Here is a 112607-nt window from a genome sequence, read left to right as displayed (position 1 = left end):
CCTTTCGAGGAGATAGTCGACAGAGGCGACGTAGCCGTTTCTTCCGGTGTCGCCGTTGTGGCTGGCGGCGCTGCTCAGCTGGATCAGACCCAGTTTGGAACCCCACGTCGCTATCGCCCCGGCTTGCCCTTTTCGGTCGGCGATCTGAGCGTTGACGCCGACGGTCAGAACGTCGGACAGGCCCTTGCGAACAAAGCCGCTCGCGGCCAGCGTCGAGCCGTATTTTAGATCTCCGCCTTCTTCTAGCAGTCCGGCCGACACGCCAAAATCCAACACGCCGCGATCCAGCAGCCCGGCGCCGCCGAACAGGTCGAACACAGCGATCTCGCGCCGACCGCTGTCGTCTTCGACGAGCAGGCGAACCGTGTTGGCGCCTTGCGCGAAGGGAAAGTCGCCAATGGAGTAGGGGCCGGCGTCCAGACGGATCCGTTCCGCCACGACGCCGTTGACCTCGACGACGACCAAGGCCGGACGGTCTAGGATGAACTGCCGGCGCCCTGCGGGACGCACGTTCTGGAATGGTCGAATGGTTGAATACGCGCGTGCGGCCGATAGCCCCAAAAACCTTTGCGAGCCCTGAAAACTGTCGATGGGGGGCGCGAACTCGCCGGCGGTCAGACGCACGGCGGATTTGAAGATGTCCTTGGTCAGACGGATTTCGCGGCGTTGCCAGCGGCCTTGTGTGTTGTTCCCGTCGTAATCGACGCCGGTGGTCAGCGTGACGCCGTCAAACCCGCCGAGGTTGGCGAAAAAGTCGATGCCGCCCTGTAGCGGCGAAAAACGAGTGTCTGTGTGGGAGTAGAGTTGGGCTAGGGTGATATTCGCGCCGGCCGAAAAGTCCGCCGGTTGATCGAAGGCGGCAGGGTCGATCACCGGGGTCTGGGAGAAGCCGACATCGCGCCGTGCTCGGCTTTCCGGCGTGGATGTCGCAACGAAGGTCAGAGACAGGGGATCGAAGGTCAGAGAGAAGGTGTCGGTGACAAGGTCCGCCATATTGACCTTCGTCTGTGTCGCGATCCGGCCTGACAGGGTGGTGAAGAGTTCGGACCCGATCTGAGGCTTCAACAGGTCCAGCAGGCCTGTCGCATCCACCAGTCCCTGGCCCTGGGCGTCGACCGAGCCGCTGATGTCGCCAAGATATTTGCCGTCGAGCGTGAGCGGCCCCTGGATCGGCGTAAAGACCGAGGATGGCCTGACCGAAGCAGACTGGTCCTGAATGGGTGGCGAAGCTTCGGTAACTGGGCCTTCGCTTTCGTCTCGATCGATGGCTACGACGGCGGAATAGTCCGGCGGCGCCGTGCGCATGACCTCATCGGTCAGCACGACGGGAGCGGCATGCGCCACGGTAGCCAATCCGCCCCCCATGCAGGCGACGGCCCCGATGCGGCGAAAAGCGGTTCGCGCTCCGGACCGCCCGCCCTTGAGGGACTCGCGGGCCATCGCCGGCCCTCACAGCAGCACGATGGAAGCGGTGAGGTCGCCGGATGCCGATGCGGCGAGGGCCGCCGGTATCTTCACCTGCCGCGTGGCGCCGCCGGCGATCACGCTGACCTGTCCGACATCCACTTCGGCGGCCGGCACCTCATGCGACTGTCCGTCCGCCGTCTTCAGGATAATCCTGGACTCGCGGATATAGGCGAAGCCGGTCCCTGAATTATGGGCGGTCAGGATGACGTCGCCGTTCGGCTCGCGCGACACGGCAGTGACCTGCACTTCGGCGCGCGCTCTGGGCGGGGCCACGAACACATAGGTATTGATCGTGAAGGCGACCTGAATGTCAGCGCCGACGCCGCCGTCGCTGGGCGTTGTCTGCATATTGATCGGCAACTGAGCTGCGCGGACCAGATACATACGGCCCTCTTCGGTAGCGTCGCCTGTGTAGCGGACTTGGATCACCTGCTCGCGATTGGCCGGGATGACGGACTGGACAGGAAACACCGTGATGTCTTTGTCGTCTTCGACCAGAGACCGGGCGCCGTTATCATCGACCTGCATGCGATAGGTCTCGATTTCGACCGTCGCTGGTGTGGCGCTGTCGTTCCTGACGGTCATCCGATAGCTGGACCCATTGCCGGATGGCGTGATCTTCGAGATCATGGGCGACACGTCCATGGCCTTGGCCGGTGCAGTCGCGCCTGCCATCAGGACTGTCGTTAAAGCCGTTGCGGCCATCAGTGTCGCGAATACACGACGTGTCATTGTTGCCCCGTTGTGTTGTCAGACTTCTCACGAAGAAGCAGGGGCCGTCCGAGGGCGGCCCCTGCATTTCGCGACGATCAAGCGGGATCGAGCGAGAAGGTGAAGGTTTCAGTATAGGTTCCGGCCGGAGCCGAGGCGGCGCCTGGACCCGACGGGGAGGCAGCGCAACCCGAAGAGCCGGGGTTGCTCGGATCGCCCTGCGTTCCGCCCACACCGCTGCCGCCGGGGACGTTGTAGCAGAGGTTCAGGAACAGATCGCCGAAGACGCCGTCAGCCAGTTTTTGGCTGTAGCCGCCAGAGTTGGTGACTTGGGCAGGTTCGCCGGGATAGGTGTCGTTGGCCGCAAAGCCCAGGCTGGGGATTTCCGGCACGGACAGATCCCAATCGTAGTTGATCAGCTTGCCTGCCGCCGACTTGAAGTCGCCGTTGGCGGCGCTTGATGTCAGTTTGGCGCCGCTGGCGGCGTTGCACGACATCCGCAATGTGGTGACCTTCTGACGTACGCCGTTGGCGACCGCGACGTTTCCGCCTGCAACATTGGCCAAGCCGATGCCGCAGAAGTTGGTCACGGTGGTCGAGACGGTCACATTGGTCTGTGCGCTCGACACAGCCGGCATCGCCAGCAAGGCCGCAGCGGCAGTCGCCGCTGCAATAATATAGGTCCGCATATTATCCTCCAGCTTTTCAATATTTTCCCGCCCAATGAGACTGGGCGGGCGCCACAATGTCGTGGTGTCATCATCTATTCACCGCTGGAGGCGGCGTCGCATCGTCAAAGACACTATCGATGATTGCTTAGTCGATCTGCGCATCATTATTGGTGGTGCAAGGACACACCTTGAAGCTGCGCCAGCGTGTTGGTGTGAAAGTTCGACGCCACTTGGCGAGCGGTATTGAGCTGGATCGGCTTCGACGGCCGTCACTCCCCTAACTCGGGTATGTCAATTGGCCCGGTCTGTGGATAGGACGGTGTGGTGAACTGCGCCTGAGAACGCTCGACGCTTGGAATGGCTGTTTACGTGTCGAGCATCGAGGCCCAGCCACGAGGGAGGGTTGAGATGATTGTGGGCGTGACGGGCTTTCTTGCTGTCGGGAGTGAAATCGGCGACTGCGATCCACGACAGGCGAACCTGAACTTCGACGATGACGCCGATCTCATACCGCCTTGGTCTCGCGCCATCGCGGCTTGGGTCAACATCGATCCCCGCGCCAGGATGTTGTTATCGCGATCGGGACGAATCGGTTGGGCCAACGAAGCCGCCTATCGAATGTTGAAGGACGCCGGCGTGTTCCGGCTCATTGACGACCATCTTGTCTCCGACAGTGCTCAGACGGCTGCGGCGCTGGCGCGCCTTCTGAGAGACGCTGTGCCCGGCCAAGCGATCTATGCGGTCACGTCGACGGATGCGGATCGACAATGGCTTTTGCGCTGTCAACAACTGATACCCGGCGATGACGACAGCATAGGTTTTGCCGCACACCGAATGGCGGACCGTGTTTCGTACGAAGCAATGCTCCAGATTCACCACCTGACACCCTGCGAAAAACACATCGTGACGATGATGTTGGCGGGGATGGAGACGGGGCGTATTGCTCAAAAGCAGGACATCTCCATCGAGACACTGCGCACTCACATCAAACATGCCTATCGCAAGTTGGACGTCAGCAGTCGTGGCGAACTATTCGCCAAGGCTGTGGACTTCGCGGGTCTTTAGGCAAGGGCAAGATTCAGGCGGAGACGTAGGTTCCGTTTGGCGGGCCATTGCGTGAACATGCCGTTCGGTCCGCGACGCAGCGGCTTATCGAGCTACACCTTCAGGGGCGGTCCGATTTTCGTGGCAATCTCCCGGCCCGCTATTTGCGCCGGGCAGATGCCTTGGTGTTCGCGCGCGATTGTACCTGCGAGAAGCCGTAGAATGGATATGGCGCCGGCCACACGAACGCTTAACTGTGCCTGATATACAACCCATGATGGTAATCGTGAGGTTGGTATGCGGACGTTCGGACCCATTCCTTCTGCAAGGCGGCGCGGGCGCGAGGGCGTGGCGGCGGTGGAGTTTGCGCTGGTGGGGCCGATTCTGGTCCTGCTGCTGATCGGCATCGTCGTCTATGGCGGCTGGTTTTTGATGGCCCTGTCGGTTCAGGCCTTGGCGTCGGAAGGAGCCAGGGCGGCGATCGGGGGGCTGGACGCTGCCGAGCGCGACGGTCTGGCGCGGCGCGAGGTCAGCGAGGCGGTGCGGGGCGTGGCGCTGAACCCGGATCACACGACCATCGAGGTGAGGGAGGACGCCGGCCGCCTGCGGGTCGTCGTCGTCTATGACGCAAGCGACAGTCTGATCATGGCGCTGGGCGGAATGCTGCCGCGTCCGCCGCCTGTGATACGGCGTTCGGCGGTCATCCATGTGGGCGACTACTGATGAGCGTCCGGGCGCCTTGTCTGCCGCTCCGGTTCGGCGCCGATCGGCGTGGGGCGGTGGCGGTGATTGCGGCGGTCGCAGGCGGTCTGTTGTGCCTGTTCACGGCGGCGGTGATCGACCTGGGCGTTCTAGTCCTGCACACGCGCCGGGTTCAGGGGGCGGCGGATCTCGCGGCGTTGTCGGCGGTGCGAAACCTGGCGCAGGGCGAGGGTGCGGTCTTGCGCGCGGCCCAGGCGACGGTCGAGGCCAATGTGGCGCCCGACGTCTCGGTCACGGTGGCGACGACGCTGGGCGTCTACACGCCCGATCCGGCCAAGGCGCGCAATGACCGGTTCATGACAGGCGGGGTGAAGCCGAACGCCGCACGGGTCGAGGTCACCAGTCGCGCCCCGATGTTCTTCACGCCGCTGTTGCTGGGCCGCGATCAGGTGCGGGTCACCCGCCGGGCCACGGCGACGACGGGCGGCGGGACGCCCAAGGCCATGATCGCGATCGGGTCGCGCCTGGCGCGACTGGACGGCGGCGTGGCCAATCAGGTGCTCGGCGGCCTGACCGGGTCCAAGGTGTCGCTCAGCGTCATGGACTATCGTCGTCTGATCGATCTGGACATCAATCTGCTGGGGTTTACCGACGCCCTGGCGACCGATCTGGGCGTCCAGGTCGGCGACTACGACCGGCTTCTGGCCACCCAGGTCGACGCCGGCCGCGCGTTGAGGGTGCTGGAGCGCGTGGCGGGCGGCCAGGACGGCGGGGCGCTGGGCAAGCTGGCCTCGGCCTCGGTCGGGACAAAGGTCAGGCTGGGCGATCTGATCGGGCTGGAGGCGCGTTCGCCCGACGGGATCCGCGAGGGACTGGACGCCTCGGTGTCGGCCATGGATCTGGTCATGGCCATGCTGGAGGTCGGGGGCGGAGATCGGCAGATTGCGCTGAATCTGGGCGTGCCGACAGGGCTGGCCGATCTGAAGACCAGCCTGGCGATCGGCGAACGCCCCAATCGCTCGCCCTGGCTGACGGTGACGGACGACGGCCAGCCGATCATCCGCACGGCTCAGGCCCGGCTCTATGTGCGGGCCAGGACGGCGCAATCCCTGTCGGGTCTGGCGCGGGTCGAACTACCGATCCTGATCGAACTGGCGGCGTCCGAGGCGCGGCTGAAGTCGCTGTCCTGCGGTCCGGCGCGCGCGGTCGAGGTCGATGTGCGGCCGGGCCTGGCGCGCGCATCGATCGGTGTGGTGGACGAGGCCAGGCTGGGCGACTTCAAGACCCCGCTGACGCCCCAGCGCGCGACCCTGCTGTCGGTCCTGGGCCTGGTCAGCATCACCGGCAAGGCCGATGTCGAGGCGGCGGACATCGGTTTCAGGCCGCTAAGGTTCGACGCTGGCGACATCGACAATCAGCGCACCAAGACCATGGCCTCGCGCGGCTTCGCCAGCGGGGCGGTCACCAGCCTGCTGGCGCGGCTGGACGTGGATGTGAACGTGATCGGCTTAGGCCTGGGGCTCGGCGACCTGACCAAGGCGCTGGGGCGGCTGCTGGAGCCGCTGGGGCCGGTGCTGGACGGCGCGCTGAGTCCGGTACTGGACCTGTTGGGCCTGAAGCTGGGCGAGGCCGATGTGACGGTCCACGGCCTGTCCTGCCCGACACCGGGGCGCGCGACCCCGCGTCTGGTCGGCTGACCCTTAGCCGCGGGCGGGCCGCAGGCCTTCGGCCGAGGCCTGCTGCATGGCCGGACGCTTTTGACCGCCCGAGGCGATGATGCGGTCGATGCGGGCCTTTTCGGCGCGGAAGGCGGTCAGGTCGGCGCCGGCCAGTTCGGTGCCCTCTTGGGTGCGCACGCCGGCGGGATTGATCCGCTGGCCGCCGCGCCACAGCTCATAATGAAGATGCGGACCGGTGGAGGCGCCGGTCGAGCCGACGTAGGCGACGATCTGACCCTGGCTGACCCGCTGGCCGGCGCGGATGCCCGAGCCGTAGCGCGACAGGTGGCCGTAGCCGCTTTCCAGGCCGTTGTTGTGGCGGATGCGCAGCCAGTTGCCATACCCGCCCCAGCGGCGCGCCTCGACCACCACGCCATCGGCGGGGGCCACGACCGGCGTGCCGGTTCCGGCGGCGAAGTCGATGCCCTGGTGCATCTTCTTGTAGCCCGAGATCGGGTGGGTGCGGAAACCGAAGTTGGACGACACGCGGCGGAAGCTCTGCAGCGGCGTGCGCATCATGGCGGAGCGCAGGTTCTTGCCGTTCGAGTCGAAGAACTGAGCTTCCTTCGCGCCGGCGGGCTTGAAGCGATAGAAGGTGACGCCGCGCAGTTCGGCGTACATCAGGTCGCCCACGTCCACCGTGCGTCCGGCCTCGGTCACTTCACGGTCGAAGACCATGGTGAACTCGTCGGAGGCGCGGATGTCGCGCTGCATGTCGAACTTGGTGGCGAACAGGCGGCTCGCGGAACGGACGATGGAGGCGGTGGCGCCCAGTTCACGCGCGCTGGCCGACAGGCTGCGCTCGACATCGCCCTTCAGGACGACGGTCTCATGGGTGACTTTTTCTTCCAGCGAACGCAGGCGCAAGGCGCCGTCGAAGCTGCGCGACACTGTCAGTTGCGACGCCGGGCCGGTGCGCATGGTCAGGCCGATCAGGCGGGCGTCGCCCCGGCCGTTGCGCGGTTTGGCGATGGCGGTTTCGAACTTCAGTCCGGCGCGCAGATCGGCCAGGTCGAAGGCGTTGGCGACGGTGGCGGCGACGGCGCTGGCTTCTTCGGGGGCGACGCCGGTGCGGCGCACGGCCTGTTCGAAGGTTTCACCGCGGCGGATCTGGACGTTGACGGCCTCGGGCGCGGTCAGGCCGGCGGGCGCATTGGCGGCGGCGAAGGCCTTGGCCTCCATGGCCGCCATCTGAGCCGAAGTCAGGGCGGGAACTTCTTCGGCCTGAGCGGGTTGATAAGCTCGACCAGCGAGCATCGCCACCGAGATTGCAGCGGCCGCCGTGAGCATATGCGGCGCGAGCCGCGTCGGCTGGCGGCGTGGGTCGAACTGAGCCATCGGTCCCCGTCGTATTGCGACGCCTTCGGCGCCAAAGCTTTACTCGTTCTCGAAGATCGCGCCGTATCGCCCGTGGCGCGAAGGCGGTCCTATACCGCGCTTGTCTCATTTTGGAAAGCAGACCGTTACAAACGGTTAACGTACGTCAGACAAAGCTCGACGGTGCGGGGATCCCGACCAGTCGATTCGCCGTTATCTGGCCCAGCTTGACCGGCAGGAAGCGGGCGCCGACGACCGACCGTCACGCTTTGATCTTGTGCTGGAGACAAGGATGACCAAGGTGGACGGCCCGCTGTTTCAATCACGCGATCGATCCGTTTGACCGACACACCGTCCAAGCCAAAGCCAAAGCCGCAGGCCAAGACCCGTCGCGTCCTGCGCGCCGTCGCTGTCGGCGTTCTGATCCTAGCGCTGCTGATCGGCGTGGTGGCGGCCCTGATCTACCTCAATCGCCGCGCGGTGGCGCGCAATGTCCTCGTCGGCTGGCTGGACCAGCGCGGGATCCCGGCCGATGTCGAGGTGGAGCGGATCGAAATCGACGGCTTCGTCGGCCGCATCCGCATCGGCGATCCCGACAATCCCGATGTCGTGGTCGAGCGGGCCGAGGTCGATTACGCCGTCGCCCTGCCGTGGTCCAGGTCGGGTTTGGGCGTGACCCCCAGCCGCATCCGTCTGGTGCGACCGGTCGTCCGGGCCAGTTGGAAGGGCGGAAAACTGTCGTTCGGCTCGCTGGATCCGCTGATCAAGGAGTTCACCGGCGGACCGCCGCGTCCGGATTCGCGCGGGCCCCTGGTCATCGTCGAGGGCGGTCGCGGGCGGTTGAATACGGAATACGGACCGGTCGACCTGCTGGCTGACGCCCGGATCGACGACGGCAAGCTGATGCGGCTGGCGGCGCGTCTACCGAAGGCCGCGCTGAAGAGCGGGGAGACGCAGGCTCAGGGTCTGTCCGGCCTTCTGGACCTGACCACGACCGGCGACCGGATGGCGATCAAGCTGTCGGCCGCCGCCGACAGCTTCGCGACACCGGCGGCCCGAGGGCAGGGGGCTGCGCTGACCCTGACCGGCGATCTGCCCTATCCGGATCTGAAGACGCGGCGTGGCGACGGCCGGGCGGTTCTGGACGCCCGCCTGAGCGGCGAGCGCCTGGGAACCTTGACGCTAAGCGCCCGCAGCGCCGATGTCGCCGCCCGCTTCGACGGCGTCGTCTCCGGCTGGATCGAAACCTTCCGGCTGGACGGCGAAGTCACCACCGCGCTGAAGGCGGCGGCCGTCGAGGGCGCGGACCTGCGCATCGCCGATGTCGCCGCAACGGCGACGCGGGGCAAGCTGACGGTGTCGCGCGACGACGCCGTGCGCTGGCGCATGCAGGGGCCGCTGGCCCTGACCGCAGCTTCGGGACGGACGGGTCAGACGACGATCGCCGGATTGTCGTTGACGACGCGCGACCTGGCCTTGGGCGGCAAGGATGCGGCCTTCGAGGCGACAGGCCCTTTGAGCGCGACCTTCGACCGTTTCTATTTCGGCGACCTGGCGCTGAAGCGCGGTCGCGCCGATGTGGACCTGGACGTGGTCAGCGACGGCGGTATCCAGATCGCGGCCAATGGATCGTTGCGCGCCGCGGACGGCGCCTGGCCTCTGTTCGGCGCGGTCGGCGCCGACGACATCGCCGAACTGGCCGAGATGAAGCGCGCGCTGGGACGCTTCGCCCTGAATGCGCCCGCCGTCCGCTTCGCCACGGGCGCGGCCGGCACGACCGTCGCCCTGTCGCGTCCCGTGACCCTGACGCCCGCCAACGGCGGCGTCCTGACGGTGGCTCAAGGTCAGGGCGGCGCCTATCAGGCCGAGCCGGGGCGACTGGGCGGCGGGGCGCTGACCCTGACCGCCACGCGCGGCAAGGGCCTGCCGGAAATGTCCGTCGCGGTCCCGAACTGGCGCCTGACCGACGGCGGGTTCGAAGCGACGCTGGACGGTCGCGCCCGACTGGATTTCGATCTGGCGCGCGGCATCGACGCCCGGACGCGGGGCGTCCTGGCCCTGAACGCCGGCCGGCTGACCTATGCGACATCCGACTGCGTCGATCTGACCGTCGAGCGGCTTGAGCTGGACGAGAACGACGTCCATCTGGTCGCCGGCAAACTGTGTCCCCAGGCCGGTCCGCTGTTGACGTCCAGCGACGGCGTCTGGCGCGTCGCGGGCGGGTTCAGTCAGGTTTCGGCCCAGGCGCCCTTCCTCGGCATGCGGTTCGCCGACGCCGCGGGTCGTGTCAACGTCGATGGGACCAAGGCGGGCATCGGTTTGACCGCCAATGTGGCCGCCGCCCGCGTCATCGACGCCCTGACGCCGCAACGGTTCGAACCGCTTTCCGCCACCGGATCTGCGACGCTGGCCAACGAACGCTGGAGCGGCGCCTTCGATCTGAAGGGCACGGGCGCGGCGGCCGCCTATGGTCTCGGTCGCCTGACCCTGGCGCATGACGGTCGCACCGGATCGGGCGGCATCGTCATCACCGTCCCGAAGGTGACCTTCGCCGAGCACGGGCTTCAGCCGGCGATGCTCAGCCCGCTCGCCGCCGACTTCCTGCAGTCGCCGGTCGAGGGGAACGTCAGCTTCGACGGACGTTTCGACTGGACCAAGGACGCCGAACCGACCTCCAGCGGCCATCTAGTCACGCCAGGCCTGGATTTCGTCAGTCCGGTCGGGGCCGTGAAGGGGCTGCGCGGCGACATCGTCTTCAGCAGCCTGACGCCCCTGATCACCGCCCCGAACCAGAAGCTGACGGCCGACAGCCTGGCCGTCGGCACGGCCGTCACGGCGCTGGATGTGACCTTCTCGATCAACGAGGCCGGGGTGCTGATCGACGGCGCCCAGGTCGTCGCCGGCGGCGGAACCGTCTCGGTCGAGCCCTTCACCGTTCCGCTGGACGCGACCCAGCCCTACAGCGGCGTGATCGTGCTGGACCGGGTGCAGCTGGGCGATATCGTCGCCGACACCGGCTTTGACGACAAGGTTCAGCTGGACGCCGTTGTCTCGGGCCGCCTGCCCTTCATCATGGACCCCAAGCGCGGGCTCAAGATCACCGCCGGCAGGCTGGAGGCGGTCCAGCCGGGCCGCCTGTCGATCAAGCGGGACGTCCTGACCGACGTCGCCGCCAGCGGCGGCGGCGGCGAGGTGTCGGAGAACGTCGTCGAGGACCTGGCCTATCAGGCGATGGAGAACCTGTCCTTCGATCAGCTCAGCGCCGATGTGAACAGCCTGGACGGCGGGCGTCTGGCGGTCCTGTTCCACATTCGCGGCCGCCACGATCCTCCCAAACGCCAGGAGCTTCGCCTGACGATCGGCGAACTGATCAGCCGCCAGTTCCTGAACCGCAAACTGCCGTTGCCGTCGAACACACAGATCGATCTGACGCTGGACACGACCCTGAACGCCAACCAGCTGATCTCGGATCTGCTGGCCGTCAATCGCGCGCGCCAGGGTCAGCAGGATGCGACGCCCGCGCCCGTCCCGGCGCCTGCCGATTGAACTTCACCATTCAGCGCGCGTTCATTGGACGGCGTGCTATTAGAGACATCACCCTCGGCCGAACCGGAGCCCATGTCATGATCCACAAGCGCCAACTGGCCGGCCTCGGGTTCGGAGCCGTCGTCGTCGCCCTCGCGGCCTGCGCCCCGACCATCCGTCTCGAGGTCGCGCCGATCCAGATCTACGCCAAGCTGGACGCCGACGTTCGCGTTCGTCTGGACCAGGAGCTGCAACAGCTGTTGCAGCAAAACCCCAACCTCTTCTGATTTCCCGCTTCTCTCTGAAAGGGACAGGCTGACATGACCTTCCGCAAACTCTTCGTCATCGGCGCCGCCGTTGCGGCCCTGGGCGTAGCGGGCGCCGCCCTCGCCCAGACCAGCGCCCAGAAGGCGCAGATCGACCAGGCCAAGGCCGCCGGCGTCGTGGGCGAGCAGGCCGACGGTTATCTGGGCTTCCGCACCCCGACCTCGGACGCCAGCCTGCGCGCCGCGGTGGACGCCACCAACTCCGGCCGCCGCGCCGCCTATGCCCGCAGCGCCGCCGACGCGGGCACTTCGGCGGATGTCGCCGGGGCCCGGATGTTCGAGGCCCAGCTGCTGCCCCGCATCTCCTCGGGCCAATGGTACCGCAACGCCCAGGGCCAGTGGGTCCAGCGCTAAGACCACACCTTTCCCACCCCTCGGGCGATGCCCCGGGGGGTGTTTTTATCTTGGCGATCAGTCGACGGCGTCAGGCGGCGGCGCGTCGATCCATCAGCGCGGGCGCCAGCAGCCCTTCGGCCAGCGCCCTGACCACCGGCACGGCGACGGCGTCGCCCATCAGCTTCAGCGCCGCGCTTTCGCTGGACGGCAGGCGATAGTCGTCCGACACGCCCATCAGCCGCGCGGCCTCGCGCCCGGTCAGCCGCCGAACCCGCGCCAAGCCCCGATCGCACACCACCACATATTGACGCGATGAGCCGCCGGCCGGCGTCCTCAGGCATCCGGCCAAGCCATCGAACCGGATTTCCAGACGCTGGACCTTGTGGCCGTTCTCGGTCCGCACCCGGCGATAGGCGGCGCCGACGCAACGCTGTCCAGAGGCCAGGGCCGACGCGATCCGGGCGCGGTGCAGCGGCGCGGCCAGGGCCAGGATAGCGTCCGCATCATCCAGCCAGCAGACGGCGTCGTCGGGCTCCAGCATGGCCGCCAGGTCCAGATTGCGCTGCGGCGGCGCAGGCAGCGACCACCAGGCCCAGGCCGCCTTGACCGCCTCGGGCAGCCGTGCGTGGGCGGCGACCAGACGCGCTGAATGGAAGGGCTGGGTCGGACCGGCCGCGCGCGGCGCTTCGCCCTGAATGGCCACCACGAACAGACGCGGGCGCGACTGGGGCAGCCAGTGAGCGGCGTCCATCTCCAGCGCGCCGACCGTATAGCCTGCCTCGACCATCGCCGTGCAGACGGCCGCGAAATCCAGCCCCTGACCAGAAGTCAGCAGGCCGATGACGTTCTCCAGCACGATCACGCGCGGGCCGCGTCCCCGGGCCGCCAGACCCTGCATCAATCGCCAGAAGCCCCAAAAGGCGCCCGATCGCCCAGCCTCCAGCCCGCCGCGCGCGCCCGCCAGGCTGACGTCCTGACAGGGCGACGAAGCCCAGGCCATGTCGGGCCGTCCCGGCAGATCGTCGATGGTCAGGGTCCAGATATCGCCCTGACGAAACGGGGTATGTGGATGATTGGCCGTGAAGGCGCGCGCTTTGGCCCCGTCCATGTCGTTGGCGAAGACGGTGTCGATGCCGGCGGCGGACAGTCCCAAACCCGCCAGGCCGCCCCCGGCGAAGAACTCGAATGCGGTGGGGCGAATCGACATGGAGCCAGCATAACCCAGCCGCGCCCCTTGACCGAGGGCGGCGGGGACCTCACCTGCGCCCGAACCAAAAGGAGCCGTCATGCGCCTCATTCCGCTCGCCGCTGCCCCGTTCGCCATTGCCCCAATTGTCATCGCCCTTGCCGGCCTCTCGCTCAGCGCCTGTTACGACCGCGAGGATTCCGAGCCCAAGCCGGCGCCGCAGCCCCAGGCCGCCGTCACCCTGGGCGGCGTCGATCTGGGCCAGCCGGTGAGGGCGCTGGGGACGGAACCCTTCTGGGGCGTGGAGATCACGCCGGACGCCCTGATCTACACCCGCGTCGATCAGCCGACCCAGCGCGCGCCCAACCATGGCGCGACGGTCCAGGGCACGGTCGCGACCTTCGCCAGTTCGACCAATCTGAACAAGGCGCTGAACGTCGTGCTGATCGCCACCGAATGTTCGGACGGCATGAGCGACCGCACCTATCCGCTGACGGCCAAGGTCGAGATCGGCGACGACGAGCTGACCGGCTGCGCGGCGCCTGCGTCGATGCTGACCACCCAGCCCGCCCCTTAAAGCGTCACCACCATTCGGCGTCGCGCAGCATCCGGGCGTAGCGGCGGCTGACCGGCGCCGACAGGCCGCCGTCCAGCGTCAGGGTCGCGCGGCCGTCGCCGCGTTCGACGGCGCGCACCGCCTCGCGCGACACCCACCAGCTGCGGTGCGTCTGGGCGCCCTCCAGCCCCTCCAGCTCTTCCACCGCGTCCGACAGCCGCATCAGGATCAGGTCCGATCCCCGGTCGGTGTAGATGCGCAGATAGTGGTCCTCGGCCTGCACCGCCCGGATCGTCGCGCCTTTCAGCTTGATCGGCAGACGGTCCAGAAACCGAACCGGGCGGGCCGCTGTCTCGGGCGGCGCCGCATGGGTCTGGACCGGCACGGCCCGCCCCAAAAAGACGTTCAACGTCGTCACCGCCGCCGTGATGACCACGACGGGCACGATCAGCTGCGGCAGCACCGCCAGCGGATAGAGCCTCTGGGCGAAGAACAATCCCGTCGCCGCCCAGACCAGCACGCACAGCGGGCCGGTGATCACGACCACCATGACCGCGATGGTCAACCAGGGCCGCTCGTCCGAATCCAGAAACCGGCTCACCAACACCCCGCACAGATGCCCCCACAGTCCGCCCAGCACCATGACCAGCACCCAATAGGCCAGTCGCTCAGTGAAGGTCGCGCCCGCCGTGCCGAACGCCCCGGTCGTCGCCAGAAACACGCCGCCCAAAACGGCGACAATCAAGCCCCTGACAAAGGTGCGGCGGCGGTCTGCGGCGAGGGTTGTCATGGCGCCTTGAGACCATGATTTCCAACACGTTGAAAGGCGGGCGCGAAAGACAGGTGGGCGTTGGCGCAGCACAGACGGTCGTTGGCGAAAGCCCCGATGCGGCGGGCGGGACGCGGCGGCATGACCGGGCAAACGGAGATGTCCGATGCCTCGCCTTTCCCGCCTCGTCCCGTCCGCCCTGGCCCTCGCTCTGCTGATCGTTCCGCTCGTCGCCTATCTGGCAATGGATGACGGGCGGCTGGCGCGAATGGGGTTTGCGCTTCACACCCCGCGCTGGGGCCTGCTGCTGGCGTCGCCGACGGCGATACAAATCCATGTGGCGGCGGCCGTGACGGCCTTGGCGATCGGCGTCGTCCTGCTGATCGGGGTCAAAGGCAACCGGTTGCACCGGACCCTGGGCTGGGCCTGGGTCGTGGCGATGGGGACGACGGCGATCAGCTCTTTCTTCGTCCACCAGCTCAATCCGAACGGACCCGGCGGCCTGTCCCTTATCCATCTGCTCAGCGGTTGGACCGTGGTCGCCCTGCCCATGGCGGTGTACGCCGCCCGCCGTCACCGGGTGGCTGTTCACCGGCGCGCCATGACGGGCATGTTCGTCGGCGGACTGATCGTCGCCGGCGCCTTCACCTTCCTGCCTAGTCGTCTGATGTGGGCGATCTTCTTCGGCCCTAACTGATCAGGCCATCAAGGATTAGGGTTGGCGCGACGACATCCCGACCACTGCCCGGAACCCGGCCGCCGCGAACCGGACCATATAGTCGCCGGCTGTCTCCAGGTCGCCGGATCGCGCCCGCCCGTTCGACAGCCGGTCAAGACGTCCCGTCTCGCCCAGGGTCAGGGTCAGGGCGCCCGACAGATTGTGATAGCCCCAATACAGATCGACCTCGCTGGCATCGGGCAGCACCTTGGCGATCAGCTCGATCAGCCGGTGGATGGCCGGGTCGAAATAGCGCGCCATCGTCTCGCCGCCGAAGCTGGGGTTGGCGTTGGTCTGGGCCACCAGGGCGGAATAATGTTTCCAGCCCGGCCCGCCCTTCAGCGACCATTCGAACGGCGGCCGCAGGAAGGCCTCCAGCAAGCCCTCCAGCGTCATGTCGTCACCCGCCGTCTCGGCATAGCGGTCGATGGCGGCGACGCGGTCGTCGTTCCAGACCTCGGCCCGGCGCAGGAAGACGGCGTCGAACAGCTCGCGCTTGGCTCCAAAATAGTAGTGGACCAGGGCCGTATCGACGCCGGCCTCGCGCGCCACCTCGCGGATGGTGACGCCGTAGAAGCCGTGTTTGGAGAACAGATCCTCGGCCGCGTCCAGGATCAGATCGCGCGTCTCGCCCGCCGCCTTGGCCTCGGTCTTGGGCGGCCGACCACGCCGCGCCGGCGCAGCGCCCGCCGCCTTGCGACGCGCGGCGGCGACGGGGCGGGGAAGGGGGGCGGCGGCATCCGGCTTGCTCATCCGGCAAGGCTAGGCGCACGACCGCGGCGGTGCAACGGCGCCACGGTCGGCGATCCAAGTGACGCTGCGTCAGTCCAGTGTTTGACAGACGGCCGAAACCGGGTAGTTTCCATGAAAATCATTGAACGCTGAATAAAAGCGTCCATCGGGCTGGAAACGACAAAGGGGTCTAGGATCATGAACCGTCATGTGAAGTGCGCGCTGCTGGCCGGCGCGGCGTGGGGCGTGCTTGCGGGGGCCACGGTCGCCCAGGACGCGGAGGCGACCGCTCAGGCCGCGAACGCCCAGGATGCGGCGACCGTCGACGACATCGTCGTCACCGCGCGCCGCCGCGCGGAAAGCCTGCAGGACGTGCCGGTCGCCGTGACCGCCGTCAGCGGCGAACAGCTTGAGGCGCGCGGCGCCCTGGACATCACCGAACTGGCGCGCTCGACGCCCAGCCTGACGCTGAACGCCGCGCGGGGCTCGAACTCGACCCTGATCTCTTTCATTCGCGGCGTGGGCCAGCAGGATCCGCTGTGGGGCTTCGATCCCGGCGTCGGCCTTTATATCGACGACGTCTATGTCGCCCGTCCGCAGGCTGCCGTTCTGGACATCTTCGACGTGGAGCGGGTCGAGGTGCTGCGCGGTCCGCAAGGCACGCTTTACGGCCGCAACACCATCGGCGGCGCCATCAAATACGTCACCAGCCGCATCAATGCCGACGAGCCCGAGGGACGCCTGCGCGCCTCCTACGGCAGCTATAACCAGCGCGACGTGATCGCCAGCGCTCAGCTGCCCTTCAGCGACGAGTTCAAGGTCTCTGCCGCTCTGGCCCGCTATCTGCGCGACGGCTACGGCAAGAACCTGAACACCGGCAACGAACACTACAACAAGGACGTGACCGCCTTCCGCGCCAGTGCGGAATGGAGCCCGACCGACAGCCTGTTCTTCCGTCTGGCCGGCGATCTGGTGAACGACGATTCCAACGCGCGGCACGGCCACCGCGAGTTCGCCCCGTCGCCCGCCGATGTCTATGACACCAACGCCGGCGCCGGCGACAAGAACCGCGTCCAGACGCGCGGCGTGTCGCTGACCGGCGAGTGGGAGATGAGCGACATGTTCACCTTCAAGTCGATCACCGCCTATCGTGAAGGCCTGACGCGCGGCAACATCGACTTCGACAACCTGCCCCAGCCCATCCTCGACATCCCCGCCGCCTATGACGACGACCAGTTCAGCCAGGAATTCCAGGTTCTGGTCAGCGCGGGCCGCCTGAACGGCGTCGCCGGCGTCTTCTACATGGACGCCAACGCTTCGGGCGCCTTCGACACCGTCGTGGGTCTGGCCAACCTGACGACCCTAACCTCGGGTTCGGTGGCGACCAAGAGCTACGCCGCCTTCGCCGACTTCTCCTATGACTTCACCGACGCCCTGTCGGTCTCGGTCGGCGGACGCTTCACCAAGGACGAGAAGGAAGGCACCGTCTTCCGTCAGCAGTATCTGGGCATCCGCAGCCCCTATTTCGGCAACAACGCCGCCGTGCCGCTGGGGGCGCCGCGCACCAACTACACCCGCACCCGCGAGTTCGAGAAGTTCACGCCGCGCGTCTCGGTCAACTACAAGTTCGGCCCCGATCTGACGGCCTACGCCTCATGGGGCGAGGGCTTCAAGTCGGGCGGCTTCGACATGCGCGGCGATGCGGTCCTGTATCCCGCCACCGTCAACGGCTATGCGCCCGAGACCGTCGAGACCTATGAGATCGGGCTGAAGGGTTCGTTGCTGGATCGTCGCCTGACCTTCGCCACCGCGATCTTTGATTCCAGCTACGAGAACCAGCAGATCACGACCCAGTATCCGGCCGGCGCCACCGTCGCCTCGGTGGTGGACAATGTCGGCTCGTCCTCGATCCGCGGTTGGGAGTTCGAAGGCCGCGTGCGCGCCACCGACGCCCTGACGTTCAACGCCTCGCTGAGCTACATCGACGCCAAGTTCGACCAGTTCCTGGCCTATATCCCGACGGCCTCGGGCAATACGTCCTGCCCGACCCTGCCGGGCTGCGTCGTCGACGTATCCTCGCAGCGCGACTTCCAGAACACGCCGGAATGGACCGGATCGATCTCGGCCAACTACAACTGGGTCATGGAGAACGGTTCGTCGATCGCCTTCATCCCGTCGGTCGCCTACCGCGGCGCCTACCAGCAGTTTGAAACGCCCGCGCCGCTGCTCGATCAGGACGCCTACTGGATGTATGACGCCAGCATCGTCTGGACCTCGTCCGACGACCGCCTGACCTTCGGCGTCCACGGCAAGAACCTGGGCGACGAACGCTATCGCGTCGGCGGCTACACCTTCCCCGGCGCCCTGACCGGCAACTCGATCATCGGCTTCTACGGCCCGCCGCGCACCGTCACGGCGACCCTGGGTCTGAAGTTCTGATCCACATCCATAACGCCTGACGACGAGGGGCGGCGGTCTCCGGGCCGCCGCCCTTTTTCGCTTCGTGGGGCCTATTTTGCACAGGCCGGACTTGCGGATAGGCTCGCCGCAACGAACAACAAGACGCCGAGGGGAAACGCCGATGACGACGGAGACGCTGACGGTCCAAGAGACGCGGCCCGAGCGGCCTGAGCGGCCCGGCTACCGCTACTATGTGCTGGCGGTTCTGATCCTGATCTACATGCTGAACTTCCTGGATCGCCAGATCATCGGCATCCTGGCCGCGCCGCTGAAAGAAGAGTTCGGCATGTCCGACAGCCAGTTCGGCCTGTTGGGCGGCATCGCCTTCGCTTCGGTCTATTCGACGCTGGCCATACCCCTGGCCTGGCTGGCGGACCGATTCAGCCGGGTCTGGATCATGACTGGCGCCCTGGCCGTCTGGTCGGGCTTCACCGCCCTGTGCGGCATGGCCGGGTCGTTCGGCCAGCTATTCCTGTGCCGGATGGGCGTGGGCATCGGCGAGGCGGGCGGCGTGGCCCCAGCCTATTCGCTGATCGCCGACTACTTCCCGCCGCATCAGCGCGCGCGGGCCATGGCGGCCTTCGCCTTCGGGATTCCGCTGGGCATGGCGGCGGGGACGCTGGTCGGCGGCCTGCTGGCGGCGACGTACGGCTGGCGCACGGCCTTCATCGTGGTCGGCCTGCTGGGCGTGCTGGTCGCGCCCCTGTTGCGTCTGACGGTGCGGGATCCCAGGCGCGGCGGAACCGACGCCATCAAGACCGAAGCCCAGGTCGCGGCCCTGGCCGCCGCCCCCGTCGGCACGGACCGGGCCGGCAAGATCGCCGCCCAGATCATGCTGGGCCTCGGCGCCGGTCTGCTGATCCTCGGCGCCTTGAGCTGGCTGATGGGTATGTCGCTCGGCAATCCGCTGGTGCTCGCTTTCGGCGGCCTCCTGGCGGTGGTGATCGGCGTGTCGCTGATGATCGCGCGGCGCACCGCCTCGGTGGTGATCAGGAAGCCCAGCTTCTGGCTGCTGGGCCTGGGCGCCGCCTCATCGTCGGTGTGCGGCTATGGCGTGGCCGGCTGGCTGCCGCTGTTCTTCATGCGCAGCTTCGACCTGACCCTGAAACAGACCAGCATCTATTATTCCGGCATTGCCCTGATCGGCGGCATCCTGGGCATCTGGCTGGGCGGCATGATCGCCGACAAGCTGTCCAAGAAGGGCAAGGGCGCCTATCCGCTGACGCCCGCCGTCGCCTTCCTGATCTCGGCGCCCTGTTTCATCCTGGCTATGAACTCGCCCTGGCTGATCGGCCTGGTTCTGCCCGGCGGCGGCAGCCATGTCCAGCAGCTGACCCTGGCCTTCCTGATCTTCCTGTTGCCGACCGGATTGAACCTGGCCTGGCTGGGCCCGATCACGGCGGCGGTCCAGCATCTGGTGCCGGCGGCCATGCGTTCCACCGCCTCGGCCCTGTTCCTGCTGCTGAACAATCTGCTCGGGATCGCGGTCGGCTTCTACTATTTCGGCTGGATGAGCGACCTGCTGGCGCCGCGCTTCGGCGAGGAAAGCCTGCGCTGGGCCATATACACCGGCATGGGCTTCTATGTGCTGGCCGCGATCCTGCTGATCGGGGCGTCGCGCACCCTCAAGAAGGACTGGGTCGACTAAAGGGGGCCTGTGGACGGTTGCACCTGCGAAGGGGTGGGGCCTATAAGCCCCGCAACTCTCCCAGCAGCGGTTGCGACGGTCCCCCATGAACATTCACGAATATCAGGCCAAGCAGGTCCTCAAAGGCTTCGGCGCTCCGGTCGCGCAAGGCGTCGCGGTGACGTCGGTCGATCAGGTCGAGGCGGCCGCCAAATCGCTGCCCGGCCCGCTCTATGTCGTGAAGTCGCAAATCCACGCCGGCGGCCGCGGCAAGGGCAAGTTCAAGGAACTGCCGGCCGACGCCAAGGGCGGCGTGCGCCTGGCCTTCTCGGTCGAGGAAGCCGTCGCCCACGCCAAGGAAATGCTGGGCAACACCCTGGTCACCGCCCAGACGGGCGACGCCGGCAAGCAGGTCAACCGCCTCTACATCGAGGACGGCGCCGACATCGAGCGTGAACTGTACTGCTCGCTGCTGGTCGACCGCGCCTATGGCCGCATCGCCTTCGTCGTCTCGACCGAAGGCGGCATGGACATCGAAACCGTCGCCCACGACACGCCCGAGAAGATCCAGAACATCGTCATCGACCCGAGCGCGGGCGTGACCGACGCCGACGTCGCCGCCATCGTCGCCGCCTACGGCCTAACGGGCGCCGCGGCCGAAGACGCCAAGTCGCTGTTCCCAGCCCTGTACAAGGCCTTCGTCGAGAAGGACATGGACATGCTGGAGGTGAACCCCCTGATCGTCATGAAGGACGGCCATCTGCGCGTTCTGGACGCCAAGGTCAGCTTCGACGGCAACGCCCTGTTCCGCCACGATGACATCAAGGAACTGCGCGACGAAACCGAAGAAGACGCCAAGGAAATCGAAGCGTCCAAGTGGGACCTCGCCTACGTCTCGCTGGACGGCAACATCGGCTGCATGGTCAATGGCGCCGGTCTGGCCATGGCGACGATGGACATCATCAAGCTGTACGGCAAGGAGCCGGCCAACTTCTGCGACGTCGGCGGCGGCGCCGGCAAGGAGAAGGTCGCTGCGGCCTTCAAGATCATCACCGCCGACCCGAACGTCCAGGGCATCCTGGTCAACATCTTCGGCGGCATCATGAAGTGCGACGTCATCGCCGAGGGCGTGGTCGCGGCCGTGAAGGAAGTGGGCCTGAAGGTGCCGCTGGTGGTGCGTCTGGAAGGCACCAACGCCGAACTGGGCAAGAAAATCCTGAACGAGTCGGGTCTGACCATCCAGGCCGCTGACGACCTCGACGACGCCGCCCAGAAGATCGTCGCGGCGGTCGGCTAAGGCTTCGGCCTTACTCGCCACCGCCCCGCTGACACATCGAATTCAGAGCACAGACCCATGTCCATTCTCGTCGACAAGAACACCAAGATCATCGTCCAGGGCCTGACCGGCAAGACCGGCGGCTTCCACACCGAACAGGCCCTGGCCTATCACGGCACCCAGATGGTCGCCGGCGTGCACCCCTCCAAGGGCGGCACGAACTGGACTGGATCGCACGGTGAGAGCCTGCCGATCTACGCCTCGGTCGCCGAAGCCAAGGACGCCACCGGCGCCGACGCCTCGGTGATCTACGTCCCGCCGTCTGGCGCGGCCGCCGCCATCATCGAAGCCATCGACGCCGAAATCCCCTTCATCACCTGCATCACCGAGGGCATCCCGGTGATGGACATGGTCAAGGTCAAGCGTCGCCTGGAAGGCTCCAAGTCGCGCCTGCTGGGCCCGAACTGCCCCGGCATTCTGACGCCGGACGAGTGCAAGATCGGCATCATGCCGGGCAACATCTTCAAGAAGGGCTCGGTCGGCATCGTGTCGCGTTCGGGCACCCTGACCTATGAAGCCGTGTTCCAGACCACCAACGAAGGCCTGGGCCAGACCACGGCCGTCGGCATCGGCGGTGACCCGGTCAAGGGCACCGAGTTCATCGACGTGCTGGAGCTGTTCCTGGCCGACGAGGAAACCACCTCGATCATCATGATCGGCGAAATCGGCGGCGGCGCGGAAGAAGACGCCGCCCAGTTCCTGATCGACGAAGCCAAGAAGGGCCGCAAGAAGCCGATGGCCGGCTTCATCGCGGGCCGCACGGCGCCGAAGGGCCGCACCATGGGCCACGCCGGCGCCGTCGTCTCGGGCGGCAAGGGCGATGCGGAATCCAAGATCGCGGCGATGGAAGCCGCCGGCATCCGCATGTCGGAATCGCCCGCGCGCCTCGGCAAGACCCTGGTCGAAGTCCTGAAGGGCTGATGCGCCCCGCTTGATCGCTTTTCGGCATCAAAAATGCCGTGTGACGCATCGATGGACGCCCTCGGCTCAGGCCGGGGGCGTTTTTTCTTGGGCCTGCGACCAATTTCCTACCAAATTGCCCCGTTTCGGTCATGACCCGTCAGGAAACGACGCCTATATGACGGGCGCGCCCCTCACGGAGATGTGTCCGTCGGGGCCCAGGGATTGCGAAACGATGGCGGACGATGCCGGTCGGCTGAACCAGGTCTTTGCCGAGACCTCATTCCTCTACGGGTCCAATGCGGCCTATGTTGAGGAGCTTCAGGAGAAGTGGGCGAAAGACCCCGGCTCCGTTTCCGCCGAATGGAAAGCCTTCTTCGACCAGTTGCGCGACAACGCCGCCCTGGTGACCGCCTCGGCCGGCGCGGGCAGCTGGGGCCGTGGCGTCGCGACCGAGCCGACGGAGGAGACCGGCGTCTTCGACGGCCGTTGGCCGGCCCCGAAGCCTGACCCCAAAAAGCCCGGCGCTGCGCCGGCCGCCGCCGCGCCCACGGCCGCGTCCGCCGACGTCTCGGCCGATGCGATCCGCGCCGCCGCCCACGATTCCATCCGCGCCCTGATGCTGATCCGCAGCTATCGCGTGCGCGGTCACCTGCAGGCCAAGCTGGACCCGCTGGGTATCGAACAGCCGGTGGAGAACCCCGAGCTGACGCCGGAATTCTACGGCTTCACCGGCGCCGATCTGGACCGTCCGATCTTCCTGGACGGCGTGCTTGGTCTTCAGACCGGCACGATCCGCGAAGTGCTGGAGATCCTGAAGCGCACCTACTGCGGCACGGTCGGCATCCAGTTCATGCACATCGCAGAGCCGGAAGAGAAATCCTGGCTCCAGCAGCGGTTCGAGGGCGCCGACAAGTTCGAGCAGAACGCCTTCTCCAAAGAAGGCAAGCTGGCCATCCTGTCCAAGCTGGTCGAGGCCGAAGGCTTCGAACGCTTCCTGCACAAGCGCTTCCCCGGCACCAAGCGCTTTGGTCTGGATGGCGGCGAGGCCATGGTCCCGGCGCTGGAGCAGGTCATCAAGCGCGGCGGTTCGCTGGGCGTCGACGAGGTCGTGCTGGGCATGGCCCACCGCGGCCGCCTGAACGTGCTCGCCGCCGTGATGGGCAAGCCCTACAAGGTCATCTTCCACGAGTTTCAGGGCGGCTCGGCTGTGCCGAGCGACATCGAGGGTTCGGGCGACGTCAAATATCACATGGGCGCCTCGTCGAACCGCGAGTTCGACGGCAACCACGTCCACCTGTCGCTGACCGCCAACCCGTCCCACCTCGAGATCGTCAACCCGGTCGTGCTGGGCAAGGCGCGCGCCAAACAGGCGTTCGACATTCGCGAGGCCAACGAGGGCGTGCCCGAGGGACAGTGGGCGCTGGACCGTTCCAAGGTCGTGCCCCTGCTGATCCACGGCGACGCCGCCTTCGCCGGCCAGGGCGTGGTCGCGGAGTGTTTCGCCCTGATGGGGCTGAAGGGCTACCGCACCGGCGGCACGCTGCACTTCGTCATCAACAACCAGATCGGCTTCACCACCAGCCCGCGCAACTCGCGCTCGTCGCCCTATCCGTCGGATGTGGCCCTGATGGTCCAGGCGCCGATCTTCCACGTAAACGGCGACGACCCTGAGGCGGTCGTCTTTGCGTCCAAGGTGGCCACGGAATACCGCCAGAAGTTCCACAAGGACGTGGTGGTGGACATGTTCTGCTACCGCCGCTTCGGCCACAACGAAGGCGATGACCCCACCTTCACCCAGCCGCTGATGTATTCGAAGATCCGCGCCCAGCCTTCGACCCGCGAACTGTATTCGCAACGTCTGGTGGCCGAAGGCGTGATCAGCCAGGCCGAGGTGGACGCCGAGGTCGAGCGGTTCGAGAAATTCCTCGACGAGCAGTTCGAGGCCGGCAAGACCTGGTCCGCCGAGAAGGCCGATTGGCTGGACGGCCAGTGGCAGGGCTTCCAGTCGCCCAAGGACGAGCTGCGCGGCGACACCGCCGTGCCGCTGGCCAAGCTGACCGACCTGGGCCACCGCCTGACCACGATCCCCAACAGCGTCGACATGCACAAGACGCTGAAGCGCGTCATCGACGGTCGCCGCGAAGCCATCACCTCGGGCCAAGGCCTGGACTGGGCCACGGCCGAGAGCCTGGCCTTCGCCAGCCTGGTCGACGAAGGTTTCCCGATCCGTCTGTCGGGTCAGGATTCGGTGCGCGGCACCTTCTCGCAGCGTCACTCGGGCATCATCGATCAGACGACCGAAGAGCGCTACATCCCGCTGAACAACCTGCGCGAAGGCCAGGCCAATTTCGAAGTCATCGACTCCGCCCTGTCTGAAGAGGCGGTGCTGGGCTTCGAGTACGGCTATTCGCTGGCCGACCCCAATACGCTGGTCATGTGGGAAGCCCAGTTCGGCGACTTCGTGAACGGCGCCCAGGTGGTGATCGACCAGTTCATCTCTTCGGGCGAACGCAAGTGGCTGCGCATGAGCGGCCTGACCATGCTGCTGCCGCACGGCTATGAAGGCCAGGGACCGGAACACTCCTCGGCCCGTCTTGAGCGCTTCCTGCAACAATGCGCCGAAGACAATATGCAGGTCGCCAACTGCACCACCCCGGCCAACTACTTCCACATCCTGCGTCGCCAGATGCACCGGCCGTTCCGCAAGCCGCTGATCCTGATGACGCCCAAGTCGCTGCTGCGTCACAAGAAGGCGGTCTCGTCCATGGCGGACCTGGCGGAGGGCTCGGCCTTCCACCGCGTCCTGCACGACGACGCTCAGACGCGGCCGGAGATCGCCGGCATCACGATCAAGGCGGACAAGGACATCCGCCGCGTCATCCTGTGCTCGGGCAAGGTCTATTACGACCTGCTGGACGCGCGTGAGAAGAAGGCCAAGGACGGCCAGGCGGTGGACGACGTCTACATCCTGCGTCTGGAGCAGTTCTATCCGTGGCCGATCCAGTCGCTGCGCAAGGAACTGGCCCGCTTCCCCAACGCCGAACTGGTCTGGTGCCAGGAAGAGCCGAAGAACATGGGTGGCTGGACCTTCGTGGATCCGTGGCTGGAGCTGACGCTGGACAAGCTGGACGTGAAGGCCAAGCGCGCCCGCTACGTCGGCCGTCCCGGTTCGGCCTCGACCGCCGCCGGTCTGATGAGCCGACACCTGAAGGAACTCGAAGCCTTCACGACCGAAGCCTTCGCCTGATACACGTATAAAAGACCGACTAGAGACGAGCTGGACCTGACATGGCCGACATCCTGACCCCCGCCCTCGGTGAATCCGTCACCGAAGCCACCATCGCAAAGTGGACCAAGAAGGTCGGTGATCCGGTCAAGAAGGACGAACTGCTGGTCGAGCTGGAGACCGACAAGGTCTCGCTGGAGGTCGTCTCGCCCGCCGACGGCGTGCTGGGTGACATCAAGGCGGCCGAGGGCGACAATGTCGTTCCCGGCACGGTCCTGGGTTCGGTGACGGAAGGCGCGTCCGCCGCCGCCGCTCCGGCCGCTGCGCCCGCCGCTGCCCCTGCCAAGGCCGCCAAGGCTGACGCCAAGGCCGCGCCGGCCGCCGCCGCTCCGGCAGCCGCCGCGATCGACATCACCGTGCCGGTCATGGGCGAGAGCGTCGCCGAGGGCTCGATGGGCAAGTGGGTCAAGAAGAACGGCGACACGGTCAAGAAGGACGAACTGCTGGTCGAGATCGAGACCGACAAGGTCGCGGTCGAGGTGTCGGCCCCGGCTGACGGCGTTCTGACCATCGCCGCCGACGAAGGCGCGACCGTCACGCCGGGCCAGAAGATCGGCTCCATCTCGGGTTCGGGCGCCGCCGCATCGGCTCCCGCCGCCGCTCCGGCCCCGGCCGCCCCGGCCAACACCGGCTCGGCCCAGGTCTCGGCCGCCAAGAATGAAACCCTGTCCCCCGCCGTTCAGCGCGTGGTCGGCGAGAACAATCTGGATCCCAAGGCCATCGACGCCACGGGACCGAAGGGCAATATCACCAAGGCTGACGCCATCGCCGCCATCGGCCAGGCCTCGGCTCCGGCCCCTGCCGCCGCCGCTGCGTCCGCCGCCCCGCGCGCCGATCAGCCGCGCGAAGAGCGGGTGAAGATGACGCGCCTGCGTCAGACCATCGCCCGTCGCCTGAAGGAATCGCAAAACACGGCCGCCCAGCTGACCACCTTCAACGAGGTGGACATGACCAACGTCATGGCCCTGCGCGCCCAGTACAAGGACGTGTTCGAAAAGCGCCACGGCGTGAAGCTGGGCTTCATGTCCTTCTTCACCAAGGCCGTCGTCGCGGCCCTGCATGAGATCCCGGCCGTTAACGCCGAGATCGACGGCACCGACATTATCTACAAGAACCACTACGACATCGGCGTCGCCGTCGGCACCGACAAGGGTCTGGTGGTTCCGGTCCTGCGCGACGCCGACACCCTGTCGCTCGCTGGCATCGAAAAGGGCATCGGCGCCCTGGGCAAGGCCGCGCGTGACGGCTCGCTGACCATGGATCAGATGCAGGGCGGCACCTTCACCATCACCAACGGCGGCACCTATGGCTCGCTGATGTCGACGCCAATCCTGAATGCGCCGCAGTCGGGCATCCTGGGCATGCACAACATTGTCCAGCGCCCGATGGCCATCAACGGCGAGGTCAAGATCCGCCCGATGATGTATCTGGCCCTCAGCTACGATCACCGCATCGTGGACGGCAAGGAAGCCGTGACCTTCCTGGTCCGGGTCAAGGAACTGCTGGAAGATCCGGCGCGGGCCCTGCTGGACCTCTGATTTCCTGAAAGGCGGCGATGATCTCGCCGCCTTTTTCCTTGCTGCGAGGCGCAACGATGCTGACCCTCTACGCCGCGACCGGATCCTGCAGTCGGGCCAGCCATATCGCGCTGGAAGAGTCGGGGCTGGCCTATGAGGTGCGGTTGGTCGACTTCGCCAAGGCCGAGCAACGCGAGGCGGCCTATCTGGCGATCAATCCCAAGGGGCGCGTTCCTGCGCTCGCGACCGATCAGGGCGTCCTGACCGAGAGCCCGGCCATTCTGGCGCACATTGCCGCCCTGTCGCCGCCCGGCTTTCTGGCGCCGACCGATCCCTTCGCCTTGGCGCGGATGCAGGCGTTCAACCTCTATCTGGCCACCACCATCCACGTCGCCCACGCCCACGGTCGCCGCGCCGCGCGCTGGAGCGACGATGCCGCCGCCCAGGCGTCGATGGCGGCCAAGGTCACGCAGAACATGCGCGACGGCTTCGCCCTGATTGAGGCGGATCTGACCGGCGAATGGGCGATGGGCGAGGCCTATACGATCGCGGACCCCTATCTGTTCACCATCGCGGGCTGGCTGGAAAGCGACGGCGTGGACATCGCCGGGTTTCCTCGGGTCCAGGCGCATTTCGAGCGCGTGCTGGCGCGTCCGGCGGTTCAGCGCGCCCTGGCCGCCAAAGCTTAGCGGGCGCGCTCGCAGACCAACGGTTGTGTCTAATTTGCGCCGGTCGTTAACGATCCGAATCGGCGCCGCATTTTCCCTGATTACAACCGCCGAAAATGGCGCCTTATTTCGGACATGGAGTGGGCGGCGCGCGCGATAGGGATGTTCTACGTCTTGGGCGGACTGATGCTGTTGTATCAGGCCTGGCTCAACTGGCGTCTGCAACGGGCGCTGTCCGGCGTCATCGCCGTTCCGGCAGACGATCAGATCGCAGACGGCGTGATCGCCCTGGGCGGCGTGGTGGTGCTGATGTCCGGCGTCGCCCTGGCGGCGCTCAGCGCCTGGGCCGTGGTCGCCTTCCTCGCCGGTTGGGCGATCCAGGCCGCCTATCTGCTATGGGTCAACCGCGCCGACCTCGACAGCCCCCTGGCCAGCGGCCGGTTGAAGTCGGTGCATGCCTTCGCCGCCTACACCGCCGTCACCGGCGTGGTGCTGTGGCTGCCGCTGACCGGCGTCCTAGGCTGATCAGCCGAACTCGGCTTCCAGGTCAGCCAGACGCGCCGCCTGGTCCTCGGCGATCAGGGCGTTCAGCAGCGGATCGATGTCGCCTTCCATGATCTGGGGCAGGCTGTGCAGGGTCAGGTTGATGCGGTGATCGCTGACCCGCCCTTGCGGATAGTTGTAGGTGCGGATCCGTTCGGACCGGTCGCCCGAACCGACCTGGGACTTGCGGCTGTCCGAGCGGGCCAGGTCCTTGGCCTGGCGCTGCATGTCGTACAGGCGCACGCGCAGGTTCTTCATCGCCTTGTCGCGATTGACGTGCTGGGACTTCTCCGACGACGTCACCATGATGCCGGTGGGCAGGTGGGTGATGCGCACGGCGGAATCGGTCGTATTGACGTGCTGCCCGCCCGAACCCGACGCGCGGAAGGTGTCGATGCGGATGTCCTTGTCGTGGATTTCGATCTCCACGTCCTCGACCTCGGGCAGGACCGCCACCGTCGCCGCGGAGGTGTGGATGCGACCCTGCGACTCGGTCGTCGGCACGCGCTGGACCCGATGAACGCCGCTCTCGAACTTCAGCCGGCCGAACACCCCCTCACCGGTCACCGTGGCGATGATTTCCTTATAGCCGCCGGCGTCGCCCTCGGTCGCCGAGTCCAGCTCGATCCGCCAGCCGCGCGAGGCGGCGTAGCGCGAATACATGCGGAACAGGTCGCCCGCGAACAGGGCCGCCTCGTCCCCGCCGGTGCCGGCGCGCACTTCCAGCACGGCCGAGGCGTTCTCGTCGGCGTCGCGCGGGGCCAGCAGCAGGGCGACCTCGCGTTCCAGATCGGGCAGCCTGTCGGTCAGCGCCCGCAACTCCTCCTCGGCCATCGCCGCCATTTCCGGATCGGCCGTCATGGCCTCCAGGTCCGCCATTTCGGCGCGCGCCCGGGCCAGGCCCTGGACCGCATCGACGACGGGCTTCAGCTCGGCGTGCTCCTTGGACAGCCGCACGATCTCGGCGCCGTCGGTCGCCGAACCCATGCGCGCCTCCACCTCGTGGAAACGGTCGAGCACCTGATCGAGGCGGGCCTGGGGCAGTCGCAAGAGGGAAATGTCCTGAGAAAAAGCGGAGCGCCGTCCTTACCCGCCAGGGGGCGTTGTGTCGATTGCAAGCCGTGTTTGGGCGTGGGGCAGCGCCGGCGCCGCGCTTGTGATCGGCGATCACAGCCAAGTCACGATGGTGTCAGTCGCGGTGACGCAATCCGCTCAAAGCCATTAGTTGAGATCGAACAACCGTAAGGAGGACGCCATGTTCGATCGCCCGCCCCCATCGCAGCCCGACGCCGCCGAGGTCGCCGAAAGCGTCGATCGTCTGTGCCGCCTATACGACAGCCGTCTGGCCGAGACCGGCGGCGACCTGTCGCCCGAGGACGCCCGCGAACTGAAGGCCATGGCCGCCATCTATGATCTGGACACCGACCGCCCCTCGACCGAGATTTGGCGCGACCTTCGCGCCGTGGTCACCCGGCAGGCGCCGCTTGACGCCAAGGCGCCGGCCGAGGTCGAGGCCCTGACCTTGTTGGTGGTCGAGGACGATCCCGACGCCGCCGCCTCCCTGACCGAACTGCTGACTGAGGCGGGCCACAACGTCGTCGGCCCGTTCCACAGCGCCGCCGCCGCCGAGGCCGCCGCTGCGCTACACAGCATCGATGCGGCCTTGCTGGACATCAACCTGTCCGGCGAGATGACCGGGGTGGAACTGGCTCGCGTCCTGACGGATCGCTGGGCCGTACGGGTCATCTTCATCTCCGGCGATGTCGCCGCCGCCGCGAAGAATGCGGACATGGCCGAGGCCCTGGTGCTGAAACCCTACAACGGCGCGCAGATTCTGGAGGCGGTGGCGCGCCTCGCCTGAGGGTCGGATCGAGTCCCCCGGCTTGCGTCTAAGGCGCAGCCGGGCGATCACGGATCATGCTGTCGAACCGGTCTCGCTATGCCCTGCGCGCCATGGTGCATCTGGCCGGTCTGCCGGACGGCGGTCCCGCGACCATTGCCGAGATCGCCGAGGCGGCGGCGGCCCCGCGAAAGTTCCTGGAGGCCATCCTGCTGGATTTGCGCCGTCAGGGTCTGCTGGCTTCGAAGCGGGGCAGGGCGGGCGGCTATGCGCTGGGCGCGCCCGCCGACGCCATCAGCTTCGCCGACGTCATTCGCGCGCTGGAAGGCCCGCTGGCCCTCGCGCCCTGCGCCTCGCGCACCGCCTACGGTCCGTGCGAGACCTGCCCGGATGTCGAGACCTGTCCGCTGCAGCCCGTGCTTCAGGACGGGCGCGACGCCATCGCGGCCGTCTTCGAGGCGCGAACCCTTCTGCAAGCCGCCGTCACTTCTTCTCCTATTGACCGACTAGGGAAATAGCCCGCACCGTTCGCTCCCTATTCCAGAGGCCGCCATGCAAGATTTCCTGCTCTTCCTCGCCGTCGGATTTCTGGCCCAGATCGTGGATGGGGCGCTGGGCATGGCCTATGGCGTGATCTCCTCCACCGTCCTGCTGTCGTTCGGCGTGCCGCCCGCAACCGCGTCCGCCAGCGTTCACGCCGCCGAGGTCTTTACCACGGCGGCCTCGGCCGGGTCGCATACGGTCAACAAGAATGTGAACTGGAAGCTGTTCGTGCCGCTGGCGCTTGGCGGCGTCGTCGGCGGCGGCTTCGGCGCCTTCGTCCTGACCAGCATCGACGGCGATCTACTCAAGCCCTTCATCACCACCTACCTGGCCATCATGGGCGTCGTGATCATCTGGCGCGCCACGCGTCAGACGCGCGAGCGGATCTTCCCGCGCAAGTTCGCCGGCCCTCTGGGTCTGGTCGGCGGCTTCTTCGACGCCATCGGCGGCGGCGGCTGGGGACCCACGGTCACCACCACCCTGGTCGGCACGGGCCAGGATCCGCGCGTTTCGATCGGCACCACCAATACGGCGGAGTTCTTCGTCACCTCCGCCATTTCCGCCACCTTCCTGGTCGCCCTGCTGACCGGACATTGGCAGGAGGCCGAGGGCTTCTCCACCCACGCCATGGCGGTGCTGGGCCTGATCATCGGCGGCCTGATCGCCGCCCCCTTCGCCGGCGTCATCGCCCGCATCGCCCCGCGTCGCGCCCTGACCTACGGCGTCGGCGCCGTGGTGCTCCTGTCCGCCGGCTATCAGGCCCTGCGTCTGTTCAAGGTGATCTGAAACGAAAAGCGGCGGCGGGCTCGCACCCGCCGCCGTCTCACGTTCAATCGCGGGGTCTTCGGCTATTGACCGCCCGGCGCGCCGGTGGTCGGGGCCGGAGTGCGGGCCGCTGCCGCCTCTTCAGCCGGCGTGCGCAGGGTGACGAGCAAAGGATTGGGCTTCAGGTCGTTCATGGCGCCGGACGTGGCGTCGATGGCCCCGCCGATGATGCCGCCGACCAGAATATTGCCGGCCATGGCCGTTCCGCCGGCGCCGGAAACGCTGCTGGTGATCTCATGCGTCTGCGAGACATAGCCTTCCTTGGCGACCGTGATGCGGAAACCGTCCTTGCGCGGCATGCGGAAGGTGCAAGGCGTCGCCTGGCATTCAAAGCCGTTCGACGTGCTGACCTGAGCGCCGGGCGGCGTGCTTTCGACCGTGAACTGCTGGCTGGAGCCGCGCGTGACGGTCGCGCAGGCAGGCAACGAAAGCGCCACGCCGGCAAGCGCGAGCAGACGCACGCCAAGGCGTGCGGCGTTTTTGGATTTCATGGGCCCCTCAGTGGATTAACGGGTCGGCCCCCCGGCCGAACCTGACGCACAGGTCGCACGCAGGCCCGTTGTCGTCAATCACAGGTTTGTGACGCGTGCCCAGTTTCTGCAACCAGAGCGACCGCTACTCCGCCGCCTGAAGCTCCGCCGCGCGTGCGGCGTCCAGTTCGGCGGCCTTCTGTTCGACCAGATCGACGATGTGGTCGATCATGCCGTCGTTGGCCTGTTTGTGGGCGATCTTGCCGTTCAGATAGATCATGCCTGCGCCCTTGCCGCCGCCGGTGAAGCCGATGTCGGTATAGAGCGCTTCGCCCGGTCCGTTCACGACGCAGCCGATCACCGACAGGCTCATGGGCGTCGAGATATGGGCCAGCTTCTCTTCCAGCACCGCCACCGTCTCGATGACGTTGAACCCCTGACGCGCGCAGGACGGGCAGGCGATGATGTTGACCCCCCGGTGGCGCAGACCCAGCGACTTCAGGATGTCGAAGCCGACCTTGATCTCCTCGACCGGATCGGCGGCCAGCGAGACGCGGATCGTGTCGCCGATCCCGGCCCACAGCATCGACCCCAGGCCGATGGCGGACTTGATGGTGCCGGTGCGCAGCGGCCCGGCCTCCGTCACGCCCAGGTGCAGGGGGCAGTCGATCGCCTCGGCCAGCTGCTGATAGGCGGCGACGGTCAGGAAGGGGTCCGACGCCTTCACCGAAATCTTGAACTCGTGGAAGTCGTGGTCCTGCAGGATGCGGGCGTGGTTCAGGGCGCTCTCGACCATGGCGTCGGGGCAGGGCTCGCCGTACTTTTCCAGCAGTTCCTTTTCCAGCGAGCCGGCGTTGACGCCGATCCGCATCGAGCAGCCATTGTCCTTGGCCGCCTGGATCACGTCGCGGACGCGGTCGGCCGAACCGATGTTGCCCGGATTGATGCGAAGGCAGGCGGCGCCCGCCTCGGCCGCCTCGATGCCGCGCTTGTAGTGGAAGTGGATGTCGGCGACCAAGGGGACCTTGGCCTCGCGCACGATAGTCCTGAAGGCGGCGGTCGATTCCACGTCGGGGCAGGAGACGCGCACGATGTCGGCGCCGGCCTCTTCCAACTGACGGATCTGGTCGATGGTCGCCGCCGCATCCGTCGTCGGCGTATTGGTCATCGACTGGACGCTGATCGGGGCGTCGCCGCCCACCAGGACGGAGCCGACGCGGATGTGGCGGCTCTTGCGACGCTCGATGTGGCGCCAGGGTCGGACGTGCGTGTGATCGCTCATGGGAGCATCATATAGGCCGATGATGACGGCGGGACCACGGCCGACGCATCAGTTCGGCGCGGGGGCGGGTGATGAGGGAGCTGGCGCGGGGGAAGGCGTCGCCCCTGGCGTCGCGGCCGCCTGGGTCCGGGCCTGGGCGGCCTGAGCCTGGACCTGAGCGCGCGCCTGGCTGGCGGCCAGCGCCTTGGCCGCTTGGTCCGCGCGGCTGTTCAACTGGGCCAATGGCGTCAGCACGCCGGCCAGCGGTCCGCCGTATTCGCCGTTCAGGAAGACGTCGAAGGCGGCCGGGTCGGACACGTCCACCGTCGCCGCCACGCCGATGGGCGCGCGCCAGGCCTCGCCCGGCGCCATCTGGCGCGCGAACAGGGCCTGACCGTCGCCCAGCCGCACGACCAGGGCGCCGGCCGTCTTGGCCTGGATCACCACCATCGAGGCGTTGGCCGAGGCGCCATAGACGGCCCCGCGCGGGTTGAACGCCTTCTGCACCGGCTCCGGATTGGCGGCGGCGGCGATCACGGCCGGATCGGTCGGATCGACCCCGGTCAGTTCGGCCTCCAGCCCCGGGGTGATGTACAGCGCCGGCGTCGTCTGGTCGGGCGGGGCGGACATGGGCGCGCTGAGCGCGACCTGCGGGTCGGGATCGGCCGCCCCGGTCCAGGTCTTGGGCACGGCGGCGATATCGGACGGATGGGCGGTCTGATGCAGGCTGGCGCGCTGGAACACATTCCAGCCGACGACGGCGACCACCACGGCGGCGATGCCGGCGACGATGCGCGGCGAATGGCGTTTCACGTCCTCGAAGGCGATGCCGATGGGCGCCTTCAGCGGCACGGAGGTGTCGGGGCTCTCGCGCTTGAATCGCTCGACGGCCGTCTGTTCGTCCAGCGCCAGGGCCGAGGCATAGGCCCGAACATAGCCCAGGGCGAAGACCCGCGAAGGCAGGGACGACCAGTCGTTCTGCTCCAGGGCGGTCAGGAACCGGCGATGCACTTTGGTTTCGGCGGCCAGCTCGGCCGGCGACTTGCCCGACCGCTCTCGGGCGGCGCGAAAACCGTCGCCCAGGGTCGCGGCGTCGACGAAGGCGGCCGTCGGATCCGGCCGGTCCGCAATGCTTTCGATCGCCTCGGGGGCGACCCCCGCATTCAGCGTCATGACGCCTGACCCCATGTCCGGGAAACACAGCGCCGACGCGCCGTTCACAGGGCTCGAGATAGACGATTGCGCGCCGACCAGCAACGCCGCCCTTGCGTCCAGACGCCTGCGATCAGACCGCGACGTTCAGCTTGCGCGCCAGGGATTCGATCTCGTTTCGGACTGAGCCGGTGGATAGGTTCAGCAGATTGGCCATGCCGCGCCGCGCCGCATTCAGGTCCGCCGACAGGATCATCCGCTTGACCGGCCCGACACCGCCCGCCGGCGCCGACAGTCGGGTGAAGCCCAGCACGATCAGGGCGAAGGCCTCCAGCGGCCGCCCCGCCAGTTCGCCGCAGATCGAGACCGGCGTGCCGGTGTCGGCGCAGGCCTTCTGGATAGTCTGGAGCGCCCGCAGGGTCGGCGGCGACAGCGGGTCGTAGCGATCCGACACCAGCGGATTGGTCCGGTCGGCCGCGTACATGTATTGGAACAGGTCGTTGGTGCCGATGGAGACGAAATCCGTCAGCGGCAACAGGGCGTCCAGATGCCACAGCAGGGACGGGCATTCGACCATCGCCCCGACGCGCAGCAGGGCGGGCAAGGCGCGCCCGCGACGCCGCGCCCAGGCGCATTCGATATCCACCAGCTCGCGCGCGGCCCGGAACTCGTCCACCGTGGCGATCATCGGGAACATGACACGCAGTTCGCGCCCCGCCCCGGCCGCCAGCAGCGCCCGCAGCTGCATTCGCAACAGCGACGGTCGATCCAGGCCCAAACGGATGGCACGGCGGCCCAGCGCGGGGTTCTCTTCGCGCTCGGCCTCCAGATACGGCAGGACCTTGTCGCCGCCGATATCCAGGGTGCGGAAGGTGACGGGTTTATCGCCCGCTGCGTCCAGCACCAGCTTGTAGAGCGCCGTCTGGGCGTCCAGCCGGGGCAGTTCGTCCGAGACCATGAACTGGAACTCGGTGCGGAACAGGCCGATGCCCTCGGCGCCCGTCTCGATCATGTTTTCCAGATCGACCGCCAGGCCGGCGTTGGTCAGGACCGTGATCCGCTGACCGTCCAGGGTCACGGCCGGCACGTCGCGCAGCTGGGCGAACTCGGCCTGGCGCTGTTCGCGCACGGCCATGCGTGACTGCACCGCCTCCAGCATGTCGGGGCGGGGACGCAGATAGGTCTCGCCGGTCTCGCCGTCGGCGATGACCATGTCGCCTTCCGACAGCCGGTCGCGCAGGCCCATCAGGCGCCCGACGCACGGAATCTGCAGCGCGCGCGCGACGATGGCGGCGTGGCTGGCGGCCGAGCCCTCTTCCAGCAACAGCCCCTTCAGCTTGTCGCGCGGATATTCCAAGAGGTCGGCGGGGCCCAGGTTTCGCGCCACCAGAATGGCGTCGTCGGGCAGTTCGCGCTCGCCCGGCTTGTCGCCCGCCAGCACCCGCAGCAGCCGGTTGGCGAGGTCCTCGAAGTCGTGCAGCCTCTCGCGGATATAGGGGTCGCGCGCCTGGGCGAAGCGGGCGCGGTGTTCGTTCCTGACCCGGTCCACCGCCGCCTCGGCCGTCAGACCGTTCCTCACCGCCTCTTCCAGCGACCGGTTCCAGCCGCGGTCGTCGGCGAACATCCGATAGGTTTCCAGAACCTCGAACGACGGACCGGCCAGGCCCTGGCCCTTGTCCAGCATGACATCCAGGCCGCTCTTCAGCGTGGCCAGCGCCAGCTTCAGCCGCGCCTCCTCCATCGCCGGGTCGTCGGATAGCAGGCGTTCGGGCGCCAGCGGCGCCTCGTGCAGAACCACATGGCCGAAGGCCAGGCCGTCGGCGAACTTCTGGCCCTTCAGCCGCTCGGGCCGGTGCGGCGCCAGCTCCACGTCGCGCAGCTCGTCCAGCGCCAGCAACTCGCCCGACGACACGGTTTCGGACAGGACCATGGCGATGGTCTGGATGTCCTCGACCTCTTCCTCGTCATAGCGCCGCTCGGTGCGGTTCTGGACGACCAGGACGCCGATGGCCCGGCCGCCGCGCAGCAGCGGGGCGCCCAGGAAGGCGTGATAGGGGTCTTCGCCCGTCTCGGGGCGATAGGAGAAGGACGGGTGCGACGGGGCGTCCGACAGGCTGATGGGCTGGGCCATCCGCGCCACTTCGCCGACCAGGCCCTCGCCGGGCCGCAGCCGGGTGTTGTGCACGGCGCCGGGGTTCAGACCCTCGGTGGCGAACAGCTCGAGCTCGCCCGACGCGCGACGCAGATAGATGGAACAGACCTCGGCGACCATCGACCGGGCGATGATCTTGACGACCATGTTCAGCCGGTCCTGCGCCGGCGTCGCGCCCGCGCCGGCCCCGCCCAGAGCCTCGCGGATCTGGCGCAGGAGGATCCGGGGTCCTCTGGTCATCGCGCCGCCTGCCGGCATCATGTCTCCCGCGCCCCGGCGCCTAGGCGCCTTCTGAAATCACCCTATACCGCGTCCAGCCCATATGCCGAATGCAGGGCGCGAACGGCCAGCTCGGCGTAGGCGGCGTCGATCAGCACGCTGATCTTGATCTCAGAGGTCGAGATCGCCTGGAACTTCACGCCCTTGTCGGCCAGGGCCTTGAACATGGTCTGGGCGACGCCCGCATGGCTGCGCATGCCCACGCCGACGACCGAGACCTTGGCCACGTCCTCGTCGACGCGGATTTCCTCGAAGCCGAGCTGCTCCTTGGCGGCGGTCATCAGGTCGGCGGCGCGCATGGCGTCGCGACGGCCGGTCGTGAAGGTCAGGTTGACCGTTCCGGCGGTGCGCGACTGGCTCTGCACGATCATGTCGACGTTGACGTTGGCCTCGGCCAGGCGCGTGAAGACGTCGGCGGGGGCGTCCACCCGGTCGGACAGGCCCAGCAGGGTGATGCGGGCCTCATCACGGCTCATGGTCACACCGGACACGATACGTTTTTCCACGATCTCCTCCTCGTCGCAGATCAGGGTTCCACCCTTGTCGGGCATGACGCCATTCGCGTCGGGTTCGATAAAGCTTGAAAGGACGCGGACCGGGACCTGTTTGGCCATGGCCAGCTCGACCGAGCGGGTCTGCAGCACCTTGGCGCCCAGGGACGCCATTTCCAGCATCTCTTCGTAGGACACCTTGGCCAGACGGCGCGCGCGGTTCTCGATGCGCGGGTCGGTCGTATAGACGCCGTCCACGTCGGTATAGATGTCGCAGGGGCAGCCCAGGGCCGCCGCCACGGCGACCGCCGAGGTGTCTGAACCGCCGCGCCCCAGGGTCGTGATCTTGCCGTCCGCCGTCACGCCCTGGAAGCCGGGCACGATGGCGATCTCGCCTGCGTCGACGGCGGCGCCCAGTTTTTCGCCGGGGATGTCGATGATGCGGGCGCGGGCGTGGGCGTCGTCGGTCAGGATCGGCACCTGCCAGCCCATCCACGAGCGCGCGTTGAAGCCCATGTTGCGCAGCGTCGCGGCCAGCAGGCCCGAGGTCACCTGTTCGCCCGAGGCGACCACCACGTCATATTCGTCATCGCTGAGCGGCAGGCCCGTGGCGGCCGGTCCGGCGCCGTCGGTCCAGGCGACCAGTTCGTTGGTCTTGCCCGCCATGGCGGAGACGACGACGGCGACCTGTTTGCCCGCCGACACTTCGGCCGCGACGATCCGCGCCGCACGGCGAATGCGTTCGAGGTCGCCCATCGAGGTGCCGCCGAACTTCATCACCAGTCGTGTCGTATCGGGCCGCGTCATCGTGGCGTTCCGCCCCCTGCTTGCGTGAAAGGGCGCGAAGGTTCATCCCTCGCGTCATGACCGCTTCTAACGGCGCCGCTCCGTCTCGCCTACCCCAACAGGGGCATGGTTTTTCGCAAAATTCGTCCGAAACGGCGTTCGGCGCATCGATCGACCCCGCCGACGTGGCGCGCTTCTCCGCCCAGGCGGCCGAATGGTGGGATGCGCACGGGCCGTTCGCGCCGCTGCACCGCTTCAATCCCGCGCGGCTGGCGTTGATCCGCGACCAGCTTTGCACGCGGCTGGGCCGCGATCCCAAGGCGCGCGCGCCCTTCGAAGGTCTGACCCTGCTGGACGTGGGATGCGGCGGCGGATTGATCGCCGAGCCGATGCGGCGGATGGGCTTTGACGTCACCGCCATCGACGCGTCGTCCGAGAACATCGGCACGGCCCGCGCCCACGCCGACATGGTCGGCCTGGATATCGCCTATCGCGCCGCCACGGTGGAACAGATCGAGGCGGAAGGGGCGGGGCTGTTCGACGTGGTCCTGACGATGGAGGTGATCGAACACGTCGCCGATCCCGAAGGCTTCGCGCGCGCCTGCTCGCGTCTGGTCCGGCCGGGCGGGGTGATGATGGTCGCCACCCTGAACCGCACACTGAAGTCGCTAGCCCTGGGAAAGGTGGCGGCGGAATACATCCTGCGCTGGGTTCCGGCCGGCACACACGACTGGCGCCAGTTTCTGAAGCCCGAGGAAATCCGCGCGATGCTGGCCGCCGAGCCGGTGACGGTCGAGGGGCCCTATGGCCTCAACTATGACCCGCTTCACGACCGATGGAGCCAGACCGACGATGCGGGCATCAACTATATGATGGTCGCCACGCGGAGCGCCGTCTGACATGCAAAAGGCCGCCCCGAAGGGCGGCCTTTGTTTCTGATCGAACCTCGTCGTTAGACCTTCGAAGCCCGGCTGCGCGTCCAGGCGTACAGGCCGAACACCGCGACAGCGAAGCCGACGATGCCCGCCAGCATGGCCGGCCAGGCCGAGCCCTCGGGCAGCATGGCGAAGGGCGCGTCGTCCCGGGTCGCCACGATGACGCCGGCGGTGAAGACGCCGAACAAGCTTTCACCCACGATCAGGCCCGAGGCCAGCAGCACGCCCATCCGCCGCGCCACGTCGGCGTAGCGGGTGGACGAGACCGCCTTGTCGTAGATCCAGCCGGCGACGGCGCCGATGACCAGCATGGTGGTGACCGCAGCCGGCAGATAGAAGCCGATGCCGACGGCCAGCGGCGGCAGCTTGACCTTGCCCTTGGTCGCCTTCGACACGACCGCGTCCAGCACGATGATGACCACGCCGATCGCCGCGCCCAAACCGATCAGGTCCTAGCGCAGGTCGCCGCCGATGACGCCGCGCGCCAGGGCCGAGATCAGGGTGGCTTGCGGGGCGGCCAGGGTCTTGGCGCCTTCCACGATGGCGGGCGGGCCGCCTTCGAAGCCGAAGGCCTGGTTCAGCAGGTTCAGGATGAAGGGGATCACCAGGGCGCCGGCGCCGACGCCGACGATCAGCGCCACCTGCTGACGCCACGGCGTGGCCTCGACCAGCTGGCCGGTCTTTAGGTCCTGAAGGTTGTCATTGGCGATGACGGCGACGGCGAAGACCACCGCCGTCACGATCAGGGCGAAGGCGATGATCGACGGATCGGCCGGCACGCCGGCGATGGCCATGACACCCAGCATCAACAGGGAGGCGATCACGATGGCCAGGATGCCGACGCCCGACACGGGGCTGTTCGACGAACCGATCAGACCGGCCATATAGCCGCAGATGGCCGCCACGGCGAAGCCGATCAACACCACATAGACCAGGCCGCCGATCACCAGCAGCGGCGTCGATCCCGCCAGGGCCGGGGCGCTCTGGGCGAACCAGGCCAGGAGGCCGGCGATGCCGACCAGGCAGGCGACCGAAACGCCGCCCACCAGTTTGATGGGCAAATCTTGTTCGGTGCGCTCAAGCACTTCGCCGTGGGCGCGTTTGGCGTTGGCGGCCAGCGCCGAGGTCAGGCCGCCGATCAGCGGACCGGCCAGTTTGATCAGGGTCCAGATGGCTGCGACGCCGATGACGCCCGCGCCCATGAACCGCACCTCGCGCGCCCAGACGGTGGTCGCCAGCTCCTCTGCGCCTACGCCGGCCGGCAGGGTCGAGGCGATCGACGGAATGCCGTGCGCCGTCAGCCAGGCGACGGTGTCCGGGCTGGTCAGGATCGGCACGGCGATGGCCCAGGCCAGCACCAGTCCGAACAGCTGCGCCAGACCGACCGTCAGGCCGATCAGGTGACCGGCGCCCAGCAGGGCGAACTGCATGCCGAAGCCCATGCCTGTCGCCCCGCCGCCCAGCGCGGCCGGCAGTTTGAAGAACTTGGCCGCCTCGCCCGCAAAGACCCGACCCGCGACCAGTAAGGCGTAACCGGCCGACACCACGGCGCCGGCGACCACGACCCACAGGCCCGACTTGTTCTCGCGCACCGCGCTTTCGGTCTGTTCGGCCCCGCGCGAGCCGACCTTCAGCACCTCGGCGGCGGCGACGCCTTCGGGGTAGGGCAGGCCGCCGTTGACGACCAGCGCCCGGCGCAGCGGGATCGAGAAGGTCACGCCCAGCACGCCGCCCAGGATGCAGATCGCCACCGACTGCCAGAACGGAAACTCCAGCCACCAGCCGATCATCACCAGGCCCGGCAGGACGAAGATGATCGAGCTCATGGCCCCGCCGACCGAGGCCACGGTCTGGACGGTCATATTCTCCCAGATGGTCGAGGTGCGGAACGCCCGCAGCACCGCCATCGAGATCACCGCCGCCGGAATGGCCGAGGCGAAGGTCAGGCCGACCAGCAGGCCCAGATAGGTGTTGGCGGCGGTGAAGATCACCGCCAGCAGGCAGCCCAGCACCAGGGCGCGGAGCGTAAGTTCTAGCCGGCCCTTGGGGGCGGCGGCGGCGTCTGTCATATGCGAGGTCCCACGTTTGCGCGGACGTAAGCGCATTCTGTCGCAGGCGGCAACTGGTCGCGGTCAGATGCGGGCGCCCCCGCCGCTTGGCCCCGCGACCCGGACGGGCTAGGACCGGGCCATGCCCGAACTTCCCGAGGTCGAAACCGTCCGACGCGGCCTGACGCCGGTTCTGGAAGGCGCGCGGCTGTCGCGGGTCCGGATCAACCGACCCGACCTGCGATTTCCCTTCCCCGAGCAGTTCGTCGAACGGCTGGAGGGGGCGACGGTCCTGCGGATCGACCGGCGAGCCAAATATCTGCTGATGCCGTTGTCCACCGGCGAGACCTGGATCACCCATCTGGGCATGACCGGCCGGTTCACCCTGGACGGAACCCTGCTGGGCGAGTTCGAGGAGGCTGCGCCCATCGCCGGCAAGCACGAACATTTCAGCGGCTGCGCCCTCCGCTGTGGGGCGGCGACCCGCATCGGATACGCCGACGCGCGCCGGTTCGGCTTCATGGGCCTGATCTCCAGCGACCAGGTCGAAACCCATCCCTGGTTCGCCGGCCTGGGGCCCGAGCCGCTGGGCAACGGCTTTTCCGGCGCCCATCTGGTTGAGGCCTTTGCGGGCAAGAAACAGAACATCAAGGTCAGTCTGCTGGACCAGCGGATCGTCGCCGGCCTGGGCAATATCTATGTCTGCGAGGCCCTGTACCGCGCCCGCATCTCGCCCCTGGTCGCGGCCGGATCGGTGTCCAAGGCGCGGCTGGAGCGTCTGGCGACCGAGGTCCGCAACGTCCTGAACGACGCCATCGCGGCGGGCGGCTCGACCCTGCGCGACTTCGCCAACGCCGAGGGCGGCCAGGGTTATTTCCAGCACCGGTTCGACGTCTATGGCCGCGAGGGCGAACCGTGTCGGGGTGAGAAATGCACCGGCGTCGTCGCCCGCATCGTCCAGGGCGGCCGCTCCACCTTCTACTGCCCCTCCTGCCAGAAGCGATAAGCCTTCGAGATCCGACCCATGCGCAAAATCCACCTGTGGATCAGTCTGATCGTCGGCGTCCTGGTCTGGGGCGCCTATTTCGCCCACTTCGTCCAGGGCCTGCGCGACGGCGACCTCGGCGACCTGATCTGGTGGTTCGTCGCCGCCCTGGTCGTCGTCGCCGTCGCCGAGGCCGCCGCCACCGGCCTGATCGCCCGGCTGTTCCGCCGCCGCGCCCGCGTGCTGGACGAGGGGCCGACGCTCCAGGCGGCGCTGAAGGCGGGTCATGTCGCCCTGATGCTGCTGGTCGGGCTGGTTCTGATCTCGGCGCTGATCCTGGCCCTGTCGTCCGTCTTCGGCTGGACGCTGGACCTGTCCGGCGCGCGGGGTCAGGTGATCGCCGCCAATTTGCTGCTGGGCATGGTGGTCGTGGTCGAACTGGTCCGCGCCGCCCTGACCCTGGCGCTGATGCCCCGACGATAGCGGCTGCGCTAGCGGGCCCCGCCTCGCGCCTGTATGACCGCCGTCAAAGGAGACCGACCATGGCCGACGCCTATTCCAACCTGCTGATCGAACGCCACGCCGACGGCTATGCGGTGGTGACCCTGAACCGGCCCGAGGCGCTGAACGCCCTGAACGCGGCCCTGTTCAAGGATCTGGCCGACTTCCTCGACAGCGTCGAACAGGATGACAGCGTGCGCTGCCTGATCCTGACCGGCTCAGGCGAAAAGGCCTTCGCCGCCGGCGCCGACATCAAGGAGATGGCGGACCAGACCTATGCCCAGATGTACATGGGCAACTATTTCGCGCTCGGCCACGACCGCATCACCCGGTTCAGAAAGCCGATCATCGCCGCGGTCAACGGCTTCGCCCTTGGCGGCGGCTGCGAACTGGCCATGCTGTGCGACTTCATCGTCGCCTCTGACAAGGCGAAGTTCGGCCAGCCCGAGATCAACCTGGGCGTCGCGCCGGGCATCGGCGGCTCCCAGCGCCTGACCCGTCTGGTGGGCAAGTCCAAGGCCATGGACATGGTTCTGACCGCGCGGATGATGGATGCAGCCGAAGCTTTGGCGTCGGGCCTGGCCTCGCGCGTCTTCCCTCACGAAAGCTTGCTGGACGAAACGCGCAAGATCGCCGCCAAGATCGCCTCGCAAAGCCCGCTGGCGATCATGGCCAACAAGGAGATGGTCAACGCCGCGCTGGAGACGACCCTGACCCAGGGCGTCCAGTTCGAACGCCGCCTGTTCCACTCCTTGTTCGCCTTCGAGGACCAGAAGGAGGGCATGTCCGCCTTCGTCGAAAAGCGCAAACCCGAGTTCAAGGGGCGATAGGTCGCACGCGCGCGTCAACCGATCGCCGTGATCGGGCGTTAGGGGCGAATGATGATCCGCCTTTTCGCCTCGCTCCTTGCGACCCTGTTCGTCCTCGCCCCCATCGCCGTCCAGGCGCAATCTCAGTCCCCGGCTTTCAGCTCCAGTCGCATCATCGTCGAGACGCGCGGGCGGGGGCCAGACATCATCTTCATCCCCGGCCTGGGCTCCACCGGCTCGGCCTGGCGATCGACGGCGGATCGGCTGGATGACCGCTACCGGGTGCATCTGGTCACCCTGCGCGGCTTCGGCGAGACGCAAATCGGCGACAATGTCAGCGGCGGTCTGGCCGGCCCGGCCGCCAGCGAGATCGAACGCTACATCCGTGAGCAGCGCATCGACCGTCCCGCCGTGATCGGCCATTCGCTGGGCGGCCAGATCGCCCTGCGCGTCGCCGCCGACATGGGCGACCGCATCGGGCGCGTCATGGTGGTCGATTCCTCGCCCTTCTTCCCGTCCCTGATCGACGCCCGCACCACATCGGATCAGGTCGAGCCCCTGGCCCGGCTGGGCTATCAGGCCCTGCTCCTGTTCGGCGATCAGGCGCTGAAGTCCCAGGTCGCGGCCTTCGGCGTGGACATGGGTCTGGCCGGCGACATGGTGTTCCAGGGGCTGGGGCTTCAAGGCGGCGACCGGCGCGTCCTGGCTCAGGGTCTGTATGAGGCCCTGACCGTCGATCTGCGCCCCCGCCTGTCGCAGATCACCGCTCCGGTCACTGTCGTCTATGGCTGGACCCGCGATCCCGACGCGCCCCGCAACCGGTTGGAGGGCCTGTATCGCTACGGATTTCAAGGCCTGGCGCGCACGGCCAGGTTCGAGCGGATCGAAGGCGCCGAGCATCAGGTGATGATCGAACAGCCGCAGCGGTTTCTGGCGGCGGTGCAGCGGTTCCTGAGCTGACGCTCAATCCTTCAGCGCATCCACGACCACGCCCTCGGTCAGCAGCTGCGGCAGGATTTTCGGCTCGGCCCGACCCGGGCGATACAGCAGATACAGTGGCACGCCCGATCGCCCGTGCGCCTGAAGCTCACGCGTGATGGCGTCGTCGCGCCGGGTCCAGTCGCCGACCAAATAGGCGGCGTTCGCTTCGCGCATCGCCTTGGCGACACGCGGCGAAGACAGGGCCGCGCGTTCGTTGATCTTGCACGTCACGCACCAGTCGGCGGTCAGATTGACCAGCACGGGGCGTCCCGACGCGGTCGCAGCCTTCACCGCCGCCGCCGACCAGGGCTGGGCCGCCAGCGGGCCGATGTCGCCTTGCGGCGCGGCGTCCGCATCCCGCGCTGCGCCGGCCGCAACGCCTGCCAGGCCCAGCGCCAGAACGCCGACGACGACCGCGCAGATCGTGGTCAGGATCGGTCGTTCATCACGCTGGCGCGCCGCTTGCGCCAGGCCTGTCAACCAGGCCGCCAGGGCCAGCAGCAGCGCCGCCGTCAGCAGCAGGCCCAAGGCGTCGACGCCGCTCTGTCGCGTGAACACCCACAGCAGCCACAGCGCCGCCCCATACATGGGAAAGGCCAGCAGACCCTTCAGCCGCTCCATCCAGACGCCCGGTCGCGGCAAGCGCGACAGCAGGCCGGGCGACAGGCTGATCGCCAGATAGGGTAGGGCCAGACCCAGCCCCAGCATAAAGAACACGGCCAGCGCCATCGGCCAGGACAGGACCAGGGCCGCCCCGAGCGCTGCGGCCATGAAGGGCGCGGTGCAGGGCGCCGCAACGACCACGGCCAGAACGCCGGTGAAGAAGGCGCCCGCCGAGCCGGGCAGGCGCGACAGGGGGCCGGACCCCGCGTTCTGCAATCCGGCGCCGACATGGAAGACGCCCGACAGATTCAACCCGACCAGCAGCATGACCAGGGCCAGGGACGCGACCACGCCCGGCGACTGAAGCTGGAAGCCCCAGCCGATCGCCTGACCCGCCGCCCTGAGCGCCAGCAGAACACCGGCCAGAACCAGGAAGCTGACCAGCACCCCGGCGGTGAAGGCCAAGCCGTCGCGCCGCGCCCGCGCCGGATCATGCGCCGCCGCCGACAGCGACGCCGCCTTCATCGCCAGAACCGGGAAGACGCACGGCATCAGGTTCAGCACCAGCCCGCCCAGCAGCGCCAGGCCCAGGGCCTGAAGGAAGACCAAAGCGCCGGTCTTCGCCGGCGCGGCCGTGGTTTCGTCCAGCGGTTTCAGCGCCGCGCCGCCTTGGGCGGCTGCCAGAGGCGCGCCCGGCTCCGCCGTGATCTCCCACGCGCCCTTGTCGGTCGCCAAGACCCCGCTCAGCGCCGTCAGCGTGGCATCCTTGCCGGCCGTCAGCGTCAGGGTCAGGCCATTGGGCCCCCGCTGACCCGACTGGGCGGCCGCATGGTCGATCCGCCCGCCGTCGAAAGGATAGAAATAGACCTGACCGATATGGGCCCCAATCAGCGGCCCGCCGGTCGCTGTCAGGATCAGCTGGCCGCCCTGACGCGTGACACGCGCCTCGATCCCGGCCGGGCGCGGCGCGGTTTCGACCAGCCGCTCGATCTCCTCGCCCCAGGGTTTGGCCAGAGGCGCTGCGCCCTCGCGCACCGGCAGGGCCAGCGACAGGGTCATCGGCTCGGGCACGCACATCTGATCGCTGCACACCAGGAACAGCACGTCCGTCGTCAGGGTCAGCACTTCGCCCGGCCGCGCCGTGGGCGGCACATGGATCGGCACGGGCAAGAGCACCGCGCCCGAATAGCCATAGTTCATCAGGCTCATCAGCCGCTGGCGGCTGGGCAGGGGCCACAGGATCGGATCGGCGGTTACCCCGGCGGGCAGGGTCCAGATCAGGCTGGTCGCGCCGCCGCTGTCGCCGGGATTGCGCCAATAGGTGTGCCAGCCGGGCGCGATCTTCTGGCGCACCGCCACCACGGTCGTCGAACCGGGCGCGACCCATTGCGACATCGGGACCAGTTCGGCCTCGATCCGCTCGGTCCGCTGCGGTCCGAAGGCGACGACGCCCGTGGGCTGGCTCTGCACCGGCTGGGCGACGGTCGCCGAAACGCCCGTCAAACTAAACAGAAGGCCGAGGAGAAGAGCGAAGAGGCGCAAACGCGTGTTCCGGCAGGCGAGGGGAGCGCCGCAACCTAATGCGTCACGCGTCCCCGCGCCATCGCTGCGCCCGCCCCCGCGTCGATCAGCGTGGATAGGCCTCGTAGATCACTTCCGCGCGGCGACGCAGCGGTTCGTCATTGCCGGCTGCCGTTGTGGCGCCCGCATCGCCTGCGGCGTTCAGCTCGAAGATCGGCGCCGGCATGCCCGCCTGGGTCAGCGCCTCGACCACTGTCCGGGCGCGCCGCTGCGACAGGTTCAGATTGGCTTCGGGCGTTCCCGTGGCGTCGGCCAGGCCAACCACGCGCACCTTGCGCACGTCGCAATCCTTCGCCTTGCTCGCCGCCGCCTTCAGCACCATCGCCGCCGGCTCGGTCAGCCGCGCCTGATTCTCCAGGAAGTAGATATCGAAACGCCCAGGCGCACACAGCGACTCGCCCACCACCAGCGCCTCGCGCTTGGGCATCGGCGCGCACGCCGCCAGCACACCCACGGCCGCCACAGCCAGACCCATCGATCGCTTCATCTCAGCCCTCCTCCGGCTCGGCCGGCCCATTACGCAAAAGAGGCGGCCCGTCGTCCGACAAGCCGCCTCTTCAACCTAACGCCGGTCGCGGACCTTCGCGACCGGCATTTGATCACTGATCAATAACGACGCTGACCGTTGTCCCAGTAGCACTCGTCCTGGCGATTATCGTAGCAGTAGTAGTAGCGGCCTTGATTGTCGCGGTAGCGCTGCTGGTTGTTGCGGTCTTGGTTGGAGCCGCGGATGGCGCCGGCCGTGCCGCCCAGGGCGCCGCCGATCAGGGCGCCGGTCGCAGCGTTGCCGCCGCCGACGTTGTTGCCGATGATGGCGCCGGCGACGGCGCCCAGGCCGGCGCCGATGGCGCCTTGGCGGACGGTTTCGTTCGAACCGTTGTTATAGCCATACGGGTCGCTGGCGCAGGCCGAAGCCAGCAGGCCGGCGCCGGCAATCGCGATAATCGCCTTTTTCATGATGAATTCCTTTGTCCCTGGGTGTTGGCCCCTGTGGGCAGCAAACGTGTCCTCGCGGCATAGGTTCCGCGTCGGCAGACTGCATCCGCAACTATGGTGACGCTTGGGCGGAACGACGGCGCCTGCGGGGCGTTCGGCCGCCATGACCGATGTCGCCCACCCCCCCTTCGATGCAGACGACAAAACTGCGTTGACGCCCCATGCCCAGATCCGGCACGCCGTGATGCTGGTCAATCCGCTGTCCGGAAGCGTGGGGCCACGCGCCGCCGGCGAGGCCGAAGCCCTGTTGGCGCAGTATGACCTCAAGGCCGAGGTCGTGTCGTTTGAAGGGGGCAACTTCGACCAGATCATCGCCGACGCCTTCGCCGCCAAGCCGGACGTGATCTTCGTTCTGGCCGGCGACGGCACGGCGCGCTCGGTGGCGTCGAAGGCCAAGCCTGACGGTCCGATGATCGCGCCCCTGCCCGGCGGTACGATGAACATGTTGCCCAAGGCGCTTTATGGCACCGCGGACTGGAAGCTGGCGCTGAAGCGAGCGCTGGAGGAGGGCGAGCCTCAGGCCGTATCGGGCGGCGAGGTTCAGGGCGAATACTTCTATTGCGCCGCCATTCTGGGATCGCCGGCGCTGTGGGCCCCGGCGCGCGAGGCGATGCGGACCGGCAAGATCAAGCTGGCCTGGCAATATGGTCGTCGCGCCCTGAAACGCGCCTTCTCCGGCCGTCTGCGCTTCACTCTCGATGGCGGCGAGAAACGCCGCACCGAGGCGCTAGTGCTGATTAGCCCGATGATCTCCAAGGCGATGGAGGATCCCATTGGACTGGAAGCCGCCGCCATGGACCCCAGCGACACGACCCAGGCCTTCCGCCTGGCTGCGACGGCCTTGTTCAGCGATTGGCGCCAGGATCCGGCCGTCTCGACCCGCCCGGCGAAACGGATCGAGGTGCGCGCCCGCTCGAAAATTCCGGCCGTGATCGACGGCGAGCCGCTGCTGCTCAAGCCCGAGGCCGTAATCCGTTTCGTGCCCAAGGCCTTCAAGGCGCTAGCGCCCAAACCGCCCTCAGCCGAGGACAGCATCTAGTGGGACGCGTTCTTCAGTTCTCCGACGTCCATTTCGGCTGCGAGCACAAACGCGCCTGCGCCGCGGCTCTGGACTACGCCCACGCCACGCCGAACGATCTGGTGCTGATCACCGGCGACATCACCCAGAAGGGGTTCCCCGACGAGTTCACGGCCGCGGGGGAATGGATGCGGGCCATGCCAGAGCCACGCTTCGTCATCGTCGGCAATCATGACGTGCCCTACTGGGACGCCATTGCGCGGGTTTTCCATCCTTGGCGCGCGTTCGAGACGGCGACCGGCTTTCCGGCCCACGACGGGCAGTTCTGCAGCGATGCAATCATGGTGCGCGGCGTCGTCACCGCGCGCGGCTGGCAGGCGCGGCCCAACTGGTCGAAGGGCGTCATCGATCTGGACCAGACGCGGCGTGCGGCCGAGGCCCTGCGTCAGGCGCCGATCGGCGCGCTGCGGATCCTGGCCTGCCACCATCCGCTGATCGAGATGGTCGGCACGCCGATGACCGGGGACGTCAAGCGCGGCGACGAGGCGGCCCTGATCTTCGCCGAGGCAGGCGTCGATCTGATCATGACCGGCCACGTCCATGTGCCGTTCGCCATGCCGATCCCGCTGGCGGATCGTTGCTCCTACGCCGTCGGCTGCGGGACGCTGTCGCACCGCGAGCGCGGCGCGCCGCCCGGCTTCAATCAGATCGACTGGGACGCCAAGACCATAACGGTGACGGCCCTGGCCTGGGATGGAACCAGCTATCGCTCGCACCAGGTGTGGCGACTGCCGCGCCGTCAGGATACCCGCAAGGCGACCACCGCGCCCAGCCCGGTCGAGCCGGGCGCCTTGGAGAAGGCGGCGGTCTGAAGATTTCAGATCCGTCCCCTCCCTGCGAAGCGGGGAGGTGGCTCGAAGAGTAGCGGAGAGACGGAGGGGTTTTTGCCGCGCTATAGGCGCTGGTGGGATTTCAACAACCCCTGCACCGCTACGCGGTCCCCCTCCCCACAAGTGGGGAGGAGACTTTCTCCCCTACCGGAACGGCGGCTCGTCGAAGGCGCGCAGTTTGCGCGAGTGCAGCTTGGAGCCTTCGCTGCGCATCAGATCGACCGCCTGGATGCCGATCTGCAGGTGTTCGGAGATCGAGCCTTCGTAGAAGCGGTTGGCCTGACCCGGCAGTTTGATCTCGCCGTGCAGCGGCTTGTCCGACACGCAAAGCAGCGTCCCGTAGGGGACGCGGAAGCGATAGCCCTGGGCCGCGATGGTGGCGCTTTCCATGTCGATGGCGACGGCTCTGGACTGGTTGAAGCGCAGGGCCGACTTGGAATAGCGCAGCTCCCAGTTCCGGTCGTCGGTGGTCACGACGGTGCCGGTGCGCAGGCGAAGTTTGACCTCGTCGCCCGGCATGCCGCTGACCGACTTTGTGGCGTCATAGAGCGCGCGCTGAACCTCGGCGATCGAGGGGATCGGAATGTCGGGCGGCAGCACCGCGTCCAGCACGTGATCGTCGCGCAGATAGGCGTGGGCCAGCACATAGTCGCCGATGGTCTGGCTGGCGCGCAGGCCCCCGCAGTGGCCGATCATCAGCCAGACATGCGGACGAGTGACCGCCAAGTGATCCGTGATCGTCTTGGCGTTGGACGGGCCGACGCCGATGTTGACCAGGGTCACGCCCTTATGGCCCGGCGCGGTCAGGTGATAGGCCGGCATCTGGTGCTTCTTCCAGGCCGTGTCGCTGATCGCCGCCTCGGGGTTGGGCGTGTCACGCGTGATCACCACGCCGCCGGCGCAGGACAGGGTCCGATACGGCGAGCCGGGCGTCCGAAGCTGCTCGATGGCCCAACGCACGAACTCATCGACATAGCGATTGTAGTTGGTGAACAGGACATAGGACTGAACGTCGTCCACCGGCGTGCCGGTGTAGTGTTTCAGCCGCGCCAGCGAGAAGTCGGTCCGCAGGCCGTCGAAGTGCGACAGGGGGAAGTCGCCGCCCATTTCGAACAGGCCGTCGGCGATCTCGTCGCCGATATGGGCCAGGTCCGTAGTGGGGAACCAGCGCGCAAGAGCCGCCGTCATCGACCGGTCCAGCGCGACCTCCAGCCCGTCGGTCACATAGGGGAAGGGGATCTCCTGGCGGGACAGGCCGACCTCGAAGGTCGCGTTATATTCCTGCTCCAGCAGGCCCAGCTGTTCGGTCAGATAGGGGCGGAAAAGGTCCGGCCGCGTGATCGTGGTCGAATAGCTGCCCTGTCTCGACAGCCGGGCGTAGGCGCGCGGCTCCAGGTCCTGGGGGCGATCCCCGTCCCAACGGATGCGAAGTTCGGGATAGGCGAACACCCCTTCGGCGCGTTTGACCGCATCGGGCCGCGCGCCGGTATTGACGAAATCCCGCACGGCGTCGCGCAGGTTGGTCACGGATTGGGTGTAGAGGGTTTCGAGGCGGTCCAGCGCCGCCTGTGCTGTCATCTGTTCTGTCATGACTTCCTCTAGCGAAGCTTCGCGGCTTTGGCGAGGCGCTGCCCGTTCAAACCCGATTTCGCTGCATTGCAGCAATTTATGACGGGCGTGCGGTTGCGGATCGGGGCGTGACGGCGCATCTGGCCCGGATGTCTTCTTCCCTTGCGTCAGCGCCCGCCAAGAAGGAGCTCGGCTTCGTCGAGTTCGTCTGCCTCATCGCCCTGATGATGGCGCTGAATGCGCTGGCGATCGATTCCATGCTGCCGGCCCTGCCGCACATCGGCGCCGACCTGAACGTGGCGACCGACAACGACCGGCAATGGGTGGTGACGGCCTATCTGCTGGGCTTCGGCGGGGCGCAACTGTTCTATGGCCCGTTGGCGGACAGGTTCGGCCGAAAGCCCGTCCTGCTGTTCGGCGTCGGCGTCTATGTGCTGTTCAGCCTGCTGGCGACCCTGGCGCCGACCTTCGAGACGCTGATCATGGCTCGCGTCGGCCAGGGTCTGGGCAGCGCCTGCACCCGCGTGCTGGCCGTCTCCATCGTGCGCGATCGGTACGAGGGGCGCACCATGGCGCGGGTCATGTCGTTCAGCTTCCTGGTCTTCCTGGGCGTGCCGATCCTGGCGCCTTCGCTGGGACAACTGATCATGCTGGTGGGGCCGTGGCGCTGGATCTTCGCGGGGCTGGGCCTGATCGGCGTTGGCCTGATCGTCTGGGCGTCTTTACGTCTGCCCGAGACGCTGAAGCCCGAGGATCGGCTGCCGATCCAGGTCAAGCGGCTGACCGCGGCCTACAAGATCGCCCTGACCGATCGTACGGCCGTCGGCTACACCCTGGCCATGACGGCGATCACCGGGGCCCTGTTCGGCTTCATCAACTCGTCGCAGCAGATTTTCGCCGACGTCTTTCACGCCGAGGCGGCGTTTCCGGCGGTGTTCGCTCTGATCGCGGGCGGCATCGCCGTGGCCTCGATCGTCAATGCGCGGCTGGTGGTCAAGCTGGGTTCGCGCAAGATTTCGCACACCGCTCTGATCGGCTTCACCAGCATCGCCGCCATCCATGCGGTGGTGGCGATCAGCGGTCATGAATCGATCTGGACCTTTGCGGTGCTGCAGACACTGACCATGTTCTGTTTTGGCCTGATCGCGGGCAATTTCGGATCCATGGCCATGGAGACGATGGGCAAGATCGCGGGCACGGCGGCCTCGATCCAGGGCTTCATCTCCACCATCGTCGGCTCGCTGCTGGGCTTTGCGGTGGGCCAACAGTTCAATGGCACGACCATTCCGATGTCGGTCGGCTTCACCGTCTTTGGTTTGATCGCCCTGGGCTGGGTGCTGTTCGCCGAGCGAGGACGGCTGTTCCGGGCCCATCACGCGCCGGTCGCCGCCAAGGCTTGATCTTTTTCGCGTTTCCGCGCGTTCTCCGGGCCAATCGTCAAGATCAGCCCAGGAAAACCTCGATGACGCTGAAAGCGCTCGGTCTCGTCTCCGCCCTCGCCCTGGCCGCCGCCATGGGTCTGAGCGCCTGCTCCACCACGACGGGAGGGTCGGCCATGACCCCGCCCGCCATCGCCCCGGCGCCCGGTCCCGAAGCGGTGGACGTCCACACCCACGCCCGTCCCGAGATCGCCCGCGTCGTCGATGTCGCCTTGGATCTGACCGCCGACTTCAACGCCAAGACCCTGGCGGGCACGGCGACCCTGGACATCCTGGCGATCCCGGGCGCCAACGAGATCGTGCTGGATATCCGCGACCTGGACATTCAGGACGTGCGCGACGCGGCGGGTCAGCCGCTGCGCTATGTCGTCGGCGACAATGACGCCGTTCTGGGCCAGCCGCTGACGGTCTATTTCCCGGCCTTCGCCGCCAATGAGCGACGCAAGATCACCATCCGCTACTCGACCCGCCCCAACGCGGCGGCGCTGCAATGGCTGAACGCCAGCCAGACGGCCGGTGGACAGAAGCCCTATCTGTTCAGCCAGGGCCAGGCGATTCTGACCCGCACCTGGGTGCCGACCCAGGACAGCCCGGGCATCCGCCAGACCTATTCGGCCCGCATCACCGCGCCCGAAGACCTGACGGTGGTCATGAGCGCCGACCACCTGACGCCCAACGGCGAGCGAGCCGCAAACGGGATGAAGACCTGGCGCTTCCGGATGGACAATCCGATCCCGCCCTATCTGATCGCGCTGGGCGTCGGCGACATCGCCTTTGCACCGTTCGACGGCCGCACCGGGGTCTGGACCGAGCCCAGCCGCCTGCGGGCCGCCCAGTGGGAGCTGGAGCCGACCGCCCAGATGGTGACGGCGGCCGAGAAGCTGTACGGCCCCTATCGCTGGGGCCGCTACGACCTCTTGGTCCTGCCGCCGTCCTTCCCGTTCGGCGGGATGGAGAACCCGAAGCTGACCTTCGCCACCCCGACCATCATCGCCGGCGATCGCTCGCTGGTGTCGCTGGTCGCGCACGAACTGGCGCACTCCTGGTCGGGCAATCTGGTCACCAATGCGACCTGGAACGACTTCTGGCTGAACGAGGGCTTCACCGTCTATTTCGAGAACCGGATCATGGAGTCGGTCTATGGCCATGACCGCGCCATGCAGGAGCAGGTGCTGGGCTGGGACAGTCTTCAAGACACGCTGAAGTCCCTGCCGGCGGCGGACACCCGCCTGCATCTGGACCTGAAGGGCCGCGATCCCGACGACGGCATGAACGACATCGCCTACGAGAAGGGCGCCCTGTTCCTGCGGACCATCGAACGCACCGTCGGACGGGATCGGTTCGACGCGTGGCTCCGCGGCTATTTCGACCGCAACGCCTATCGTCCGATGACCACGGCCATGTTCCTGCAAGACATCCGCGACAACCTGATCAAGGGCGACGCGGCGCTGGAAAGCCAGCTGCAGATGGACGCCTGGGTCTATCAGCCCGGCCTGCCGTCCAACGCCGTGGCGCCGGTGTCCCACGCCTTCGAGCCGGTGGACGCGGCCGCCGTCGCCTTCTTCAAGTACAAGGGACCGGCCTCGGCCATTCCGTGGGCGGACTGGAACACCCAGCAGCGCCAGCGTTTCCTGGGCTGGCGTCCCGAGGGTCTGCGGACAGGCGCCGACTGGCTGACGGACGCGCAGTTGGCCGATCTGGAGCGCACGCTGAACCTGGCGAACGAAGGCAACGCCGAACTGACCTTCGCCTGGCTACAGATCGCCCTGGCCCATCGCTATCAGCCGTCGGTCGCCACGGCCGAGAAGTTCCTGACCAGCCAGGGCCGTCGCAAGTTCGTCCTGCCTTTGTTCCAGACCCTGTGGAACGAGGGCGACTGGGGTCGGGGTAATGCGCGGCGCATCTACGCCGGGGCGCGGCCGCTCTATCATCCGGTCACCAGCGGTTCGGTCGATCAGCTGGTCGGACGGCCGTAAGGCTAGAGGTCCACGACCGCCACGCCGGTTTCCGCCGACAGCCGTTCCGCCAGGACGGCGCGGTGGCAGCCGGCGTGATCGGCCTCGAAGCACAGCAGGGCGACGGGTTTGTCGGCCGCCAGCGCCTTCAGTCGCTCGTACTCGATCTGCGCCTGGGGCTCGGCCAGGTGATCGGCGAAGATGGCGCGCATCTCGTCGACACGGCCCTTGCGCGCCGCGTCACGTCCCGCCTTGGGCGTGCCCAGCCCGCGCAGGTGGACATAGTCGATCCCTTCGGCCTTCAGGCTCTCGCCCAGGATCGTCTTGGAAAAGCCGGCGCGGCGGGACGCGGCGACCGCGCGGACATCGACCAGGGTCTGCACACCGGCCGTCTTCAGCCGCGCGATGACGTCGGCCTGGGTCGCGCCCTCGTAGCCAATGGTGAAAAGCTTCATCCGCTTCAGATGGGCGGCCGCACGTCGAACGCCAGCGTGACCGTGAAGGCCCGCGTTGCGGTGCGGCGCCCTATCGTCTATCCCGCCGAAACGGATTTCGACTGGAGCTTTCCCCATGGCTGACCTCGCCCCCGGCGTCGTGACCCTCTTCGGAGGTTCGGGCTTTATCGGGTCGCAGGCGGTGCGCGCCTTGGCGCGTCGCGGCTGGCGCATTCGGGTCGCCGTGCGCAACCCGGTCCTGGCGATCGAAATCCAGCCGCTGGGCGATCCCGGCCAGATCCAGTTCATGCGCTGCGACATCACCAACCCGGCGGATGTGGCGCAGGCCGTGCGCGGCGCGGACGCTGTCGTCAATCTGGTCGGCGTCCTGCATGACGCAGGCGGCAAGCGCGGCTTCGACGCCGTCCATACCGAGGCGGCCAAGACCATCGCCGAGGCCGCCAAGGCGGCGGGCGTTGAGCGCCTGGTGCAAATCTCGGCCATCGGCGCCGACGCCGCCAGCCCTTCGGCCTATGGTCGCACCAAGGCCCAGGCCGAGGCGGCCGTGCGCGCCGTCTATCCGGATGCGGTGATCCTGCGTCCGTCGCTGGTGTTCGGCGCGGGCGACAGCTTCCTGAACCGCTTCGCCGCCATGGCGACGATGGCGCCGGCCCTGCCTTTGATCGGCGGCGGCGAGACCCGGTTCCAGCCGGTCTATGTCGGCGATGTCGCCGAGGCCATCGCGCGCGGCGTGACCCGCGCGGACGCCGCCGGCCGCACCTATGAACTGGGCGGGCCGAGCCTCTATACCTTCCGCGAGGTGCTGGAGCTGGTGCGTCGTGAGACGGGCCGCGACCGGATGCTGGTTTCGGTGCCCATCATCGTCGCTAAGCCCTTGGGTTCGCTGCTGCAACTGAGCCGGTTCGTCGGCCTGACCCCGCCGCTGACGCGCGATCAGGTGCTGATGCTGGAGAATGACAATGTGGTCGCCGCCGATGCGCTTGGCCTCAGCGATCTGGGCATCGACCATCCGGCCGGCATGGCGGCGATCGCCCCGTCCTATCTATGGCGCTACCGCGTCGGCGGCCAGTTCGCCGAAGCGCCCGCCCACTAAACCCTCCCCCTATGACGCCGCCGCCGGTCGCCTTCGCGGCCGGCGGCGTCTTCTGTTTGGGAACAAAGAGTGCACAGCTTAAGGATGCCGGCCACGCGCCCCCAGTTTTCCTCGACCGATACGCCTGACCTGAACGACGCGCGGGCGTTGTTGGCGCGCGTCTGGGGGCACTCCGACTTCCGGGGGCTGCAGGGGCAGGTGGTCGAGCAGATCCTGTCGGGCGGCGATGTGCTGGCGGTCCTGCCGACCGGCGGCGGCAAGAGCGTCTGCTATCAGATCCCGGCCATCCTGCGTCCCGGACTGGGGTTGGTGGTGTCGCCGCTGATCGCCCTGATGACCGATCAGGTGGAGGCGTTGAAGCAGCAGGGCGTCGCGGCGGCGCGGCTTGATTCCGGGGTGTCGCTGGACGAGCGCTCGGCCATCTGGGCGGCGGCGCGGTCGGGGGAGCTGGACCTGCTCTATGTCTCGCCGGAAGGCCTGGCAGCGGGCGCCATGATGGATCGTCTGGCCGAACTGTCGCTGAGCCTGATCGCCATCGACGAGGCGCACTGCGTCTCGCAATGGGGCCACGACTTCCGCCCCGACTATCGCAACCTGGGTCTGCTGGCCGAGCGGTTCCCCGATGTGCCCCGCATCGCGGTGACGGCGACCGCCGACGCCCGCACGCGCGACGACATTCTGCGCTCGCTGCGGCTGGAAGAGGCGACGGTCTTCGTCGACAGCTTCGCGCGTCCGAACCTGCAACTTTCGGCCGAGCGTAAGGAGAGCGCATCTCGCGCCAAGACCGACGCGCGGGTCATCGAACTGGTGCGCGAACGGCGGGGCAAGTCGGGTGTGGTCTATTGCGGCAGCCGCGACGGTTGCGACCGCGTGGCCCAGGCCCTGCGCGACGCCGGGACCAACGCCATCGCCTATCACGCCGGCATGGATACGCAGGAGCGCGACCGCCGGCTGGAACGCTTCCTGGCCGAGGAGGGCGCCGTCATGGTCGCGACCATCGCCTTCGGCATGGGCGTCGATAAGGCCGATGTCCGCTTCGTCATCCACGCCGATCCGCCCGGTTCGCTGGAGGCCTATTGGCAGGAGATCGGGCGCGGCGGTCGCGACGGCGAACCGGCCGAGGGCATCACTCTGTATGGCCCGTCCGACATCGCCTGGTCCTTGCGTCGGCTGGACAGCCGCCCGATGGCCGAGGAGGTCAAACAGGTCCAGGTCAGGAAGACCCGTCAGCTGTTCGCCATGCTGGACGGCGCCGTCTGCCGCGCCCAGGCCGTGCGGCAATATTTCGGCGAGCATGACGCCCAGCCTTGCGGCGTCTGCGACATCTGCGGCGACCCGCCCCAGCTCTATGACGCGACCGTCCCGGCCCAGAAGGCGTTGGCGGCGGTGCAGCGCTTGGGCGGCCGGTTCGGGCGCAATCGCGTCGTCGATCACCTGACCGCCCGCACCAAGGACGTGCAGCCGTGGGAGCAGCAACTGTCCACCTGGGGCATCGGGCGCGAGATTTCGCTGAACAGCTGGCGCGAGATCGTCGATCATTTGCTGTTCGAAGGTCTGCTGGCCGAGGATCCCAACGACGGCAAGCCGCTGGTCGGGCTGGGCGATCCCGAAGCGGTGCGCGCCGTCTATCGCGGCGAGCGCCAGATCGAGGTGCGTCGTGCGCCTCTGAGGGCCGACACTGCCCCGCGCCGTCGTGACCGATCGGGCGAAGGGCGCAATGCGGCGCTGGAGGCGATGGACGCGGACGTTCGCGCCCGGTTCGAGGCCTTGCGGGCCTGGCGCCGCGACCGCGCCTCGGAACAGCACGTCCCGCCCTATGTCATCTTCCAGGACCGGACGCTGCTGGAGATCGCCCACGCCGAGCCGGGCGACCTGAACAGTCTGGGCGCCATTTCCGGCGTCGGTCAGTCCAAGCTGGATCGCTACGGCAAGGGCGTACTGGAGGCGCTGGCCGCCCTCTAGAAGGCGTCAGACTTCCGGCTTAGGCGGGGCGGTGATGACTTCGACGTTGTCGTTCAGCAGATAGGACAGTTCCGACAGGGCTGTGGCGCGTTCGGCCGGATTGGCGGCGGCCTGAACGGCCTGAACCTTCTTGGGCATGTCCTCTGAAATGCCGCGCAGGATGCATTTCAGGTCGCCGTCGGTGCCGCGTTCCTTCAGAATCAGGTGGCCCTGCATGTCCAGAGCGGCCAACTGCTCGGCCTGGGCCTTGAAGCCGGTGAAGGCCTGGCTGGTGAAGAAGGCGGCGTCGTCGGCGGCCTTGGCAGCGGCCCAGCCGTCGACCACGGCCTTCAGGCTGGTCGAGCGCGAGATGATGTCGGCGAACAGCGGCTCGCCCGCCACCGAGATCGGCGCGCCGGGCGCGGCGGCCGGCTGCTCGGCGGCCAGGGCCACCGAGGGATTGGACATCGCCAGGGCGATCGTGAGAGCAAGGCCGCAGGACATGGAGGTGACTTCCTGTTTCAGCGTCCGCTGGGACGTTGAACCTGAATACGCCCCAGCCGTAAACGAGTGTTTACCCTGTCATTCCCGATGGAGACGACGATGACCCGCGACGCCGCCTGGACAGCCTTCGACCAAGCCGCCGCCGAGGCCGCCTCTGCGCGGATCGTGGATCAGTTCGCCGCCGATCCCGACCGGCTGGCGCGGATGTCGGTCGAGGCGGCGGGGCTCTATCTGGACCTGTCGAAACAGAGCTGGACCCGCGCCGCCTTCGACGCCTGTCTGGACCTGGCGCGCGCCAGCGACGTCGAAGGGCGCCGTGCAGCCCTGTTCGCCGGCGAGGCCGTCAATCTGACCGAGGGACGGGCGGTCCTGCACCCCGCTCTGCGCGCTGCGCCCGGCGCCGACTTCAAGGCCCTGGGCGAGCCGGTCTCGGCCGAGGTGGACGCCGTGCGGGCGGACATGAAGGCCTATGCCGATGCCGTGCGGTCGGGCGCCGAGGCGGGCGCGACGGGGCGCAAGTTCGAGGCGATCGTCCATGTCGGCATCGGCGGGTCGGACCTGGGGCCGCGCGTGGTCTGGGACGCCCTGCGTCCGCTGGACCCCGCCATCGATCTGCGCTTCGTCGCCAATATCGATCCGCGCGACATGGCCGAGGCGCTGACCGGCCTTGATCCCGAAACCACCCTGGTGGTGGTGGTGTCCAAGACGTTCACGACCCAGGAAACCCTGGCCAATGCCGAGGCGGCGAAGGCCTGGCTGGCGGCGTCGCTGCCGGCCGAGGGGATGACGAAACACTTCATCGGGGTGACGGCGGCGCCGGACAAGGCGGCGGCCTTCGGCTGCGGCCGCACCTTCGCCTTCCGGGACTGGGTCGGCGGGCGCTATTCGCTGTGGTCGGCGGTTAGCCTGTCGTGCGGCATCGCCCTGGGCTGGGATGTGTTCGAACGGATGCTGGCGGGCGCGGCGGAGATGGACGCGCACTTCGTGTCGGCCCCGCTGGAGCGAAACGCCCCGATCCTGCTGGCTTTGGCCCAGGTGTTCAACGTCGATGGCCTGAACCGGCCGGCGCGGACGGTGGCGCCCTACGCCCACGCCCTGCGTCGCCTGCCGTCTTTCCTGCAGCAGCTGGAGATGGAGTCGAACGGCAAGCGGGTGCACCGTGACGGCACACCGGTGACGCGCCAGACCTGCCCCGTCGTCTTCGGCGAGCCGGGCACTAACGGCCAGCACGCCTTCTTCCAGCAGATCCATCAGGGGCCGCAGACCGTCCCGGCCGAGTTCGTCATCGTGGCCAAGACTCACGAGGACGTGCCGGAGTCGCCGCTTTGGTCGAATGCGCTGGCTCAGGGCCAGGCCCTGATGCTGGGCAAGACGACCGAGGCCGCCAAGGCCGAGGGGTTGGCGCAAGGATTGTCGGAGGAGGAGGCGACGCGTCTGGCGTCCCACCGCACCTTTACCGGCAACCGTCCGTCGACGGCCATCGTCATGGAGCGGCTGACGCCCGAGACCCTGGGCGCGCTGCTGGCCCTCTATGAGCACAAGACCTTCGTCGAGGGCGTGATCTGGGACATCAACAGTTTCGACCAATGGGGCGTCGAACTGGGTAAGGTCCTGGCCAAGGCGATCCTGAAGGACGTGAACGCGGGCGGCCCCTCGGCGGACCTGGATCCGTCCACGGCGGCCCTGATGACGCGTCTGATGGGTTGACGCGAAAAGGGCCCGTCCTTGCCGGACGGGCCCTGCCGATCAACCTAGAGCGTCAAACGCTTACCAGCGGCGGTCGTAGCGGTAGTCGCGATTGTTGCGATAGTCGCGGCGGTCATAGCGCGAGTCGTAACGGCGGCCGTCGTAGCGGTAGTCGTAGCCCGAGCGGCTGCGGTCGATGCCGTGCTCGCGCTCCCAATGGCCTTGGTTACGGTAGCATTGACCGCCGCGGTAGTATTCGCAGCCCGAGCCGCGGTTGGAGGCCACTGCGCCCAGCGCCGCGCCGGCAAGCGCACCGCCCGCGATGTAGCTGCCGTCGCCGTTGCCATAGATGGCGCCGGCCAGACCGCCGACGGCGGCGCCGATCAGGGCGTTGCGGCCGGTGTTGTCGCGGTCGCGCGATTGCGCGGAAGCCGGAGCGGCCATCAGGCTCAGGGCCACGACGGGGGCGGCGGCGACCGCAGTGATCTTCAGCAGCTTGGACATTTTGGTCTCCTTGTTTGCTTGCCGATCTGCGTTTCCGGGGCGGGAAGGCATCCAGCGTTAAGGCCGTTCTATCGCTCCCAGTTTGAACGACCCCGGAGGTCGGCATTCATTTTCGGTTCATTTGTCACAGAGAATTCGCGCGGCGATCCATCGCCGCCGCTTGACGATGACCCTGCCTCTGCCTAACTCCCGCTCGCGTTAGCACTCTCTCTGGTCGGCTGCCAAAACGGCGATCGCGAGAGCGCCGCACACCGTTTCAAAAACGCCCCGATCCGGGGGTTTTACAGGGAGAAGTCCGATGGCGTTCCGTCCGCTCGGCGACCGCGTGCTGGTCAAGCGCGTTGAAGAAGAATCCAAGACCAAGGGTGGCATCATCATCCCCGACACCGCCAAGGAAAAGCCGCAGGAAGGCGAAGTCGTCTCCGTCGGCCCTGGCGCCCGCGACGACACCGGCAAGGTCAATGCTCTGGAGCTGAAGGCCGGCGACCGCATCCTGTTCGGCAAGTGGTCGGGCACGGAAGTGAAGATCGACGGCGAAGACCTGATCATCATGAAGGAATCCGACGTCCTGGGCGTGCTGTCCTAAGCACCCGACGTCCGACGTTCTTCAATCAATCCACATAGATAGGAGCTGCCCGCATGGCCGCTAAAATCGTACACTTCAACACCGACGCGCGCGACAAGATGCTGCGCGGCGTCAACGTGCTTGCCAACGCCGTCAAGGTGACGCTGGGTCCCAAGGGCCGCAACGTCGTGATCCAGAAGTCCTTCGGCGCTCCGCGCTCGACCAAGGACGGCGTGTCGGTCGCCAAAGAGATCGAGCTGGAAGACGCCTTCGAGAACATGGGCGCCCAGATGATCCGCGAAGTCGCTTCGAAAACGAACGACAAGGCGGGCGACGGCACCACCACCGCAACCGTTCTGGCTCAAGCCATCGTGCAAGAGGGCCTGAAGGCCGTCGCCGCCGGCATGAACCCGATGGATCTGAAGCGCGGCATCGACAAGGCTGTCGGCCTGGTGCTGGAAGAGATCAAGTCGAACTCCAAGCCGGTCTCCAACAACTCGGAAATCGCCCAGGTCGGCACCATCTCGGCCAACGGCGACTCGGAAATCGGTGAGCTGATCGCCCAGGCGATGGCCAAGGTCGGCAACGAAGGCGTCATCACCGTCGAGGAAGCCAAGACCGCCGACACCACCGTCGACGTCGTCGAAGGCATGCAGTTCGACCGCGGTTACCTGTCGCCTTACTTCATCACCAACGCCGACAAGATGGAGGCCCAACTCGAAGAGCCGCTCATCCTGCTGTTCGAGAAGAAGCTGACCTCGCTGCAAGCCATGCTGCCGATCCTGGAAGCCGTGGTGCAGTCGGGCCGTCCGCTGCTGATCATCGCCGAGGACATCGAAGGCGAAGCCCTGGCGACACTGGTCGTCAACAAGCTGCGTGGCGGCCTGCGCGTCGCCGCCGTCAAGGCTCCGGGCTTCGGCGATCGCCGCAAGGCCATGCTGGAAGACATCGCCATCCTGACGGGCGGCCAGGTCATCTCGGAAGACCTCGGCATCAAGCTTGAGAGCGTCACCATCGACATGCTCGGCAAGGCCAAGAAGGTCACGATCACCAAGGACGACACCACCATCGTCGAAGGCGTCGGCGGCAAGGACGAGATCGAAGCCCGCGTGGCCCAGATCAAGCGCCAGATCGAAGACACCACCTCCGACTACGATAAGGAAAAGCTGCAGGAACGTCTGGCCAAGCTGGCCGGCGGCGTCGCGGTTCTCCGCGTCGGCGGTTCGACCGAAGTCGAAGTGAAGGAAAAGAAGGACCGCGTCGACGACGCCCTGAACGCCACGCGCGCCGCGGCTGACGAAGGCATCGTTCCGGGCGGCGGCATCGCCCTGCTGAAGGCCTCCAAGATCCTGGCCGACGTCAAGGGCGACAACGCCGACCAGAACGCCGGCATCGCGATCATCCGTCGCGCCCTGCAGGCTCCGATCCGTCAGATCGCCGAAAACTCCGGCGTCGAAGGCTCGATCGTGGTCGGCAAGGTGCTGGAGAACGGCGACGCTTCGTTCGGCTTCAACGCCCAGACCGAAGAGTACGGCGACCTGGTGCAGATGGGCGTCATCGACCCGGCCAAGGTCGTCCGCACGGCCCTGCAAGACGCCGCTTCGGTGGCCGGCATCCTGATCACGACGGAAGCCGCCGTCGCCGACGCGCCCAAGAAGTCGGGCGGCGCCTCGGCCCCCGACATGGGCGGCATGGGCGGCATGGGCGGCATGGACTTCTAAGTCCAAGCTGACCGACGCTGAAATGCAGAAGGGCGGGGCCGCAAGGTCCCGCCCTTTTTGTTTGCCTATCCTCTCTGCGAAGCGGGGAGGGGGACCGCGCGTAGCGGAGTGGAGGGGCTCTTGAAGTCCCACCGATGTCGGAGATGCGGCGCCAGCCCTCCGTCACGACGCCAAGAGGCGTCGCGCCACCTCCCCAGGAGGTGGGGAGGAGACTGCGTTCTAGAACTCCGAAATCGCGCCCGGCTTGCGGGACCGCGTCTTCAGCCACATGACGCCCAAGAGGTCCGAGACCGACGCGCGCAGGCGGCCCCAATTGGTGTATTTCGACCGACCGACCTCGCGGTGGCGGTGGTCCACGTCGAGGTACTGGTTCTTGAACCCTTCGCGGATCATCAAGGCCGGCAGATAGCGGTGGATGTGATCGAAGTAGGGCAGGCGCAGGAAGACGTCGCGGCGGAAAGCCTTCAGCCCGCAGCCGGTGTCGTCGGCGTCGTCGCCCAGCAGTTTGCGGCGGATGCGGTTGGCCCAGATCGAGGCCTGGCGTTTGGCCTCGGTGTCCTGACGTTTGGCGCGACGGCCGCCGACCAGGCCCACGTCGCTGGGGGCGGACAGAAGCGCATCGACCAGGCGGGGCGCATCGGCCGGCGGGTTCTGGCCGTCGCCGTCCATCGTCACCACGACCGGGGCGCGCGCGGCCAGGACGCCGGTGCGGACCGCGCGGCTCTGGCCCGCATTGGTCCCGTGAGCCAGCACGCGGAGCGCCGGCAGTTCGGCCATGGCGGCCTTCAGCTCGGCCAAGGTCGCGTCCCTGGACGCATCGTCCACGAAGATCATCTCGTACGAACGGCCGGCGAAGGCGGCGGCGATCTCGCGCGCCAGGGGCACGGCGGCGCCCGCCTCGTCATGGACGGGAACGACGACGGAGATTTCGGGATTTTCAGCGCTCATCGGCGCTCCATAGAGGATAACTGAAGCTTAGGGGAGACGGCTGACGCAGGCGTGGTCGCCGTGTAAGGAGTCTGGAATGAAGACTTTCGATCTGGATGGCCGCATCGCCGGCTGGCGCGGGCCGGTTCTCGCGGCTCTGCTGACGTTGATCGCCGGCCTGCCGGGACTGCTGCTGCTGCCGCCGCTGGATCGCGACGAAAGCCGGTTCGCCCAGGCGACGTCCCAGATGCTGGAAAGCGGCGACTATGTCGACATCCGCTATCAGGACGAGCCGCGCTGGAAGAAGCCCGTCGGCATCTACTGGATGCAGGCCGTCGCCGTCGGGCTGACCTCGGACGTCGAGGATCGCGAGATCGCGCCCTATCGCATCCCATCCCTGCTGGGCGCCATGCTGGCGGCCTGGGCCGTGGCCTGGGCGGGGTCGGCCATGCTGGGCGGGCGGGTCGGCTTCTTCGGCGGGGCCATCATGGGGGCGACCTTCCTTTTGTCCACCGAGGCGGGGATCGCCAAGACCGACGCCATGCTGTGCGGCGCGACGACCCTGGCCATGGCGGCGTTGGCGCGCATCTATATGGCGACGAAGGCGGGCGAACGCCCGATCCGGCCGCATAAGCTGCTGTTCTGGATCGGGATCGGTCTGTCGATCCTGATCAAGGGACCGATCGGGTTTCTGGTCGTGGCCCTGGCGATCATCGCCCTGTCGATCTGGGATCGGAACATCAAATGGCTGTATCGCCTCGGCTGGGGTTGGGGCCTGCCGCTGGTCGCCCTGATGGTCGGACCGTGGGCGATCGCCATCACCATCGCCACCGACGGCGGCTTCTGGCGCGAGGCCATCGGCGGCGACCTGGCGCCCAAGATCGCTGGCGCGCATGAAAGCCATTCGGGCTTCCCCGGCATGTACGTGCTGCTGGCGCCCCTGCTGTTCTTCCCCTCGACCCTGCTGTTGCCCGCCGCCGTCTCGACGGGGTGGAGCCGACGCGCCGAGCCGGCGATCCGGTTCCTGGTCTGCTGGCTGGTCCCGGGCTGGCTGATGTTCGAACTGGCGCCGACCAAGCTGTGGCACTACACCCTGCCGACCTTCGGAGCGCTGGCCCTGCTGGCGGCCGCCGCCTTGGCCCAACCCATCGGCAAGGTCTCGCGCATCACCGGGGCGGTCCTGGGCGCGTTCGCGGCTCTGCTGATCATCGGCATCACCGTCTATGGACTGACCGTCTATGGCACCTCGACGGCCCAGACCTGGGCGGCGCTGACGGTGGTCATGGCGCTGGCGGCGGGGGCGATGGGGGGCTTCCTGCTGCTGAACCGCGCGCCGGTCGCAGCGCTGGTCGCTTCGTTGGCCTTCGGGATCGTGGCGCACGCGGCCCTGTCGGGCACGATCCGCCAACTACGGCCCTTGGCCATCGCGCCCCAGCTGGAAAAGGCGCTGGAGGCGGCGGACCTGCATCCGCGTCAGGGCCGCACGCCGGGGCCGGTGGCGATCACCGGCTTCCATGAACCCAGCTTCGTCTTCCTGACCGGGCGAGACACCGACCTGACCGACGCCGAAGGCGCGGCCGAGGCCTTAGCCGAAGGGCGGCCCGCCATCGTCGAAGGACGCGACGCCGACGCCTTCCGCGCGGCTGCGGCGCGTCTGGGCGTGTCCGGTCGCGCGGTCGGGACGGTCAACGGCTACAACTATTCGGCGGGCGATCCGGCCAGCCTGACCGTCTATGCGCCGCCGCCCCGAAACGGGAACGGGAACGGGAACGGGAACGCCGCAGCGGGAGCCGAGTGATGGGCCGCTTCATCCAGATCGTCGAAGTCGGGCCGCGTGACGGGCTGCAGAATGAAAAGGCGGTGCTTGAGCCCGCCGTCCGCGCCGATCTGGTGCGGCGGCTCGAGCAGGCGGGGGCGAGACGGATCGAGGCCGTCTCCTTCGTCCATCCTAAATATGTGCCGCAGATGGCGGGCGCCGAGGAGGTCATGGCCGCCCTGCCGCACGAGGCGGGGCGCAGCCGCATTGGCCTCGTGTTGAACGGCAAGGGCTATGACCGGGCGCTGGCGACCGGGGTGGACGAGGTCAATGTCTCGGTCGCCGCCACCGACGGCTTCGGCCTGAAGAACCAGGGCCTGGCGGTGAAGGATCAACTGGCCATGCTGGGCGAGATCGTCGCCCGCCGCCACAACGCCGAGGCCAGCGAGGGCGCGCCGTCGCTTTCGGCCATGATCTCCTGCGTCTGGGGCTGTCCGTTCGACGGCGAGGTCTCCGTCGACCAGGTCGCGGACATGGTCGGCGCGATCGCCGATATGGGCGTGGGCGAAATCGGTCTGGCCGACACCATCGGCGCGGGCGATCCTTGGGCGGTGACGAAAAAGGTCGAGGCGGCCAGGGCGGCCGCACCGGACGCGAGCCTGCGCCTGCACTTCCACGACACCCGCAACACAGGCCTGGCCAACGCCTATGCGGGCGTCGAGGCCGGGATTGACGTGCTGGACGCCTCGGTCGGGGGGATCGGCGGCTGCCCGTTCGCGCCGGGCGCCACGGGAAACATCGCCACCGAAGACCTGGCCTATATGCTGGCGCGCGGCGGGTTCGAAACCGGCTATGACCTGGACGCCCTGATCGCGACGGCGCGCTGGATCGGCGAGGCCATCGGGCGGCCGGCGCCGTCGGCGCTCAGCCGGGCAGGTGGATTTCCCAAGGCTTGAACCTTTGTGGCGGCGTTTCGAAAACGGCGCTAAATCAGGGTGAACAGGCGTAGCCGTTGGACCGGCTGCGAAAAGGACCGTCCATGCTGCTCGCCATTCCGCTGCTGCTGATCCCGGTGGTGCTCTACAATATCGTGGTGCTGTTCGGCGCGCCGAGCGAGGCGGGGATGGTGCAGGCGGACGTGCTGCTGCGCGATCCGCTGTTTTCCGTCACGATGACCTCGGGCGCGCAATGGACGATCGGATCCGGCGATCTGATCCTGTTTCTCGGCCTGATCCTGCTGTTCTTCGAGCTGGTGAAGTCCACATCCAGCCAGCGCATCGCCATCATCAATCACGCCCTGTCGATGATCCTGTTCATCGGCGTGCTGGTGGAGTTTCTGCTGCTGCCGGGGTTCGCGACCTCGACCTTCTTTCTGTTCGTGATCATGATCCTGCTGGACGTGCTGGCCGGGTTCATCGTGACCATCATCGCGTCGCGCAAGGACTTCGATTTCGGCGGGGCGTAAGCCGAACGGCTCTCCCCAACAACGGGCTCAAGCAGCGCGAAGCGCGGTAGGCCCTAAGAGAATGCCGTGAAGATCAGGGCGACGATGGCGACGTCGAAAGCTTTGGCGGCGAGGGTGAAGACGGCGGGCATGGGCGGATCCGGCTGAGAGCGTTCTGCCTTGCTCCCCAGCAAACCCCGTGCCGCCCGAGCGGCGTCAGCTCAGATGTCGGTCTTGGCGGTCTTGCCTGTCTTCGGACGACGCTCGGCCGCGCCGGAATATTCGGCTCCAAGGTAGGCGGAGCGGGCTGCATCCAGCACTGGCGGGCCGCCGCGCAGGCCGCGTTTCTGCCCGCTCTGGCCCATCTGCTGGGCGACGAAGGCGGCGGCGCCGGGCTCGGGCGTCGGCAGGACGGCAGCTCTTGCCGGGGTCGGTTGGGGCTTGACGATCTCAGGCGCATCGACGGGGACCAGGGCGCGCGAGGCGGATCGGGCGCGCCGCTCGCGCTCGCGGCGTTCGCCTTCACGGCGATCCACCCGGTCCGGTCCGCCGACGGCCTGAATCCGGTCGGTCATTTGCTCTTGCCGCTCGCCAGTTTCTCGATCTGACGGCGCATCTCGTCCATCTGTCGACGCATTTCGTCCAGGGCGTCCGGCGCCTCGGGCGGCGGCGCTGTTTCAGCCTTTTCGTCCGACGCGGCCGGGGTCGGCTCTGCGCGGGGATAGGTGAAGGCCGGGAACATCTGCATGGCGCGCTCGAACATCGCCATATTGGCGCGCGCGGCGTCCTCCATCAGGGTCGCGCCTGCGCCGGTTCCGAAGGCGCGGCCCATCTGACTGGCGAACTGCTCCTGCTGGCGACCGAAGTTGGCCAACGACATCTCCAGATAGGAGGGCAGGACGCCCTGCATCTGACCGCCGTAGAAGCCGATCAGCTGGCGCAGGAACTGAACCGGCAGCAAGGCCTCGCCCCGGCTCTCTTCCTCGAAGATGATCTGGGTCAGGATCTGGCGGGTCAGGTCGTCGTTGGTCTTGGCGTCATAGACGACAAACTCGGTCCCCTCGCGCACCATGGTCGCAAGGTCTTCCAGCGTCACATAGGCGCTGGTCCGCGTGTTGTAGAGCCTGCGGTTCGCATACTTCTTGATGACGACCTGAGCGCTGTCGCCGGTCTTTCCACCCTTGGTCTTTTCGTCAGCCACGCTTGTTCTCGCGATGTTGCAACGCGTCACTATCCTCCGTTGCGACGCGATGCGCCAGAGGGGGAGAAAAGCGCCGGGACCGGACGGTCGTTCAGTGGCTCATGGCCGGGGCCAGCACGACGCCGACCAGAACCGCCGTCCAGTGGACCGTGGCACCGGTGACGACGAAGCCGTGCCAGATGGCGCGGCGGAACTTCACGCGCGGGCTGATGAAGACAAAGACGCCGGCGGTATAGATCAGGCCGCCGATGACCAGCAGGGCCAAGGCGATCGGGTGCACCGTCTCGACCATCGGCTTCAGCGCCGCGACCGCCAGCCAGCCGAAGACGACATAGACGCCGCTCCAGAACTTGTCCGAGATGCGCGGCGCCAACAGCTTCACCCCGGCGCCGAGGAAGGCCAGGGTCCAGATCAGGGTGGTGAAACCGATGGCCCACAGACCCTCGAACCGTTGGGTCGTGAAGGGGGTGTAGCTGCCGGCGATCATGAGGAAGATCGCCGCCTCGTCCAGTCGCCGCAATACCGGTCGCGCGGCGCAGGGGTTGGTCCAGTTGTAGATGGTCGAGGCCGTCAGCATGCCGACGAGGCACAGGGCGTAGATGGCGGTGGCCATCACGCCGCCGATCCCCGCATAGACCCCGGCCAGACCCGCCAGGATGATGCCGCCGACCGCCGCCAGCATCAGGCCGACGACGTGGACCCACAGATCCGCCAGCTTTTCCGCGCGCGTCGGATAGTGCTCGACCATGTCCAGCTCGTCCGGCGTGCAGACGTGGGTGACAAGACGTTTCAGCGTGCGCAGCATGGACCTTCCAATCCGTCGATCGCCTCTATCGTTCCGCGACAATGCGCCGACAGGGTGACGATTGGCTGAATCGCGCCCTGTCCATGTCGTCGCAGGTGACGAACGCGCTGCAATGCGGCAAAACGGTCACGCCGAGTTATTCTCCAAAGAGTGAAATCCCATGACCGACGTCGTCATCGTTTCCGCCGCGCGCACCCCCGTCGGTTCCTTCCTGGGCGCCCTGTCGTCGCTTCCGGCGTCCAAGCTGGGCGAGATCGCCATCAAGGCGGCGCTGGAGCGGGCCGGTGTCTCCGGCGACGAGGTCGATGAGGTGATCCTGGGTCATGTGCTACAGGCCGCCGCGGGCCAGGGCCCTGCGCGCCAGGCCGCCGTCGGCGCGGGCGTTCGAAAGGAAGCCGCCGCCTGGAGCCTGAACCAGATCTGCGGCTCGGGCCTGCGCGCCGTCGCCATCGCCGCCCAGCAGATCGCTTTAGGCGACGCCAAGGTCGTCGTCGCCGGCGGTCAGGAGAGCATGAGCCAGGCGCCGCACGCCCAACAGCTTCGCAACGGACACAAGATGGGCGACGTCGCCCTGGTCGACACCATGGTCAAGGACGGCCTGTGGGACGCCTTCAACGGCTATCACATGGGTCAGACGGCCGAGAACATCGCCGAAAAATGGTCCATCAGCCGCGAGGCGCAGGACGAATTCGGGCTGGCCAGCCAGCACAAGGCCGAGGCGGCCCAGAACGCCGGCAAGTTCGATGACGAGATCACGCCGGTCGTTATCCCCGGCCGCAAGGGCGATGTGACGGTCGACAAGGACGAATATATCCGCCACGGCGCGACGCTTGAGCTGATGCAGAAGCTCAAACCCGCCTTCACCAAGGACGGCAGCGTGACCGCCGCCAATGCGTCCGGGCTGAACGACGGCGCCGCCGCCCTGGTGCTGATGAGCGCCGACGAGGCCAAGGCGCGCGGGCTGGAGCCGCTGGCCCGCATCGCCTCCTACGCCACCGCCGGCGTCGATCCGTCGATCATGGGGACCGGTCCGATCCCGGCGTCGAAGAAGGCGCTGGAGAAGGCGGGCTGGAGCGTCGCGGATCTGGATCTGGTTGAGTCCAACGAAGCCTTCGCCGCTCAGAGCCTGTGCGTGGTCAAGGAACTGGGTCTCGACCCGGCCAAGGTCAACGTCAACGGCGGCGCCATCGCCATCGGCCACCCCATCGGCGCCTCGGGCGCGCGCATCCTGACGACGCTTCTGTTCGAGATGAAGCGCTCGGGCGCGAAGAAGGGTCTGGCGACCCTGTGCATCGGCGGCGGCATGGGCGTGGCCATGTGCGTCGAGCGCGCGTGATCCGATAAGAAGAAAAGGGGCGAGGTCCCCCTCGCCCCTCAAATCTTAATCCGCCGCGGGATATTCGAACGGATCGCTCGGCGTGGGCTGGGTCGGCAGCGGCATGCGGGGCAGGGGCTCGTCGCGGTTGGCGGCGTTCAGCAGGAAGCTGGCCAGGATGACGGCCGCCTGACGCAGGTCTTCAGCCTTCAGGTGGTCGTAGCTGTCGATGCTGGTGTGGTGCAGGCGGCTGGAATAGTCGAGCGGGTCCTGGATGAACTGATATCCCGGCACGCCGACGGTCTGCATATAGACGTGGTCGGTGCCGCCCGAATTGCGCAGCGAGACCGTCGTCGCGCCCATGCTGGCGAACGGCGCCAGCCATTCCTGGAAGATCGGGGCAGCGGCGACATTGCCCTCGGCGTTGATGCCGCGGATCTTGCCCGAGCCGTTGTCCAGATTGAAATAGGCGACCAGATCGCGATAGCCGGCGCGCGGCTCGATCGGCCAGCGGCTGCGCCATGTGCGGTTGTCCGGCAGGCCCGCCAGCGCCGGATCGTTCGACGACGCGCGCGTCGCCAGATGCCGGTCCACATAGGCCAGCGAGCCCAGGATGCCTTGCTCTTCGCCGTTCCACAGGGCGAAACGGATGGTGCGCTTGGGCTTGACGTTCAGGGCCTTCAGGATGCGGGCGGCCTCCATGACCACCGCGCTGCCGGCGGCGTTGTCGACAGCCCCGTCCGAGGCGACCCAACTGTCCAGATGGGCGCCCGCCATGACGTATTCGGTTCCGCGCGCCGTGCCGGGGATGTCGGCCAGGATGTTGTAGGCGTTGACGTCCTCGTCGTGGAACCGGACCTCGCTCATCAGCTCCAGCGTCGGCGGCGCGTCGGTCAGTGCGAGGCGCGCCAGACGGCGATAGTCCTCGGCCGCCAGCTCCATCCCCGCCAGCTTGGGCGTGGCGCCCACCTGATAGGTGTAGCCCGTGCCGTGCAGCAGGCCGCCGTCACGCTGGGAAATCCGCACCCAGGCCAGGGCGCCTTGTTCAGCCAGGAAGGCGTCCAGCTGATTGGCGAAGTTGACGGTCTTCAGCGAGCGTTCGATGGCGGCCGGCGAATGTTGAGGCTGATTATAGGTGTTGCGCTCGGCCAGTTCGGCGCTGGTCCAGCGGCGGAAGGCCGGCTCGGTCGGCTCCGATCCCGTGCCCGGCTGGGACAGCATGACGATCTTGCCCGACAGCTTACCGCGCCATTTGTCGAAATCCTCGACCTTGGAGATCGGGGCCACGATCACGCCGCCGCTGATCACGCCATTGGTCGAGGGCGTCCAGGCCACCGGGATGGCGCGCAGATCCAGCGGGCGCGGCGCGGTCATGCGGGCGCTGGAGCGGACGATGGACCAGCCCCGGCCGAACTCGAACCCTTCGGCGCGCACGTCGGACAGACCGTAGTCGCGGAACTGCTGCTGCGCCCAGCGTTCGGCTTCGCGCATCTGGGGCGAGTTGGTCATTCGCCCACCGATCCGGTCGGTCAGATAGGCGGCGGTCTGCATCACCTGGCTGTGGTTCAGCCCCTGATCGATGATGCCGTTGACGGCGACGCGGTCCACCGACTGGGCGGCGACCGGCGTGGCGAGAAGAGCGGCGGCGGAGACGAAGGCGAGCAGACGCGACATGGATTTCCCCAAGAAAGCCCGATGGCTGAACAGGGGCGCATCTGATGCGATCCGGTCGCGGAGTGCAAACCGCAAACGGCGTTCAGGCCGCGACGATCAGCCCCATGTTCGCCCGCATCGTCACCCCCAGGGGCCGCGCGGCTCCGTCGGGGTAGTCGGGACGCCGGTGGTCGTGAAACCAGCGGCCGGTCGCGGCTGGGTCAGGTCCGGCGTTCGGGCCCGCGGCTGCATGCCCATCTTCGCGCCCAGCTCCATCAAGGCCCGGACGCGGTTTCCCGTCGCCGGATGGGTCGAAAACAGATTGTCCGCGCCGCGGCCCGCCAGCGGATTGATGATGAACATCTGACCCGAGGCCGGATTGCGCTCGGCCGTCTGATTGGTGATCCGCCTGGCGTAGGCGTCGATCTTCTGCAGGGCCGAAGCCAGGGCCTGGGGATCGCCGGCGATCTCGGCGCCGACGCGGTCGGCCTCATATTCGCGGCCCCGGCTGATGGCCATCTGCACCAGACCGGCGGCCATCGGCGCCAGCAGCATCAGGGCGATCGTGCCGATGATGCCGCCCGGCCGCTCGCGGTCGTTGCCGCCGAAGAACAGGGCGAAGTTGGCGAGCGCCGCGATGGCGCCGGCGATGGTCGCGGTCACCGTCATGATCAGGGTGTCGCGGTTCTTCACATGGGCCAGCTCATGCGCCATCACCCCGCGCACCTCCTCGCGCGTCAGCATGTCCAGCAGGCCGGTGGTGGCGCAGACGGCGGCGTTCTCGGGGTTTCGGCCCGTGGCGAAGGCGTTGGGCTGATCATTGGGGATGATGGCGACCTGCGGCTGGGGCAGGCCGGCGTCGCGGGCCATCTGACGCACGTCGGCGACATAATTCCTGACCACGGCGTTGGGGTGCTGCTCATCGACCGGCTGGGCCCGGTACATCTTCAGCACGATCTTGTCGGCGTTCCAGTAGCTGAACAGATTCATCCCGCACGCGAACAGCAGTGCGATCGCCATGCCGGTCGCGCCGCCGATCAGATAGCCGACCCCTGCGAACAGGGCCGTCATCGCCGCCAACAGAATGAAGGTCTTCAGATGGTTCATCGCGGTTCCATTCCCGATCCGTCTGGCGTCACGGGCTTGAACCTCTATTTGAGAGAAGGCGCATCAAGCCTCAAGGGAGCCGCCCTGTGACCGAACATCCCACCCTCGCGCCGAATGACGCCGACGAAACGCCGGTTGCGGCGCCCGTTTTCAATGCCGACGTGCCCCACGCCACGCCTGAACGGCCGCTCAGCGAGGCCGCGCGGCGCGCGCTTCAGGAAGCGGCGGATCGTCGCGCGGCGGAATCGACGGTTCAAGCGGATACGGAATACGGCGGTCCGACCGGTCCCGAACCGACCCGTTTCGGCGACTGGGAGAAGAAGGGGCTGGCGGTCGATTTCTGACCCGCCGAGCCTGCTGCGACGGGCGCAAAGGTTAACCACGCCTTAAGAAACAGGCGCCGGACTTGCCAGTCACGGGACAACTCAGAGGAGTCTGTCCCGTGACGATACAGTCGATACTTACCGCCGCGTCGGCGGCTCTGCTGCTCTCCGCAGCGCCCGCTCTGGCCGGTGGTCCCGGTCACGGGGGTTATGGTGGCGGCCATCCCGGCGGCGGCTGCGGCGGGGGATGCGGCGGCGGCGGTCATTATGGCGGCGGCAATTACAACGCCAATCACAACGTTAATGTGAATGTGAACGGCGGCGCTTACGCCAATGCCAACGCCAACGCCTATGCGAGCGCCTCCAGCTATTCGGCGAGCAGCGCCCGGTCCTATTCCAGTTCGTCCAGCTTCCAGCGCGGCTATGTCGGCGGCGGCACGACCTATGTCGGAAGCGGCGGCTATTCGGACGGCTATTACGGCGGCGGCTATGTCGGCGGCGTCAGCGCGACCTCGGTTCTGGTCGGTCGTCCTCCGGTCAGCGCTCCGGTGGGATATCCGGTCTATGGCTTCGGCCGTGACTACATCGGCTGGCGTCCGTATCCGGGCCGTCCGGTCGACTGCAACTGCCGTCCGCCCGTTCGCCCGCCGGTTCGCTACGAACACCGCTACGAGCAGCGTTACGAGCAGAGCTACGTCGATCAGCCGCCGGTCTACGTCCAGGCGCCGCCCGTCCAGATCGCGCCGCAGCGCATCTATGTCGCACCTTCGCAGGTCAGCATGGCGCCGCCCCAGATCGAGATGGGACCGCCCACCTATATCGAACAGCCGCCCATCTATGTGCAGGCGCCGCCGGTGAACATCGGGCCTCAGCGCGTCCAAGTGGCTCCGTCGCAGGTGAACCTGGCCCCGGCCCAGGTCGATGTCGGCCCGCCCGTCTATGTCGATCAGGCCCCGGTCTATGTGCAGTCCGCGCCCGTCAACATCGGCCCGCAACACATCCAGGTCGCCCCGGCCCAGGTCAATGTCGCGCCCGCCCAGGTCGAGGTCGGAGGCCCGGTCTATGTCGATCAGTCGCCGGTCTATGTGCAATCCGCGCCGGTCAATGTGGCCCCGGCCCAGGTCTATGTCGCGCCGCCGGAAGTGAACACGGCCCCGCCGCCTCCTCCGCCCCCGCCGCCGCCGTCGGGCTACTACGGCGACCTGCCGCCGCCCGAGGCGCCCGCGCCCCACGCCCCGCCGCGTCACGGCTACGCCCAGGAGCCCGGCGAGCGCGGCTGATCGCCTCGCGCGAGAACAACCAAAGACGAACGGTCGCCCTGGTCTGTCTCAGATCAGGGCGATCTGCTGTGCGATCTGTTGCGCCGCCGCGCGCGGATCGCTCGCCGCCGTGATCGGCCGACCGATGACCAGATGGGTCGCGCCAGCTTCAAGCGCCGCCTGTGGCGTCGCGGCCCGCGCCTGATCGTCCAGCGCGGCGCCGACCGGTCGTACGCCGGGCGTGACGATCAGAAAGTCGGGCCGGCCAGCCTCGACCGCCAGAGCCCGAGCACGCGCTGCCTCGTGCGGGCTGGAGACGACGCCGTCGATCCCGGCCTCAAGCGCCTGACGCACGCGCCGCTCGACCAGTTCGGCCGGCGACAGACTGTGGTCGTCGGCGGCCAAATCCTCGGCCGTCAGGCTGGTCAGGACCGTAACCCCCAGCACCTTCATCTTCGAACCCGCCGCGCCGCGCGCCGCCGCCGCCATGACCTGGGGCCGCGCATGGACCGTCAGCAGGTCGCAATCCGCGCCCGCCAGATTGGCCGTCGCCTTCTCCACGGTCGCGCCGATGTCGTGCAGCTTCCAGTCCAGGAAGATCTTTCGCCCCTGCGCCTTCAGCTCACGCGCCAGCGCCATGCCGTCGACCGCGAACAGTTGCAGTCCGACCTTGTAGAAGCCGATCGCGTCGCCGATCCGCTCGGCCAGAGCGGCCGCCTCGGCCGTCGTCGGCACATCCAGGGCGCAGATGATCCGCTCGTCGGGCGCACGATCGGAGGAGGTTTGGGGATCGGTCATCGACGGACTCGCGCTGAGCGGCTATGCCGGACACGAGGGCGCGTCGGCAGGGCGGCGTGATGGATTGAGGGCGAGGGCAGGCGATGAACGCAGTCGATTTGGGTGTCAACCTGTTCGTGACCCTGTTCGCCCTGCTGGACCCGATCGGCAATCTGCCGATCTTCGCCGCCGCGACGGCCGGGGCGACCCTGCGCCAGCGGATTTCGGTCTCGGCCCTGATCTGCGCCTTCGCCGCCGTTTTCCTGGCCTTCTTCCTGTTCACAGGCCTGGGCCTGTTGCAGTTCTTTGGCATTTCGCTGGCGGCGTTCCGCATCGCGGGCGGCATACTGCTGCTGTTCCTGGGTCTGGACATGGCCCGCGGCGACTTCCTGGCCATGTTCGCCGACAAGGATGCGCTGGCAGATTCCAAGGACGTGCGCGGCTATGCCCGCCGACGGTTCCAGCGCCTGGTCGTGCCCTTCGCCATTCCGCTGATGATCGGCCCCGGCGCCATTTCGGCGGTCATCATCCAGGCTGGCGAGGCGGCCAAGCTGGGCTACGCCGGGACCATGGGGTCGCTGGTCGCGATCGCGGCGGCCTGCGCCGTCTCCTTCGTCTGTTTCGCCCTGACCGGGTCGCTCAGCCGCCTGCTGGGCGAGGTCGGCATGGCGATCATCGTTAAGGTGCTGGGCCTGATCCTGTGCGCCCTGGCGATCCAGTTCATCCTGCTGGGCCTGGGCGAGGCCATCCCCGGCATGATCTCCGGCGCGGTGACGACGCCCTATCCGGCGACCAAGTAAGACGTCAGTCCGCCTCGTCCTCGATGGCGTGGATGTCGTCGTCAGTCAGGCCCAGATGGTGGCCGATCTCGTGGATCAGGACGTGGGCGATCAGTTCGCCGATCCCCACGTCGCCGCGTTCGCACCATTCGTCCAGGATAGGGCGGCGATAGAGGAAGACCCGCGACGGCTCGGCCGCCGGTCCCAGGCTGTCGCGCCGGCCGATGTCCACACCATGATACAGGCCCGTCAGCTCGAAAGGGTCCTCGATCTCCATCTCCGCCAGCGTCGCTTCGTCGGCGAAGTCGTCGATGCGAATGACCACCTCGCCCGCCGCCTGTTTGAACGGTCCGGGTAGGGCGTCGAACGCCTCCTGAGCCAGGCGGGCGAAGTCGTCGAGGGAGGGGGCGATCGGGTCGGTCATGCCCGCGATATCGCCGCCCCGACGCCCTGCCGCAACGGGGCGCGATGACGCGATCACGAGACTGCCGCTTTTTCGCGCGCTTGGAGTATGGTTAGCGAATCGGGGCTGAGACTCTTCTCCAGGGACACGAATGGCCGAGGCCGACATCGCCTATGTCGCCACAGCGGGCGCAGCCGGACTGGCCATGGCCGTCAGCGCCTGGGCCTTGCTGCTGCGTGGGCGGTTGCATGAGACCGCCGTCGCCGCCGAGCGCGAGCGGGTCGAGGCCCTGGCCGACCTCAGCCGTCATGACGCCATGCTGCGCGCCTTCGACGATGTCAGCCTGGCCCTGACGCCGGACGGGCAGGCGGCCGGTCTGCCGATCGGTTCGGCCGAACTGATCGCGCGGCTGGCGGGTGAGGACGCAGAGGCCGGGGCCGCCGTCCTGAACAAACTCCGGATCACCCACGGCGCCCTGATCGACGCCCTGGTTCATGAAGGTCAGGCGTTCGAAGGTTTGGTCGCGCTGGACGATGTGGAGCCTTGGCGGATCGAGGGCCGGGTTGCGGGCGGTTCGGCCTGGCTACGGCTGTCGCCCGCCTCGCGCTTCACCCTGACCGGCGCCGATGCGACCGAAAGCGGCCTGGCCCTTTTGGGCGACGCCTCGCCGACCCCGACCTGGGTCGTGGACGGGACCGGCAAACTGGCCTGGGCCAACCGCGCCTGGCTGAACGAGACGAATGCCGAGAGCATCGACGACGCCGTCGAAAAGGGCGTGTCCTTCGACCGCGGCGCCGACGCCCTGGTCGCCGAGGCCGCGCGGCTGGGCGTGCGACAGGACGGCTTCCGCTGGACGACCGGCGGGGGCGCGCGGCGCGCCTGGCGCATCATCGCCGAACCGGCTGGCGGCGGCGCCGTCACCGCCTTCGCCATCGAAGTGACCGAGGCGGAAGAGACGCGCGACACCCTGCGCCGCCACGTCGACGCCCATGACGAGACGCTGAACCACTTAGCCGACGCCGTCGCCATCTTCGGCCCGCAAAAGCGGCTGGCCTTCCACAACACCGCCTTCCAGACCCTGTTCGACATCGACGCGGCCTGGCTGGACGAACGTCCGACCCATGCCGAGCTGCTGGATCGCCTGCGCCAGCGTCGCAGCCTGCCCGAGGTCGTCGACTACGCCGGCTGGAAGGCGCGTGAGCTGGAGTTCTATGGCGCGTCGGAGGCCTCGCCGGACGACAGCTGGTCCCTGCCGGACGGGCGCACTCTGCGCGTCGTGCGCCAGCCGCACCCGCTGGGCGGCATTCTGCTGATTTTCTCGGACATCACCGACGAGCTGAAGCTGCGCAGCCGCTTCAACGCCCAGATCCAGGTCCAGCGCGCGACGCTGGACAAGCTGAACGACGCGGTCGCGGTGTTCGGCTCGGACGGCCGACTACGGCTGCACAATGAGGCGTTCGAGACCTTCTGGAACCTGTCGGCGGACAAGATCGCGACGGCCTCGGACTTCGACGCCCTGGCCGAACTGTGCAAGGCCGTGCTGCCCGATCCCGCCCTATGGCTGGGGCTGAAGGCGCGCGTCGCCGATCCCGATCCCGAAAGCCGCGTCGCCATTTCCGGCGAGGGCCGGACCGTGGACGGTCGCGTCGCCGCTTGGCAGACCCGTCCCCTGCCGGACGGCGCGACCCTGGTCGCCTTCTCGGACGTGACGGCGCGTCGCGGGCTGGAGCAGGCGCTGGTGCAGCGCGAACAGGCCCTGGCCGAAAGCCAGGCGCTGAAGCGCGAGTTCGTGGGCAGCGTCTCGTATGAGCTGCGCACGCCGCTGACGACCATCGTCGGTTATTCCGAACTGCTGGAGACGATGGGCGACCTGCCGGAGCGCAGCCGCCAGCACGCAGGCGCCATCCGCATCGCCGCCAGCCAACTGGCCCGCTCCATCGACGACGTGTTGGACATGGCCCAGATCGACGCCGGCGAGATGGAGCTGTCGCTGGGCGACCTGCGGGTCTGCGACCTGCTGAGCCAGGCCGCCGAAAAGGTCCGGGCGAGGGTCGAGGGGCGCGGCGCCACACTCACCGTGTCCTGTCCTGCCGATCTCAAACCCATCCGCGCCGACGAGCACCGCATCGGCCAGGCGCTGGATCATCTGCTGGAGAATGCGGCGCGCGCCGTGTCCGAAGGCGGGGCGGTCGAGCTGAAGGCCGAGACCGGCCCGTCTGAAATCCGCCTGACGGTGTCCGACACCGGGCGCGGCATTCCCTATCATCTGCAGGCCCACGTCTTCGACCGCTTCGTGCGGCGCGAGCGCGGCGGCCCCGGCGTGGGTCTGGCCCTAGTCAAGGCCCTGGTCGAACTGCACGGCGGCTGGGCCGAGGTCGAAAGCGAGCCGGGCAAGGGCGCCGCCTTCATCCTGCATCTGCCGCTGGGCGCCGCGACGACCGCCGCCGCGCCCGAGCTTCAGCTGGAACTCTAGCGCCGCGACGCCTTCGAGGCGTCCCGCGCCGGACCGAACTCGGCGCCCGCGTTCCATTCCGGCCATTGGTCGCCGTCCGCCAGCTCGCGACCGACGGCGTAGATGAGGGCGACATCGGCGGCGGCGGCGTCCATCGTCCAGGTCGAATCCCATTCGTCCGTGGGCTGATGATAGCGGTTCTGGACGTAGTCGCGGCTGGCCGCGCTGGCGCCGGTAAAGCCCGCCGCCGGGAACAGGGCCGGCACGCCCTTCAGCGCCAGCGGGAAATGGTCCGAACGATAGAAGGCCCCGGCCTGGGGCGCCGGATCGGCGATCAGGGTGCGGCCCGTTTCGGTCGCGTGGCGCGCCAGAATCTCGTCCAGCTGGTTCTTGCCCTTGCCGATGACGACGACGTTCGGGTCGATCTCGGTCCCCGGTAGCAGGCTGTCGACGTTGATGTTGGCGACCGTGGTCTCCAGCGGCCAGACCGGATTGGCGGCGTAATAGGTCGAGCCCAAGAGGCCCGCCTCTTCGCCAGACCAGGCGGCGAAGACGACCGACCGTTTCGGACGCGGACCTTCGGCGAAGGCGTGGGCCAGTTCCAACAGGGCCGCGACGCCGGTCGCATTGTCCACCGCCGCATTATAGATCTTGTCGTCCTGGGCGTTCGGCGTGCCGACGCCGTAGCCGTCCCAATGGGCCCCGTACATGACGGTTTCGTCCGGGCGTTCGGAGCCGGGAATGCGGGCGATGACGTTCTTGGTTTCCACCTTGTCGGCGATCTGGCCGAAGTCGACGCTCATCGTCAGGCCGGGCAGGACGACGGGCTTGAAATCGGCGCTGCGCGCGCTGTCCTTCAGGGCGGCGAAGTCGAGGCCGGCGGCGGTGAACAGCTCTTCCGCCTTGGCGCGCTGGATCCAGCCCTGGAACGCCGCGCGCTCGGCGTCGGGGTTGGCGCGCACGATGTCGAACTTGGGCGCGGCCGATGAGTTCTGCAGCGTCGACCAGGGATAGCCCGCGCCAGCCGTCTCATGCACCACCAGAACGCCGGCCGCGCCGCGACGACCCGCCTCCTGGAACTTGTAGGTCCAGCGGCCATAGAAGGTCATGGCGTTTCCGTCGAACTTGCCCGCGACCGGATCGCCGTCGGGCGCCTGGAAGTCGGGATCGTTGACCAGGACGACGATGACCTTGCCGCGCACGTCCATGTCCTTGAAATCGTCCCACTGGCGCTCGGGCGCCGTTCCGCCGTAGCCGACAAAGACCACGGGAGCGTCGGTCACCGTGATGTGGTTGGTCGGCCGGTCGCTGGACACCAGAACGTCGGGACCGCGCTCCAGGCTGATGGTCTTGCCGCCAACGGTCGCGGCGACGGCGGCCGGACCGTCCTGGCGCGTGCGCGACAGATGGGCGACCTGGACGAGGGCGCCGTCCGGCCCGCCGCCCTCGGCCCCCGCCGCCTTGAACTGTTCGACCAGCCAGGCGACGGTCTTTTCCTCGCCGGCCGAGGCGGGGGCGCGGCCTTCGAATTCGTCCGACGCCAGAACCCGAACCGACTCATTCATCCGCGCGGCGTCGATGTTCGGCGCCGTCTCCTGCGCCAGGGCCGGAGAGCAGGCCATCATCAGGGCCAGGATGGAAACAGCGGGGAGGGCGTGGCGCATCGGATACTCCTGATCGAACCGCGCGACCCTGCCTTTCTCAGTCCCGGCTGTCGAGCCAGTCGATGACGCCCTGGGCCGCGACGACGCCGGAGGCGAAGCTGGCCTGAAGCAGATAGCCGCCGGTCGGCGCCTCCCAATCCAGCATCTCGCCCGCGATGAAGACCCCCGGTCGCGCAGCCAGCATCAGCCGCTCGTCCACGCCGTCCAACACCACACCGCCCGCCGAGGAAATCGCCCGTTCCAGTCCCTGAACGCCGGTCAGGGTCAGGGGCATGGCCTTGATCCGCTCGGCCAAGGCCCGAGGCGAGGCGGGCAGGGGGCCGGCCTCATACAGCAGGGCGACGGCGGCCGGCTCCAGTCCGACCACCTTGCGCAGATGGTTCGACAGGCTGGCCTTGCCGCGCGGCTTCGACAGACGGTCGGTCAGTTTTCCGACCGCCACATCCGGCTTCAGGTCGATCTGGATCTCGGCGCGCCCCGCCGTCTCGACCGTCGTCCTCAACGCGGTGGTCAGCGCATAGATGGCGCCGCCCTCGATGCCGTAGCGGGCGATCATCGCCTCGCCCCGCGCCGTCCGCTCGCCATGCGTGACTGAGACACCTTTCAGCGGCTGGCCCGCGAACCGATCGCGGAACAGCGCCGACCAGGCCACGTCGAAGCCGACATTGGCCGGCCGGAACGGCGACACGGCGGCGCCCTGCGCTTCCAGCCACGGCGCCCAGGCCCCGTCCGAACCCAGACGCGGCCAGCTGGCGCCGCCCAGAGCCAGAACCACGGCGTCGGGCCGTTCCAGCCGCTCGCCCTCCGGCGTTTCGAACGCCAGCGCCCCGTCGCGCCAACCAGTCCAGCGCGAGCGCGTGCGGATATCGACCCCCTGCGTCTCAAGCCGCGCGAGCCAGGCCCGCACCAGGGGCGACGCCTTCATGGCCTTCGGAAACACCCGCCCGCTTGAGCCGACGAAGGTTTCCTGCCCCAAGGCCTCGACCCAGGCGGTCAGGTCGGCAGGCGTGAACTGGTCGATCCAGGCGGCGGCCGTCGGCTGGGCCGGGCCATAGCGGGTCATGAACCGGTCCAGCGGTTCCGAATGGGTCAGGTTCAGCCCGCCGCGCCCAGCCATCAGCAGCTTGCGGGCCACGGAAGGCATCCGGTCGTGCACCACGACCGTCGCCCCTGCCTGCGCCAGCCGTTCGGCCGCCATCAATCCGGCAGGACCGGCGCCGATCACGTGAACGGTGCGGGAGGTCGTAAGACTGGGCGACTGTTGCATGGCGTGGCTTTGCGCGCTTGCGGCCGCGCTGGCTATAGGCGTCGTCATCGCTATGTTCCTTACCATGAGCGTTGCCTTCACCCGCGAAGAAGATCTGGAAGCCACCGCCGCCGACCTGGCGGACCGCCCGATCTCGCCCCATCCCAATCTGGTCACGCCCGAGGGGCTGGCCGCGATCGAGGCCGAACTGGCCTCGGCCCGCACCGCCTATAAGGCCGCCCAGGTGCAAGGCTCGATCGAGAGCGACCGCACCGCCATGGCGCGCGCGACGCGGGACCTGCGCTACTGGTCCGCACGGCGCGCCTCGGCCCAACTGATCGCGCCGACCGAGGACGATGGGGCCGTGCGGTTCGGGGGTTCGGTCTCCATCGAGCGCGAGGACGGGCGCGCCCAAACCTGGCGCATCGTCGGCGAAGACGAGGCTGATCCCGCCGCAGGCTCGGTCAGCCATGTCTCGCCCCTCGCGCGCGCCGTCATGGGCAAAAGGGTCGGCGACGAGGTGACGGTGGCCGGTCAGTCGGCCGAGATCGTCGCGGTCGGCTAGACCTCAGTTCTGGGCGTCCTCGTCGCCCAGCATATCCCGCATCATATCCAGGATCAGCTTCTGCTTGCGCGCGGGCAGGCGCGGCGCCAGGCGGGTGATCTCAACGCTGGTCTTGGTGGGGCGATGCTCGTGGTCGAAGGCGGGCGCCTCTTCGGCGACGCCGACCGTCGCGCTGCTGTAGCCGTCGAAGAAGAAGGGGATGCCGACCTTCATGAACTCGGCCATTTCAAACAGTTTCGAGGCCGAGACGCGGTTCGTGCCCTTCTCGTACTTTTGCACCTGCTGGAAGCTGACGCCGACGGCTTTGGCGAGGGCGGTCTGGGTCAGGCCTAGGTCTAGGCGCTTCTCCTGAACGCGACGGCCGACATGGCGATCGACGGGATGCGGATCCTCGTCCTTTTCACGCGCCATCGCCGTCACCCTTCACCTAGATCGCTGCTTGAATCCCCTGGACCCTAGATCGCCGGATCGACGGCCACAAGGACAGGATGAACGCTGTTAGCATTGAGAAAAAGAACAGGAAATCGCCAAATCGACCATAGGGCGTGACGCCCGTCGGACGGGGCAGGGGGGCGTCGATGACGCCCATGACGCCCGGCTCGAGCCGTTGACCCTCCACGATCCGGCCCCAAGGGTCGATCATGGCCGAAATCCCGGTCGGGGTGGCCCGCGCGATGGGCAGGCCGGTCTCGATGGCGCGATAGCTGGCTAGGTTCAGATGCTGGCGCGGGCCCGAGGTCGCGCCGAACCAGGCGTCGTTTGACGCATTGACGATCCACTCGGGCCGCCCGGCTGCGCCCGGGGTGAAGCCGGGATACAGGCTCTCATAGCAGATCAGCACCTGCGCCGGCGGGGCCCCTGGAACCGAAATCGGGGCCGGCGTCGGTCCGGCGGAAAAGTCGCTGGGCATATGCACCAGGCTGCGCAGGCCGATAGAGGTCATGATCGAACCTAGAGGCAGGTACTCGCCGAACGGCACCAGCCGGTGCTTGTCATAGACGGCGGCGACCCTTAGTCCCGCCCCGCCTTCGTCGGCTAGGGCGAACAGGCTGTTGTAATAGCGCGCGCCCTCGGGCGCATTCAGGTCCGGCTCGCCGCGCGCCAGGCCCATCAGCAAGGTCTGTCCGGGACGCAGGGCCCCCGCAATGGCCTGGGCGTCGGCTGAGGCGAAGACGTCGTTGGCCGAGGCGGGCAGGGCGCCTTCAGGCCAGACCACCACATTGGGCGTCCGCGCCGCCGCCTGACCCGTCAGGGCGACATAGCGATCGACGATGGAGCGATAGGCCTCGGGCGACCATTTGGTCTCCTGCTTCACATCAGCCTGAACCAGGCGCACGACCGTGTCGGTGAACTGAAGATCCGACTGCGCCAATCTGACGGCGCCGAAGCCGCCGACGGCGATCAGGGCCAGGGTGCCCAAGCCCGCCGAGATCAACCGGCTCCGCCTGTCGCCAGGCCCGATCAAAGGCGCGAAAGCCGCCGTCGCCGCGACCGTCACCAGGCTCAGCCCATAGACGCCGACGACCGAGGCGAACTGGGACATGCCGCCGCCCGCGCGCCAGGTCGCGCCGGCCGGATTCCAGGGAAAGCCCGTCAGCACATGGCCGCGCAGCCATTCGGCCGCGCAGAACAGGGCGGCGAACAGCAGCACCCGCACGGCGCCAAGCGGCGCGAACCGACGATAGAGGGCGCAGGCCGTCCCCCAGAAAAGCCCCAGGCCTCCCGGCAGCAGGCTGGCCGCGAACGGCGCCATCCACGCCTGTTCGGGATTGACGAAGAACGCCTCGGCCACCCACCAGCACCCGACAAAGAAATAGGCGAACCCCGCCAGCCACCCCATCCAGAAGGCGCCGCGCACCGTGTCGGACCGCTCCGACAGGATCATCAGCAGCGGATAGCCCAGAAGACCGATCAACACTCCGAACGGCGGATGAGCGAAGGCCGTCCCGGCGCCGGCCAGCAGCGCCACAACGATGCGGATCAGCCGCCACGTCAGGGCGCGTTTCCTGTCGGGCAGGGCGCGGATCGGGGCCGCGAAACGGTCCAGCAGGGCGTCGGGGAACATCGGGTCAGTCCTGCTCGGCGATATAGGGGTCGGCGACGCCGATCTGGGCCAGGATTTCACGCTCCTCGGCCTCCATCTCCTCGGCCTCGGCGTCGTCTTCGTGGTCGCGACCCAGAAGGTGCAACACGCCGTGGACGACCAGATGGCTCAGATGATCGGCCAGGGTTTTGCCCTGCGCTTCGGCCTCGGTCGCGCAGACGCCGTAGGCGAGGACGATGTCGCCCAGATGCGGAAAGGCGTTCTCCGGCGCCGGGAAGGACAGGACATTGGTCGGCTTGTCCTTTTCGCGAAACCGACTGTTCAGTTCGCGCACGGCAGCGTCGTCGGTCAGCAGGACGACGATGTCGCCCTGCACGGCGCCCAGCGCGGCCTGCGCCGCGCGTTCGACGACGGCCTCGACGTCCGGCAGGGCGCCGGTCCAGGCCTCGGCCTCAACTTCAATCTCGATCATGCAGGGTCTTCGAGGTCCGGTGCCGGACGACCTTTCGCGGCGTCGGCGTCATAGGCGCGCACAATCCGCTCGACCATTGCGTGACGCACCACGTCCGAGGCCTCGAACTTCAGGATGCCGACGCCCTGGACCCCGTCCAAGATCCGCAGGGCGTGGGCCAGGCCGGAGTCGCGCGGGTTCAGCAGGTCGATCTGCGACGGATCGCCGGTCACCACCATCCGCGCACCCTCGCCCAGGCGCGTCAGCACCATCTTCATCTGCAGGCGGCTGGTGTTCTGGGCCTCATCGACGATGACGAAGGCGTGGCTGAGCGTGCGGCCGCGCATGAAGGCGATCGGGGCGGCTTCGATCTCGCCCTTGTCGCGGCGACGTTGCACGTCCTCGGCGCCCAGAATGTCGTTCAGCGCCTCCCAGATCGGCGCCAGATAGGGATCGACCTTTTCGTTCAGATCGCCGGGCAGGAAGCCCAGCTTCTCACCCGCCTCCACCGCCGGGCGGGTGATGACCAGCCGGTCCACCTGCCCCCGCCGCAGCAGCGATGCGCCATAGGCCGCCGCCAGAAAGGTCTTGCCGGTGCCCGCCGGGCCGACGCCGAAGCTCAGTTCGCACCGGCCCAACATGTCCAGATAGGCGGCCTGCGCCTTGGTCTTGGGCACGATGGCGCCGCGCTTGCCGCCCGGCAGCGATACGCCCGCCGCCGCCATGCCGGGCGTGCCGCGACCGCCGCGCGCCTGGCCCAGGGCCGCGCGGACGTCGGCCTCGGTGACTTCGGCGCCCAGAGCCGCGCGCTTGGCCAGATCCTCGATCACCTGGCGGGCGTCCGTGCGGTCGCGTGCGCCGCCGTTGACGGAGACCCCGCCGCCCGGGGCCTCGACCAGCACCTTGAAGGCGTCCTCGATCAGGGCGACGTGGCGACTGTTCGGCCCGATGACCGCCCGCAGTTCGGCATCGTTCAAGGGGACGAATTCAGACTCACGCGCCATCAAGCGGCCTTTTCTTCTTGGGCTTTCGCCGAGCCCGCGGGACCCGGCTGCTTGAGCCCGTCTGCTATGAGCCGGCCCGACAGACTGTTCTGCTGGCCGGCGATGATCTCGACCGGAACGATCTGCCCGATCAGATGATCCGCGTCATCGACGTGGACCGATTGAAGATATGGGGATCGACCGATCGCTTGGCGACGGTGGCCGTGCCGTCCCGGCTTGTCGAACAGGACGTTCAGCGTCCGGCCGGCCTGAGCCGCATTGAAGGCGGTCTGCTGTTCCGTCAGCAGGGCGATCAGGCGATGCAGTCGGTCCTTGACGATTTCCGGCTCGACCTGTTTGCCCATGCCCGCCGCCGGCGTGCCCGGTCGCGGCGAATAGGCGAAGGCGAAGGCCCCGGCGTAGTTCACGCGACGCACCAGATCCAGCGTGTCCTCGAACTCCCGATCCGTCTCACCGGGGAAGCCGACGATGAAGTCGCCGGCGATGGCGATATCGGGCCGTGCAGCGCGGATGCGGTCGATCAGGTCGAAATATTTCTGACGCCCGTGCTTGCGGTTCATCGCCCGCAGGATCCGATCCGACCCCGCCTGAACCGGAAGGTGCAGATAGGGCATCAAGGCGTCCAGATCGCCGTGGGCGGCGATCAACTCATCGGCCATGTCGTTGGGGTGGCTGGTCGTATAGCGGATGCGGTCCAGGCCGGGGATCTCGGCCAGGGCATAGGCCAGTTCGGCCAGGGTCGCCTTTCGCCCGTCCGACCGCTCGCCATCATAGGCGTTGACGTTCTGGCCCAACAGGGTGACTTCGCGCACGCCCTGATCCGCCAACTGCCGCGCCTCTTCCAGCACCGCCGCCATCGGCCGCGACCATTCTGCGCCGCGCGTATAGGGCACCACGCAGAAGGTGCAGAACTTGTCGCAACCCTCCTGCACCGTCAGGAAGGCGGTCGGCCCCTCGGTGAAGCGGGCCGCGGGCAGAGCGTCGAACTTGTCGTCGGGAGCGAAGTCGGCGCCGATCCGCTCGCCTCGCGCCCGCGCCGTGCGGGTCAGAAGCTCGGGCAGCTGGTGATAGGCCTGGGGACCGACGACGATGTCGACGGCTGGTTGACGCCGCATGATCTCCTCGCCCTCGGCCTGGGCGACGCAGCCGGCGACGGCGATGGTCAGGTCCCCGCCGGTCTCGCGCCGGATGTCGCGCATCTCGCGCAGCTTGCCGAGCTCGGAATAGATCTTCTCAGCCGCCTTTTCGCGGATGTGGCAGGTGTTCAGGATGACGAAGTCGGCGGCCTTCACGTCATCGGTGACGCCATAGCCCAACGGGCGCAGCACATCGGCCATGCGCTCGGAGTCATAGACGTTCATCTGACAGCCGTAGGTCTTGATGAACAGACGCCTTTCAGGCGCCGTCTCGACTAGAGGAACCATGATCTCGGTCATCGTGGGCTTATGATCGCCCGCAAGCGTCGCGACAAGCCGAGCGTCAGCCCGCATCCACATCGACGGGATCGACGCGCGCCGCATGGCGGGTGAAGATCAGGCCTTCGCGCTTGGACGGCTCGGCGCCCTCGATCGCAACGCCATAGAGCTCCAGCTTGTGGCCGATCAGCTGGAAGCCCAGCCGCTCCGCGATCTCGTTCTTCAGCCGCTCGATCTCGGCGTCGAAGAATTCGATCACCTCGCCCGACTTGGTGTCGATCAGGTGGTCGTGGTGGTCGTCGCCGGCCTCTTCATAGCGGCTGCGGCCGTCGCCGAAGTCGTGCTTCTCGACCACGCCCGCCTCTTCGAACAGGCGCACGGTGCGATAGACGGTGGCGATGGAGATGTGCGGATCGATGGCTGAGGCGCGGCGATACAGCTCCTCGACATCCGGGTGGTCCGCGGCGTTGGACAGCACCCGGGCGATCACCCGGCGCTGTTCGGTCATACGCATGCCGCGCTCGGCGCAGAGTTTTTCGATCCGGTCCATGCGCCTAGAATAGGGGCTTGGATCGCATCAGGGAAGCGTCAGGTTGGCGTCAGGCGCACAGAGGTCGCGGCTCATCACCACCGCATCGGTCCGCGATCCGTCCGCGCCCGCATAATAGGCTTTGCGTCGACCGATCGGATTAAATCCGGTCCGCTCATACAGGCCGCGCGCGGCGATATTGTCGTCGGCGACCTCCAGGAACAGCCGCGTCGCGCCGGCCTGGACCGCAGCGAGGGCCGCCGCCTCGACCAGACGCCGCCCCAGTCCGTGGCGGCGCGCGGATGGGACCACGGCCAGGGTCAGGATTTCCGCCTCGTCGACCACGGTCCGGATCAGGATGAAGCCGTCGGGCTGGCTGACCGCCAGTACGCCTGGCTGAGACAACAGATCGGCGAAGGTGTCGGCGCCCCACGGCGCGGCAAAGGCCTGGGCGTGCAGGGCGGCGAGAGAGACGGGGTCCGCCGCCGTCATGACGCGGGCTGGCGCGGCTGGCCCGGCAGGCGGCTGGGCGGCGTGGCGTCGGGCGCGCGCAGATAGAGCGGACGGGGCGGCTGGGTCGCCGGATCGGCGGCGGCGGCCAGGCGCGCCAGCGCCTCCGGCGACGGCGCGACCCGGTCGTCCAGATGGGCGAAGGACAGATCGGGGAAGGCCTGGGTGACGACCGCAGCGCCATTGCCGATCAGGGCGACGCCCGGTCCGATGTCGACGATCCGCCGCCCGGCCTCTTCCAGCGATAAGGCTTCATCGGGGCCAAGCGGCCCACCGTCGGCGAAGAGGCGCGCATAGACCTGACCCCGCCGGGCATCGATCAGGGCTACGATGGGGCCGTCTTGATCGGTGAGCGAGGCGGCGAGGGCGTCCAGCGCCGACAGACCGACGATCGGGCGATCCAGCGCCGCGCCCAGACCCTGGGCAAAGGCCAGACCGACGCGCAGACCGGTGAAGGAGCCTGGTCCGACCGTGACGCCGATCCGGTCCAGGCTGTCGAAACCGCCGCCCGCCTCGGCCATGACGTCGCGCACCAGGCCGCCGATCCGTTCCTGATGTCCCTTGGTCATCGGCTCAAAGCGCACGGCGAGCGCGCGATCGTCCTCGAACACCGCCGCCGTGCAGGCGCCGAGCGCCGTATCGATCACCAGAAGTCTCATGGGCGTCTTCTAGGCGGCGCGTCGCAGAACCGCCACCGCGTCCGGATCAGAGGGTCTGCTCGACCCGCGTCACCTCGGGCACATAGTGGCGCATCATCTGCTCGACGCCGGCCTTCAAGGTCGCCGACGACGACGGGCAGCCGGCGCAGGCGCCGCGCATCCGCAGGTTCAGAACGCCGGTCGCCTCGTCAAAGGAATCGAACAGGATGTCGCCGCCGTCCTGGGCCACGGCGGGGCGAATGCGGCTGTCCAGCAGGGCCTTGATCTCGGCGACGATCTCGCTGTCGTCCTCGGCATGGCCGTCGGTTTCGCCGCCGGCGCCGCGCGTCAGCGCCTGACCCGAGACGAAGTGATCCATGACGACGCCCAGGATCGGCGCCTTCATCTCGGACCACTCCGGACCCTGCGGCTGGCGGGTCACCGAAACATAGTCCGCGCCGAAGAAGACGCCGTCGACGCCTTCCAGCTCGAACAAGGCCTCAGCCAGCGGAGAGGCCGTCGCCTCGTCGATGGTGCGGTATTCCAGCGCGGCGGTCGGCGACACGTCGCGGCCGGGCAGGAACTTCAGCACGTTCGGATTGGGCGTGGGTTCGGTCTGGATGAACATGGGCGGGAGATGCGCTCGACCCCGCCCCGTTGCAAGACCCGAGCGGAACCTAGCGCCGCTTCAGCCCGCCCAGCAGACCGCGCATCAGCTCGCGGGTCAGGGTCGACCCGGCCGTGCGCAGGACCGACTTGGTCAGCGCCTCGACCGGCGTTTCGCGGGTGGACCGGCGCGCAGGTTTTGCGGCCTCGCGCGCCGCCCGCGCTTCGGCTTGAGCTTGAGCCTTCGCACGCGCTTCGGCGGCCTTCTGATCGGCCTTGGCCTGGATGGCGGCGGCCTTGTCGGCCTCGGCCTGAATTTGGGCCTGGATTTCAGCCTGATCGGCGGCGCTATGACGATTGGCCAGGATTTCGGCGGCGGACTCGCGGTTCAGCACCTGCTCGTAAAGGCCTCGCACCGGGCTGGCGGCCATGACGGCGGCGCGCTCGGTATCGGTCGCGGGACCCAGGCGCGAGGCCGGCGGGCGGATCTTGGTGCGGGCGACGATGGTCGGCGCGCCCTTTTCGTCCAGCACCGACACCAGGGCCTCGCCCACGCCCAGACCCTGAATGGCCTCGGCCGTGTCGAAGGCGGCGTTGGCGCGGAAACTCTGCGAGGCGGCCTTCAGCCCCTTCTGCTCGGACGGCGTATAGGCGCGAAGCGCGTGCTGAATGCGGTTGCCCAGCTGGGCCAGGACGCTGTCGGGGATATCGGCCGGGTTTTGCGTCACGAAATAGACCCCGACCCCCTTGGATCGGATCAGGCGTACGACCTGTTCGACCTTTTCCAGCAGGGCGCGCGGGGCGTCGTTGAACAGCAGGTGCGCCTCGTCGAAGAAGAAGACCAGGCGCGGCTTTTCCGGGTCGCCCACCTCTGGGAGCTGTTCGAACAGCTCCGACAGCAGCCACAGCAGGAAGGCCGCATACAGGCGTGGACTGTTCATCAGCCGGGTCGAATCCAGCACATTGACCTGGCCACGGCCGTCCAGGCCGACGCGGATCATGTCTTCCAGTTTCAGCGCCGGTTCGCCGAAGAAGGCGTCGCCGCCCTGCTGCTCGATCTGCAACAGTGCACGCTGGATGGCGGCGATGGAGGCGGGGGCGACGTTGCCGACCTCGCGCCCGATCCGCTCGGCGTTCTCGCCCACATAGACCAGCAGGCTCCTCAGATCGTCCAGATCCAGCAGCAGCAGACCCTCCTTGTCCGCGACGTGAAAGACGACGGTCAGCACGCCTTCCTGCACGTCGTTCAGGTTCAGCATCCGCGCCATCAGCACCGGGCCGATTTCCGACACCGTGGTCCGGATCGGATGTCCCTTCTGCCCATACAGGTCCCAGAAGACGGTCGGGGCGGCGCGCGGCGTCAGGGTCAGGCCCATCTCCGTCGCGCGGGCGACCAGCTTCTCGTTGGGCGCACCGACCTGGGAGATGCCCGACAGGTCGCCCTTCACATCGGCGCAGAAGACAGGCACCCCGGCGTCGGAAAAGCCCTGGGCCATGATCTGCAGCGTGACCGTCTTGCCTGTCCCGGTCGCACCGGCGACGACGCCGTGGCGGTTGGCGCGGTTGAACAGCAGGTTTTCCGGCTGGGCGGCGTCGGACTGGCCGAGGAACAGGCCGGGCAGGGCGTCGGGCATTGGGGTCTCCGATGGCGTCTCCGGCAAAGGTCTAGCGCGTTCCCTGCGCGCTCGGAACAGCGATTGACGGCGACGGCGGGCGGTTCGACAACACGATCATGAAAAACCCCATCGCCACGCCGTCTTCGGTCGCCGCTCGCAACGCCCTCGGCGTCATCGCCACGGTCGCGGCCGGGGCGGCGATCTACTGGCTGCGGGACATCCTGACGCCGCTGGCGATGGCCATCTTTCTCCTGATCATGATCGACGGGGTGAAGCGGTCGGTCGAGGCGCGTACGCCATTGAACAGCCGCATGGCTGGAATCGCGGCCCTGACGCTGGTGGTGCTGGCCTTCTTCGCGTCCATCGCCATCATCGTGAACGGGGCGGCGGGCTTCTTCGGCGAAGCGTCCGGCGTGTCCCAGAACATCGGCCCGCGCATCGATCAGATCATTCGCGACGCCTATGGGCTGGTGCGCCTGGCCAATCCGCCAACGGCGCAGGACCTGATCAACGGCGTCGATGTTCGCGGCTGGCTGACTTCTATGGCTTTCCAGGTGCAGGGCATCGCCTCGGGCGCCTTCTTCGTCCTGATCTATCTGGGCTTTCTGCTGGCCTCGCAGGTCGGCTTCCGGCGCAAGATCGTCGCCATGTTCCCGTCCGAAGCCCAGCGCGACGAGGCGGTCGCGGTGTTCCAGCGCGTGCGCGGCGGGGTCGAGGGCTATATCTGGGTGCAGTCGGTGACCGGCGCGATGATCTGCGTCGTCGCCTGGATCTTGATGCGGGCGGTCGGGCTTCAGAACGCCGAGTTCTGGACCTTCGTCATCTTCATCGTCGGCTTCATCCCCGTGCTGGGCGGGGCCGTCGCGGGCCTTGCGCCGCCGCTGTTCGCCCTGGTCCAGTTCGAAAGTTACTGGCCCGCCGCCATCCTGCTGGTCGGGTTGCAGGTGATCCTGTTCGTCGTCGGGAACTTTATCCAGCCGCGCATGCAGGGCGACAACCAGAACATCGACCCGGTCGTGGTGCTGCTGGCCCTGGCCTTCTGGGGCAAGCTGTGGGGCGTGGTCGGCATGTTCCTGTCCACGCCGCTGGCGGTCATGGCCATGGCGATCTTGGCCGAGTTCAAAGGCTCGCGCTGGATGGCGATCCTGCTGTCGGGCGACGGCGAGCCCTATGCGAACGAGGGGAAGACGACCGACAGGCCCAAATCGACCCGCCGCAAACCCAAACCGGAACCCGAAGCGGAGGCCTGATCAGGGCTGCCAGCCGCTGATCTGGTCCGCGTCGCTGTCGCCGGCCAGGGCGCCGCGCGTCTTCCTCACCTCGGCCCAGGCCGCGCGAAGCAGGGCGGGCACGCCCTCGCCCGACACGCCGGACACCAGCATGGGACGGCGACCGGCGACGGCCTCCAGTTCGGCGGCCTTCTCCTCGCGCGCCTCGGGCGTCAGGGCGTCGATCTTGTTCAGGGCCAGGATTTCGGCCTTGTCCGCCAGACCCTCGCCATAGGCTTCAAGCTCCCCCCGGATGATGCGGTAGGCCTCGACCACGTCGTCCTGGGTGCCGTCGATCAGGTGGATCAGGCTGGCTGAGCGTTCGACGTGACCCAGGAAGCGCGTGCCCAGTCCCGCGCCCTCGCTGGCGCCCTCGATCAGGCCGGGAATGTCGGCGATGACGAAGCGCTCGGACGGCGACAGGTCCACCATCCCCAGGTTCGGCGCCAGGGTGGTGAACGGATAGTCGGCGATCTTGGGCTTGGCGGCGCTGGCGGCCGACAGGAAGGTCGATTTGCCCGCGTTCGGAAGGCCCGCCAGACCGATGTCGGCGATCAGCTTCAGCCGCAGCCAGATCCAGCGCTCCTGACCGTCCTGACCGGGGTTGGCGTAGGTCGGCGCCTGATTGGTAGGCCCCTTGAAGCGCACATTGCCCCAGCCGCCGTTGCCGCCCTTCAGCAGGAGCTCCATCTTGCCGGGCGTGTCCATGTCTAGCAGGACCGTTTCCTTGTCTTCGTCCAGCACCTGGGTGCCGACCGGGACCTTCAGATGCACGTCCTCGCCCTTGCCGCCGTGCATCTGGCGACCCTGGCCGTGGTGGCCGGTCTGGGCCTTGAAATGCTGCTGATAGCGATAGTCGATCAGGGTATTCAGTCCCTCGACCGCCTCGATCCACACATCCCCACCCTTGCCGCCGTCGCCGCCGTCCGGCCCGCCGTTCGGAATGAATTTCTCGCGTCGAAACGACACGGAGCCCGCACCGCCGTTGCCGGAGCGGATATAGATCTTGGCCTGGTCGAGGAACTTCATCGCGGGCTTATGCCGCAGAAGCGCGGCGAATTACAGGCCCGGCGACCCGGCGCTATTTCAGAGCCAGCGTCACCGTCTTGACGTCCACATATTCGTCGATGCCGTGGATCGAACCTTCGCGGCCATAGCCCGACTGCTTGACCCCGCCGAACGGCGCGGCAGCGGTGGAGATCAGGCCGGTGTTGACCCCGCACATCCCCGCCTCGATCCGACGGCTGAACCGCATGGCCCGGTCCAGATCGCGCGTGAACAGATAGGAGGCGAGGCCATAGTCGCTGGCGTTGGCCTTCTCCAGCGCCTCGTCCTCGGTGTCGAAGGCGAAGACGGGGATCATGGGGCCGAACGTCTCTTCCTCGCGGAACAGGGCGTCGTCGCCGCCGAGGGTCACGGTCGGCTGGAAGAAGCGGCCGCCCAGATCGTGACGCGACCCGCCGGTCAAGACCCGGCCGCCGTCGGCCTTGATCGCCGCGACGTGTTTCTCGACCTTGTCGATGGCCTTGTCCTCGATCAGCGGCCCGACCTTCACGCCGTCGTCGAAGGCGGGACCGACCACGATCTTGGCCACCTCGGCGGCCAGTTTCTCGGCATAGGTTTCGGCGACCGACCGCTCCACATAGACGCGGTTGGGACAAACGCAGGTCTGGCCCGAGTTCCTGAACTTGCCCTTGATGGTTTCGGCGACCGCCAGATCCAAATCGGCGTCGGCGAAGACGATCAGTGGCGCCGCGCCGCCCAGCTCCATCGACACCCGCTTCAGCGTTTCGGCGCATTGCTCGGCCAGCTTGCGGCCCACGCCGGTCGAACCGGTGAAGGACAGTTTGCGAATGTCCGGGCTATCGGTCAGCGCCTTGCCGATAGTGGCGGCATCCCCGGTGACGATCGACAGGGCGCCTTTCGGCAGGCCGGCTTCATAGGCCAGTTCGGCCAGGGCGATGGCGGTGAAGGGCGTCTGGCTGGCCGGCTTGACCACGGCGGTGCAGCCTGCCGCGAAGGCCGGCCCCAGCTTTCGCGTCAGCATGGCGGCGGGGAAGTTCCAAGGCGTGATCAGCGCGCATGGCCCGACCGCCTCGCGATAGGTCAGGATCAGATGTCCCAGCGGACTGTCCTGGGTCTCGCCGATCAACCGTTCGGCCTGGCCGGCGAACCATTTCAGGAAGCCGTTGGCGTAGGTGACCTCGCCCTTGGCCTCTTCGAACGGCTTGCCGTTTTCCAGCGCCATGAGGGCGCCCAGACCCTCCAGATTGTCGTCGATCAGCGCCGCCCATTTGCGCAGGAAGGCCGCACGCGCGTGCGGATCGGATCGCGACCAGGTCTTGAACGTCTCGTTCGCCGCCGCGATGGCCTGTTCGGTTTCGGCGGCGCCCAGATCGGGGACATGGCCGATCACATCGCCTGTCGCCGGATCATCGACGGCGATGCCGCCGCCGTTGGCCGGAATGGCCTTGCCGGCGATCAGGGCGTGCTGGCGCAAGAGTTTGAGGCCGGCGTCGCGGGCGGTGTGGTTCACGGGATGGCTCCTATCGCGGTCCTGAAACGAACAAGGCCCCGACGATGCGGGGCCTTGCCGGTCGAATGCTGCAGCCTGGGCTGCGGTCGTCGATTAGTTCTTGGCGTCTTGAGCGGCGCCGGTCACGGCCTGGCCGGCGGCCTGGGTATCGCGGCCGACGCCTTCAACGGTGTTGCAGGCGGCGGTGGTCAGGGCGGCGGCGGCGGCGACCAGAACGAAAATCTTGCGCATAGGGGAAGCTCCAGGGTTGGCCGGGGTGAAACTCCGCCGGTCTCGCCTCATCAACGCGACGCCAGCGCTGCGGTTCCGGGCGTCTTGTCCGCCGGATCGACGGGCGCGAGCGCTTCCGGGGTGGCGAAGGTCATGCGGGCGATGGTCCCACTTCCCGGAGGGGTCACAAACTCGGTCTCGCCGCGCAGCTGTTTGGCGAAGGCGCTCATCAGGGTGCGGCCCACCCCGACCTCGGCGCCGGCCTGGGCGCCCGGGCCGTCGTCCTCGACTTCCAGAACCGATTTCTCGCCTTGGACGCGGAAGCGCACCTTCAGCTCCCCGCCGCTGCCGGCGAAGGCGTGCTTCTGGGCGTTCGTCACCGCCTCGACCAGCCACAGCGCCAAAGGCGCCAGCTTGTCGGGATCGACGTGCAGGGAATCGGCGTCGACCGAGCTGATGACCACCGGTCCGCGCCCGGCTTCGCTGGCGACCAGTTGCCCCACAAGTTCGTTCAGGAACTCGCGCGCATCGGCATGGCGAATGTCGTTGCTCTGATACAGGGTGCGATAAATCAGGGCCAAGGCCGAGATGCGTTGGCGCGTGTCGCCGAGCGCCGCCTTGGCCGGCGCATCGGTCAATGCGCGCTGCTGCATCGACAGCAGGGACGAGATGATCTGGAGGTTGTTCTTCACCCGGTGATGGATTTCGCGCATCAGCGCATCCTTTTCCACCAAGGCATCTGTCAGCTCGCGGTCGCGCAGGGTGATGGCCTCGGCCATCTCATCCAGGGTGCGCGCCATCGTGCGGATTTCGGACGGGGCGTTCATCGCCTGCAGCGGACGCACCGAGAACCGGCCCTTGGCGTAGATGGCCGCGACCCGCTCCAGATAATCCAGCCAGCGAATAAAGATCCGCTCGGACAGCAGCATCACCGCCGCGAACGCCGTCAACCAGGCGCCCAGCGGCAGCAACAGGGTGCCGATCGGATTGAGCCGTGCCCACGACAGCCACCCCGGCGCCGGGGCCGACAGCAGGGCGTAAAGATCGCCGCCGGCCAAGGCCGCACCCGCATAGTCGCGGCGCTGGTTCTGCGCATCCTTGGCCTCGAACACCGCAGACCCCTGATCGCGCGCCCGATCGACCCAGCCCGCGATGTCGTCGCCGGCCGAGAGTTTAAACACGTCGGGATCACTGGCCGTCAAAATACGACCCGCGCCGTCGGTCAAAGCGGCTTGAGCGCCCGACGGCAGCGCGGCGTCAGTCACATCCGGTTGCAGGGCGGAGAAGGGGATCACGGCGACCATAGCGCCGTCGAACCGGCCCATCGGCCGCTCGGCGCGGGTGGCTACGATCAGCGCGCCTTCATAGCCGGCGCCATCGGGGGCGCGCATGACGACCAGTTCTTCGCCATTGCGCAGCCGCTGGAACCACGTCGACTGGGCGGCGGGCGCCACGCCGGATCTCACGCCGTCCGCCCGGCCCGAGGCGCAGACCGCCTCCCCCGTCGGGCTGATGCGATAGAGGCCCTCGTAGCCTTCCAGACGTCCGACAAGCGCCGTCAGACGCGGTGCGCAATAGGGGCCGACCGCATCGGGGCTGAGCGCGCGCAACAACACTTGGGCGCTATCCAGTTTGGCCTTGGCGCTGGAGGCGCTGCGTTCGGCCGCCAGTTGAAGGTCCACCTGCCGGTCGTCGGCCTGTCTTTGGAAGTCCGCCTGGGTCTGGATCAGGCTGAGCACGAAGATCGGCAGCAGGGCCATGGCCATGGCCGCGCCCAGCCGAAACCGGATGCCCTGAAAGCGATCCGAGCTCCACGTGCGACCGAGCCGCGGCCTTGGGGCGTCCCTGGTCGTCTCGTTCACCGCCGCTCAGCTCCGGGCGCCGGCCAGCCTGTCGGCCTCGCCGAGAATTGAGCGCATGGCGTCACCCGCCGCCTTGCCGTCGCGTCCGTAGCCGCCCCGTTCCAAGGTGGCTTGCAGCGCACGGCGCGCGCGGCTGACGCGGCTCTTCACTGTGCCGACGGCGCAGCCGCAGATCTCGGCCGCTTCTTCATAGGCGAAGCCGCCAGCGCCAACCAGGATCAAGGCCTCGCGCTGCTCTTCGGGCAGGGTCTTCAGAGCTTGACGCAGCTCGTCCAGGGCGACGGGCGCCTCGGGATCGTCCACGGCGACCAGGGTCCGCTCGGCCGCTTCCTGATCCAGCTGCGACTGACGCCACGAGCGGCGTTTTTCGGAATAGAACTGGTTGCGCAGGATCATGAAGGTCCAGGCCTTCATGTTCGTGCCCATCTGATAGCTGGCGCGCGCGTCCCAGGCCTTCATCATGGCGTCCTGCGCCAGATCGTCGGCTGCGGTCGGGTCGCCGGTCAAGGTCCGGGCGAAGGCGCGCAGATGCGGGATCAGCAGGACCAGTTCGCGCTTGAAGCCCTCGTCGTCGGCCGACGCGGGTTTGGGGGCGGCCCCAAGGCGTGAGGTGCTCATGCGGCGCTGTCCGAAGACTTGGCGTCGGCGCGTTTCAGGATATCGAGAAACTCATCGGGCACGGGTTCGTTGACGACCTCGTCGAACATGTGTCGCAGCTTAACGCCAATGGCCTGCTGGCGAAGGCGAGCTTCTTCAAGCCCTGCCTCCCCCTTCTGGTCGCCTTTGGGACGAGAGGAGTCCGGAGAATCGATCATAGACAGAGCCAAGCCCACCCAACTGTCATCGCGAAGAGATGTCGGTCTCAAACGTCATCAGACCGGCGGGGTTCCTGCATGAACGGCTTTTAATGCTAAAGCTTGTTCGCAGCGGCGGAACCGTGATGCGAATGTGACGTTTAAGCTGGCTATAACGCCCTGCCTTGCCGGTCGGGCTGTGATTTGTCGGGGACTATCTGAATGAGCCTTCTGGCCAGACTCGCACCACATCTTCCTTATGTGCGCCGTTACGCACGCGCCCTGACCGGCGATCAATCCACGGGCGACAACTATGTCCGTGTCGCACTGGAGGCCCTGGCCGCCGGCGAACAACAACTGTCGGCCGATATGACGCCGCGGGTCGCCCTTTATCATGTCTTCCACGCCATCTGGTCCTCGACCGGCGCGCAACTGGAAACCGGCACGCTGGAAACCACGGGCAGCGACGCCTCGCAGCGTCTGCTGCGTATCGCGCCGCGCTCGCGTCAGGCCTTCCTGCTGACCGCCCTTGAAGGCTTCACCCCTTCGGAAGCCGCGCAGATCCTGTCGGCCGATCCGCGGGACGTGGAGCGTCTGATCGCCGACGCCCAGGCCGATATCGACGCCGAACTGGCCACCGATGTTCTGGTCATCGAGGACGAGGCCATCATCTCGGCCGACATCCAGAGCCTGGTCACCGAACTGGGTCACCGCGTCACCGGCACCGCCACGACGCACGACGAGGCGATCGACGCCGTCGCCCGCCACAAGCCGGGTCTGGTTTTGGCCGACATCCAACTGGCCGACGGCTCGTCGGGCATCGATGCGGTCAAGGATATCCTGAAGACCATGGATGTGCCGGTGATCTTCATCACCGCCTTCCCGGAACGCCTGCTGACCGGCGAGCGTCCTGAGCCGACCTTCCTGATCACCAAGCCCTTCCAGCCGGAAACGGTGAAGGCGGCGATCAGCCAGGCGCTGTTCTTCCACCCTTCACGCCAGAAGGAAGCCGCTTAAAACGCGGTCCTTCTCCGGCGACAAGATCGGCCTCGGTCCCTCGGGATCGAGGCCTTTTCTTTGTTTTGCGCCGCTATTGATGGGCGAAAGTACGAAGGCGCAAAAAAAAGCGATCGAGGTCGGGAACCGGCTTCAGGCGCCGCCGTTATCGGTTTGTGGAGGCGGCGACGCCCCCCGACTTGATCTGCGAAAGCTGATCATGCCGCCTCCGCGCCTCATTCTCGATGATGCCACTTCAAAGCGATCCGAAAGGGTCGCTTTTTTCTTGGCGCACACCTCGACCGAAGCCGCCGTCGCGGCCAAGATGGTGGTCAAAGAAAACGCACGGAGAGACGCCAATGGCTTCGACAAGCGGCAAGACGAACCGTCAATGGGTGCTGCGCCAGCGCCCCAAGGGCCTGATCCAGCCCGGCGATCTGGAACTGGTCGAGACGGCCATCCCTGATCTGAAGGAGAACGAGGTGCTGCTCCGCACCGTCTATCTGTCGCTGGACCCGACCAATCGCACCTGGATGAACGATTCCGAGGGCTATCTGCCGCCGGTCGGCCTGGGCGAGGTCATGCGCGGACTGACCCTGGGCGTGGTCGAAGCCTCGCGATCCAGCCGCTTCAAGGCCGGCGATGTCGTCATGCCGACCTCGGGCGGCTGGGCCGACTATGCGGTCGTGCCGGAAGGCGGTCTTCGCCCGGTTCACCGTGCGCCCGGCCTGCCGTTGACGGCCAATATGTCCGTGCTCGGCATGACCGGCCTGACCGCCTATTTCGGCGTCACCGACGTGTTGAAGGCCAAGGAAGGCGAGACCATCGTCATCTCGGCCGCCGCCGGCGCGGTCGGCTCTATCGCGGGGCAGATCGCCAAACAGCGCGGTTGCCGCGTCATCGGCATCGCGGGCGGCCCGCAGAAGTGTGCCTGGCTGACCGACGAACTCGGTTTCGACGCGGCCATCGATTACAAGAACGAGGATGTCGGCGAGGCGCTGGACCGTCTGGCCCCCGACGGCGTCGATCTGAACTTCGAGAATGTCGGCGGCGACATCATGATCGCGGTCTTCAACCGGCTGAAGGTCCACGGCCGGATGGCGGTCTGCGGCCTGGTGTCCTCCTACAATGCGACCAAGGCGCCGCCTTCGCCGAACTTCGCGCGCATCATCACCCATCGCCTGCACGTCCAGGGCTTCCTGGTCCTGGACTACGCCCCGCGCGCCCGCGAGATGGTGGCGGAAATGGGCCCGTGGCTGGCGGACGGCCGGGTGAAGTGGAGGGTTCACGTCGACGACGGGCTGGAAGGCGCGGTGGGGTCGTTGAATCGCTTGTTCACCGGCGATCACGACGGCAAGCTGCTGGTTCGCGTTTCCGAAGAACCCGCCTGAACCCAAGGTCTGCGCATGAGCGATCCGCTGCACGTCCATTTCGAAGACCTGGAGGTGGGGCAGGTCGTGCCGCTGGGCGCCTGTGCGGTCGATCAGGGGACGCTGGACGTCTTCATCGAGCGGTTCTCGCCGGGCTGGGACGTGGCCTACGGCGCGCCGGACGCCATGGTTTACGTGCTGTGGAGCCGTCTCGCGGCCGACAAGTCCGGCGGCTGGGCCCAGACCAAGGTCCTGGCCGTCGATGGGCTGCGTTACATGCGCAATCCCCCGGCGGGCGAACTGCTGCGGGGTCGCATGACGGTGATGGGCAAGGATCCGGTCGGCGACGACAAGGGCATCGTCATCGCCTCGCATGACCTGCTGGACGAGGCTGGGCGTCTGGTCTTTTCCTGCCTGACGCGGGCGCTGTTTTCGCGCCGCTGAAACGAAAAACGCCCCGCCGGCGAACCGGCGGGGCGTTGATCGATCTCCGACAGACCGGGTCTTAGTTGACCGAGGTCGGGGCCTGGGCCTGACGCATCACGGCCATGGCGATCAGGCGGTCCCAACCGACCAGCGACACCAGGTGGGCGTAGATCTGGCCCAGGGCGCCGTTGTCGCGCAGCTCGACCAGCTTCTCGGCGGGCAGGGCACGCAGCTTGTCTTCCGAGACCGCATAGTATTCGGCCAGCTTCTGCGGCTGACCCGGCGTGCCGTCGGGATTGCGCGGCGTGAAGTGGGCTTCGCGGATGTCCAGCAGGTCCAGATCCTTGACCAGGGCGACGAAGCCCTCAGTGCGCTGGCGCTCCTGTTCGAAGTTGTTGCAGAACTCCATCGCCATGTTCGTGTAGTCGCTGGGCTGGCCGTCGACGAACAGCGGGTTCTGGCCGCCTTCGGCGACGATCGACGCGCCGCGGTCGATGCACAGGATCAGGCGCTGGTTCTGCTTGTCGTCGGCGAAGACGAACGGATAGCGGCGCACATAGGCCGGCACATAGGCGTCGGCGCGGAACTCGCCGTCCGGCGCGACGAACAGGTTTTCGTTGGAGCTCAGGCCCATCACGGCGACCGGCTGGCGGTTATCGCCGGTGAAGATGATCGGATAGGACAGAGCGGCGGCCGAGAATTCGGTGACCGTCAGCGGCACGATATTGGTCTGGGCCACGAAGGCGTAGGGCTTGTCGCTCGGGTTCACGCCCAGGCCGCCGTGGACGCTCTGATCCAGCGGTTCGGGGTTGGTGTAGAAGAGGACGTTGCCTTCAAGCGGCGAATTGTTCGTGTCGGTCATGAAGCGAGGACGCTCTGGTTAAAGATCGGAGGCGCGCCTTCTAGCCCAACGCCGCGCAACCGGCAAACCCGCGATGCGTCGGTTGCAGTGGGGGTCGCCAGCCATTAGCTGTGGCATATGGGTTCCGCCTGCGATCACGACCATGACCACTCCGGCCTGAACGGCGGGGCGCTGGACCGCGCCCTGGCGGCGGCCGACGCGCGCGCGGTCCAGCAGGGCGAGCGGATGACCGCCCAGCGTCGTCGCGTCCTGGCCCTGCTGCTGGAAAGCGGCGAGCCGGTGAAGGCCTACGACCTGATCGCCCGCTTCGGCGAAGACGGCCAGGCCGCCAAGCCGCCGACCGTCTATCGGGCGCTGGAGTTTCTGGAGCGGCTGGGCATGGTGCACCGCATCGCTTCCATCAGCGCCTATGTCGCCTGCACCGACGACGGCGAGGCCGCCCACGCGGCCGCCTTCCTGATCTGCGACTGCTGCGGCGCGACGCGCGAGGTCAGCGGGCCGGACCAGAGCGCCATGAACGCCGCCGCCTCGGCCGCCGGCTACGCCATCGCCCGCACGACGATCGAGGCGCACGGTCGCTGCGCCGCCTGTCGCGACGTCGCATGACCATGGATGCGGCGTTGATGTCCCCACCGCGTCGCCTGTCCGTGCCGATCGACAATCGCTGGGGCGCTGGCGAGATGGCCGTACTGGATTTCGGCGATCCGAACCGGCCGGTCGATCTGATCTTCTCTCACGCCAACGGCTTCAACGCGGCCACCTATCGCAGCCTGTTGTCGCCCCTGTCGTCGTCCTTGCGGATCTGGGCGCCGGATCTGCGCGGCCATGGCCGATCGGCCCTGCCGACCTTCGCGCGGCCCAAGACCAGCTGGCTGGACCACCGCGACGACCTGCTGGCGCTGCTGGAAGCCATCGACGGCCCGCCCGTGGTCATGGCCGGCCATTCGATGGGCGGCACGGCCTCGCTTCTGGCGGCCGCCGTCCGGCCGGAACGGGTGTCCAGCCTGGTGCTGTTCGATCCGGTGATCTGGAAACGCTCGGCGGTCTTCGCCTTCAACCTGCCCTTCGCCCACAAGCTGATGAAGGCGATCCCCATCGCCAAGGCTGCGCTGCGCCGTCGCAGCCAGTTCGACAGCCGCGAGCAGGCCATGGCCGCCTATCGCGGGCGCGGCGCCTTCAAGGGTTGGCCCGACATGGTCCTGGCCGACTATCTTTCCGAAGGTCTGAACGAAGACGACGGCGCGTTCAGCCTGACCGCCGCGCCGGCCTGGGAGGCGGCCAACTACGCAGCCCAGGCGCACGATCCGTGGCGGGCCATGAAACGCTATCCCGGACCGGTTCGCATCCTCAAAGCCGAACACGGCGCCCTGACGCATGTGCCGGTCCAGCCCCGTGGCCTGCCCAATGTCTCGGTCGAGGTCGTGTCCGGCGGCGGGCACCTGTTCCCCATGACCCATGCCGACGTGGCGCGCGACGCCCTGTTCGACGCCGCCGTCTGAGAACGAATTCTGTAGGCGGAGCATGGGCGCGCGCTATAAGGGCGCCGCTGAGCATAACGCCCGCCGCCCGAGACGCCGCTTGTCCTTCTTCCACGCCGGTCCCGCGCCCAAAGGCGCCGGCCCCCGCTCCGGGGCGCTGCGCGACGGTTTGATCCTCGCCCCAGGCATGAAGGTCGGCCTGTTCGGCGGCTCTTTCAATCCCGCCCACGACGGCCACGCCCATGTCGCCGAGACCGCCATGCGGCGTCTAAATCTCGACCGCGTCGTCTGGCTGGTCTCGCCGCAGAACCCTTTGAAAGATGCCCGCCACAGCGCGCCGTTGGAAGACCGCATGGCCTCGGCGCGCCAGCATGCGCGCGGACCGTCGATGATCGTCTCGGATTTCGAGAGCCGGGCCGGCGTCGCCTGGACCGTCGATACCTTGCGCCTTCTGGTCGCGCGGCATCCGGGCGTGCATTTCGTCTGGCTGATGGGGTCGGACAATCTGGCCAGCTTCCACCGCTGGCGCGGCTGGACCGACATTATGCGGCTGATGCCGGTGGCGGTCATCGCCCGGCCGGGTTCGCTGCTTGACAGCCGCACGGCGCCGGCCGCCGCCCGCTTTGCCGGTTTCCGCATTCCCGCCCAGCAGGCGGGGCTTCTGCCGACGCTTCAGGCGCCCGCCTGGACCTATCTGACGGCGCCGCTCAACCCCCTGTCGTCCACGGCGATCAGGACCGGCAAAGGCGAGCGCGCGACCTCGTGATCGCCGGATGATTCGGGCGGCGGTTCACGTTGCGGCCCATCCGTGCTAGAGGGCTTCTTTAGTCAACGCTCCCGGAGCCCTCCGCTGACCCCCTCGCCCGCGTATGATACGCAAGACGCCGCCGTCTCGAATACGGCGCACGAGATGGACCCTATCGAACCTCTCCATTCCGAAGACGGCTTTGAATCCGACGCCTCCCCGCGCGGCTTCGACGATTCCGCTCCCCGCCCCATCGGCTCCACGCCGCTGGAAGAAGCCCTGCTGAGCCGCCTCGACGAGGACAAGGCCCAGGACATGGTCCTGATCGACCTGAAGGGCAAAAGCGCCATGGCCGACACCATGATCGTGGCGTCCGGTCGTTCGCACCGTCACGTCGGCGCCATCGCCGACCACCTGCTGCGCACGCTCAAGGAACAGGGGCTGGGCAAGGCCAAGGTCGAGGGCCTGCCGCACTGCGACTGGGTTCTCATCGACGCCGGCGATGTGATCGTGCACCTGTTCCGCCCGGAAGTGCGCACCTTCTACAACATCGAAAAGATCTGGGCGGTCGATTCCGCCCACCGCATGGTCCGCGACTAAGACCGTGAAGCTGAGCATCGTCGCCATCGGCCGACCGGGCCGGGGGCCTGAAGCGACGCTCGCCGACGACTACGCCAAGCGCGCCACCCTGTCGGGACGCGCGCTTGGCCTAGGTCCCCTCGAACTGATCGATCTGGAAGCCCGCAGACCCGGCAAGGCGCCGGAGGCTGAGCTGATCTTGGCTGCCGCAGAGGGCGCGCACCTGATCGCCTGCGACGAGCGCGGCAAGACCTATTCGTCGCGCGCCTTCGCCGACCACATCGCCAAACTGAGGGATCAGGGCGAGCGCCGTCTGGTCTTCGCCATCGGCGGAGCGGACGGGCTGGACGCCAGCGTGCGCGAGGCCGCGTCCTCGACCCTGGCCTTCGGTCCCCAGACCTGGCCCCACGCCCTGGCGCGCGCCATGCTGGCCGAACAACTGTATCGGGCCGTGACCATCCTGGCCGGATCGCCCTATCATCGCGACTGACATGCGTCGCGCCATACCCTTATCGCTGGCCCTGCTGACGGGTTTCGTTTGCGCCGCCCCGGCGATGAGCCGTCAGGCGCCCGAAAGCGAACTGTCGCGCATCCAGGCCGAATACCGCGACGAGACGGTGCGCGCCCGTCGTCTGCGCGCCGACGCCGACGCCGCCAAGACCGAACTGGCCCAGTTGGAGCGCCGTCTGGCCTCGCTGCGGGTGGACGAACAGACGGGCGACCGTCAGATCGACGATCAGCGCGCTCGGCTCCAGCAACTGACTGAGCGCGAGGCCGAGCTGGTCACGGATCTGGCGCGTGAGCGCGGCGCCCAGGGCCGTCTGCTCAGCGCGCTGCAGATGATGAGCCGCCGGCCGCCGCCGCCCTTGCTGGTGCCCGCCGACAAGGCCATCGACACTGTGCGCGCCTCCATCCTGCTCAAGGCCATGACGCCGGATCTGGAAAGCCGCGCCAAGGTGCTGGCCGCCCGTCAGGCCGAGATCATGCGCATCCGCCGCCTCGCCGTCCTGTCCTCGGAGCGACTGCTCACGACCGAGAGCGAGCAGGGCGACCGGCGCGGCGAGATCGAGGGGCTGACGGCGCGCAAGACCGCCCTGACCGCCGTTCTGAACGCTGAGGCCCGCGCCGCCGAACGCGCCGCCGCCGTGTTGGAACGCCGCATCCGCGAACTGGGCGGCGCGGTCCCGACCACCCAGGCCGAAGAGACGCCGACCGCTCGCCTTCCGGCCGGACGCGGTCGCCTCAGTTCGCCCGTCGCCGGCGCGCCCAGCCAGACCTGGGGCGCCGGAACCTCCGGCTGGCGCTGGCGGGCCGACCGCGCGGCCGTCACCGCGCCCGCCGACGCCAAGGTGGCCTACGCCGGGCCGCTGACGGGGTGGGGCAATGTGGTGGTGCTGGACCTCGGGCCCGGCTGGCGCGCCGTGATCGCCGGCCTGGAAAGCGTCGATGTCGGCCCGGACGCCCGGGTCTCGGACGGCCAGACCCTGGGTCGCAGCGGCCCGGACGGCGACGTCTATTTCGAACTGCGTCGCGACGAACGGCCGATCGATCCGGGACCGTGGTTGCGGTGAACCCGCAATAGTCCTTTGCATTCTCGTCTGACGCTGATTTTATCGGCGGGACGCCGCGTCGCCACGATTTGGTCGTGAGGACGGGGCCTTAACCTTCCCACGGGCGCCCATAGTGATCGGCCCGACCGAAAGAGACCGAATGCGTAAACTGCTCCTCGTCGGCTGCGCCGCTCTGGTGCTCGGCGGATCCGCCGCTGCTGTCAGCAGCCAGACCCCGCGAAACGAAACCTTCCGCATGCTGGAGCTGTTCGGCGACGTGGTGGGCATCGTCGAGCAGGCCTACGTCGTCCCGGTCGACAACAAGAAGCTGATCGAGGCCGCGCTGGCCGGCATGATGACGGCGCTGGACCCGCACTCCAACTATCTGCCGCCCTCCAATTACGACGATCTGCGCGAGCGTACCGAGGGCCAGTATTCGGGCGTCGGCCTGACCATCAGCGCCGACGGCGGCATGGTGAAGGTCATCTCGCCGATGGACGACAGCCCCGCCGCTAAGGCCGGGGTGCAGGCGGGTGACGTGATCTCCTCTATCGAGGGTCAGAACGCGGCGGGCCTGACGGTCAGCCAAGTGTCCGAGAAGCTGCGCGGCGCCGTGGGCACCAGCGTCAAGGTGACCTTCCTGCGCGACGGTTCAGACCCGCTGGAAGTGACCCTGACCCGCGAGGTCATCAAGGTTCAGTCAGTCACCGGCCGTGTCGAGGGCGACTTCGGCTATCTGCGCGTCTCGACCTTCAACGAGAACACCGGCCGCGAGCTGAACGAGGCCATCGCCAAGATCAAGGCCGAGAAGCCGGGCGTGAAGGGCTATGTCCTGGACCTGCGCAACAACGGCGGCGGCCTGCTGAACGCCGCCATCGACGTCTCCGACGCCTTCCTGGAACGCGGCGAGATCGTCAGCCAGCGGGGCCGCAAGCCCGAGCAGATCCAGCGCTATTCCGCCAAACCCGGCGACGTCACCGGCGGCCTGCCGCTGGTCGTCCTGGTCAACTACGGCTCGGCCTCGGCGTCGGAAATCGTCGCCGGCGCCCTGAAGGATCATCAGCGCGCGACCATCGTGGGCCTGACCAGCTTTGGCAAGGGTTCGGTCCAGACCGTGATCCCGCTGCGTCAGGGTCAGGACGGCGCCTTGTCGATCACGACCGCGCGCTACTACACCCCCTCGGGCGCCTCGATCCAGAAGATCGGCATCGAGCCGGACCTGGAAGTCGCGCGTTCGGAGGCCGAGGCCCGCATCGTCTCGCGCTCCAGCTTCATCTATTCCGAGGCCGCCTACGCCACGGCCCTGGACGCCTCCATCGGCGCCGAGCGCAAGGGTCCGCACACCCCGCGCGAAGCTCCGGGCGAAAAGTTCGACAAGGACAAGGACTATCAGCTTCAGCGCGCGCTGGACGTCCTGCGCGCCGGCGGCGACCTGTCGAAACTGTCGGCCCCGCCCGAAGGCATCGTCGTCACCGAACCCGGCTCGACGCCCAAGCCCGACGCCGAGCCGGCGGCGGACGTGCCGAAAGAAGAATAGGTGAGGGAAGGGCGGCGCGGGCCGCCCTTTTTCTTGCGCCTACGACAGACGGTCGCGGAAGGCCGAATAGTCGAAGTCACGCACCGTCCTCAGCGCATCCGTCTCCGAGTTCCACAGCACGATGGACGGCAGCGGCACGCCATTAAAGGTATTGGTCTTCACCATCGAATAGTGGGCCTGGTCCAGAAACGCGATCCGCGTTCCGGGCGTCGGCCGTTCGGCGAAAACGTAGTCGCCGATGATGTCGCCGGCCAGGCACGACGGCCCGCCCAGTCGCACCGTCACCCCATGCTCGGGCTCTTTCAACAGCGCGGGGCGATAGGGCGCCTCGATCACATCGGGCATATGGCAGGTGGCGGAGATGTCGGTGATGCCGATGGGCATGCCGTTTTCGAACACGTCCAGCACCTCGCCGATCAGTATGCCGGCGTCCAGCGCCACGGCCTCGCCCGGCTCCAGATAGACCTGAACCCCGTGCCTAGCCTGCAGATCGCGCACGAAGGCGATCAGATCGTCGGTCTGATAGTCGGCGCGGGTGATGTGATGCCCCCCGCCCAGGTTCAGCCATTTGATCCCGCCGAGCAGCGGCGCCAGTTTCGGCTCCACCGCCGCCCAGATGCGCGACAGCGGCTGGAAGTCCTGCTCGCACAGCGCATGGATGTGCAGACCATCGACGCCGATCAGATGGTCGGCCGTCAGTTGCGACACCGGAAAGCCCAGGCGCGAACAAGGCTGGGCCGGGTCGTATTTGGCGACCTCGCCTTCGGAATGTTCGGGATTCAGCCGCAGGCCGATCTCGAACACCTGCCCTTCAGCCCGCGCCTTGGCGATCAGATCGGCGAAACGGGCGATCTGGGCCGGGTTGTTGAAGATGACGTGGTCCGACAGACGCAGGATCTCGGGCAGGTCCTGCGCCGTATAGGCCGGCGAGTAGGTGGTGAGCTCGCCCTTGTAGAACTCGCGCGCCAGCCGCGCCTCCCACAGACCCGAGGCGCAGACCCCGTCGAGGTATTCGCCGACCACATCGGCCAGCGACCACATCGAAAACGCCTTCAGCGCCAGAAGCACGCGCGCCTCCGCTCCGTCGCGCACGCCTTTCAGCAAGGACAGATTGCGACGGATGGCCGCCTCGTCCACCACGAAGGCGGGCGAGGCGACGCGGTTCAGGTCGAAATGCGCAAAGGCGCCCGGATCGCCGGCCTGGGTCTGCATTCAGTCGGTCCGATCAGAAGTCCAGAGGGGCGTCCAGGTCCTGAACCTTCCACGGCAGGCCGTGCTTGTTCAGCATGTCCATGAAGGGGTCGGGGTCCAGCTGCTCCATGTTGAACACGCCGTCGCCCTTCCACTGGCCCGTCACCATCAGGGCCGCGCCGATCATGGCCGGCACGCCGGTGGTGTAGCTGACGGCCTGGTTGCCGGTCTCGGCATAGGCCTCTTCGTGGTCGCAGATGTTGTTGACGTAGACCGTCTTCTTGACCCCGTCCTTCAGGCCGGTGGCGATGACGCCGATGTTGGTCTTGCCCTTGGTGATCGGACCCAGCGAGGCCGGCTCGGGCAGCAAGGCCTTCAGGAACTCGATCGGAATGATCTCGCGGCCCTGGAACTGCATCGGCTCGATCGAGGTCATGCCGATGTTTTCCAGCACTTCGAGGTGCTTCAGATAGCTGTCGCCGAACGTCATCCAGAAGCGGATACGCTTGATCTCGGGATAGAACTTCGCCAGCGATTCCAGCTCCTCATGGTACATGAGGTACATGTTCTTCTGACCCACCCCCTCGAAGTCGAAGATCTGTTTGTGGCTTAGCGCCGGACCTTCGACCCACTGGCCGTTCTCCCAGTGACGCGAGTTCGCCGTCACTTCGCGCAGGTTGATCTCGGGGTTGAAGTTCGTTGCGAAGGGCAGGCCGGTATCGCCGCCGTTGCAGTCCAGGATGTCCAGCGTCTCGATGGAATCCAGCAGGTGCTTCTTGATGTAGGTGGTGAAGACCGAGGTCACGCCGGGGTCAAAGCCCGAACCCAGCAACGCCATCAGACCGGCGTCCTTGAAGCGGTCCTGATAGGCCCACTGCCACTTGTATTCGAACTTGGCCTCGTCGCGCGGCTCGTAGTTGGCGGTGTCCAGATAGTCGACGCCGGCGGCCAGGCAGGCGTCCATGATCGACAGGTCCTGATAGGGCAGGGCCAGGTTCACGACCAACTCGGGCTGCACCTTCTGGATCAGCGCCGTGGTCGCCGCCACGTCGTCAGCGTCAATGGCCGCCGTGTCGATGTCGACGCCGAAGCGCGCCTTCACGGACTGGGCGATCGCATCGCACTTGGACTTGGTGCGGCTCGCCAGGGTGATATGCGAGAAGATGTCCGCGTTCATCGCCATCTTGTGGACGGCCACCGAACTGACGCCGCCCGCGCCGATAACCAGCACCTTGCTCATCTGTGCTTCTCCCGAAGTCTGAAACCCTGGCGACAACGCCGCCCCTATAAAGGGCGCGGCTCTTAGCACGATGATGACAATCCGCTAAATCCCTGCGCCGATATTGGCTCTTATAGCGTGACCGGATCGCTCCGGTTGCCTTTGTGCGGTTTTTCCGCCATAAGCCGCCGCTTCCGACGCAAGTGAACCTCGCGTCTCCACCCACACGACAGCTCTCCGAGGAGAGAACGAGGTGGGCGAGAACCCTCCGCCGACGTGATCGTCGCCGGGGGCCGTTGTCGTATGGAGCCGTTTCACCCGTCGCCATGAGGTAGTGAATGTTCGAGGCTCTGAACGAGCGGCTGACAGGCGTCTTTGACCGGATCACCGGGCGCGGCGCCCTGTCCGAAAAGGATGTCGCCGAGGCGATGCGCGAAGTGCGCGTGGCCCTGCTCGAGGCCGACGTCGCCCTTCCGGTCGTCAAGGAATTCATCGCCTTCGCCACCGAGCGCGCGACCGGCGAAGAGGTCATCCGTTCGGTCAAGCCGGCCGATCAGGTGGTCAAGATCGTCTATGACGGCCTGATCGAGATGCTGGGCGGCGAAGAGCCTGTCCCGCTGAACACCAACGCCAATCCGCCCGCCGTGGTGCTGATGGCCGGCCTTCAGGGCTCGGGCAAGACCACGACCTCGGCCAAGCTGGCGCTGCGCCTGACCAAGTTCGATCGCAAGAAGGTCATGATGGCCTCGCTGGACACGCGCCGTCCGGCCGCGATGGAACAGCTGGCCACCCTGGGCAAGCAGATCGAGGTCGCCACCCTGCCGATCGTGGCGGGCGAGAGCGCGGTCCAGATCACGCGCCGGGCGCTGCAATCGGCCAAGCTTCAGGGTTTCGACGTCCTGATCCTCGACACGGCCGGCCGCATCACCCTGGACGAAGGGCTGATGAACGAGGTGGCCGAGGTCGCCGACATCGCCAAGCCCGTCGAGACCCTGCTGGTCGCCGACAGCCTGACCGGCCAGGACGCCGTTCGCACCGCCAAGGCCTTCCACGAGCGCCTGCCCCTGACCGGCCTGGTCTTGACCCGCGCCGACGGCGACGGTCGTGGCGGCGCCATGCTGTCGATGCGGGCCGTCACCGGCCTGCCGATCAAATATCTGGGCGCCGGCGAAAAGGTCGATGCGCTGGACGTGTTCGACGCCCGCCGCGTCGCCGGCCGCATTCTGGGTCAGGGCGATATCGTCGCCCTGGTCGAAAAGGCCAGCCAGGATCTGGACCAGGCCAAGGCCGAGAAGATGGCCCGCAAACTGGCCAAGGGTCAGTTCGATCTGGATGACCTTGCCGGCCAGCTTCAGCAGATGAAGCGGATGGGCGGGCTTCAGGGCATCATGGGCATGCTGCCCGGCGTGGCCAAGATGAAGGGGCAGATGGCCGAGAGCGGCATCGACGACCGCATGATCCTGCGTCAGGAAGCCATCATCTCCTCGATGACCAAGGCTGAGCGCAAGAAGCCCGATCTGCTGAACGCCTCGCGCAAGAAGCGCATCGCCGCCGGTGCCGGCGTCGATGTGCAGGACGTGAACCGGGTTCTGAAACAGCACCGCCAGATGGCCGATGTGGTCAAGTCGATGGCGCGCGGCGGACCCAAGAAGATGCAGCAGATGGCCGCCATGCTGGGTGGCCTCGGCGGCGGCGGCGGCATGCCCGGAATGGGCGGCGGCCCCGACATGGCCCGTCTCAAGGCATTGGGCGGCGGCAAGATGGCCGAACCTTCCGCCGACGATCTGAAAGCCATCCAGGACCGGCTCGCCGGACTGGGCGGCGGACAACTTCCGGGAGGTCTTCCTGGCCTGCCGGGCTTCCCTCCCAAGAAATAACGACTTCCTAGAAAGAGACCTGAAATGCTGAAGATTCGTCTGGCCCGCGGCGGCGCCAAGAAGCGCCCCTACTACCACATCGTCATCGCCGACTCGCACTCGCCCCGCGACGGCAAGTTCATCGAGAAGGTCGGCAGCTACAACCCGATGCTGCCCAAGGACGGCGCCACCCCGCGCGTCGCCCTGAAGGTCGAGCGCATCGCCGAATGGCTCGGCAAGGGCGCCCAGCCGACCGACCGCGTCGCCCGCTTCCTGTCGCAGGACGAGACCCTGGGTCAGAAGGTCAAGTGGACCCAGTCGAACAACCCGAACAAGGGCGCTCCGGGCAAGAAGGCGCAAGAGCGCGCCGCCGAGCGCGCCCAGCGCGAAGCCGACCGCCTGGAAGCCGAAGCCGCCGCCAAGGTCGAGGCCGCTGAAGCCGCCGCCCGCGCCAAGGAAGAGGCCGCCGCCGCCGCCGAAGCCGCCAAGAACGCTCCTGCTGCTGAAGAAGCGCCCGCCGAAGAGGCTCCGGCCGCTGACGCCGCCGCTGAGGAAGCCCCGGCTGCTGAAGCGACCGAGGAAAAGGCCGAAGGCTAAGCCTTTCGGTTTGACGATGATCAGGGCGGCGTCTTTCGACGCCGCCTTTTTCATGGGTTAAGAACACGCATGACCACGGACAGCAGATTGATCCTCGTCGGCCAGGTCGGCGGCGGCTTTGGCGTGCGGGGCGAGGTGCGGGTGACCGCCTTCACCGCCGACCCCCTGGCCCTGACCGCCTATGGCCCTCTGCTGCGCGCCGACGGGACCGTGGCCCTGACCCTGACCTCGACGCGGCCCGACAAGAACGGCGTCGTTGGCCGGGCCAAGGAGATCACGTCCAAGGAACAGGCCGACGCCCTGCGCGGCCTGAAGCTGCACGTCCCTCGCGCTCGGTTCCCCGAGC

The 112607-nt window shown here is 67.6% G+C and carries 105 protein-coding genes and 1 pseudogene (2 of these 106 only partly in view); 56 read left to right on the top strand and 50 right to left on the bottom strand.

The window, feature by feature from the left end; all coding sequences use genetic code 11:
- The 3 genes from BLR19_RS12095 to BLR19_RS12085 form a co-directional block, all read right to left on the bottom strand.
- Window positions 1–1344, bottom strand: the 5' portion of a protein-coding gene (locus BLR19_RS12095; protein ID WP_176758337.1) for a fimbria/pilus outer membrane usher protein. The gene continues 1149 nt to the left of window position 1, outside the view; only the first 1344 of its 2493 coding nucleotides appear in the window; the start codon lies at window positions 1342–1344; the stop codon falls past the left edge of the window.
- Window positions 1345–1449: 105 nt separating this feature from the next.
- On the bottom strand, window positions 1450–2142 hold the full coding sequence (locus tag BLR19_RS12090) for a fimbrial biogenesis chaperone (RefSeq protein ID WP_091751352.1): 693 nt from the start codon (window positions 2140–2142) through the stop codon (window positions 1450–1452).
- A gap of 134 nt (window positions 2143–2276) precedes the next feature.
- Window positions 2277–2867: a hypothetical protein gene (locus BLR19_RS12085; protein ID WP_055807932.1), complete on the bottom strand. Its 591-nt coding sequence runs from the start codon at window positions 2865–2867 to the stop codon at window positions 2277–2279.
- A 339-nt stretch (window positions 2868–3206) separates the two neighbouring features.
- Between BLR19_RS12085 and BLR19_RS12080 the strand changes: the two genes are divergently transcribed.
- The 3 genes from BLR19_RS12080 to BLR19_RS12070 all read left to right on the top strand — a co-directional run bounded on the left by BLR19_RS12080 (window position 3207) and on the right by BLR19_RS12070 (window position 6292).
- Window positions 3207–3914, top strand: coding sequence for a response regulator transcription factor (locus BLR19_RS12080; protein ID WP_066625181.1), 708 nt, complete (start codon window positions 3207–3209; stop codon window positions 3912–3914).
- 276 nt (window positions 3915–4190) lie between these two features.
- On the top strand, window positions 4191–4616 hold the full coding sequence (locus BLR19_RS12075; RefSeq protein ID WP_091751349.1) for a TadE/TadG family type IV pilus assembly protein: 426 nt from the start codon (window positions 4191–4193) through the stop codon (window positions 4614–4616).
- The gene (locus BLR19_RS12070) at window positions 4616–6292 is read left to right on the top strand and encodes a TadG family pilus assembly protein (RefSeq protein ID WP_091751346.1); all 1677 of its coding nucleotides are present in this window, start codon (window positions 4616–4618) and stop codon (window positions 6290–6292) included. Before BLR19_RS12075 ends, BLR19_RS12070 begins: the two co-directional genes overlap by 1 nt.
- A 3-nt stretch (window positions 6293–6295) precedes the next feature.
- On the opposite strand, the gene BLR19_RS12065 is transcribed toward BLR19_RS12070, so the two are convergent.
- Window positions 6296–7651, bottom strand: coding sequence for a M23 family metallopeptidase (locus tag BLR19_RS12065; RefSeq protein ID WP_091751342.1), 1356 nt, complete (start codon window positions 7649–7651; stop codon window positions 6296–6298).
- Window positions 7652–7969: 318 nt separating this feature from the next.
- Between BLR19_RS12065 and BLR19_RS12060 the strand changes: the two genes are divergently transcribed.
- From BLR19_RS12060 to BLR19_RS12050, 3 genes are all read left to right on the top strand, one after another.
- On the top strand, window positions 7970–11176 hold the full coding sequence (locus tag BLR19_RS12060) for an intermembrane phospholipid transport protein YdbH family protein (protein WP_091751339.1): 3207 nt from the start codon (window positions 7970–7972) through the stop codon (window positions 11174–11176).
- Window positions 11177–11253: 77 nt separating this feature from the next.
- A complete protein-coding gene (locus BLR19_RS12055; protein ID WP_055754620.1) occupies window positions 11254–11442 on the top strand; it encodes a YnbE family lipoprotein in 189 nt (62 codons plus the stop codon).
- A gap of 33 nt (window positions 11443–11475) precedes the next feature.
- Window positions 11476–11835, top strand: a complete 360-nt coding sequence (locus BLR19_RS12050) for a DUF1318 domain-containing protein (RefSeq protein ID WP_066553872.1) — start codon at window positions 11476–11478, stop codon at window positions 11833–11835.
- A gap of 70 nt (window positions 11836–11905) precedes the next feature.
- Here BLR19_RS12050 and BLR19_RS12045 read toward each other — a convergent pair whose 3' ends face one another.
- A complete protein-coding gene (locus tag BLR19_RS12045; RefSeq protein ID WP_091751336.1) occupies window positions 11906–13024 on the bottom strand; it encodes a DNA cytosine methyltransferase in 1119 nt (372 codons plus the stop codon).
- Window positions 13025–13103: 79 nt separating this feature from the next.
- Here BLR19_RS12045 and BLR19_RS12040 point away from each other — a divergent pair, with 79 nt between their 5' ends.
- Complete coding sequence (locus tag BLR19_RS12040) at window positions 13104–13580, top strand: COG3650 family protein (RefSeq protein WP_091751333.1); 477 nt, start codon at window positions 13104–13106, stop codon at window positions 13578–13580.
- A gap of 4 nt (window positions 13581–13584) precedes the next feature.
- Here BLR19_RS12040 and BLR19_RS12035 read toward each other — a convergent pair whose 3' ends face one another.
- A complete protein-coding gene (locus BLR19_RS12035) occupies window positions 13585–14349 on the bottom strand; it encodes a LytTR family DNA-binding domain-containing protein (RefSeq protein ID WP_091751330.1) in 765 nt (254 codons plus the stop codon).
- A gap of 145 nt (window positions 14350–14494) precedes the next feature.
- On the opposite strand from BLR19_RS12035, the gene BLR19_RS12030 reads away from it, so the two are divergent.
- The gene (locus BLR19_RS12030) at window positions 14495–15025 is read left to right on the top strand and encodes a DUF2306 domain-containing protein (protein WP_091751327.1); all 531 of its coding nucleotides are present in this window, start codon (window positions 14495–14497) and stop codon (window positions 15023–15025) included.
- 15 nt (window positions 15026–15040) lie between these two features.
- Here BLR19_RS12030 and BLR19_RS12025 read toward each other — a convergent pair whose 3' ends face one another.
- A complete protein-coding gene (locus tag BLR19_RS12025) occupies window positions 15041–15799 on the bottom strand; it encodes a TetR/AcrR family transcriptional regulator (protein ID WP_091751324.1) in 759 nt (252 codons plus the stop codon).
- A 177-nt stretch (window positions 15800–15976) separates the two neighbouring features.
- Here BLR19_RS12025 and BLR19_RS12020 point away from each other — a divergent pair, with 177 nt between their 5' ends.
- The 8 genes from BLR19_RS12020 to BLR19_RS11985 all read left to right on the top strand — a co-directional run bounded on the left by BLR19_RS12020 (window position 15977) and on the right by BLR19_RS11985 (window position 28100).
- A complete protein-coding gene (locus tag BLR19_RS12020) occupies window positions 15977–18217 on the top strand; it encodes a TonB-dependent receptor (protein WP_091751321.1) in 2241 nt (746 codons plus the stop codon).
- A gap of 142 nt (window positions 18218–18359) precedes the next feature.
- A complete protein-coding gene (locus BLR19_RS12015; RefSeq protein WP_091751318.1) occupies window positions 18360–19886 on the top strand; it encodes a spinster family MFS transporter in 1527 nt (508 codons plus the stop codon).
- A gap of 85 nt (window positions 19887–19971) precedes the next feature.
- Window positions 19972–21162, top strand: a complete 1191-nt coding sequence (sucC, locus tag BLR19_RS12010) for an ADP-forming succinate--CoA ligase subunit beta (RefSeq protein ID WP_091751315.1) — start codon at window positions 19972–19974, stop codon at window positions 21160–21162.
- Between the two features lie 57 nt (window positions 21163–21219).
- Window positions 21220–22122 carry a succinate--CoA ligase subunit alpha gene (gene sucD / locus BLR19_RS12005; protein WP_045809475.1) on the top strand — a complete coding sequence of 301 codons (903 nt, stop codon included), beginning with the start codon at window positions 21220–21222 and terminating at the stop codon, window positions 22120–22122.
- 214 nt (window positions 22123–22336) lie between these two features.
- A complete protein-coding gene (locus BLR19_RS12000) occupies window positions 22337–25351 on the top strand; it encodes a 2-oxoglutarate dehydrogenase E1 component (RefSeq protein ID WP_091751312.1) in 3015 nt (1004 codons plus the stop codon).
- Between the two features lie 41 nt (window positions 25352–25392).
- On the top strand, window positions 25393–26928 hold the full coding sequence (gene odhB / locus BLR19_RS11995; RefSeq protein WP_091751309.1) for a 2-oxoglutarate dehydrogenase complex dihydrolipoyllysine-residue succinyltransferase: 1536 nt from the start codon (window positions 25393–25395) through the stop codon (window positions 26926–26928).
- Window positions 26929–26984: 56 nt separating this feature from the next.
- Window positions 26985–27596: a glutathione S-transferase family protein gene (locus BLR19_RS11990; protein WP_176758336.1), complete on the top strand. Its 612-nt coding sequence runs from the start codon at window positions 26985–26987 to the stop codon at window positions 27594–27596.
- A gap of 141 nt (window positions 27597–27737) precedes the next feature.
- The gene (locus BLR19_RS11985) at window positions 27738–28100 is read left to right on the top strand and encodes a hypothetical protein (RefSeq protein WP_205196067.1); all 363 of its coding nucleotides are present in this window, start codon (window positions 27738–27740) and stop codon (window positions 28098–28100) included.
- Here the strand turns inward: BLR19_RS11985 and prfA are convergent, their stop codons facing one another.
- Window positions 28101–29168 (bottom strand): peptide chain release factor 1, encoded by a 1068-nt coding sequence (prfA, locus tag BLR19_RS11980; protein ID WP_091751301.1) that lies wholly within the window; start codon window positions 29166–29168, stop codon window positions 28101–28103.
- Between the two features lie 205 nt (window positions 29169–29373).
- Here prfA and BLR19_RS11975 point away from each other — a divergent pair, with 205 nt between their 5' ends.
- The 3 genes from BLR19_RS11975 to BLR19_RS11965 are packed head-to-tail and all read left to right on the top strand — an operon-like array spanning window position 29374 to window position 31287.
- Window positions 29374–29979 (top strand): response regulator, encoded by a 606-nt coding sequence (locus tag BLR19_RS11975; protein WP_091751297.1) that lies wholly within the window; start codon window positions 29374–29376, stop codon window positions 29977–29979.
- A gap of 56 nt (window positions 29980–30035) precedes the next feature.
- Window positions 30036–30476: an RrF2 family transcriptional regulator gene (locus tag BLR19_RS11970; RefSeq protein WP_055808795.1), complete on the top strand. Its 441-nt coding sequence runs from the start codon at window positions 30036–30038 to the stop codon at window positions 30474–30476.
- A gap of 34 nt (window positions 30477–30510) precedes the next feature.
- Window positions 30511–31287, top strand: a complete 777-nt coding sequence (locus BLR19_RS11965) for a sulfite exporter TauE/SafE family protein (protein WP_055754604.1) — start codon at window positions 30511–30513, stop codon at window positions 31285–31287.
- Between the two features lie 62 nt (window positions 31288–31349).
- On the opposite strand, the gene BLR19_RS11960 is transcribed toward BLR19_RS11965, so the two are convergent.
- The 5 genes from BLR19_RS11960 to BLR19_RS11940 form a co-directional block, all read right to left on the bottom strand.
- Window positions 31350–31817 carry a PEGA domain-containing protein gene (locus BLR19_RS11960; protein WP_091751294.1) on the bottom strand — a complete coding sequence of 156 codons (468 nt, stop codon included), beginning with the start codon at window positions 31815–31817 and terminating at the stop codon, window positions 31350–31352.
- Between the two features lie 124 nt (window positions 31818–31941).
- The gene (ispG, locus tag BLR19_RS11955) at window positions 31942–33078 is read right to left on the bottom strand and encodes a flavodoxin-dependent (E)-4-hydroxy-3-methylbut-2-enyl-diphosphate synthase (RefSeq protein WP_091751290.1); all 1137 of its coding nucleotides are present in this window, start codon (window positions 33076–33078) and stop codon (window positions 31942–31944) included.
- Window positions 33079–33126: 48 nt separating this feature from the next.
- A complete protein-coding gene (locus BLR19_RS11950) occupies window positions 33127–34230 on the bottom strand; it encodes a helix-turn-helix domain-containing protein (RefSeq protein ID WP_205751329.1) in 1104 nt (367 codons plus the stop codon).
- A 112-nt stretch (window positions 34231–34342) separates the two neighbouring features.
- On the bottom strand, window positions 34343–36601 hold the full coding sequence (ptsP, locus tag BLR19_RS11945; RefSeq protein ID WP_255366639.1) for a phosphoenolpyruvate--protein phosphotransferase: 2259 nt from the start codon (window positions 36599–36601) through the stop codon (window positions 34343–34345).
- A 62-nt stretch (window positions 36602–36663) separates the two neighbouring features.
- Window positions 36664–37938 (bottom strand): aspartate kinase, encoded by a 1275-nt coding sequence (locus BLR19_RS11940; protein WP_091751279.1) that lies wholly within the window; start codon window positions 37936–37938, stop codon window positions 36664–36666.
- 56 nt (window positions 37939–37994) lie between these two features.
- Between BLR19_RS11940 and ubiG the strand changes: the two genes are divergently transcribed.
- On the top strand, window positions 37995–38816 hold the full coding sequence (ubiG, locus tag BLR19_RS11935) for a bifunctional 2-polyprenyl-6-hydroxyphenol methylase/3-demethylubiquinol 3-O-methyltransferase UbiG (protein WP_091751277.1): 822 nt from the start codon (window positions 37995–37997) through the stop codon (window positions 38814–38816).
- Between the two features lie 53 nt (window positions 38817–38869).
- On the opposite strand, the pseudogene BLR19_RS11930 reads toward ubiG, so the two are convergent.
- A pseudogene (locus tag BLR19_RS11930) lies at window positions 38870–40921 on the bottom strand (OPT family oligopeptide transporter).
- A gap of 121 nt (window positions 40922–41042) precedes the next feature.
- Between BLR19_RS11930 and mutM the strand changes: the two are divergent.
- Genes mutM through BLR19_RS11910 form a run of 4 tightly spaced genes read left to right on the top strand, consistent with a single transcriptional unit; the run spans window position 41043 to window position 44155 of the window.
- Entirely contained in the window at window positions 41043–41906 is an 864-nt protein-coding gene (mutM, locus tag BLR19_RS11925) for a bifunctional DNA-formamidopyrimidine glycosylase/DNA-(apurinic or apyrimidinic site) lyase (protein WP_091751274.1), read from the top strand.
- 18 nt (window positions 41907–41924) lie between these two features.
- Entirely contained in the window at window positions 41925–42368 is a 444-nt protein-coding gene (locus BLR19_RS11920) for a hypothetical protein (protein ID WP_091751270.1), read from the top strand.
- 59 nt (window positions 42369–42427) lie between these two features.
- The gene (locus tag BLR19_RS11915) at window positions 42428–43216 is read left to right on the top strand and encodes an enoyl-CoA hydratase-related protein (protein ID WP_066625251.1); all 789 of its coding nucleotides are present in this window, start codon (window positions 42428–42430) and stop codon (window positions 43214–43216) included.
- A gap of 51 nt (window positions 43217–43267) precedes the next feature.
- Window positions 43268–44155 (top strand): alpha/beta fold hydrolase, encoded by an 888-nt coding sequence (locus BLR19_RS11910; RefSeq protein ID WP_255366637.1) that lies wholly within the window; start codon window positions 43268–43270, stop codon window positions 44153–44155.
- 3 nt (window positions 44156–44158) lie between these two features.
- Here BLR19_RS11910 and BLR19_RS11905 read toward each other — a convergent pair whose 3' ends face one another.
- The 3 genes from BLR19_RS11905 to BLR19_RS11895 form a co-directional block, all read right to left on the bottom strand.
- Entirely contained in the window at window positions 44159–46321 is a 2163-nt protein-coding gene (locus tag BLR19_RS11905) for a protein-disulfide reductase DsbD family protein (protein ID WP_255366636.1), read from the bottom strand.
- An 85-nt stretch (window positions 46322–46406) separates the two neighbouring features.
- Window positions 46407–46847, bottom strand: coding sequence for an OmpA family protein (locus tag BLR19_RS11900; protein WP_045809491.1), 441 nt, complete (start codon window positions 46845–46847; stop codon window positions 46407–46409).
- A 119-nt stretch (window positions 46848–46966) separates the two neighbouring features.
- Window positions 46967–47317 carry a YMGG-like glycine zipper-containing protein gene (locus tag BLR19_RS11895; protein WP_055754593.1) on the bottom strand — a complete coding sequence of 117 codons (351 nt, stop codon included), beginning with the start codon at window positions 47315–47317 and terminating at the stop codon, window positions 46967–46969.
- 142 nt (window positions 47318–47459) lie between these two features.
- Between BLR19_RS11895 and BLR19_RS11890 the strand changes: the two genes are divergently transcribed.
- Window positions 47460–48395: a diacylglycerol/lipid kinase family protein gene (locus BLR19_RS11890; protein WP_091751261.1), complete on the top strand. Its 936-nt coding sequence runs from the start codon at window positions 47460–47462 to the stop codon at window positions 48393–48395.
- Window positions 48395–49246, top strand: a complete 852-nt coding sequence (locus BLR19_RS11885) for a metallophosphoesterase family protein (protein ID WP_091751258.1) — start codon at window positions 48395–48397, stop codon at window positions 49244–49246. The genes BLR19_RS11890 and BLR19_RS11885 overlap by 1 nt, the downstream gene beginning before the upstream one ends.
- 162 nt (window positions 49247–49408) lie before the next feature.
- Here the strand turns inward: BLR19_RS11885 and BLR19_RS11880 are convergent, their stop codons facing one another.
- Window positions 49409–50854: an AMP nucleosidase gene (locus BLR19_RS11880; protein ID WP_091751255.1), complete on the bottom strand. Its 1446-nt coding sequence runs from the start codon at window positions 50852–50854 to the stop codon at window positions 49409–49411.
- A gap of 128 nt (window positions 50855–50982) precedes the next feature.
- Here BLR19_RS11880 and BLR19_RS11875 point away from each other — a divergent pair, with 128 nt between their 5' ends.
- Window positions 50983–52233: a multidrug effflux MFS transporter gene (locus BLR19_RS11875; protein WP_091751252.1), complete on the top strand. Its 1251-nt coding sequence runs from the start codon at window positions 50983–50985 to the stop codon at window positions 52231–52233.
- A gap of 62 nt (window positions 52234–52295) precedes the next feature.
- Window positions 52296–54248, top strand: a complete 1953-nt coding sequence (locus BLR19_RS11870) for a M1 family metallopeptidase (RefSeq protein WP_091751370.1) — start codon at window positions 52296–52298, stop codon at window positions 54246–54248.
- Between the two features lie 2 nt (window positions 54249–54250).
- Here BLR19_RS11870 and BLR19_RS11865 read toward each other — a convergent pair whose 3' ends face one another.
- The gene (locus BLR19_RS11865) at window positions 54251–54682 is read right to left on the bottom strand and encodes a DUF488 domain-containing protein (RefSeq protein WP_055808816.1); all 432 of its coding nucleotides are present in this window, start codon (window positions 54680–54682) and stop codon (window positions 54251–54253) included.
- Window positions 54683–54797: 115 nt separating this feature from the next.
- Between BLR19_RS11865 and BLR19_RS11860 the strand changes: the two genes are divergently transcribed.
- A complete protein-coding gene (locus tag BLR19_RS11860) occupies window positions 54798–55775 on the top strand; it encodes a complex I NDUFA9 subunit family protein (protein WP_091751249.1) in 978 nt (325 codons plus the stop codon).
- Between the two features lie 84 nt (window positions 55776–55859).
- Complete coding sequence (gene recQ / locus BLR19_RS11855; RefSeq protein ID WP_091751246.1) at window positions 55860–57737, top strand: DNA helicase RecQ; 1878 nt, start codon at window positions 55860–55862, stop codon at window positions 57735–57737.
- Window positions 57738–57743: 6 nt separating this feature from the next.
- Here the strand turns inward: recQ and BLR19_RS11850 are convergent, their stop codons facing one another.
- The gene (locus tag BLR19_RS11850) at window positions 57744–58220 is read right to left on the bottom strand and encodes a hypothetical protein (protein WP_091751243.1); all 477 of its coding nucleotides are present in this window, start codon (window positions 58218–58220) and stop codon (window positions 57744–57746) included.
- Window positions 58221–58319: 99 nt separating this feature from the next.
- Here BLR19_RS11850 and pgi point away from each other — a divergent pair, with 99 nt between their 5' ends.
- Entirely contained in the window at window positions 58320–59927 is a 1608-nt protein-coding gene (gene pgi / locus BLR19_RS11845; RefSeq protein ID WP_091751367.1) for a glucose-6-phosphate isomerase, read from the top strand.
- A gap of 60 nt (window positions 59928–59987) precedes the next feature.
- Here the strand turns inward: pgi and BLR19_RS11840 are convergent, their stop codons facing one another.
- The gene (locus BLR19_RS11840) at window positions 59988–60410 is read right to left on the bottom strand and encodes a hypothetical protein (RefSeq protein WP_055809009.1); all 423 of its coding nucleotides are present in this window, start codon (window positions 60408–60410) and stop codon (window positions 59988–59990) included.
- 298 nt (window positions 60411–60708) lie between these two features.
- Here BLR19_RS11840 and groES point away from each other — a divergent pair, with 298 nt between their 5' ends.
- Together groES and groL are read left to right on the top strand one after the other, a co-directional pair.
- Window positions 60709–60996, top strand: coding sequence for a co-chaperone GroES (gene groES, locus BLR19_RS11835; RefSeq protein WP_055808823.1), 288 nt, complete (start codon window positions 60709–60711; stop codon window positions 60994–60996).
- Window positions 60997–61049: 53 nt separating this feature from the next.
- Window positions 61050–62696, top strand: a complete 1647-nt coding sequence (gene groL / locus BLR19_RS11830) for a chaperonin GroEL (RefSeq protein ID WP_055754584.1) — start codon at window positions 61050–61052, stop codon at window positions 62694–62696.
- A 219-nt stretch (window positions 62697–62915) separates the two neighbouring features.
- On the opposite strand, the gene BLR19_RS11825 is transcribed toward groL, so the two are convergent.
- Window positions 62916–63644, bottom strand: coding sequence for a glycosyltransferase family 2 protein (locus tag BLR19_RS11825; protein ID WP_091751240.1), 729 nt, complete (start codon window positions 63642–63644; stop codon window positions 62916–62918).
- 76 nt (window positions 63645–63720) lie between these two features.
- Between BLR19_RS11825 and BLR19_RS11820 the strand changes: the two genes are divergently transcribed.
- From BLR19_RS11820 to BLR19_RS11810, 3 genes are all read left to right on the top strand, one after another.
- Complete coding sequence (locus BLR19_RS11820; RefSeq protein ID WP_091751237.1) at window positions 63721–65421, top strand: ArnT family glycosyltransferase; 1701 nt, start codon at window positions 63721–63723, stop codon at window positions 65419–65421.
- Entirely contained in the window at window positions 65421–66335 is a 915-nt protein-coding gene (locus BLR19_RS11815; protein ID WP_091751234.1) for a hydroxymethylglutaryl-CoA lyase, read from the top strand. Before BLR19_RS11820 ends, BLR19_RS11815 begins: the two co-directional genes overlap by 1 nt.
- Before the next feature lie 83 nt (window positions 66336–66418).
- Window positions 66419–66844, top strand: coding sequence for a hypothetical protein (locus tag BLR19_RS11810; protein WP_091751232.1), 426 nt, complete (start codon window positions 66419–66421; stop codon window positions 66842–66844).
- A gap of 200 nt (window positions 66845–67044) precedes the next feature.
- Here the strand turns inward: BLR19_RS11810 and BLR19_RS11805 are convergent, their stop codons facing one another.
- From BLR19_RS11805 to BLR19_RS11795, 3 genes are all read right to left on the bottom strand, one after another.
- Window positions 67045–67398: a hypothetical protein gene (locus BLR19_RS11805; protein WP_055754579.1), complete on the bottom strand. Its 354-nt coding sequence runs from the start codon at window positions 67396–67398 to the stop codon at window positions 67045–67047.
- Complete coding sequence (gene phaR, locus BLR19_RS11800) at window positions 67395–68024, bottom strand: polyhydroxyalkanoate synthesis repressor PhaR (protein WP_091751229.1); 630 nt, start codon at window positions 68022–68024, stop codon at window positions 67395–67397. Before phaR ends, BLR19_RS11805 begins: the two co-directional genes overlap by 4 nt.
- Window positions 68025–68115: 91 nt before the next feature.
- The gene (locus BLR19_RS11795) at window positions 68116–68829 is read right to left on the bottom strand and encodes a PAQR family membrane homeostasis protein TrhA (RefSeq protein WP_091751227.1); all 714 of its coding nucleotides are present in this window, start codon (window positions 68827–68829) and stop codon (window positions 68116–68118) included.
- Between the two features lie 160 nt (window positions 68830–68989).
- Here BLR19_RS11795 and BLR19_RS11790 point away from each other — a divergent pair, with 160 nt between their 5' ends.
- The gene (locus tag BLR19_RS11790; RefSeq protein WP_091751224.1) at window positions 68990–70165 is read left to right on the top strand and encodes an acetyl-CoA C-acetyltransferase; all 1176 of its coding nucleotides are present in this window, start codon (window positions 68990–68992) and stop codon (window positions 70163–70165) included.
- A gap of 45 nt (window positions 70166–70210) precedes the next feature.
- Here BLR19_RS11790 and BLR19_RS11785 read toward each other — a convergent pair whose 3' ends face one another.
- The gene (locus BLR19_RS11785; RefSeq protein WP_091751221.1) at window positions 70211–71818 is read right to left on the bottom strand and encodes a M20/M25/M40 family metallo-hydrolase; all 1608 of its coding nucleotides are present in this window, start codon (window positions 71816–71818) and stop codon (window positions 70211–70213) included.
- Window positions 71819–71938: 120 nt separating this feature from the next.
- Window positions 71939–72904 carry a zinc metalloprotease HtpX gene (gene htpX, locus BLR19_RS11780; protein WP_091751218.1) on the bottom strand — a complete coding sequence of 322 codons (966 nt, stop codon included), beginning with the start codon at window positions 72902–72904 and terminating at the stop codon, window positions 71939–71941.
- An 86-nt stretch (window positions 72905–72990) separates the two neighbouring features.
- On the opposite strand from htpX, the gene BLR19_RS11775 reads away from it, so the two are divergent.
- Window positions 72991–73248, top strand: coding sequence for a DUF1674 domain-containing protein (locus BLR19_RS11775; protein ID WP_091751215.1), 258 nt, complete (start codon window positions 72991–72993; stop codon window positions 73246–73248).
- A gap of 98 nt (window positions 73249–73346) precedes the next feature.
- On the top strand, window positions 73347–74507 hold the full coding sequence (locus BLR19_RS11770; protein ID WP_091751212.1) for a ribosomal eL19 family protein: 1161 nt from the start codon (window positions 73347–73349) through the stop codon (window positions 74505–74507).
- Window positions 74508–74555: 48 nt separating this feature from the next.
- Here the strand turns inward: BLR19_RS11770 and pyrF are convergent, their stop codons facing one another.
- Entirely contained in the window at window positions 74556–75284 is a 729-nt protein-coding gene (gene pyrF, locus BLR19_RS11765; RefSeq protein ID WP_091751209.1) for an orotidine-5'-phosphate decarboxylase, read from the bottom strand.
- A gap of 83 nt (window positions 75285–75367) precedes the next feature.
- Here pyrF and BLR19_RS11760 point away from each other — a divergent pair, with 83 nt between their 5' ends.
- Window positions 75368–76063: a MarC family protein gene (locus BLR19_RS11760; protein WP_017505485.1), complete on the top strand. Its 696-nt coding sequence runs from the start codon at window positions 75368–75370 to the stop codon at window positions 76061–76063.
- A gap of 4 nt (window positions 76064–76067) precedes the next feature.
- On the opposite strand, the gene BLR19_RS11755 is transcribed toward BLR19_RS11760, so the two are convergent.
- The gene (locus tag BLR19_RS11755; protein WP_091751206.1) at window positions 76068–76466 is read right to left on the bottom strand and encodes a metallopeptidase family protein; all 399 of its coding nucleotides are present in this window, start codon (window positions 76464–76466) and stop codon (window positions 76068–76070) included.
- A gap of 130 nt (window positions 76467–76596) precedes the next feature.
- Between BLR19_RS11755 and BLR19_RS11750 the strand changes: the two genes are divergently transcribed.
- The gene (locus BLR19_RS11750) at window positions 76597–78918 is read left to right on the top strand and encodes a sensor histidine kinase (RefSeq protein ID WP_091751203.1); all 2322 of its coding nucleotides are present in this window, start codon (window positions 76597–76599) and stop codon (window positions 78916–78918) included.
- On the opposite strand, the gene BLR19_RS11745 is transcribed toward BLR19_RS11750, so the two are convergent.
- Window positions 78915–80561: a M28 family metallopeptidase gene (locus tag BLR19_RS11745; protein WP_091751200.1), complete on the bottom strand. Its 1647-nt coding sequence runs from the start codon at window positions 80559–80561 to the stop codon at window positions 78915–78917. The two genes, BLR19_RS11750 and BLR19_RS11745, sit on opposite strands and share 4 nt — an antisense overlap.
- Window positions 80562–80598: 37 nt before the next feature.
- Complete coding sequence (locus tag BLR19_RS11740; RefSeq protein WP_091751197.1) at window positions 80599–81828, bottom strand: BaiN/RdsA family NAD(P)/FAD-dependent oxidoreductase; 1230 nt, start codon at window positions 81826–81828, stop codon at window positions 80599–80601.
- 64 nt (window positions 81829–81892) lie between these two features.
- On the opposite strand from BLR19_RS11740, the gene greA reads away from it, so the two are divergent.
- Window positions 81893–82372 (top strand): transcription elongation factor GreA, encoded by a 480-nt coding sequence (gene greA / locus BLR19_RS11735; protein WP_176758335.1) that lies wholly within the window; start codon window positions 81893–81895, stop codon window positions 82370–82372.
- A gap of 3 nt (window positions 82373–82375) precedes the next feature.
- On the opposite strand, the gene BLR19_RS11730 is transcribed toward greA, so the two are convergent.
- The 10 genes from BLR19_RS11730 to BLR19_RS11685 are packed head-to-tail and all read right to left on the bottom strand — an operon-like array spanning window position 82376 to window position 91203.
- Complete coding sequence (locus BLR19_RS11730) at window positions 82376–82783, bottom strand: helix-turn-helix domain-containing protein (protein ID WP_091751191.1); 408 nt, start codon at window positions 82781–82783, stop codon at window positions 82376–82378.
- Between the two features lie 16 nt (window positions 82784–82799).
- Window positions 82800–84437: an apolipoprotein N-acyltransferase gene (gene lnt, locus BLR19_RS11725; RefSeq protein WP_091751188.1), complete on the bottom strand. Its 1638-nt coding sequence runs from the start codon at window positions 84435–84437 to the stop codon at window positions 82800–82802.
- Between the two features lie 4 nt (window positions 84438–84441).
- Window positions 84442–84888 carry an rRNA maturation RNase YbeY gene (gene ybeY, locus BLR19_RS11720; protein WP_091751186.1) on the bottom strand — a complete coding sequence of 149 codons (447 nt, stop codon included), beginning with the start codon at window positions 84886–84888 and terminating at the stop codon, window positions 84442–84444.
- Window positions 84885–85871 carry a PhoH family protein gene (locus BLR19_RS11715; protein ID WP_091751182.1) on the bottom strand — a complete coding sequence of 329 codons (987 nt, stop codon included), beginning with the start codon at window positions 85869–85871 and terminating at the stop codon, window positions 84885–84887. The genes ybeY and BLR19_RS11715 overlap by 4 nt, the downstream gene beginning before the upstream one ends.
- Window positions 85871–87307 carry a tRNA (N6-isopentenyl adenosine(37)-C2)-methylthiotransferase MiaB gene (gene miaB, locus BLR19_RS11710; protein ID WP_255366628.1) on the bottom strand — a complete coding sequence of 479 codons (1437 nt, stop codon included), beginning with the start codon at window positions 87305–87307 and terminating at the stop codon, window positions 85871–85873. Before miaB ends, BLR19_RS11715 begins: the two co-directional genes overlap by 1 nt.
- Before the next feature lie 43 nt (window positions 87308–87350).
- A complete protein-coding gene (locus BLR19_RS11705) occupies window positions 87351–87836 on the bottom strand; it encodes a Fur family transcriptional regulator (protein WP_091751175.1) in 486 nt (161 codons plus the stop codon).
- A gap of 27 nt (window positions 87837–87863) precedes the next feature.
- Window positions 87864–88307 (bottom strand): ribosomal protein S18-alanine N-acetyltransferase, encoded by a 444-nt coding sequence (rimI, locus tag BLR19_RS11700; protein ID WP_091751172.1) that lies wholly within the window; start codon window positions 88305–88307, stop codon window positions 87864–87866.
- Entirely contained in the window at window positions 88304–88984 is a 681-nt protein-coding gene (gene tsaB, locus BLR19_RS11695) for a tRNA (adenosine(37)-N6)-threonylcarbamoyltransferase complex dimerization subunit type 1 TsaB (RefSeq protein ID WP_091751169.1), read from the bottom strand. Before tsaB ends, rimI begins: the two co-directional genes overlap by 4 nt.
- 46 nt (window positions 88985–89030) lie before the next feature.
- Entirely contained in the window at window positions 89031–89591 is a 561-nt protein-coding gene (locus BLR19_RS11690) for a NifU family protein (protein ID WP_055808867.1), read from the bottom strand.
- Window positions 89592–89640: 49 nt separating this feature from the next.
- Window positions 89641–91203, bottom strand: coding sequence for a helicase HerA-like domain-containing protein (locus BLR19_RS11685; RefSeq protein WP_091751166.1), 1563 nt, complete (start codon window positions 91201–91203; stop codon window positions 89641–89643).
- A gap of 98 nt (window positions 91204–91301) precedes the next feature.
- On the opposite strand from BLR19_RS11685, the gene BLR19_RS11680 reads away from it, so the two are divergent.
- Window positions 91302–92435, top strand: coding sequence for an AI-2E family transporter (locus BLR19_RS11680; RefSeq protein ID WP_091751163.1), 1134 nt, complete (start codon window positions 91302–91304; stop codon window positions 92433–92435).
- On the opposite strand, the gene obgE is transcribed toward BLR19_RS11680, so the two are convergent.
- The 6 genes from obgE to BLR19_RS11650 form a co-directional block, all read right to left on the bottom strand.
- Window positions 92436–93482 (bottom strand): GTPase ObgE, encoded by a 1047-nt coding sequence (obgE, locus tag BLR19_RS11675; RefSeq protein WP_091751160.1) that lies wholly within the window; start codon window positions 93480–93482, stop codon window positions 92436–92438.
- A gap of 52 nt (window positions 93483–93534) precedes the next feature.
- On the bottom strand, window positions 93535–94989 hold the full coding sequence (locus tag BLR19_RS11670) for an NAD-dependent succinate-semialdehyde dehydrogenase (protein WP_091751157.1): 1455 nt from the start codon (window positions 94987–94989) through the stop codon (window positions 93535–93537).
- A 93-nt stretch (window positions 94990–95082) separates the two neighbouring features.
- On the bottom strand, window positions 95083–95220 hold the full coding sequence (locus BLR19_RS11665; RefSeq protein WP_017505506.1) for an entericidin A/B family lipoprotein: 138 nt from the start codon (window positions 95218–95220) through the stop codon (window positions 95083–95085).
- Between the two features lie 50 nt (window positions 95221–95270).
- The gene (locus BLR19_RS11660; protein ID WP_091751154.1) at window positions 95271–96965 is read right to left on the bottom strand and encodes a sensor histidine kinase PhyK; all 1695 of its coding nucleotides are present in this window, start codon (window positions 96963–96965) and stop codon (window positions 95271–95273) included.
- A gap of 102 nt (window positions 96966–97067) precedes the next feature.
- The gene (locus tag BLR19_RS11655; RefSeq protein ID WP_055754558.1) at window positions 97068–97679 is read right to left on the bottom strand and encodes a sigma-70 family RNA polymerase sigma factor; all 612 of its coding nucleotides are present in this window, start codon (window positions 97677–97679) and stop codon (window positions 97068–97070) included.
- A complete protein-coding gene (locus BLR19_RS11650) occupies window positions 97676–97876 on the bottom strand; it encodes an anti-sigma T factor NepR (protein WP_045809524.1) in 201 nt (66 codons plus the stop codon). The genes BLR19_RS11655 and BLR19_RS11650 overlap by 4 nt, the downstream gene beginning before the upstream one ends.
- A gap of 201 nt (window positions 97877–98077) precedes the next feature.
- Here BLR19_RS11650 and BLR19_RS11645 point away from each other — a divergent pair, with 201 nt between their 5' ends.
- The 3 genes from BLR19_RS11645 (at window position 98078) to BLR19_RS11635 (ending at window position 100665) form a co-directional block, all read left to right on the top strand.
- The gene (locus tag BLR19_RS11645; protein WP_026108480.1) at window positions 98078–98872 is read left to right on the top strand and encodes an anti-anti sigma factor/receiver protein PhyR; all 795 of its coding nucleotides are present in this window, start codon (window positions 98078–98080) and stop codon (window positions 98870–98872) included.
- A gap of 338 nt (window positions 98873–99210) precedes the next feature.
- Window positions 99211–100242 carry an NADP-dependent oxidoreductase gene (locus BLR19_RS11640; protein ID WP_091751151.1) on the top strand — a complete coding sequence of 344 codons (1032 nt, stop codon included), beginning with the start codon at window positions 99211–99213 and terminating at the stop codon, window positions 100240–100242.
- A gap of 15 nt (window positions 100243–100257) precedes the next feature.
- Entirely contained in the window at window positions 100258–100665 is a 408-nt protein-coding gene (locus BLR19_RS11635; RefSeq protein ID WP_091751148.1) for a hotdog family protein, read from the top strand.
- A 61-nt stretch (window positions 100666–100726) separates the two neighbouring features.
- Here BLR19_RS11635 and BLR19_RS11630 read toward each other — a convergent pair whose 3' ends face one another.
- Window positions 100727–101509, bottom strand: a complete 783-nt coding sequence (locus BLR19_RS11630) for a SapC family protein (RefSeq protein ID WP_055754556.1) — start codon at window positions 101507–101509, stop codon at window positions 100727–100729.
- Window positions 101510–101626: 117 nt separating this feature from the next.
- On the opposite strand from BLR19_RS11630, the gene BLR19_RS11625 reads away from it, so the two are divergent.
- The 7 genes from BLR19_RS11625 (at window position 101627) to BLR19_RS11595 (ending at window position 107398) form a co-directional block, all read left to right on the top strand.
- Complete coding sequence (locus tag BLR19_RS11625; protein ID WP_091751143.1) at window positions 101627–102115, top strand: Fur family transcriptional regulator; 489 nt, start codon at window positions 101627–101629, stop codon at window positions 102113–102115.
- A gap of 2 nt (window positions 102116–102117) precedes the next feature.
- Entirely contained in the window at window positions 102118–103008 is an 891-nt protein-coding gene (locus BLR19_RS11620) for an alpha/beta fold hydrolase (RefSeq protein ID WP_218119414.1), read from the top strand.
- Between the two features lie 22 nt (window positions 103009–103030).
- Window positions 103031–103753 carry a nicotinate-nucleotide adenylyltransferase gene (locus BLR19_RS11615; protein WP_255366622.1) on the top strand — a complete coding sequence of 241 codons (723 nt, stop codon included), beginning with the start codon at window positions 103031–103033 and terminating at the stop codon, window positions 103751–103753.
- Between the two features lie 144 nt (window positions 103754–103897).
- Window positions 103898–104332, top strand: a complete 435-nt coding sequence (gene rsfS, locus BLR19_RS11610; protein WP_091751131.1) for a ribosome silencing factor — start codon at window positions 103898–103900, stop codon at window positions 104330–104332.
- A gap of 4 nt (window positions 104333–104336) precedes the next feature.
- Window positions 104337–104801, top strand: a complete 465-nt coding sequence (rlmH, locus tag BLR19_RS11605) for a 23S rRNA (pseudouridine(1915)-N(3))-methyltransferase RlmH (protein ID WP_066554030.1) — start codon at window positions 104337–104339, stop codon at window positions 104799–104801.
- 1 nt (window position 104802) lies between these two features.
- Window positions 104803–105882, top strand: coding sequence for a murein hydrolase activator EnvC family protein (locus BLR19_RS11600; RefSeq protein WP_091751128.1), 1080 nt, complete (start codon window positions 104803–104805; stop codon window positions 105880–105882).
- 139 nt (window positions 105883–106021) lie between these two features.
- Window positions 106022–107398: a S41 family peptidase gene (locus BLR19_RS11595; protein ID WP_091751125.1), complete on the top strand. Its 1377-nt coding sequence runs from the start codon at window positions 106022–106024 to the stop codon at window positions 107396–107398.
- Between the two features lie 39 nt (window positions 107399–107437).
- On the opposite strand, the gene BLR19_RS11590 is transcribed toward BLR19_RS11595, so the two are convergent.
- Window positions 107438–108610, bottom strand: coding sequence for a carboxynorspermidine decarboxylase (locus BLR19_RS11590; RefSeq protein WP_091751122.1), 1173 nt, complete (start codon window positions 108608–108610; stop codon window positions 107438–107440).
- Window positions 108611–108623: 13 nt separating this feature from the next.
- Window positions 108624–109829, bottom strand: a complete 1206-nt coding sequence (locus tag BLR19_RS11585; RefSeq protein WP_091751119.1) for a saccharopine dehydrogenase family protein — start codon at window positions 109827–109829, stop codon at window positions 108624–108626.
- A gap of 317 nt (window positions 109830–110146) precedes the next feature.
- On the opposite strand from BLR19_RS11585, the gene ffh reads away from it, so the two are divergent.
- From ffh to rimM, 3 genes are all read left to right on the top strand, one after another.
- Window positions 110147–111685 (top strand): signal recognition particle protein, encoded by a 1539-nt coding sequence (gene ffh, locus BLR19_RS11580; protein WP_039245836.1) that lies wholly within the window; start codon window positions 110147–110149, stop codon window positions 111683–111685.
- A gap of 24 nt (window positions 111686–111709) precedes the next feature.
- Window positions 111710–112261 (top strand): 30S ribosomal protein S16, encoded by a 552-nt coding sequence (gene rpsP, locus BLR19_RS11575; protein WP_055754551.1) that lies wholly within the window; start codon window positions 111710–111712, stop codon window positions 112259–112261.
- Between the two features lie 69 nt (window positions 112262–112330).
- Window positions 112331–112607 carry the 5' portion of a ribosome maturation factor RimM gene (gene rimM, locus BLR19_RS11570; RefSeq protein WP_055754550.1) on the top strand. Its footprint extends 251 nt past the window's final position, so the window shows 277 of its 528 coding nt (coding positions 1–277); the start codon lies at window positions 112331–112333; the stop codon falls past the right edge of the window.

Source organism: Brevundimonas sp. 374 (assembly GCF_900102995.1).
Lineage (GTDB): Bacteria > Pseudomonadota > Alphaproteobacteria > Caulobacterales > Caulobacteraceae > Brevundimonas > Brevundimonas vesicularis_C.
Note: the sequence above shows the minus strand (reverse complement) of the source record. Positions and strands in the feature narration are given on the sequence as shown.

Coding starts and splice junctions, on each gene's coding strand:
- BLR19_RS12090 (WP_091751352.1), bottom strand. CDS start 2,142: ATGGCAGGCGCGACTGCACCGGCCAAGGCCATGGACGTGTCGCCCATG.
- BLR19_RS12085 (WP_055807932.1), bottom strand. CDS start 2,867: ATGCGGACCTATATTATTGCAGCGGCGACTGCCGCTGCGGCCTTGCTG.
- BLR19_RS12080 (WP_066625181.1), top strand. CDS start 3,207: ATGGCTGTTTACGTGTCGAGCATCGAGGCCCAGCCACGAGGGAGGGTT.
- BLR19_RS12075 (WP_091751349.1), top strand. CDS start 4,191: ATGCGGACGTTCGGACCCATTCCTTCTGCAAGGCGGCGCGGGCGCGAG.
- BLR19_RS12070 (WP_091751346.1), top strand. CDS start 4,616: ATGAGCGTCCGGGCGCCTTGTCTGCCGCTCCGGTTCGGCGCCGATCGG.
- BLR19_RS12065 (WP_091751342.1), bottom strand. CDS start 7,651: ATGGCTCAGTTCGACCCACGCCGCCAGCCGACGCGGCTCGCGCCGCAT.
- BLR19_RS12055 (WP_055754620.1), top strand. CDS start 11,254: ATGATCCACAAGCGCCAACTGGCCGGCCTCGGGTTCGGAGCCGTCGTC.
- BLR19_RS12050 (WP_066553872.1), top strand. CDS start 11,476: ATGACCTTCCGCAAACTCTTCGTCATCGGCGCCGCCGTTGCGGCCCTG.
- BLR19_RS12045 (WP_091751336.1), bottom strand. CDS start 13,024: ATGTCGATTCGCCCCACCGCATTCGAGTTCTTCGCCGGGGGCGGCCTG.
- BLR19_RS12040 (WP_091751333.1), top strand. CDS start 13,104: ATGCGCCTCATTCCGCTCGCCGCTGCCCCGTTCGCCATTGCCCCAATT.
- BLR19_RS12035 (WP_091751330.1), bottom strand. CDS start 14,349: ATGACAACCCTCGCCGCAGACCGCCGCCGCACCTTTGTCAGGGGCTTG.
- BLR19_RS12030 (WP_091751327.1), top strand. CDS start 14,495: ATGCCTCGCCTTTCCCGCCTCGTCCCGTCCGCCCTGGCCCTCGCTCTG.
- BLR19_RS12025 (WP_091751324.1), bottom strand. CDS start 15,799: ATGAGCAAGCCGGATGCCGCCGCCCCCCTTCCCCGCCCCGTCGCCGCC.
- BLR19_RS12020 (WP_091751321.1), top strand. CDS start 15,977: ATGAACCGTCATGTGAAGTGCGCGCTGCTGGCCGGCGCGGCGTGGGGC.
- BLR19_RS12015 (WP_091751318.1), top strand. CDS start 18,360: ATGACGACGGAGACGCTGACGGTCCAAGAGACGCGGCCCGAGCGGCCT.
- sucC (WP_091751315.1), top strand. CDS start 19,972: ATGAACATTCACGAATATCAGGCCAAGCAGGTCCTCAAAGGCTTCGGC.
- sucD (WP_045809475.1), top strand. CDS start 21,220: ATGTCCATTCTCGTCGACAAGAACACCAAGATCATCGTCCAGGGCCTG.
- BLR19_RS12000 (WP_091751312.1), top strand. CDS start 22,337: ATGGCGGACGATGCCGGTCGGCTGAACCAGGTCTTTGCCGAGACCTCA.
- odhB (WP_091751309.1), top strand. CDS start 25,393: ATGGCCGACATCCTGACCCCCGCCCTCGGTGAATCCGTCACCGAAGCC.
- BLR19_RS11990 (WP_176758336.1), top strand. CDS start 26,985: ATGCTGACCCTCTACGCCGCGACCGGATCCTGCAGTCGGGCCAGCCAT.
- BLR19_RS11985 (WP_205196067.1), top strand. CDS start 27,738: ATGTTCTACGTCTTGGGCGGACTGATGCTGTTGTATCAGGCCTGGCTC.
- BLR19_RS11975 (WP_091751297.1), top strand. CDS start 29,374: ATGTTCGATCGCCCGCCCCCATCGCAGCCCGACGCCGCCGAGGTCGCC.
- BLR19_RS11970 (WP_055808795.1), top strand. CDS start 30,036: ATGCTGTCGAACCGGTCTCGCTATGCCCTGCGCGCCATGGTGCATCTG.
- BLR19_RS11965 (WP_055754604.1), top strand. CDS start 30,511: ATGCAAGATTTCCTGCTCTTCCTCGCCGTCGGATTTCTGGCCCAGATC.
- BLR19_RS11960 (WP_091751294.1), bottom strand. CDS start 31,817: ATGAAATCCAAAAACGCCGCACGCCTTGGCGTGCGTCTGCTCGCGCTT.
- ispG (WP_091751290.1), bottom strand. CDS start 33,078: ATGAGCGATCACACGCACGTCCGACCCTGGCGCCACATCGAGCGTCGC.
- BLR19_RS11950 (WP_205751329.1), bottom strand. CDS start 34,230: ATGACGCTGAATGCGGGGGTCGCCCCCGAGGCGATCGAAAGCATTGCG.
- ptsP (WP_255366639.1), bottom strand. CDS start 36,601: ATGACCAGAGGACCCCGGATCCTCCTGCGCCAGATCCGCGAGGCTCTG.
- BLR19_RS11940 (WP_091751279.1), bottom strand. CDS start 37,938: ATGACGCGGCCCGATACGACACGACTGGTGATGAAGTTCGGCGGCACC.
- ubiG (WP_091751277.1), top strand. CDS start 37,995: ATGACCGCTTCTAACGGCGCCGCTCCGTCTCGCCTACCCCAACAGGGG.
- mutM (WP_091751274.1), top strand. CDS start 41,043: ATGCCCGAACTTCCCGAGGTCGAAACCGTCCGACGCGGCCTGACGCCG.
- BLR19_RS11920 (WP_091751270.1), top strand. CDS start 41,925: ATGCGCAAAATCCACCTGTGGATCAGTCTGATCGTCGGCGTCCTGGTC.
- BLR19_RS11915 (WP_066625251.1), top strand. CDS start 42,428: ATGGCCGACGCCTATTCCAACCTGCTGATCGAACGCCACGCCGACGGC.
- BLR19_RS11910 (WP_255366637.1), top strand. CDS start 43,268: ATGATCCGCCTTTTCGCCTCGCTCCTTGCGACCCTGTTCGTCCTCGCC.
- BLR19_RS11900 (WP_045809491.1), bottom strand. CDS start 46,847: ATGAAGCGATCGATGGGTCTGGCTGTGGCGGCCGTGGGTGTGCTGGCG.
- BLR19_RS11895 (WP_055754593.1), bottom strand. CDS start 47,317: ATGAAAAAGGCGATTATCGCGATTGCCGGCGCCGGCCTGCTGGCTTCG.
- BLR19_RS11890 (WP_091751261.1), top strand. CDS start 47,460: ATGACCGATGTCGCCCACCCCCCCTTCGATGCAGACGACAAAACTGCG.
- BLR19_RS11880 (WP_091751255.1), bottom strand. CDS start 50,854: ATGACAGAACAGATGACAGCACAGGCGGCGCTGGACCGCCTCGAAACC.
- BLR19_RS11875 (WP_091751252.1), top strand. CDS start 50,983: ATGTCTTCTTCCCTTGCGTCAGCGCCCGCCAAGAAGGAGCTCGGCTTC.
- BLR19_RS11870 (WP_091751370.1), top strand. CDS start 52,296: ATGACGCTGAAAGCGCTCGGTCTCGTCTCCGCCCTCGCCCTGGCCGCC.
- BLR19_RS11865 (WP_055808816.1), bottom strand. CDS start 54,682: ATGAAGCTTTTCACCATTGGCTACGAGGGCGCGACCCAGGCCGACGTC.
- BLR19_RS11860 (WP_091751249.1), top strand. CDS start 54,798: ATGGCTGACCTCGCCCCCGGCGTCGTGACCCTCTTCGGAGGTTCGGGC.
- recQ (WP_091751246.1), top strand. CDS start 55,860: ATGCCGGCCACGCGCCCCCAGTTTTCCTCGACCGATACGCCTGACCTG.
- BLR19_RS11850 (WP_091751243.1), bottom strand. CDS start 58,220: ATGTCCTGCGGCCTTGCTCTCACGATCGCCCTGGCGATGTCCAATCCC.
- pgi (WP_091751367.1), top strand. CDS start 58,320: ATGACCCGCGACGCCGCCTGGACAGCCTTCGACCAAGCCGCCGCCGAG.
- BLR19_RS11840 (WP_055809009.1), bottom strand. CDS start 60,410: ATGTCCAAGCTGCTGAAGATCACTGCGGTCGCCGCCGCCCCCGTCGTG.
- groES (WP_055808823.1), top strand. CDS start 60,709: ATGGCGTTCCGTCCGCTCGGCGACCGCGTGCTGGTCAAGCGCGTTGAA.
- groL (WP_055754584.1), top strand. CDS start 61,050: ATGGCCGCTAAAATCGTACACTTCAACACCGACGCGCGCGACAAGATG.
- BLR19_RS11825 (WP_091751240.1), bottom strand. CDS start 63,644: ATGAGCGCTGAAAATCCCGAAATCTCCGTCGTCGTTCCCGTCCATGAC.
- BLR19_RS11820 (WP_091751237.1), top strand. CDS start 63,721: ATGAAGACTTTCGATCTGGATGGCCGCATCGCCGGCTGGCGCGGGCCG.
- BLR19_RS11815 (WP_091751234.1), top strand. CDS start 65,421: ATGGGCCGCTTCATCCAGATCGTCGAAGTCGGGCCGCGTGACGGGCTG.
- BLR19_RS11810 (WP_091751232.1), top strand. CDS start 66,419: ATGCTGCTCGCCATTCCGCTGCTGCTGATCCCGGTGGTGCTCTACAAT.
- BLR19_RS11805 (WP_055754579.1), bottom strand. CDS start 67,398: ATGACCGACCGGATTCAGGCCGTCGGCGGACCGGACCGGGTGGATCGC.
- BLR19_RS11795 (WP_091751227.1), bottom strand. CDS start 68,829: ATGCTGCGCACGCTGAAACGTCTTGTCACCCACGTCTGCACGCCGGAC.
- BLR19_RS11790 (WP_091751224.1), top strand. CDS start 68,990: ATGACCGACGTCGTCATCGTTTCCGCCGCGCGCACCCCCGTCGGTTCC.
- BLR19_RS11785 (WP_091751221.1), bottom strand. CDS start 71,818: ATGTCGCGTCTGCTCGCCTTCGTCTCCGCCGCCGCTCTTCTCGCCACG.
- htpX (WP_091751218.1), bottom strand. CDS start 72,904: ATGAACCATCTGAAGACCTTCATTCTGTTGGCGGCGATGACGGCCCTG.
- pyrF (WP_091751209.1), bottom strand. CDS start 75,284: ATGACCGATCCCCAAACCTCCTCCGATCGTGCGCCCGACGAGCGGATC.
- BLR19_RS11760 (WP_017505485.1), top strand. CDS start 75,368: ATGAACGCAGTCGATTTGGGTGTCAACCTGTTCGTGACCCTGTTCGCC.
- BLR19_RS11755 (WP_091751206.1), bottom strand. CDS start 76,466: ATGACCGACCCGATCGCCCCCTCCCTCGACGACTTCGCCCGCCTGGCT.
- BLR19_RS11750 (WP_091751203.1), top strand. CDS start 76,597: ATGGCCGAGGCCGACATCGCCTATGTCGCCACAGCGGGCGCAGCCGGA.
- BLR19_RS11745 (WP_091751200.1), bottom strand. CDS start 80,561: ATGCGCCACGCCCTCCCCGCTGTTTCCATCCTGGCCCTGATGATGGCC.
- BLR19_RS11740 (WP_091751197.1), bottom strand. CDS start 81,828: ATGCAACAGTCGCCCAGTCTTACGACCTCCCGCACCGTTCACGTGATC.
- greA (WP_176758335.1), top strand. CDS start 81,893: ATGAGCGTTGCCTTCACCCGCGAAGAAGATCTGGAAGCCACCGCCGCC.
- BLR19_RS11730 (WP_091751191.1), bottom strand. CDS start 82,783: ATGGCGCGTGAAAAGGACGAGGATCCGCATCCCGTCGATCGCCATGTC.
- lnt (WP_091751188.1), bottom strand. CDS start 84,437: ATGTTCCCCGACGCCCTGCTGGACCGTTTCGCGGCCCCGATCCGCGCC.
- ybeY (WP_091751186.1), bottom strand. CDS start 84,888: ATGATCGAGATTGAAGTTGAGGCCGAGGCCTGGACCGGCGCCCTGCCG.
- BLR19_RS11715 (WP_091751182.1), bottom strand. CDS start 85,871: ATGGCGCGTGAGTCTGAATTCGTCCCCTTGAACGATGCCGAACTGCGG.
- miaB (WP_255366628.1), bottom strand. CDS start 87,307: ATGACCGAGATCATGGTTCCTCTAGTCGAGACGGCGCCTGAAAGGCGT.
- BLR19_RS11705 (WP_091751175.1), bottom strand. CDS start 87,836: ATGGACCGGATCGAAAAACTCTGCGCCGAGCGCGGCATGCGTATGACC.
- rimI (WP_091751172.1), bottom strand. CDS start 88,307: ATGACGGCGGCGGACCCCGTCTCTCTCGCCGCCCTGCACGCCCAGGCC.
- tsaB (WP_091751169.1), bottom strand. CDS start 88,984: ATGAGACTTCTGGTGATCGATACGGCGCTCGGCGCCTGCACGGCGGCG.
- BLR19_RS11690 (WP_055808867.1), bottom strand. CDS start 89,591: ATGTTCATCCAGACCGAACCCACGCCCAATCCGAACGTGCTGAAGTTC.
- BLR19_RS11685 (WP_091751166.1), bottom strand. CDS start 91,203: ATGCCCGACGCCCTGCCCGGCCTGTTCCTCGGCCAGTCCGACGCCGCC.
- BLR19_RS11680 (WP_091751163.1), top strand. CDS start 91,302: ATGAAAAACCCCATCGCCACGCCGTCTTCGGTCGCCGCTCGCAACGCC.
- obgE (WP_091751160.1), bottom strand. CDS start 93,482: ATGAAGTTCCTCGACCAGGCCAAGATCTATATCCGCTCCGGCAACGGC.
- BLR19_RS11665 (WP_017505506.1), bottom strand. CDS start 95,220: ATGCGCAAGATTTTCGTTCTGGTCGCCGCCGCCGCCGCCCTGACCACC.
- BLR19_RS11660 (WP_091751154.1), bottom strand. CDS start 96,965: ATGGCCATGGCCCTGCTGCCGATCTTCGTGCTCAGCCTGATCCAGACC.
- BLR19_RS11655 (WP_055754558.1), bottom strand. CDS start 97,679: ATGAGCACCTCACGCCTTGGGGCCGCCCCCAAACCCGCGTCGGCCGAC.
- BLR19_RS11650 (WP_045809524.1), bottom strand. CDS start 97,876: ATGATCGATTCTCCGGACTCCTCTCGTCCCAAAGGCGACCAGAAGGGG.
- BLR19_RS11645 (WP_026108480.1), top strand. CDS start 98,078: ATGAGCCTTCTGGCCAGACTCGCACCACATCTTCCTTATGTGCGCCGT.
- BLR19_RS11640 (WP_091751151.1), top strand. CDS start 99,211: ATGGCTTCGACAAGCGGCAAGACGAACCGTCAATGGGTGCTGCGCCAG.
- BLR19_RS11635 (WP_091751148.1), top strand. CDS start 100,258: ATGAGCGATCCGCTGCACGTCCATTTCGAAGACCTGGAGGTGGGGCAG.
- BLR19_RS11630 (WP_055754556.1), bottom strand. CDS start 101,509: ATGACCGACACGAACAATTCGCCGCTTGAAGGCAACGTCCTCTTCTAC.
- BLR19_RS11625 (WP_091751143.1), top strand. CDS start 101,627: ATGGGTTCCGCCTGCGATCACGACCATGACCACTCCGGCCTGAACGGC.
- BLR19_RS11620 (WP_218119414.1), top strand. CDS start 102,118: ATGGATGCGGCGTTGATGTCCCCACCGCGTCGCCTGTCCGTGCCGATC.
- BLR19_RS11615 (WP_255366622.1), top strand. CDS start 103,031: ATGGGCGCGCGCTATAAGGGCGCCGCTGAGCATAACGCCCGCCGCCCG.
- rsfS (WP_091751131.1), top strand. CDS start 103,898: ATGGACCCTATCGAACCTCTCCATTCCGAAGACGGCTTTGAATCCGAC.
- BLR19_RS11600 (WP_091751128.1), top strand. CDS start 104,803: ATGCGTCGCGCCATACCCTTATCGCTGGCCCTGCTGACGGGTTTCGTT.
- BLR19_RS11595 (WP_091751125.1), top strand. CDS start 106,022: ATGCGTAAACTGCTCCTCGTCGGCTGCGCCGCTCTGGTGCTCGGCGGA.
- BLR19_RS11590 (WP_091751122.1), bottom strand. CDS start 108,610: ATGCAGACCCAGGCCGGCGATCCGGGCGCCTTTGCGCATTTCGACCTG.
- BLR19_RS11585 (WP_091751119.1), bottom strand. CDS start 109,829: ATGAGCAAGGTGCTGGTTATCGGCGCGGGCGGCGTCAGTTCGGTGGCC.
- ffh (WP_039245836.1), top strand. CDS start 110,147: ATGTTCGAGGCTCTGAACGAGCGGCTGACAGGCGTCTTTGACCGGATC.
- rpsP (WP_055754551.1), top strand. CDS start 111,710: ATGCTGAAGATTCGTCTGGCCCGCGGCGGCGCCAAGAAGCGCCCCTAC.